We start from the raw sequence: 113317 nt of genomic DNA, 5'->3' as shown, positions 1-113317 counted from the left end.
CCGAACCCGAGAGCCGTCTGTTAGCGTGTGGCCACCGACCGGCCACAGACCGTGACAGGCGGCGCGTCGATGGAGATGCCACATGGAAGACTGGACACAGACCCTCACCGCCGGACCGCTGCTGCTCATCGCGGGCGGCGCGATCGCCCTGATCCTCATCCTGATCATCGGCTTCAAGCTGCACGCCTTCCTCACCCTCGTGATCGTGTCGCTGCTGACGGCGATCGTCGCCGGCATCCCGCTCGAGCAGGTGATCACCGTCTCGCTCGGGGGCTTCGGCAGCACACTGGCCAGCGTGGCGCTGCTGGTGGGACTCGGCGCCATGCTGGGCAGGCTCATCGAGCATTCCGGCGGGGCGCATGCGCTCGCAGACAGATTCGTGCAGGTGTTCGGCGAGAAGCGCGCGCCGCTCGCGCTCGGCGTGGCCTCGCTGATCCTGGGCTTCCCGATGTTCTTCGACGCTGGACTCATCATGATGCTGCCGATCATCTTCGCGATCGCACGACGCGTGTCAGGCACGAACGTGCTGCTCTTCGGCTTCCCCGCCGCGGCGGCGTTCTCGGTGATGCACGTCTTCGTGCCGCCGCACCCGGGCCCGGTCACCGCGTCGGCCGCCTACGAGGCCAACATCGGCCTGGTGCTGCTGGTGGGTCTGCTCGTCGCCCTCCCGGTCTGGTACCTCTCGGGCTACCTCTGGGGCAGGTTCGTGGGCAGTCACTGGATCCTGCCCGTTCCGTCGCTGTTCGGCGGCGAGGACCCGGATCAGCCCGCCGACCCGCCCAAGGTCTCGACGATCATCATGCTGCTGCTCCTGCCTATGGCCCTGATCTTCCTGAACACCGGTCTGAGCACTCTCGGCAGCGCGGGAGTGATCGACGCCACCGAGCTCTGGGCGCAGGTGCTCATCTTCATCGGCCAGTCGCCGGTCGCGCTGACCATCACCGTGCTGGTGGCGCTGCTCGTGCTCGGCTGGCGGCGCGGTGAAGAAGGCAGCGCGCTCGAGAAGATCATCGACTCCTCGCTCGGCCCGATCTGCTCCGTCGTGCTGATCACCGGCGCCGGCGGCATGTTCGGCGGGGTGCTGCGCTCGTCCGGCATCGGCGACGCGCTGTCCGACACTCTGAGCGGCATGGGGCTGCCGGTGATCGTGGCGGCCTACGTCATCGCCGCGGTGCTGCGCATCGCGCAGGGCTCGGCGACGGTCGCGCTCGTCACGGCTGCCGGACTCGTCGCCCCCGCGGTGCTGGGGGGAGGCTTCAATCCGCTCGAGGTCGTCGCGATCACTCTCGCGACCGCAGCAGGTTCCGTGATCGCGAGCCACGTCAACGACTCGGGTTTCTGGCTGGTGGGTCGCCTGATGGGAATGGACGTGAAGACCACTCTCAAGACATGGACCGTTCAGCAGACCATCCAGTCGCTGCTCGCGTTCGCGATCGTGCTGGTGGTGTACCTGGTGGCATCGCTCGCCTAAGCGGCGCCCGGTGCGAGGAGCGGTCAGTCCTTGCGGTAGCCCGAGCGTCCCAGCGAGAACATCGCGGCGAACGACGACACGACGCCGCAGACGGCGATCGCGCCGATGACCCAGAGCAGGACGTGCGAGAGGAAGGCGGCATCGAGCATGCCCACAGCCTATCGGCCTTTCGGGTAGGATGGAGGAGTTCCTCGGCGAGGGAGCGCGTTCGTGCGCGCATCCGTTATCGACGCGGTGACGTGAGCACGGTGGTCGGCTGGATGATCCAGCCGCGCAGCGTCTCGCATCCTCGTGTCCGCTTCCGAGGTTTCCGAGACCATGACCATCGCGCGGCCCCGTCCCGCGTGCCTGAAGGAGAACAACATGTCTGACGAGAACAAGGTCGTCGCCGAGATCCGCAGCAGCTTCGGCAAGGGCTTCGCCCGCCGTCTGCGCGCAGCCGGCAAGATCCCCGCGGTGATCTACGGCCACGGCACCGACCCGGTGCACGTCGCGCTGCCCGGGCACCAGGTGTCGCTCATCATCCGCCGCGCGAACGCTCTGCTCGACCTCGACATCGACGGCACCTCGCAGCTCGCCCTGGTCAAGGACGTGCAGAAGGACCCGGTGCACCAGATCATCGAGCACATCGACCTGCTGGTCGTGAAGAAGGGCGAGAAGGTCTCGATCGACCTCCCGGTCGTCGTGACCGGTGAGTCGTTCGCAGGCACCATCGCCAACCTCGACGCGACCACCCTCGCGGTCGAGGCGGAGGCCACCCACATCCCCGAGAACGTCGAGGTCTCGGTCGAGGGCCTCGAGGAGGGCGCGCACATCACCGCCGCCGACGTGAAGCTGCCCAAGGGCGTCACGCTCGTCGCCGACCCCGAGACCCTCGTGGTCGCCATCTCCGTCCCGGCCGCCCCGGTTGAGGACGAGGAGTCCGCTGAGGCTCCCGCCGAGGCCCCCGCCGAGGAGGCCGCCGCGGAGTGATCCGCTGACGATCCGGACGGAGGGGGCGCGAGCTGATCGCGTCCCCTCCGTCATATCCGCTCGAGAGGACACGCATGACCACGACCTGGCTGATCGTCGGCCTCGGCAACCCCGGCCCGCGCTACGCGGCGACCCGTCACAACATCGGGCAGATGGTCGTCGACGAGCTGGCCGACCGACGCGGCGAGCGCTTCCGCGAGCACAAGGCCGGCGCGCGGGTGGTCGAGACCCGTCTGCGCCCGGGCGGAGACCGCATGGTGCTGGCGAAGCCCAACTCGTACATGAACACCTCGGGCACTCCGGTCGCGGCCCTCGCGCGGTTCTACTCGGTCGAGCCCGGGAACGTGATCGTCGTGCACGACGAGCTCGACATCCCGTTCGACAGCATCCGCATGAAGATCGGCGGAGGGCACGGCGGGCACAACGGCGTGCGCGACATCGCGCGCACGCTCACCACCCCCGACTTCCTCCGCGTGCGAGCGGGCATCGGCCGCCCGCCCGGACGCCAGGATCCCGCCGACTGGGTGCTCGCGCCGTTCGGTTCGGTCGAGCTGAAGACACTGCCCATCTTCATCTCCGACGCGGCGGATGCCGTGGAGCAGCTGGTCGACGACGGGTTGCTGGCCGCGCAGCAGCGCCACCACTCGCGCTGAGCCTCAGACCATCGGGCCGAAGGCGATCCCGTTGCCGATGCCGAACATGAGCGTCACGGCGAGGAAGAAGAGCACCGGCCCAATCGCGGCGATCACGATCGCCGCGATGCCCATGCCACGCCCGCGCCGGCGCGCGACCGCGATGATCCCGCCGACGACGGCGAAGAGCCCGAGCGCGGTGCCCAGCCAGAACATGATCTCAGCCCACAGCGTCTCGGCGCGAGCGGGGGAGAGGGCGGCGACCACGAAGTCGCCCGCCACGCTCACCAGGTCGTTCACCGACACGAGCATCCCGATCCGCAGGGCGAGCGCTCCGGCGACGATCGGCGCGACGACAGCCGCGATCAGCGAGGCGACGAGCGCCAGTGCACCCGTCGCCCGTGAGGGGGCCGTCGCCGCAGGCGCGGAGTAGCCGCCGATCGGCGCCTGATACCCGCCTACGGGAACACGGTAGGCACCAGGCGGCGGCGCCTGCGGCAACGGAGCAGCCGGCGGAACCGGCGGCGGGACGAACGGCTCTGACATCTCGCTCCTCAGACGCGGCGCAGCAGACCGACGCGCTCGTACACGTCGGCGAGGGTCGCATCCGCGACCTCGTCGGCCTTCGCCGCGTTCACGGCGAGCAGCCTGTCGAGCTCGGCGGGGTCATCGAGCAGCGCGTTCGCACGCTCGCGCACGGGCCCGAACTCGCTGACGACCACCTCGGCAAGGTCCTTCTTGAAGTCGCCGTATCCGCGCCCCGCGTACTCGTCCTCGATCGAGCCGACCTGCCGGCCGGTGAGGGCGGCGTAGATCGTGAGCAGGTTCGACACACCGGGCTTGCCCTCGCGGTCGAAGCGCACCGAGCCCTCGTTGTCGGTCACGGCGCGCATGATCTTCTTCGCGGACGTGGCCGGGTCGTCGAGGAGCCACAGCACGCCGGCGTCGCTCTCGGCCGACTTCGACATCTTCGACGTGGGGTTCTGCAGGTCGTAGATGCGAGCAGTGTCCTTCTGGATGACAGGGGTCGGCACGGTGAACGTCTCCCCGAACCGGCCGTTGAACCGCTCGGCGAGGTCGCGGGTGAGCTCGACGTGCTGCTTCTGGTCGTCGCCGACCGGCACCAGCTCGCTCTGGTAGAGCAGGATGTCGGCGGCCATCAGCACGGGGTAGGTGAACAGGCCGACCGAGGTGGAATCCTGTCCGAAGCGCTGCGACTTGTCCTTGAACTGGGTCATGCGCCCCGCCTCGCCGAATCCGGTGATGGTGCTGAGGATCCAGGCGAGCTCGGCGTGTGCGCGCACGTGCGACTGCACGTACAGGGTCGACTTCGACGGCTCGATTCCGGCGGCGATGTACTGGGCGGCGGTGCGCCGGGTCTTCTCGCGCAGCTCTTCGGGGTTCTGCGGCACCGTGATGGCGTGCAGATCCACCACGGAGAAGAACGCGTCGTACGAGCTCTGCATCTCACGCCACTGCAGGAGCGCTCCGATGTAGTTGCCGGCCTGGAGGGAGTCGGCGGAGGGCTGCATTCCTGAGTAGAGGCGTGGTTTCGTCACGGGTCAATCCTACGGGTGCCGGATGGCCCACTCGTGGCCGAGGGGGTCAGTAGGTGTAGTCGACGATCACGGGGGCGTGATCGCTCCACCGCTCGGCATAGGTCGCCGCGCGGGCGACGGTGTAGCCGGTCGCCCTCGCGGCCAGCGGTGCCGTCGCCAGATGGTAGTCGATGCGCCACCCGCTGTCGTTGTCGAACGCCTTGCCGCGCATCGACCACCACGTGTACGGACCCGGCACCTCGCCGTGATGGGCGCGGCCCACGTCGACCCAGCCGAGACCTGCGCCCCCTCCTTCGGAGGCGTAGGCGCGGGTGTCGCTCAGCTGACCGACCATGCCGCGGCCGATGCCCTCCTGACCGGTGACGACCTCCCCGGCGGCGCCCAGGAAGCGGTCGAAGTAGGCGCGCTCACGCGCCAGGAAGCCCGACTTCTTCACGTTGCCCTTCCAGTTCATGATGTCGAACGGGCGGTGACCGACGTTGAGGTCGCCGGTGATCAGCGCGTGCGCGTCGCCGCTGCCGAGCTGCGCCATGCGCGCGCCCATCGCGTCGAGGAACTTCCACTTCTCCTCCTGCTTGGGGGTGTCGGCCTCGCCGGTGTGCACGTAAGCGCTGACCACGGTCAGCGGCAGAGCGCCGATCTCGAAGTCCGCCTCGATCCAGCGGCCGGCGGAGTCGAAGTCATCGGCGCCCAGTGCGGTGCGGGAGGCGAGAGCAGGGGTGCGGCTGAGAACGGCGACGCCGGCACGACCCTTCGCGGTCGCTTTGTCGTGCACGATCTGCCAGTCGGGGAAGGCTGCGCTCAGGTGCTCGTCGTCGGCGCGCACCTCCTGCAGCGTCAGGATGTCGACGTCCGCCGACTCGAGCCAGGCGTGCATGCCGTTGCGCACGGCCGCGCGGATCCCGTTGACGTTGACAGAGGCGATACGCAGATGGGGCATGTCGACCAGCCTAACGACGGGTCCGGACATCCCGTCGCGGCAGTGCAGGTCGATCGTGGAGGGGTCGGGGGAGGGCATCCCGATCCAGCAGCGGCTCGTCGCGATCGTCTGCACTCAGCGCGATCCACGACGCCGCCAGCAGGATCACGGCGGCTATCAGCCGGCACCACAGCAGAAGACCCACCATCACCGCGAACGTCGCGAGCAGCGGGTTTCCGGGCGTATGTGCGAGCAGCAGTCCTGCGCCGAGCTGAAGCACGGCGACCGCGACACCTCCGATGACCGAGCCGGGGGCGATGCGACGCCAGCGGATCGTCGTTCCGGTCAGGAACCGCACGAGCGCGGCGATCGCCGTCACGTCGATCACGACGATCACGAGCACCGACGACGCCGACACCAGGGTGGTGAGGGTCGCACTCGGCACGTCACGGCCGAGCATCTCGAACAGAGCCCGCAGCGCCCAGACGCCGCCGACGCTGATCGCCGCGCCCAGCAGCAGGCTGATTCCGAAGACCGCGGCCGCGGCCGCATCGCGCAGCTTGAGCAGCACGTAGCTGCGCGAGTCGAAGGGCAGGGCGAAGATGCCCCGCACCGCGCGGCGGGTGAAGGTCACCGCGCCCACCGCGGTCCACAGCACGACCGCAACGGCGATGGCGCCGGTGAGTGTGAACGTTCCGGCCGCGGAGCCTGCGACGTCGCGCACAGCCTCTGGGGTGAGGATGCCGTCAGGACCGATGAGACCGGGGATGTAGCTGTTCACGGCCCGGATCATCGCGTCGACCGCGACATCGCTGCCTCCCACCCAGACGCCTGCTCCCGCGAATGCGACGTACAGCAGCGCGAACAGGGCGAACAGGGCCTGATACGCCATGCCGGCCGAGAGCAGGAAGCCGTTGCGGCGCAGGAAGTGCCGCCATACGCGCACCGGGAACATCCCGGCTGCCCGGCGCCCCCAAACAGCGGCGCGCCCGGCTGAACGAGTCAGTCGGGCGCGCACGGTGCTGGCTGCGCTCAGCGGGCGCCGCCGCGCAGGACGGCCTTCTTGACCTCGGCGATCGCCTTGGTGACCTCGATGCCGCGGGGGCACGCTTCGGTGCAGTTGAAGGTGGTGCGGCAGCGCCACACGCCCTCCTTGTCGTTCAGGATGTCGAGTCGCACATCTCCCGCGTCGTCGCGCGAGTCGAAGATGAAGCGGTGCGCGTTCACGATCGCCGCCGGACCGAAGTACTGTCCGTCGGTCCAGAAGATCGGGCACGACGAGGTGCACGCGGCGCACAGGATGCACTTGGTGGTGTCGTCGAAGATCGCGCGGTCGGTGATCGACTGCACGCGCTCCTTGCCCTTGTCAGGGGTCGAGTTCGCGATGAGGAACGGCTGCACCTCGCGATAGGAGGCGAAGAACGGCTCCATGTCGACGATGAGGTCCTTCTCGAGCGGCAGGCCCTTGATCGCCTCGACGTAGATCGGCTTCGAGATGTCGAGGTCCTTGATCAGCGTCTTGCAGGCCAGGCGGTTGCGGCCGTTGATGCGCATGGCATCCGACCCGCAGATGCCGTGCGCGCACGAGCGGCGGAACGACAGCGAGCCGTCGACCTCCCACTTGATCTTGTGCAGCGCGTCGAGCACGCGGTCGGTCGCGTACAGCTCGACGTCGTAGTCGACCCAGCGGGGCTCCTCGTCGACCTCGGGGTCGAAGCGGCGGATGTTGAAGGTGACCAGGAAGGACTGCACTCCCGAGTCGTTCGCGGCGTCGGCGGGTGCCTCTACGACATCGGTCATGATCAGTACTTCCTCTCCATGGGCTGGTAGTTCGTGACGACCACGGGCTTCCAGTCCAGCTTGATGTGATCGGCGGCGTCGGACGAGTGCGCATCGCCGACGAGGTAGGCCATCGTGTGCTTCATGTAGTTCTCGTCATCGCGCTTCGGGAAGTCGTCGCGCATGTGGCCGCCACGGCTCTCCTTGCGGTTGCGGGCGGCGTAGACGACGACCTCGGCGATGTCGAGCAGGAAGCCCAGCTCGACGGCCTCGAGCAGGTCGGTGTTGAACCGCTTGCCCTTGTCGTCGACGTGGATGTTCCTGTAGCGCTCGCGCAGTTCTTCGATGACGCCCAGCACGTGGGTCAGCGACTCCTCGGTGCGGAACACCTGGGCGCCCTTGTCCATCTCGTCCTGCAGCTTCTTGCGCAGCACCGCGATGCGCTCGGTGCCCTGGTTGTTGCGCAGGCCCTCGACCATGTCCTTGACGAAACCGGCAGGGTTCTCGGGCAGCGGCACGAACTCGGCGGTCTTGACGTACTCGACGGCGTTGCGGCCGGCGCGCTTGCCGAACACGTTGATGTCGAGCAGCGAGTTGGTGCCGAGGCGGTTCGAGCCGTGCACCGACACGCATGCGCACTCGCCGGCGGCGTACAGACCGGGCACGACGGTCGAGTTGTCGGAGAGCACCTCGGCGTCGTTGTTGGTCGGGATGCCGCCCATCGCGTAGTGCGCGGTGGGCATCACGGGTACGGGCTCGACGACCGGGTCGACGCCCAGGTAGGTGCGGGCGAACTCCGTGATGTCGGGCAGCTTGGTCTCGAGCACCTCGGCGCCCAGGTGGGTGCAGTCGAGCAGCACGTAATCCTTGTGGGGGCCGGCGCCGCGTCCGTCGAGCACCTCCTGCACCATGCTCCTGGCGACGATGTCACGAGGGGCGAGGTCCTTGATCGTGGGGGCGTAGCGCTCCATGAAGCGCTCACCCGACGCGTTGCGGAGGATCGCGCCCTCGCCTCGGGCGCCCTCGGTGAGCAGGATGCCGAGGCCGGCGAGGCCCGTCGGGTGGAACTGGAAGAACTCCAGGTCCTCCAGCGGCAGGCCCTTGCGCCAGATGATGCCGACGCCGTCACCGGTGAGGGTGTGCGCGTTCGACGTGGTCTTGAAGATCTTGCCGAAGCCGCCGGTCGCGAAGATCACGGCCTTGGACTGGAAGACGTGCAGGTCGCCCGTGGCGAGGTCGTATGCGACCACGCCGGCCACCTGCGTGGCGCCGGCGGCGTCCTTCACGGTGATCAGGTCGAGCACATAGAACTCGTTGAAGAAGTTGATGCCGAGCTTGACGCAGTTCTGGAACAGCGTCTGCAGGATCATGTGACCGGTGCGGTCGGCGGCGTAGCAGGCGCGGCGCACAGGGGTCTTGCCGTGCTCGGCGGTGTGACCGCCGAAGCGGCGCTGGTCGATCTTGCCGTCCGGGGTGCGGTTGAACGGCAGGCCCATGTTCTCGAGGTCGATGACAGCGTCGATGGCCTCCTTGGCGAGGATCTCCGCAGCGTCCTGGTCGACGAGGTAGTCGCCGCCCTTGACCGTGTCGTAGGTGTGCCACTCCCAGTTGTCGTCCTCGACGTTCGCGAGGGCAGCCGCCATGCCGCCCTGCGCGGCGCCGGTGTGCGAGCGCGTGGGGTACAGCTTGGTGATCACGGCGGTCCTGGCGCCGGGGCCGGCCTCGATGGCCGCGCGCATGCCCGCGCCGCCGGCGCCGACGATGACGATGTCGAACTGGTGGTAGTGCACCCCGTCGCGCACGACGGAGTCAGAGGTCTGCGTAGTCAATGATCTGCCTTCTTCGCTTACTTGCCCAGTGCCTGGCAGGTCTCCCACATCGAGCCGTCCTCGAGGACGCCCGCGCAGGGGTCGAACGTGAACACCACGAGGGTGCCCAGGATGATGAGGAGCGCCGCCGCCAGGCCCAGCGCCCAGACGAGCGCCTTGCGGGCCTTCTCGTTGGTGACGTAGTCGTTGACGATGGTGCGCATGCCGTTCGCGCCGTGGATCAGCGCGAGCCAGAGCATCAGCACGTCCCACCACTGCCAGAAGGGCGTGGCGAACTTGCCGGCGATGAACGCGAAGTCGAGCTGGTGGATGCCCTCGTCGACCATCAGGTTGACGAACAGGTGGCCGAAGATCAGCACGACGAGCAGCACGCCGGAGCCGCGCATGAACAGCCAGCCCCACTTCTCGAGGTTGACTCCGCGCTGGCGACGGGCTGCGGGAGCAGCGGTCTGCGTGGTCATCAGTGACCCCCTCCGAATCCGGCGAACGCGAGCGACAGGTGGCGGGGAACGAAGCCGAGCATCACCACGGCCCAGAGACCCAGCACGATCCAGAACAGCTGGCGCTGGTACTTCGCACCCTTCGACCACAGGTCGACGACGATGATCCGCAGGCCGTTGAAGGCGTGGAACGCGATGCCGGCGACCAGCACCACCTCGCCGAACGCCATGATCGGGTTCTTGTACGTGCCGATCACCGCGTCGTACGCCTCGGGCGAGACGCGGATGAGCGAGGTGTCGAGGACGTGCACGAGGAGGAAGAAGAAGATCGCGACGCCGGTGATGCGGTGCAGCACCCACGACCACATGCCTTCGCGGCCTCGATACAGTGTGCCGCGCGGAGACCTCGACGTGGTCTCCGAAATCGACGGTGTCAAGCGTGTGCTCGTGGACACGTCGTCCTCCCTGATCGATGAGACGTCGTGCATGCATCCGGGCACGCCCGACCTCATTCATCCTATTCCTGTCAGCTGGCTGAGTGCGACGAAGGGGACCCTTAGCCGCTCCCGGTAGGTTTGGGGCATGGCGCGAATCGACGACTTCTACGCGGTGATCCCGGCCGGCGGGATCGGCAGCAGGCTGTGGCCGCTCTCCCGGGCCGATGCCCCGAAGTTCCTGCACGACCTCACCGGCTCGGGGCACTCGCTGCTTCGCGACACATGGGACCGCCTCGTGCCGCTCGCGGGGGAGGACCGCATCGCCGTCGTCACGGGCCGCGCGCATCGTGCGGCCGTCGAGGCGCAGTTGCCAGGCATCCCGGATGCGAATGTCTTCCTCGAGTCCGAGCCGCGGGAGTCGGCGGCGGCCATCGGCCTCGCCGCCGCGATCCTGCATCGGCGCGACCCCGACGTGATCATCGGCTCCTTCAGCGCCGACCATGTGATCCGGGGCACGCGGGTGTTCGAGTTCGCTGTGCGCGACGCGGTCGAGGTCGCGCGGGAAGGCTACATCTGCACCATCGGCATCACCCCGACCGAGCCCGCGATCGGCTTCGGCTACATCGAGAAGGGCGCCGAGCTCGTCGTCGACGGCGCCAGGGAGGCCGCTCTCGTCGAGCGCTTCGTGGAGAAGCCCGATCTCGAGACCGCCAAGGCGTACGTGGCCGACCGCGCGCACCTGTGGAACGCGGGCATGTTCATCGCGAAGGCGAGCGTGCTGCTCGACGAACTGCGCGAGAACGAGCCCGAACTGCACGCCGGCCTCATGGAGCTCGCCGAGGCGTGGGACGACCGCGACCGCCGAGGGCCTGCCGTCGATCGCCTCTGGCCCAGGCTGAAGAAGATCGCGATCGACTACGCGGTCGCGGAGCCGGCGGCAGAGCGCGGCAGGCTCGCGGTCGTGCCCGGGCACTTCGACTGGGACGACGTCGGCGACTTCGCCTCGCTCACCAAGCTCATCACCAACGGGCGCAAGAACGACCTCGCCGTGCTCGGTCCGCGTGCGCGGGTGCTCTCGGATGCGGCGAGCGGCATCCTGGTGTCGCAGACCTCGCGCGTGATCAGCCTGGTCGGAGTGCAGGACATCGTCGTCGTCGACACCGACGACGCGCTGCTGGTGACCACTGTCGAGCACGCTCAGCGAGTCAAGGGCGTCGTCGAGTCGCTCAAGCTGACCGGTCGCGGCGACGTGCTCTGAACGCGCCCTGTCGGGCATGGCCAAGACCGCTCGGCGGTCATCATTGCGGATTTGTAACCTTTCGCCAGCACAACCGGGGCGGGCGTGCACGAATCCCGTAACACTGGGTAACCTCGATCGATCCGCGATGTCCGCGGAGATCACCCGGGAGGCATGAGTGTCCATCTCCATCACCAAGAAGCTGCTCGGCGTCACGGTCGCCGCCGGCGTCGTCCTGAGTCTCGCCGCCTGTGGCCAGGCTCCTGCTGAGAAGCCGGCGGGCGACGGCGACAAGCCCGCCGCGTCCGACTTCCTGCCCTGCATCGTCTCGGACATGGGCGGCTTCGACGACAAGTCCTTCAACCAGCTCTCGTTCGAGGGCTCGGAGAAGGCGGCGGAGGAGCTCGGTGTCGAGCTCAAGGCTGTGCAGTCGAACGCAGAGACCGAGTACGGCCCCAACGTCACGAACCTCGTCGACGAGGGATGCAACGCGATCGTCGCCGTCGGCTTCGCGCTGTCGGCCGCGACCGTCGAGGCCGCGACCGCGAACCCCGACGTCGACTTCATCCTCGTCGACGACGCGGCTGACAACGACTTCAACGGCGAGAAGGACGCGGAGAACGTCAAGCCGCTGCTGTACAACACGGCTGAGGCCGCGTTCCTCGCGGGCTACCTCTCGGCCGGCTACTCGAAGACCGGCAAGGTCGGCACCTTCGGCGGCATGGAGTTCCCGACCGTGACGATCTTCATGGACGGCTTCAAGCAGGGCGTCGACCACTACAACGAGGTCAAGGGCACGGACGTCCAGGTCGTCGGCTGGGACGGCAAGACCGGCTCGTTCACCGGCGGCTTCGAGGCCAACCCCGACGCCAAGCAGGTCGCGGTCAACATCCTCAACCAGGGCGTCGACGTCATCCTCCCCGTCGGCGGACCGATCTACCAGTCGGCACAGCAGGCGATCAAGGAGTCCGGCAAGGACATCGCGCTGATCGGCGCTGACGCCGACCTGTTCGTCACCGACCCGTCGACCGCAGACGTGGTGCTCACCTCGGTGCTCAAGGCCATGGACCTCTCGACCTACGAGGCAGTGCTCTCGAGCGGCGAGGACGAGTTCGACGCAGAGGCGTACGTCGGCACGCTCGAGAACAAGGGCGTCGGCATCGCCGAGCTGCACAACTTCGCCGACAAGGTGGACGCGGCGCTGCAGGACGAGGTCACGCAGCTCCAGCAGGACATCATCGACGGCAAGGTCGAGGTCACCTCGTACCTGAGCAAGTAACGCTCCCGAATCGGGGAGGTCGGCGGATGCCGGCCTCCCCGTTTCTGCCTGAATAGGATCAACACATGAAGCTTGAACTGCGCGGCATCACGAAGAGGTTCGGCGCGCTGACAGCCAACGACCACATCGATCTCACCGTCGAGGCGGGTGAGATCCACTGCCTCCTGGGTGAGAACGGCGCCGGCAAGTCGACGCTGATGAACGTGCTCTACGGCCTGTACCAGGCCGACGAGGGCGACATCCTGCTGGACGACGTCGTCCAGCACTTCGCCGGCCCCGGCGATGCGATGGCGGCAGGCATCGGCATGGTGCACCAGCACTTCATGCTCATCCCCGTCTTCACCGTCGCCGAGAACGTCATGCTCGGCCACGAGCAGACCACTTTCGGTGGCAGGCTCGACCTGAACGCCGCTCGCGCGAGGGTGCGCGAGATCTCAGATCGATTCGGCTTCGACGTCGACCCCGACGCGGTCGTCGAGGAGCTGCCGGTCGGCGTGCAGCAGCGCGTCGAGATCATCAAGGCGCTCTCGCGCGAGGCGCGCGTGCTCGTGTTCGACGAGCCGACCGCCGTGCTCACCCCGCAGGAGACCGACGAGCTCATGGCGACCATGCGCCAGCTCAAGGATCAGGGCACCTCCATCGTCTTCATCACCCACAAGCTCCGTGAGGTGCGCGAGGTCGCCGACCGCATCACCGTCATCCGTCTCGGCAAGGTGGTCGGCGAGGCGTCGCCGACCGCGTCGAACGAGGAGCTCGCATCGCTCATGGTCGGCCGCGCGGTCGAGCTGACCGTGCACAAGGGCGAGCCGGCGGTGCGCGGCAACGGACTGACGGTCACCGATCTGACCGTCACCGACCCGGCCGGGACCGTCGTCGTGGACGGAGCCTCGTTCGAGGTGCACGGCGGCGAGGTGCTCGCGATCGCCGGTGTGCAGGGCAACGGGCAGACCGAGCTGACCGAGGCGATCATCGGCCTGCAGGACAACGTGCGCGGCAGCATCCGACTCGACGGCCAGGAGCTGGTCGGGCGGACGGTGCGCCAGATCCTGGATGCCGGCGTCGGCTTCGTGCCGGAGGACCGCAGCGTCGACGGGCTGGTCAAGGAGTTCTCGATCGCCGAGAACCTCATGCTCGACCGCTCCCACGGCGCTCCGTTCGTGAAGGCGGGAACCGTGCAGCGCTCGGATCTGAACGACTTCGCGCAGGACAGGATCTCCGAGTTCGACATCCGCACCCAGGGCCCGCATCAGGCCGCCGGACGACTCTCCGGCGGAAACCAGCAGAAGGTCGTGCTCGCGCGCGAGCTGAGCCGAGACCTCGCGCTCTTCGTCGCGGCGCAGCCCACTCGAGGCGTCGACGTCGGATCCATCGAGTTCATCCACAAGCGAGTCATCGAGACGCGCGACGCAGGCGTCCCCGTGATCGTCATCTCCACGGAGCTCGACGAGGTCGCAGCCCTCGCCGACCGCATCCTCGTCATGTACCGAGGGCGCATCATGGGTATCGTGCCGGGCGACACGTCGCGCGAGAAGCTCGGTCTGATGATGGCGGGCATGTCCGAGACGGCCGCTGCGACATCGGCGAGCCCGATCACCTCCACGAACGGAGAGAGCGCATGCGATGCACTGAGCGACCGGAGGGAGACGAAGTGAGCGCGACCCAGACGCCGGCCCCCCAGCCGTCGGCACCCCTCGCCGAGCCCGAGACCAAGATCGCACCGTCGCGCTGGCAGACGACGCTGCAGGCGATCGTCACGGGCAACGGCATCATCTCGCTGCTGGCCGTGCTGCTCGCGGTGCTCGTCGGCTCGATCATGATCGCCGCCACCAACGAGGAGGTGCAGACGGCCTCCGGCTACTTCTTCGCCCAGCCCGCCGACACCTTCGCGGCGATCTGGGAGGCCGTGACCGGCGCGTATGCCGCGCTGTTCCGCGGTGCGATCTACAACTTCAACGCCGACACGTTCGAGAAGGGCATCCGCCCCCTCACCGAGACGCTGAAGTTCGCGACCCCGCTGATCGCGGCCGGCCTCGGAGTGGGCCTCGCGTTCCGCGCGGGACTGTTCAACATCGGCGGTCAGGGTCAGATGCTGATGGCCGCGGCCGCCGCGGGCTACGTCGCCACCGCGATGGACCTGCCGATGGGCCTGCACCTCGTCGCCGCGATCGTCGCCGGACTCGTCGCCGCGGCGATCTGGGCGGGGATCGCGGGCCTGCTCAAGGCCCGCACCGGTGCGCACGAGGTGATCACGACGATCATGCTCAACCACATCGCCTTCTACCTGCTGGCATGGATGCTCGCAACGCAGGGTCTGCTGCAGGCGCCTGGCTCGAGCAACCCGAAGACGGCGCCGATGGCAGAGACGGCCGTGCTGCCGCAGCTGCTCGGCCCGACATACAAGCTGCACGCCGGCTTCCTGCTCGCGCTGGTCGCCGTCGCGTTCACCTGGTGGCTGCTGGAGCGCTCGTCGCTCGGGTTCCGCTTCCGCGCGGTGGGTGAGAACCCCTCGGCGGCGAAGGTCGCCGGCATCGACGTCGGACGCATGTACTTCGTCGTGATGCTCATCGCCGGGGCGCTGGTCGGCATCGCCGGCGTCAGCCAGGTGCTCGGCACCGAGGTGCGCGGCTTCAGCGGCGGCATCGACGCGGGCATCGGCTTCGACGCCATCACGGTCGCTCTGCTCGGGCGCTCCTCGCCGATCGGGATCCTGTTCGCCGGTCTGCTGTTCGGCGCGTTCAAGACCGGCGGCTTCACCATGCAGTCCTCGCAGGGCATCCCGGTCGAGATCATCCTCGTCGTGCAGTCGCTGATCGTGCTCTTCATCGCCGCGCCGCCACTGGTGCGCGCGATCTTCGGCCTGCCTCAGCCCGGCCGTCCCAGCCGCAAGGCCAAGCGGGTCGCGAAGGCCCGCCGCAGCGAGACCGAGGGAAAGAGCGAGACCGAGGGAAAGAAGGTGTCGGCATGAGCCTCACCACGCACGTGAACGATGCGCCGCAGAGCGACATCGACCAGCCGCGCGTCGTCGCCGTCGTCTCGTGGAAGGCGCCGGTCATCTTCGGCCTCTTCACCGTGCTCTTCGCGCTGCTTCCGCTGCTCGTGCCGCGCCCAGGCATGACCACCTTCCGGCTCGCCGAGCAGAACGCGGCGATCGCCGTTCCGGACGTGCTGCTGCCTGCGACGGCCACCGCGTGGGTCGCCGTGCTGCTGCTGGCGCTGTGCACCGGCTACGCGGCGATGACGGTGCTCGCGCACCGTCGCCTGCCGCTCTGGCTGATCGTCGTGTACGTCGCCGTGCTGCTCATCGGCTTCCTCGCGTGGGCCGGCGCCGGCGCGACGCTGCCGATGATCGGTCTGCTCGCGGGTGCGCTCGCGCTCGCCACCCCGCTGATCTTCGGCGCCCTCGGCGGCGTCATCGGCGAGCGGGCGGGCGTGGTGAACATCGCGATCGAGGCGCAGATGCTCGCGGGGGCCTTCACCGCAGCGATCGCCGGATCGCTCGCGGGCACACCGTGGGCGGGTCTCGTCGCCGCCATGCTCGCGGGCGTGCTCGTCGCGCTCGTGCTCGGCGTCTTCACCATCACCTACTACGTCGACCAGGTGATCGTCGGCGTGGTGCTGAACGTGCTGGTGATCGGCATCACGACCTTCCTGTTCCGTCAGGTGCTGGCCCCCAACACCGAGACCATGAACAGCCCGGACACCTTCTCGGTGGTGCCGATCCCCGTGCTCAGCGAGATCCCGCTGATCGGCCCGATCCTGTTCCAGCAGTCGTTCATCGTGTACCTCATGTACGCGGTCGTCGCGCTGGTCTGGTTCGGCCTGTACCGCACCCGCTGGGGCCTGCGGCTGCGCGCAGTCGGCGAGCACCCGCAGGCGGCGGACACGGTGGGCATCAAGGTCGCGGCGACCCGCTATCGCGCGGTGCTCCTCGGCGGCGCCGTCGCGGGCCTGGGCGGTGCGTTCTACACGCTCGTCTCCGTCCCGCGGTTCAACCAGGAGATGACGGCCGGTGCGGGCTTCATCGCCCTCGCCGCGGTGATCTTCGGAAAGTGGGACCCGATCCGCGCGACCCTCGCCGCGCTGCTGTTCGGCTTCGCCACCAACCTGCAGGGCGTGCTCAGCGTCATCGGCTCTCCGGTGCCCAGCCAGTTCATGCTCATGCTGCCGTACGTCGTGACGATCTTCGCCGTCGCCGGTCTGGTCGGACGCTCCCGGCCGCCTGCGGCCGACGGCGAGCCGTACATCAAGTCATAGGAGAACACGTGACCGACATCGATTGGGACGAGCTCAGACAGGTCGCCACCGAGGCGATGCAGAAGGCCTACGCGCCCTATTCGCGGTACCGGGTCGGCGCCGCCGCCCTCGTCGACGACGGGCGCATCGTCGCGGGATGCAACGTCGAGAACGCCTCGTACGGCGTCGGTCTCTGCGCCGAGTGCGCCCTCGTCGGCGACCTGCACATGTCGGGCGGCGGCCGTCTGGTCGCGTTCGTGTGCGTCAACAACGACGGGCAGACGATCATGCCGTGCGGTCGCTGCCGTCAGCTGCTGTTCGAGCACTCCAGCACCGAGATGCTGCTGGAGACCGTCTCGGGCATCCGCACCATCGACGAGGTGCTGCCCGACGCATTCGGGCCTCGCGATCTGGAGGAGGCCCGATGAGCGGCCAGGCACAGGGAGGCGTCGAGGCCTTCGACGCGATCGACGTCATTCGGGCCAAGCGAGACGGCGGTACGGTGCCCGAGAAGGCGCTGCGCTGGATGGTCGACGCGTACACGCGCGGCTACGTCTCGGACGCGCAGATGGCCTCGTTCGCGATGGCAGTGTTCCAGCAGGGCATGCAGCGCGACGAGATCCGCGTGCTGACCGACGCGATGATCGCGTCGGGGGAGCGGATGAGCTTCGCCGCCCTGGGCAAGAAGACGGTCGACAAGCACTCCACGGGCGGTGTGGGAGACAAGATCACACTGCCGCTGGCGCCGCTGGTGGCCGTGTTCGGCGTCGCCGTGCCGCAGCTCAGCGGCCGCGGCCTCGGTCACACCGGCGGCACGCTCGACAAGCTCGAGTCGATCCCCGGATGGCGGGCAGCGCTCAGCAACGACGAGATGTTCGCGCAGATGCAGAGCGACGTCGGCGCCGTGATCTGCGCCGCGGGTTCCGGCCTCGCCCCCGCCGACAAGAAGCTGTACGCGCTGCGCGATGTGACGGGCACCGTCGAGGCGATCCCGCTGATCGCCTCGAGCATCATGTCGAAGAAGATCGCCGAGGGAACCGATGCCCTCGTGCTGGACGTCAAGTTCGGCAACGGCGCCTTCATGCAGGACATCGACCGCGCCCGCGAGCTGGCGCGCACGATGGTCGAGCTCGGCACAGACTCCGGTGTGGCGACCACGGCGCTGCTGACCGACATGAACGTGCCGCTCGGGCTCGCGATCGGCAACGCGAACGAGGTTCGCGAGTCCGTCGAGATCCTCGCCGGCGGCGGTCCCTCCGATGTGCGCGAGCTGACCCTCGCCCTTGCGCGCGAGATGCTCGCCCTGGCAGGGCAGCCCGACGCCGACGTCGAGGCGGCCCTCGACGACGGCCGGGCGATGGACAGCTGGAAGGCGATGATCCGCGCGCAGGACGGCGATCCGGACGCCCCGCTGCCGACGGCACGGGAGACGCATGTCGTCACGGCCGACCGCGACGGCGTGGTGACCCGCATGGATGCGCTGCCGTTCGGCATCGCCGCCTGGCGTCTGGGGGCAGGACGCGCACGCGCGGAGGACCCGGTGATCTTCGCCGCCGGCATCGACCTCGCCGTCAAGCCGGGCGAGAAGGTCGTCGCGGGGCAGCCGCTGTTCACCCTGTCGGCCGACGACGAGGGCCGCTTCGCCCGCGCACTCGAGGCGCTGGACGGCGCCTACGAGATCGACGCCGACGCCTCACCCCGCCTCTCCGACGCTGTTTCGGCTCAGGCGGCGGGCTCAGGGGTCGCGTCGCGCAAGCCGATCGTGCACGAGCGCATCACCGCCTGAACCCGGAGGACCACATGAAGACCGACGAACTGCGCGCTCTGCCGAAGATCTCGCTGCACGACCACCTCGACGGCGGCGTGCGTCCTGCGACCATCCTCGAGCTGGCCGACGCCTCGGGCATCGCCGCCCCGGCGAAGGACCCCAAGGCGCTCGGCCGCTGGTTCGCGCAGCAGAGCGACGCGGGCTCCCTCGTGGAGTACCTGAAGACCTTCGAGCTGGTCACCTCCGTCATGCAGTCCGAGCGGGCGCTCACGCGGATCGCGCGCGAGTTCGTCGCCGATCTCGCCGCCGACGGCGTGATCTACGGCGAGATGCGCTGGGCGCCGGAGCAGCATCTCGCCGGCGGCCTCAGCCTCGACGACGCGGTGCGCGCCGTGCAGCGAGGCATCGAGGAGGGCGAGGACGAGGCGGATGCCGCCGGTCGCAGCATCCGGGTCGGTCAGATCCTCTCGGCGATGCGTCAGAACGACGGGGTTCGGGAGATCGCCGAGCTGGCCGTCCGTCACCGCGAGGCAGGCGTGGTCGGCTTCGACATCGCCGGTCCCGAGGACGGCTTCCCCGCCTCTCAGCACCGGGCCGCCTTCGACTATCTCGCCGGCGAGTTCCTGCCTGTGACCGTGCACGCCGGCGAGGCGGCAGGCCTCGCCTCGATCCGCTCGGCGCTCATCGACGGACGCGCACTGCGTCTCGGTCACGGCGTGCGCATCGCCGAGGACCTGCAGGTGATCGAGCGCGAGGGCGACGAGGTGCAGGTGCAGTTCGGCGACCTGGCACGCTGGGTGCGCGACCGCGAGATCCCCCTCGAGCTGTCGCCGTCGTCGAACCTGCAGACCGGCGCGGTCGCGCAATGGGGCGACGAGCTCGCCGACCACCCGTTCGACCTGCTCTACCAGCTCGGCTTCTCGGTGACCGTGAACGTCGACAACCGCACCATGAGCGGCACCTCGCTGACCCGCGAGCTCTCCCTGCTGGTCGACGCCTTCGGCTATGACCTCGACGACCTCGAGGCGTTCCAGTTCAACGCCGCCTCGGCGGCGTTCCTGCCGGTCGAGGAGCGCGAGGAGCTCGTCGAGATGATCGCCGAGGGCTTCGAGCGCTGAGCTGCCGATGAGCTCGGTCTTCATCGCCGGCCCCGCGTCGTGGAACACGCTGGTCGTGCTCGATCGGCTTCCCGAGCCGGTGCCGCATATGCAGTTCGCCGAGGATTCCTGGGAGACCCTCGGCGGCACCAGTGCGGGCAAGGCGCTGAGCCTCACGGCGCTGGGGCGCGACGTGCTGCTGTACTCGGCGGGCGCGACGGATGACGCGGGCATGCGTGTGCGGACGATGCTGGCGGATGCCGGGGTGCCCACCCTGTGGGTCGATGGTCCTGTCACTGAGCGGCACCTGAATCTGATGACACGGGCGGGCGGGCGCGTGTCGCTGTACCTGGCATCGCCGCCGCCGACCGACGGCGCTTCCGATGCCGCGGTCGAGGCCAGGATGAGGGCATCCGACGTCCTCGTCCTCGACCTCGCCGCCGAGCCGCTGCGCCTGCTGCCGCTCGCACGGGGAACCGGACGCCCGATCTGGGTCGATGTGCACGACTACGACGGCGAGGCGGAGTTCCACCGTCCGTTCCTCGCCGCCGCCGACGCGGTGTTCTGCAACGCGGATCGGCTCGACGACCCGGTGGCCTTCCTGCGCTCGCGCGTGGCGGCCGGGGCGTCGCTCGCGGTGTGCACGCTCGGCGCCGACGGCGCCGTGGCGGTGGACGCCTCAGGAGCCGTGCACCGGGTCGAGGCCGTGCCCGTCGACGTCGTGGACACGAACGGCGCGGGCGACGCGTTCCTGGCCGGCGTGCTCGACGCGCACCTCTCGGGCGCGGCGCTGCCGGTGGCGCTCGAAGCCGGAGCCCGCTCGGCATCCGCCGCGCTGGGCTCCAGGCACCTGCATCCGCTGCTCGACGACTGAGGTCAGCGCAGCCTCACCGCGAGCGCACCGACGAGCTCCGTGATCCGGGCTCGTGCGTCATCGCCGGAGATCGATGGCGTCCCGTCGCCGGCCTGGGGGCCGTACGCCCCGAAGGACGCATGCGATGCGCCGTCGATCTCGACCAGATCCGCGTCCGCGGGAAGCAGATGCCTGGCGTCGGCGATCTTCTCGGGCGTCGAGAGTCCGTCCTCGCTTCCCGACAGACTTAGGACGGGCATACCCGAACCGGACAGATCGTTCGCGCAGTAGGAGGCGAACAGAGCCAGCGCACGGGCATCCGGTGCCAGCTGGCACGCGCGCACCCCGCCCAGCGAGTGCCCTCCGACGATCCACGACTCGATCTCGGGGGCCGCCGAGGTGAAGGCGTCCAGTCCGCGGGGGTCGAAGAACGCCAGATTCAGCCAGGGCCGCGTGATCACCACCGTGACGCCGTGTTCGGCGGCGAGATCCTGCAGGGTGGCGATGTACCCCTCCGGCTGCACCTTCGCGCCGGGGATGAAGACCAGGCCCACCTCGGAGCGGCCGTCGGCGGGGGTCAGGACGATCCCCTCCGGCGCCTGCTCGATCGTGAGCGCGGGGTTCTCCTGCGCCTCGGCCAGGGGACCTCGCTCAGCGGTCATCACGCCGACCTGGGTCCAGATGAGGGTCGCGGCGACGACCAGCACCACGAGCGCGACGAGTGCCCACAGGCTCCTGCGGATGATGCGCTTTGCGCGCGTGACGGGCATGGTCCGAGACTATCGGCGCGGGACGTCGGGATGCGTTCGCAGATACTCCTCGAACGCCTCCCGCGTGCTGAAGCGCGGGGTGTACCCGAACTCCTCGATGAGCCGCGTGCTGTCGAGAACGGGGCGGTGGCGCAGGAAGCGCACCTTCTCGGGGCCGTGCTCGGTGAGCCTCAGCATCCGACCCGCCCGCAGCGCGGCGGCGAGAGCCCACGCGGGCACGGTCAGCGTCGGCTTGCCCAGCCGCTGCGCGATCTCCGGTACCGTCATCCGGCCGACGCCGGCGACGTTGAAGATCCCGGACGGACCGTCGGTCGCCGCGCGCACCATCGCCGCGGCGACGTCGTCTACCCAGACGAACACGAAAGGGGAGGCTGATCCCGCGATGCGCAGCAGTCGCCGGCCATCCCACAGGGCCGTGATCTGATTGCGCACCGTCGGGCCGAGGATGGTCCCGATGCGGAACACGACCTGCTCCAGCTCGGGATGCTCTGCGCGAGCCTCAGCGAGCATCTCCTCGACCAGCCTCTTGTGCCGGGAGTAGGGGAACTCGTCGTTGCCACGGACGGGGTCGCTCTCGTCCAGCCACTCGGGGCTGTCGGCGTGATAGCCGTATGCCGCGCCGGAGCTGGAGACCACGAGCCGCCGAACTCCGGTGGCCAGACACGCGTCGAGCACATGACGGGTGCCCTCGACGTCGACGCGGTACTCGAGATCGACGTCGCGCCCCGGGTTCACGATCGCCGCGAGATGTACCACGGTGTCGATGCGGTGCTCGATCAGCACCGGCGCGAGGGAATCGGCATCCGTCACGTCGAATCGCGCGGAGAGCACACCGGCGATCGAGGAGTCGCGAAGATCCCCGCTGACGACCAGCTCGATGTCGGGATGCGCCACGAGCAGAGCCGTGACGTGCGAGCCGAGGAACCCGGATCCGCCGGTCACCAGCACGCGGCTCACGATGCGGCACCCTCAGCGGCATCCGGCGACGGGTGCCGAGACGCCGCGTCGTGCGCCGATCCGGTGCGCCGCCGCGAATGCCGTGCCCACAGGGTGGCCACGACCAGGCCGGCGATGATGTCCCAGACACCCCACCAGCCGGCCACGACGGCCATGCCGCCGAGCCCGCCGAAGAACGCGAAGATCAGGCCGAGCCCCAGCCCGGCATTGCGGATCCCGACCTCGAAGGTCATCGCCTTGCGCTCCCTGGTTCCGAGGCCACCGAGGTATGCCGTCCCGTAGCCGATGCCGAGGGCGACAGCGTCGTGCACCGCGACGACGACGAGCACGGTGCCGATCACGCTGAGGAACACGGCCCAGTTCCCGGCCAGCGCCCCGACGATGAATCCGACCAGCGCGAGAAGACTGAACCACCGCACGAACGGCTGGACCCGCTCGGCGAAGACGGGAAGCCAGGCGCGCATCAGCAGGCCGGCGGCGAAGGGCAGACCGACGATGAGAACGATCTCGAGCAGCATCTGCCAGGGGTTCAGAGCGACGGTGCGCAGCAGGTCGCGGCCGGTGGGATGCAGTGAACCCCAGAACGCGATGCTGAGCGGCATGGCGAAGATGTAGAGCAGGTTGCCCACGGCGGTCATCGACACCGACAGGGCGACGTTGCCACCGGCACGGTGGGTGAGCACCTGAGAGATGTTGCCGGGCGGGCAGCAGGCCACGACGATCATGCCGAGCGCCATCGACGCGGTCACCGGCAGCACGAGCGTGAGGCCGAACGTGACCGCGGGCAGGACGAGCAGCTGGGCGAGGATCGCGATGACGAACGGTTTCGGATGCCGCAGCACGACGCGGAAGTCGGCGGGCTTCGTGTCGAGGGCGATGCCGAACATGATCAGTCCGAGCACCACGTTGAGGATGAGCAGCGTGCCAGGGGTGAAGTTCAGCACGAGGTCGTCGAAGTCCATCAGCCCTCCAGAGTGCGAAGCTCAGCGCGCAGCGCCGTGCGATAGGCGTCCTTGTTGACGTAGTACGACATCCGATCAAGGCCCAGATAGCGATAGCCCCCGGTGGTGTCGGGCCAGGGCCGGCCCGTCACGCGGGCGCGGAACGCCGATGCCGTCTGCTCGTCGGCCGCGAGGTACGCGGCCAGCAGCCGGGCCTGTTCGAACCTGCCCTGCCAGCCGATCCCGGATGCCTCGATCATGCCCATCACGTACAGCCCGTTGAAGGACGGAGGGAAGACGTTGAGGAACAGGTTGGGTGATGCCTTCCGCCAGTGCAGATGCTCGCGGTCGACGAACGGGTAGTCGAGCGTGTAGCCGGTGGCGAGCAGGACGAGGTCGTAATCGCCGGAGGAACCGTCGCGGAAATGGACGGTGCGCCCGTCGAAGCGGTCGACGTCGGCGCGGATGCGCAGATCGCCCTGACCGAGATGGTTGAGGATCAGAGTGTTCACGATCGGATGGGACTCGTAGATGCGGTAGTCCGGCTTCGGGAAGCCGAACCGCACCGGGTCGCCGGTGAATGCTCTGAGCACCCTGGTGTCGACGAACTGCTTGATGCGCGCCGGAAGGGGTCGCCCCTGGTTGAGCGTGTCGCTGGGACGGCCGAGAAGATAGCGCGGCACGAAGTAGTACCCGCGCCGCACGCTCATGTCGACGGAGGCGGCATGGTGCACCGCGTCGACGGCGATGTCGCACCCCGAGTTGCCCGCGCCGATGATGAGCACTCGCCTACCGGTGAGCTGCTGCGCGCGCTTGTACGCGCTGGTGTGCATGATCTCGCCGGAGAAGCTGCCGGCGAAGGCGGGGACGTTGGGCTCGGCGAGCGTGCCGTTGGCGAGGATCACCCCGTCGTAGCGGCGGGCGTCCTGGCCCTCGGCGTGCAGCATCCAGCCGCCATCGTGGTGCGGGTGGAGCCCGGTGACCCTTGTGTCGAAGCGGAACAGCTCGCGCAGCGCGAACTCGTCGGCGTAGGCGTCGAAGTACCGCTTCAGCACGCGGTGGCCGGGATAGTCGACCTCCGAGCGCATCGGGAACTCGCTGAACTCGGTCGTCGTGCGCGACGAGATGAGATGCGCGGACTCGTACATCGTGCTGCGCGGATTGTCGATGTCCCATAGTCCGCCGACGCCTGACGACGCCTCGTACCCATCGATCCGGATGCCCCTCTGCTGAAGGGCGCGCGCGGCTGCGAGTCCCGAGGGACCTGCGCCGATGACGGCGTATCTCTTCATCACACTCCCGCACGGCTCTGTGCACGATCTGGTCGGTCCCCCCTGGCCATCTCGATCGTAGCGGCTCGGGAGCGCTCCCGCGGGACCCCGGCTCAGGAGAGAAGAGACGCAGTCGCACGCCAGAGCATCACGAGCGTGCCGGCCCAGGCGCACAGCAGCATCACCCGTCGCGCCAGCGCAGTCGGCACGCGCCGCGCCGCGACGGCGCCGAGCAGGATGCCCCCTGCGGTGCACACGCCGAGAACTGCCAGCTCGACAGGCGGGGCCTCCGGCAGGCCGCGCAGCGCGACGGATACCAGGCCGTAGCCGAGGAAGACAACCTGCGCGCTCGCCGCAAAGCGCCGTTGCGGCCAGTCATCGCCCAGGGCGAATGACGCCAGCGCCGGACCGGACAGACCGCTCGACGCGTGCATGAACCCGGCCAGCGCGCCGGCGCCGATCGCACCGGGGCGACCGCGCAGGCGGCGTGCCACGGCGCCGAGACGCTGCGCGCTGAGCGCGACCACGCCCATGGCGCCGATGAGGAACAGCAGCGCCGTCTCAGGGAGCACCGCCGACGTGAGCGCACCGAGCGGAGCGGCGGCGAGGCCGGCCCCGAGCAGCCACAGCGTGCGGGGCCAGTCCACATCCCGCCATGCGCCTGGTACCGCGAAGACCGAGGCGATCACCGCGAGGAACACGGCGATCGTCACGCCCTCCACCGGGCCGTACGCGAGCACGATCGGACCGATCAGCACGAGCACGAAGGCGAGCCCGGTCACGCGCTGGATCACGGCTGCGACGATCGTCGCCGCCGCTGTGAGCGCCAGCACTCAGCGTCGCTCTGCCAGCAGATCCCGCACAGCGATCTCGAGCGCGCTGACCGCCGCGGCAGCGTCGTCCTTGCTGTCGCCGCGTGCGTCGATGTACACCTTGAGCTTGGGCTCGGTGCCGCTGGGGCGCACGATGACACGCGAGCCGTCGGCGAGACGATAGCGCAGCACGTCGCCCGCCGGTACGCCGGAGGCGCCCGCGGCGAGATCCTCGGATGCGACGACGACGCGTTCTCCGAACGACGCCGGCGGCTGCGCGCGCAGCGACGCCATCGTGCCGGCGATCAGGGCCAGGTCCTCGACCCGCACCGACACCTGGCCGCTCGCGAAGTGGCCGATCTCCGCGCCCAGCTCCTCGAGCAGCCCTGCGATGCTGCTCTCGCGCACACGCGCCTCCGCGGCGAGGCCGAGCAGGGCGATCGCCGCTGAGATGCCGTCCTTGTCGCGCACGGTGCCCGGATTGACCAGGTACCCGAGCGCCTCCTCGAAGCCGAACACCATACCGGGCGCGCGCGAGATCCACTTGAAGCCGGTGAGCGTCTCGTGGAAGTCGAGCCCGTAGCGCTCGGCGACCGCCCCGAGGCCGGGGGAGGAGACCAGCGAGCACGCGAGGGATGCCCCTGCGGCTCCCTGCGCGGCGCGCGCCGCGCGCCAGCCGAGCAGCAGCCCGACCTCGTTGCCGGTCAGGCGACGCCAGCCGCCTTCGGCTCCCGCATCCGGGATCGCGACCGCGAGCCGGTCGGCATCGGGATCGTTCGCGATGACGAACTCCGCATCCGCCTCCTTCGCCCTCGCCAGCGCGAGATCCATCGCCCCCGGCTCCTCCGGGTTCGGGAACGACACCGTGCGGAACGTCGGGTCGGGGTCGCGCTGTGCGTCGACGATCCGCGGCGCGGGGTAGCCCGCGGCCTTCAGCACCCGCGAGAACGTCTCCCAGCCCACGCCGTGCATCGCGGTGTACACCCAGCGCATCTCCTGCACGCCGAAAGGCGCGGGCGCCACCGCGGCGGTCTCCGCGATGTACGCCTCGACGACGTCCTCTCCGGCCAGCTCATACGCATCCGATCGGGGCAGCAGGCCCACGTCGCCCGCGTCGGCGACGCTCTGGATGTGCGCGGCGATCTCGGCATCCGCCGGAGCGACGATCTGCGATCCGCCGTCCTCGCCGCCGAGGTACACCTTGTACCCGTTGTCGTTCGGAGGGTTGTGGCTCGCAGTCACCATGATCCCGGCGTCCGCCTGCAGATGCCGCACGGCGAACGCGAGCACGGGCGTCGGCAGCAGGCGCGGCAGCAGGACGGCACGCAGCCCCGCACCTGCGAGGATCTCGGCCGAGTCGAGGGCGAAGCGACGGGAGTTGCGTCGGCCGTCATATCCGATCACGACCGTCGGGCGGTCACCACGACGCTGCAGCAGATAGCCGGCGAAGCCGGCGGCGGCCTGTGCGACGAGCACCCGGTTCATCCGGTTGCTGCCTGCACCGAGTTCGCCGCGGAGCCCCGCGGTGCCGAATGCGAGCCGCGTGCTGAAGCGATCCTCGAGATCGGCGACGGCGGCGCGGTCGCCGCTCGCGGCGCGGGTGATGATGCCGGCGAGCTCGTCGCGGGTCTCGGCGTCCGGATCCTGTCGCAGCCAGGCGCGCGCCTGGGAGAGCCGCTCGCTCACAGCGCCTCGATCACGCGGGCAAGCAGCGCCGAGATGATCGGCTCGGCTTCGCGGCCGGCCTCGATGACCTCCTCATGGCTGAGCGGAGTCTTCTGGATGCCGGCGGCCAGGTTGGTGATGAGCGAGAAGCCGAGGATCTCCATCCCGGCCTGGCGGGCCGCGATCGCCTCGAGCGCGGTCGACATGCCCACGATGTGGCCGCCGATGGCCTTCGCCATCTGCACCTCGGCCGGGGTCTCGTAGTGGGGCCCGCGGAACTGGGTGTACACGCCCTCGTCGAGCGTGGGGTCGATGCTGCGGGCGATGTCGCGCAGGCGGGCCGAATACAGGTCGGTGAGATCGATGAACGTCGCGCCCTCGAGCGGGGAGTCGGCGGTGAGGTTGATGTGATCGCTGATCAGGACGGGCTGTCCTGGCTTCCACGTCTCGCGGATGCCGCCGGCGCCGTTGGTGAGGACCATGGTCTTCGCCCCCGTCGCAGCCGCTGTGCGCACCGAGTGCACGACGCGGCGGACGCCGTGGTCTTCGTAGTAGTGGGTGCGGGCGCCGATGACGAGCACGTTCCTGCCACCGGGGGTGCGGATGCTGCGCAGCGTGCCGACGTGGCCTTCGAGAGCGGGCTTGGAGAAGCCGGTCACCTCGGTGGCCGGGATGGTCGCGACGGTCTCGCCGATCAGCTCGGCGGCCTTCCCCCAGCCGGAGCCGAGGGTCAGGGCGATGTCGTGGTGGTCGACCCCGGTCAGACGGGCGATGTCGGCGGCCGCGTCGGCAGCGACGGCGAACGGGTCGGCCGTCGGGTCATCCAGGGGGTTCAGGGTGGTGTCACGCATGACTCCACTCTAGGAAGGTGGCGGGGCGGGTGCCAGGATTGCGGAAGAATGGAGTTCATGTCTCAGACTTCCTTCGCGAACAGGCAGAGCGTCGCCGTCCTCGGCGGCGGCCCCGGCGGGTACGAGGCGGCGCTCGCCGCCGCCCAGCTGGGAGCGGATGTGACGCTCGTCGAGCGCGTCGGAGTGGGTGGCTCGGCCGTGCTCACCGACGTCGTCCCCTCGAAGAGCCTCATCGCCACCGCGGATGCAGCGGTCGCCATCGCCGGTGCGACCGACCTCGGCGTGCAGTTCTACGCGCGCGGAGCGAACGACAAGCCGCTCAAGCCCGAGATCGCGATCAATCTCGCCGCCGTCAACAAGCGGCTCCTCGCACTCGCGGGGCAGCAGTCCGAGGACATGCGGACCACCCTGCTCGAGGCGGGCGTGCGCATCCTGTCCGGGCACGGCCGGCTCGAGGGGCCCAACGCGATCGTCGTGGCCACCGGTCCCGGCGGCACGGACTTCGATCGAGTCGAGGCCGACACCGTCGTGGTGTCGGTCGGCGCCTCGCCGCGCGAGCTGCCGACGGCGAAGCCGGACGGCGAGCGGATCCTGACCTGGACGCAGCTGTACGACATGAAGGCTCTGCCCGAGCACCTCATCGTCGTCGGCTCCGGCGTGACGGGAGCAGAGTTCGCCTCGGCGTACATGAACCTCGGCGCCGAGGTCACGCTCGTCTCGAGCCGCGACCAGGTGCTGCCTGGTGAGGACGAGGACGCCGCCAAGGTGCTCGAGAAGGTCTTCACCCGCGGCGGCATGCAGGTGCTCTCCAAGGCGCGCGCCGAGAGCGTGCAGCGCACCGAGGACGGTGTGCTGGTCACCCTCGCCGACGGACGCACGGTCGAGGGCAGCCACTGCCTGATGGCCGTCGGCTCGATCCCGAACACGGCAGGCATCGGCCTGGAGGAGGCGGGAATCGAGCTCACCGAGTCGGGTCACGTGCGCGTGAACCGCGTGGCGCGCACCTCGGTGCCCAACGTGTACGCGGTGGGGGACTGCACGAACTTCTTCCCGCTCGCGTCCGTGGCGTCGATGCAGGGCCGCACGGCCGTCTTCCATGCCCTCGGCGACATCGTGATCCCGCTCGAGCAGCGCAAGATCACCGCGAACATCTTCACGGCCCCCGAGATCGCCACGGTCGGCTACTCCGAGCAGGACATCGCGAACGGAGAGGCCGACGGCATCGCGTACAAGCTGCCGCTGGCGGCGAACCCGCGCGCGAAGATGCTCGGCATCAAGGACGGCTTCGTGAAGATCATCGCCCGTCGCGGCTCGGGCACCGTGATCGGCGGCGTCATCGTCGCGCCGAAGGCCTCCGAGCTGATCTACCCGCTCGCGATCGCCGTCGAGAGGCGGCTCACCGTCGACCAGGTCGCGCGCGTCTTCGCCGCCTACCCGTCGCTCACCACGAGCATCACCGACGCCAGCCGGGCGATGCACGCGGTCAGCATCGTCTGACCCTCCTCGACAGGAACGAAGAAGGCGCGCCCCGATCGGGGCGCGCCTTCTTCGTTCGGGTCCGGTCAGCTGATGGTGAGCAGCTGGTGCCCTGCCGACACGGTCGCACCGGGCGTGGCGTCGATGTTCCCGACCACGCCGTCCTTGTGCGCCTGCAGCGGCTGCTCCATCTTCATCGCCTCGAGCACGACCACGAGGTCGCCCTTGACGACCTGCTGGCCCTCTTCGACGGCGAGCTTGACGACGGTCGCCTGCATGGGCGACTTGACGGCGTCGCCCGATGCTCCGGCGTTGGCCGTGGCGGTGTGGCTGCGGCGCGACGGCGGCACGGCCGCCGGCCGGCCGGCCGTGCCGGCGACGGGTGCGACCACGCGGTCGGGCAGGCTCACCTCGAGACGCTTGCCGGCCACCTCGACGACGACGGTGTGGCGGCCGGGCGCGGCCGCAGGGTCTTCGAGCTCGCCGTCCCAGGCGGGGATGTCGTTGACGAACTCGGTCTCGATCCAGCGGGTGTACACGCCGAAGCGGCCGTCGGCGGCGACGAACGCCGGGTCGTTGACCACCTTGCGATGGAACGGGAGCACCGTCGGCATCCCCGCGACCTCGAACTCGTCGAGGGCGCGGCGCGAGCGCTCGAGCGCCTCGGCGCGATCCTTGCCCGTCACGATGATCTTCGCGAGCAGCGAGTCGAATGCGCCGGAGACGGCGTCGCCTGCGGTCACGCCGGAGTCGAGGCGGATGCCCGGGCCGCCGAACGTCTTGAAGACGTTGATCGGACCGGGCTGGGGGAGGAATCCGCGGCCGGGGTCCTCGCCGTTGATGCGGAACTCGATCGAGTGCCCCTGCGGTGCAGGGTCGTCGTAGTCGATGGTGCCGCCTGCGGCGATGCGGAACTGCTCGCGCACCAGGTCGATGCCGGTGACCTCTTCTGAGACCGGGTGCTCGACCTGCAGGCGCGTGTTCACCTCGAGGAACGACACGGTGCCGTCGGCGCCGATGAGGAACTCGCAGGTACCGGCGCCGACGTAGCCGACCTCTTTGAGGATGGCCTTCGAAGCCGAGTACAGCAGCTCGTTCTGCTCGTCGGTGAGGAACGGCGCCGGCGCCTCCTCGACGAGCTTCTGGTGGCGACGCTGCAGCGAGCAGTCGCGGGTCGAGATGACGACGACGTTTCCCTGAGCGTCGGCGAGGCACTGGGTCTCGACGTGTCGGGGCTTGTCGAGGTACTTCTCGACGAAGCACTCGCCGCGACCGAAGGCCGCGACGGCCTCGCGGGTGGCCGACTCGAAGAGCTCCGCGACCTCGTCGAGCTCGCGGGCGACCTTCAGGCCGCGACCGCCGCCGCCGTATGCCGCCTTGATGGCGATCGGCAGGCCGTGCTCCTTCGCGAAGGCGATGACCTCATCGGCTCCGTCGACAGGACCGGGCGTGCCCGGAGCCAGCGGTGCGCCGACCTTCTCGGCGACGTGACGCGCGGTGACCTTGTCGCCGAGCGCCTCGATGGCCTCGGGCGATGGCCCGATCCACGTCATTCCCGCGCCGATGACGGCACGGGCGAAGTCGGCGTTCTCGGCGAGGAAGCCGTAGCCGGGGTGCACGGCGTCCGCCCCGGCGCGCCGGGCGACCGAGAGGATCTTGTCGATCTGCAGGTAGGTGGCTGCGCTGGTCGACCCGTCGAGGCTGTAGGCCTCGTCGGCGAGACGCGAGTGCATCGCATCGCGATCCTGGTCGGCGTACACGGCGACAGAGGAGATCCCGGAGTCCCGGGCGGCGCGGATGATGCGTACGGCGATCTCGCCGCGGTTCGCGATGAGCACCTTGGCGATATCAGGCATGGGCTTCAGCCTAGCGAGGTCGACGCGGATCTTTTTGACGACTCTCCACAAGAAATGGGCGAATCCGTTAGGACTGCGACCACAAATCGGTCCAGACGACGCCGAGTTCCCCCGCCAGCCGGCGCAGGGTCGACAGCGACATCCCGACCACCGTCGACGGATCGCCCTCCACGCGCGTGATGAACGGGCCGCCGAGGCTGTCGACGGTGAAGGCACCGGCCACGTGCAGCGGTTCGCCGCTGCCGATGTAGGCATCGAGCTCGGCATCCGTGACGTCGTCGGCGAAGGTGACAGCCGCCTCGGCGACCGCGGTCGCCTCGACCGGATCGGCGCCGGGTGCGACGCGGAAGACGGAATGCCCGGAATGCAGGATGCCGGTGGCGCCGCGCATCCGCTGCCAGCGCTCGCGTGCGGCCTCGGGCGTGTAGGGCTTGCCGTGCACCTTCCCGTCGATCTCGAACATCGAGTCGCCGCCGATGACGATGCCGTCGAAATCGGGATGCGCGTCGAGGATGCGGTGTGCGACCTCGGCGGCCTTCGCGCGGGCGAGCAGCAGCACCAGCGCGTCCGGCGCGAGCGGCGCACCTCGCTCGGCTGTCGCGGCGTCGGCCACCGCGTCCTCATCGACCGCGGGGGAGAGGATGAGCGGCTCGATGCCGGCCTGTCGAAGCAGCATCAGGCGGGCGGGGGAGGTGGATGCCAGGCACACGCGCATGCAACCACGCTAGCCCGTGAGGGTGGAGGTGCGTGTGGGATCCTGGAGGGATGACCTCCACTGCGCGCACACTAGACCTCGACATCACCGGCATCGCGCACGGCGGCACCTTCATCGCCCGTCACGAGGGTCGCGTGGTGTTCGTGCCTGACGCCGTTCCCGGCGAGCGCGTGCGCGCCGAGGTCACCGCGGGTGACGACGGCAAGCGCTTCTGGCGGGCCGAGACGCTCGAGGTGCTCGAGGCGTCTCCGCACCGCCGCGATCACGTGTGGGCCGAGGCCGACATCGCCCGGACGCCGGCCGACCGCGTGGGCGGAGCCGACCTCGGGCACATCGAGCTCGACCACCAGCGCGTCCTCAAGCGCCAGGTGCTGCAGGAGGCGCTCGACAAGTTCGCCGGATCCGGACTCGCCGCGCCCGAGGTCGCGCCGGTCGACCAGGGCGACGGCACCGGCTGGCGCACCCGCGTCTCGCTGCACGTCGACGCCGACGGCCGGGTCGGGCCGTACGCGGCACGCAGCCACCGTGTGATCGATGTCGCCACGCTTCCTCTCGCGCGCCCTGCCGTCGAGGCCGCCGCGTTCGGGCTTCGTGCGCAGAAGCCGGGGCGTGTCGATCTGGTCGAGTCCGGCGATGGCCGTGTTCGCGCGCTTCCGCGCCCCGACGGAGCCCGTCGCGGGCGTTCCGAGGTGGTGTTCGAGCAGGTCGGCGCTCGCCGGTTCCAGCTCGACGCCGCGGGGTTCTGGCAGGTGCATCCGCGTGCCGCCGAGACCTTGCACGACGCCGTGGGCGAGGCGCTCGCGGGCCGGGTCGATCCGGATGCCACGCACTTCGACCTCTACGGCGGTGTCGGCCTGTTCGCGTCGACGCTCGCAGAACGCGGCGCGACCGACATCGTGACCGTCGAGTCCGACCGACGTGCGACCGAGCACGCCGCCGCGAACCTCGCCGATGTCGACGCGCATGCGGTCACCGCCCGCGTCGACCGGTTCCTGGAGGGCGTCCCCGACGGCACGCGCGCCGGCGCCGTCGTGCTCGATCCGCCGCGCGCGGGAGCGGGACACGGCGTCGTCCGCTCGATCCACGCGCTCGATCCCGAAGCCGTCGTCTATGTGGCCTGCGACCCCGTGGCGCTCGCCCGCGACCTCGGCACGTTCCGCGAGCTTGGTTGGGACGTCGAATCGCTCAGAGCATTCGATCTCTTCCCGCACTCGCACCATTTCGAGGCGATCGCGCTGCTCAGCCGTTGAGCCGTCGACCGGTATATCGGACGACACGGTCGCACTCGGTAGGCTGGCGGGATGAGCACCGTCGCCCTCATCGACGACCACGAGTCTGTACGTCTCGGCCTGGAGGCCGCGTGCCTGCGCGACGGTGAGCAGCGCGTCGTCTTCTCGGGCGGGACCGTCAAGGAGTACCTCACCTGGCGGGCGAGCTCGGCCGAGCCGCCGGTCGACGTGGTCGTGCTCGATCTCACTCTCGGAGACGGCACGACCGTGACCGAGAACGTCGCGACGCTCGTCGCCGACGGCGCGAGCGTCGTGATCCACAGCGTCGCCGATCGACCTGCCTCGGTGCGCGAGGCGCTCGCCGCAGGCGCCGCCGGAGTCGTCAGCAAGTCCTCCGCCCTCGACGACGTGCTCGACGCCATCCGCACCGTCGCCCGCGGCGAGGCGCTGAACAACGTCGAATGGGCCAGTGCGGTCGACGGCGACAGGGAGTTCGCTGACGCGCAGCTCTCGACCCGCGAGCGCGAGGTGCTGCGGCTGTACGCGGCCGGACTGCCGTTGAAGGCCGTCGCCGAGAGACTCGGGGTCGCGTACTCGACGGCCAAGGAGAACATCACGCGGATCAGGGTCAAGTACGTCGAGGTCGGGCGCCCCGCGCCCACCAAGGTCGATCTGCTGCGCCGCGCGATGGAGGACGGGATCGTCGCCGCGGACGGTGTTCCGAGTGGCGGCTGACGAGCGCAGCCTCAAAGAGGCCTGGAGCAGCATCCCCTCGCAGGGCGAGGTGGGCATCGGGCTCGAGCGCTTCACCGGACAGCGCATGGAGCGCATCCTCTCCACCGTCGCCGCAATCGGCTCAGCGGCGCTGGGAGCCCAGGCGCTGCTCGGAGCGGTGACCAGGCTCACCCGCCCCGACATCGCGCATGTCGGGATCATGGTGCTGGTCTTCGCCCCGCTGCTGTGGATGATCGTGGCGTGCGTGATCGGCAAGGGGATCAAGCCGGCGGCCGGCACGTTCACGATCGCCTACGCGATCGCCCTGGCGCTGTGGCCGGTGGTCGTCGACCGCAGCGTCCGAGAGCCGTCGAGCCAGCCGTGGATCTTCTTCCTGGTGAACATCGGCGTCGTCGCCGCGATGCTCGCCTTCAGCACCCGGGTGCAGCTCGCCTGGGCGCTCGCACTGCCGATCCTGTACGGCTGGGTGCGACTCGTGCAGGGCGACTTCGAGCAGAGCTGGTGGATCAGCACCGGCTTCGACGTGTCGTTCACGATCATCCTCGGCGCGGTGATCATCTCGCTGGCGTGGATGTTCCGCCAGGTCGCCGCCGGCGTCGACGAAGCGCGCTCTCAGGCCGTGGAGGGCTACGCGTCGGCGGCAGCCGCATCGGCCGCGGAGGAGGAGCGCGTCGCGATGTCGGCGCTCATGCACGACAGCGTGCTCGCCGCGCTGATCGCGGCGGAGCGGGCAGGCAGCGAGCGGGAGCGCACGCTCGCGGTGGCGATGGCGCGCGAGGCGCTCACCCGCCTGGCCAACACCGAGGCGTCCATCGCGCAGGAGGGCAGCGATGCTCCGGTGGCGAAGACGCAGATCGTCGCCGAGCTGAGACGCACCCTTTCGGAGCAGGGCGTCGACGCGGTCGTGGAGGAGCGCGGAGAGGCGACGGCAGAGGTGCCAGGCAAGGTGGCCCGCGCCATCGTGCTGGCCGCGAGGCAGGCGATCGGCAACGCGCTCGCGCACGCGGGCGGGCGGGGGCTGCACATCATCGCCGACTCGGCTGCGTCCGACCGGCTGAGCGTGACGGTGCTCGACGCCGGACCCGGATTCGATCCGGATGCCATCGGCGAGGACCGCCTGGGCATACGCGCGTCGATCATCGCCAGGATGGCCGCTGTCGCCGGGAAGTCGCGGATCGACTCCGATGCGGAGGGCACGACCGTCGTCCTCTCGTGGGAGCCGTCATGAGACGCTCGGTGCGAAGCATCACCACGTCGCTCGCCCTCGGGTTCGCGCTGTACTTCGCCGCGCGCGCGATCGGGTGGACGGTGCAGCCCGAGGCGCCCCTGCTCATCGTCGCGGCCATCGCGCTGTATCTCGCCGCGACTCTGACAGCGGTGGTGGGAGCGCCGCAGCAGGTGCGGATGCCCATGGGCCCCGCGGTGCTCGCCCTGGTCAGCAGCGCGCTCGTGCCGACCCTGGTGAGCCTGGCTCTTGAGCCGTCCCTGCGCGGCGCTCCGTTCGCGACCTGGTACATCGGAGCCACCGGCCTGCTCGCCGTCGTGTGCATCGTGCGCAGGCGGCCGCTCTTCGGCTGGGCGATGCTGATCATCCTGATCGTCGCCACCTCGGCGTTCATGGGCATCGGAGAGGCGTTCACGCTCGGCCTGGTCGGCTCGATCACCTGGGTGCTGGTCGCGCAGCTGCTTGTGCTGTTCTGGGATCGTGCCGTGCGCGACACCGAACGGCTCGCCGACATCCAGCGCGCCGTGTCCGCATGGCACGCGACGCAGCTCGTACGCCAGCGCGAACGCCGGGTGCGCGCCCAGCGTGCGCTCGCCGTGGCCGGGCCCGTGCTCAGCCGCACCGTGGCTGCGCGTGGCGAGCTGTCGGAGGAAGAGCGGCTGCAGGCGCGCCTGGCCGAGGGGACGCTGCGCGATGAGCTGCGCGGCGGCAGCCTGATGAGCGAGGCGGTGCGCGAGGCGATCACCGAGGCTCGTCGTGCGGGAGCGACCGTGACAGTCTTCGACGAGGGCGGTCTGGACGGCATCGACGAGGCGCGCATCGAGGAGATCCGCGCCGAGCTCGCAGGCGTGCTGGCGCGCGCGCACTCCAATCGTCTGATCATCCGCGCCGGTCGCGACGAGACGAACGCCGTCACGGTCGTGGGCCGGACGGCGGGAGGAGCGGCCGATGACGACGCGGTCGAGCTCTGGCACGAGATCCGCCGCGTCGCGGACTGATCGCGCGGCGTTCACGGGACATGAGAAAGGCGAGGGGCGGCATGTGGCCTGCCCCTCGCCATGTGCGGAACAGCTACCCGAAAACTGTCCGCTGGTGGGCGGTACTGCGTCTGCCTACCCTGGGAGCAGAGCAGCCGCCTAACGCGAAGCGTCTTTATCAGTGTCGCGCCCCGCAACCCCTCTGTCTGTAGGTATTTCGGGGACAAGCTTCTCCGGTCGCCGAAGCACCGGCATCCGCTCGGCCAGGATTCGCCGCGTCCGATCAGCCGGAGTAGCGACCCCAGGGGATGTCGCGACGCAGCGGACGACGTATGCCGCGTCTCGTGAGCTGCCAGGCCGAGACGCGCGGCACCTCGGCGACGGCCTCGGCGGACTCGTGCGAGTACGCCTCGGCCACGACGGCCATGAGCGCGGCGAGCTCTTCTTCGGTGGGGTTGCCGCGCACGATCTCCATGCGCGGCGTCTCGTCGGCCTCGCTCACAGCGGGATGTTCCCGTGCTTCTTGGGGGGCAGCTCGGCACGCTTGCCGCGAAGGGCGCGCAGCGCCTTCGCGATGGCGACGCGGGTGCCGGACGGCTCGATGATGCCGTCGATCTCGCCGCGCTCGGCGGCGAGGAACGGGCTCGTGACTCCGTAGGTGTACTCGGCGGCGAGGCGGCTGCGCACGGCGGCGACGTCTTCGCCGGCCTCCTCAGCCTTCTTGATCTCCCCGCGGTAGAGGATGTTGACGGCGCCCTGGCCGCCCATCACGGCGATCTCGGCGGTCGGCCACGCGAGGTTGACGTCGGCGCCGAGCTGCTTGGAGCCCATCACGATGTAGGCGCCGCCGTATGCCTTGCGCAGGATCACCGTCACCATCGGCACGGTCGCCTCGGCGTAGGCGTAGATCAGCTTGGCGCCGCGGCGGATGACACCCGTCCACTCCTGGTCGGTTCCCGGCAGGTAGCCGGGAACGTCGACCAGGGTGACGATGGGGATCGAGAAGGAGTCGCAGAAGCGCACGAATCGGCTGGCCTTCTCGCCGGCCTCGATATTGAGGGTGCCGGCCATCTGCGAGGGCTGATTGGCGATGATGCCGACCGAGCGCCCCTCCACGCGACCGAAGCCGATCACGATGTTCGGCGCGAACAGCGGCTGCACCTCGAGGAACTCGCCCCCGTCGACGACGTGCTGGATGACCGTGTGGATGTCGTAGGGCTGGTTGGGGGAGTCGGGGATGATCTTGTTCAGCACCTGATCGGCATCCGTCGTCTCCCACTCGAAGAGCGAGTCGTAGGCGGGGATCTCGGCCATGTTGTTGTCGGGCAGGTAGCTGAGCAGGGTGCGCGCGTAGTCGAGCGCGTCGTCCTCATCCTCGGCGAGGTAGTGCGCGACGCCGGAGCGGGTGTTGTGCGTGAGTGCGCCGCCGAGCTCCTCCATGCCGACGTCCTCGCCGGTGACGGTCTTGATGACGTCGGGTCCGGTGACGAACATCTGGCTGGTCTTGTCGACCATGATCACGAAGTCCGTCAGTGCGGGGCCGTAGACCGCACCGCCGGCCGCGGGGCCCATGATGATCGAGATCTGAGGGATGACGCCGGACGAGCGGGTGTTGTGGCGGAAGATCTCACCGTACTTGCTGAGGGCGAGCACGCCCTCCTGGATCCGGGCTCCACCCGAGTCGAGGATGCCGATGATGGGCATCCCGTTCTGCAGCGCGAACTGCATGATCTTGATGATCTTGTCGCCCGCGACCTCGCCGAGCGAGCCGCCGAAGGTGGTGAAGTCCTGCGAGTACACCGCGATCGTACGACCGTGGATGGTCGCGACTCCCGTGACGACGGAGTCGCCATAGGGGCGGTTGCGGTCCATGCCGAAGGCCGTGGTGCGGTGGCGCACGTACTCGTCGAACTCGACGAAGCTGCCGGTGTCGACCAGCAGCTCGATGCGCTCGCGGGCGGTCATCTTGCCCTTGGCGTGCTGCTTCTGCTTGGCGATCTTCTCGGGCTCGACCACCGCATCGTTGAAGCGGTTGCGGAGGTCCGCGATCCTGGCGGCCGTGGTCGAGAGGTCTGGCTTGTCGGTCACGGATTCCACACTAGCGTCGGGGTCGGCTCTGCTGTTGGATGCCTGCCACAACGGAATCGTGGTTCCTTTGGGATCTGCAGTGGGCGTCCCGCGACGCGAACGTGGCGACAAAGAGGGACGCGGCCACGGACGCGACACCGAGGCTGACTTCCGCCGCGAGCTGCGCGGGCGGGAGGGAGAGGGCTGCTCCAGCAGGGTGAGGTGGACTTCCACCGGCGTCACACCACGAACCGCCACAGGTACTCGAGCCCGTCGCGCTGACGGAACCACGCGATCGACACGACCGCTTCATCAGGATCTGAGGCGCATAGACACAGCTCGACCGTCTCGCCCGGCAGCACCTGCCCCCACAGATCGATCACCTGCCGACGGTCGACGTCGTCACGGAAGACCCGCACGAAATCGACCGGCTCGCGGCCGGCGTTGAGCATGACGGGGTGAGCACGGTCTCGCCGGATGATCACCCACGGCACGCAGTAGGCGACTGGGGGAGCAGGCTGGGCGGGGTCGAGGGGATGCGGCATGCCGCCACCGTAGGAACGGGCTCAGACCTTCTGGCGCGATCGGCGAGGGAGGCTCCCGATCTGTGCATAACTCCGGTTCACTCCTCGTCTGTGGAGGACGGAGGAGTCGAGGATGAGCCGGTCGAGGCGGACTCGACTTCCCTGGGTGTGCGACGCAGTCTCGATCCGATGAAGCGCGCGCCCTTCAGCATCCGCGCCTCCAGCCTCTCGCTGCCCGGCGTCGGCTCGAGGTTCTCGGGCAGAGCCGCGGGTGCCGCGCCGAACGCCCTCCGCGACGTGGTCAGCACGCGTCGCCCCAGGAGGTGGTTTCCGGCTCCGCCGACGACGGCGCCGACCCCGAACGGCAGCGCCTTGCCGAGGAACGAGGCGCCTCCGCGCCCTGCGAACTGCCGGATGAACTCGGACTTGAGCCGATCGACGATCGGTCCCATCGCCGCCCTCGGCAGCGACTTGGTGACCATCTCTCCCCAGTACGACGAGCGGGTGCCGCCCTTGCCCGCCGCCTGTCGCGCGAGCTGGGAGACCAGATCGACGCCCTCCTTGCCGAGCATGAGGGTCATCACCAGCGCGCGAGCCCGCTCAGGATTCTCGATGGCGATTCCGTGCACCTCGGCCACAGACTGGGCGAACAGCGCGGTCGACTCCATGAAGCCGATGGTCTCGACGCCCGACAGCGCCAGCGTGACACCGGTGCCGATGCCGGGCACGACCGCTGTCGCTCCCACCGCGGCCCCGCCCGCCGTGACCGCCGCGAGGTAGCGCGCCTCGAGGATCTGCACGATCCGCTCCGGTGTCGCATCGGGATGCCGACGACGGATGCTGCGGATGTGCGCCACGACCAGCGGCCGCTGCACGGCCATCACCCGATCGAGACTGCGCACGCTGAAGGGATGCTCCGTCGATCCGACGGGCGGGACGGGCTTGTCCCACGGGGAGTCGTCCGAGAGGGAGTGGATCTTGTGGACCTTCTCACGCATGCGCCGATCCTATGCACGAGTTCCGCGAGAATGCCGAAAGCCCCGCTCCCCTTGACAGGGCGGGGCTTTCGGGCGGAGCCGCGCGGCTCAGACGAAGAGGTTCGCGCGCTCCAGGTCCTCTGCGAAGTCGACCTCGACCGCATACAGGTCGGAGACGTCCATCGGCTCGAGCAGCAGGCCGTCCTCGGCGATCGCCAGCTCGAGGCCGCGCTCGAAGTAGTCCTGGTCGTCGACCCGCTGCAGCTGGCGCATGAACGCCTTCTTGTCGCGCGACGAGATGTAGTTGATCCCGACGGCTTCGCCGAGACCGCCCTTCACCGTCTTCGACAGCTCGTTGATGTAGCCCTCGGCGGTGACGGTGTACTTGACCTCTTCGTCACTCACCTTGGAGGTGTTGACCGTGACGAACGACTGGTCGCGGTCGATGAACTCGATGGCGCGGCCGAGGATGCGCGGGTCGAAGACGACGTCGCCGTTCATCCAGAGCACGCCGCCCTTGCCGGTGGCGCCGAGAGCGCGCAGCAGGCTCTTGGACGTGTTGGTCACGTCGTAGCGCTCGTTGTGCACGTAATTGGCGGCGGGGAAGGCCTCGATGATGGTCTCGGCGCGATAGCCCACGACGGTGGTGATGCGGGCGGCCTTGCCGAAGGCCGCACGGATGTTGTCGTGCTGCTGGCCCATGATCGTGCGGCCGTCGCTGAGCTCGGTGAGGGGCTTCGGCAGGGCGCGGCCCAGACGCGAGCCCATGCCGGCTGCGAGGATGACGGTCTGAAGAGTCACGGAATCTCCTAAGAAAGAACTGTGTTCACTGTCGGTTCACCGACGGGACACCTCTTCGTGCCTCCGCAATGGTACCGATCGCGGCTGGGAGACCCCCGGCGGAGGTGCACCCGTTGCCCTTTCGTGACCGATTCCACACGTTTCTCCCAGCGTGCCACAAGGGGCTTGCATTCGCCCGTTCCGGGTGCCCGAGGTGCTGTCAGCGGCGGTTGGTACCGTAGAGGAGTGACTGCTCCGCGAGATCAAGAGGACGCCCGAATCGACGACACGCAGAACTCGATCGCGGATGCCTCTGAGGCGCCTGCCGAGCGGAAGGAGCCCACTCGCACGCCGCGGAAGTCGGGGGCCGCGGCGACGGCGACGCGGACCGCGGCAGTGAAGAAGGCGGCGGCGTCGACCGCGGCCGCGAAGACCGCTGCGGCGAAGCAGGCGGCCCAGGCGGATGCCGGGCGAACGGCCGCGGTGAAGAAGGCCGCCAGCACGTCGGCCGCCGCGAAGACGGCGAACCGCGCCACTGCGGCGCGCAGCACTGCTGCGAAGACGGCGGCCGCGAAGCGCACGGAGACGGCGAAGAAGGCGGAGGCGGCAGCCGCTGCGGCTGCGGCTGCGAAGAAGGCGGCGGCGGAGGCGAGGAAGTCTCCGGAGTCCGGTGCGACGGCGGCGGAGGCGGCGGAGGCTGCGAAGCCGGTGAAGAAGCGCGCGTCCACGGCGAGGACCGCTGCGGCGAAGGGCACGGCCAAGACGGCGGCTGCGAAGACCACGGCTGCCACGTCGACCGCTGCGAAGTCGACCGCGGCCGCGGAGTCCACAGCCTCCACGTCCACGGCATCGAAGGCCAAGAGCACGTCCGCCAAGACCACCGCGTCGAAGACGACGGCCGCGAAGACGACGGCGTCGAAGACGACCGCCGCGAAGACGACGGCCGCGAAGACGACGGCGGCCAAGACGACGGCGGCCAAGACGACGGCCGCGAAGACGACGGCCAGGGCGAAGACCGTTGCGTCGAAGACGACGGGCTCCAAGACGGACTCGAAGGCCGCAGCCTCGAAGAGCGACGCGTCGAAGACCGACGCCGCTGCCCGCAGTGAGGGAGCACAGCCGACGCCGAACGAGACGACACAGGCATCCGCGTCGACCGAGGCTGCGCATGACACCGCCGCCGACGTCACTGCGCTGACGCCGGCGATCACCACAGATGCGATCGTTGCGCTCGACTCCGAGCCGGCGCGCCGATCGGTCGCCGCCTCGAACAGTGCCGAACTCGCCGAGGCTCGGCCTCCGCGCAGCAGTACCGCCGCATCGGCGGCGATCGTCGACGACGCGGCCACCGAGGCGAAGGCCGGCGTCGAGGAAGCCGCGACGACCCCACCGGACGCAACCGCCGACGCAGCCGAGCTCCCGCAGACCGCCGACGAGATCGCCGCAGCGCCCGCCCTCGATCTTCCCGACCCGGCGGCGACGAGCGATCAGCAGGCCACGGACGAGAGCGCGCCGGCCGGACGCGACGCGATCCGCATCCGCGGGCTGGTGAAGCGCTTCGGAGACACGAACGCCGTCGACGACGTCGACCTCACCGTTCCAGCCGGCTCGTTCTACGGTCTCGTCGGGCCGAACGGCGCGGGCAAGACCACGACACTGTCGATCATCGCCGGCCTGCTGCGCCCTGACGCCGGCACCGTGCACATCAGCGGCATCGATCAGCGAGAGAACCCGCTCGCCGCCAAGCGAGTGATGGGGGTGCTGCCCGACAGACTGCGCACCTTCGACCGGCTGACCGGGCGCCAGCTGCTGCTCTACTACGGTCAGTTGCGGGGGCTCGACCGCGCGGTCATCGAGAAGCGCACCGCAGACCTCGCTCGCGCTTTCGACCTCAGCGAGGCGCTCAGCCGGGTGGTGTCCGACTACTCGGCCGGCATGACGAAGAAGGTCATGCTGGCGGGCGCGCTGATCCACTCGCCGAGAGTCCTCGTGCTCGATGAGCCCTTCGAGGCCGTTGATCCGGTCTCGTCCGGCGTCATCCTCGACATCCTCCGGTCGTACGTGTCGCACGGCGGCACCGTCATCCTGTCCAGCCACGGCATGGATCTCGTCGAGCGGGTCTGCTCGCGCGTCGCCGTGATCGTGGGCGGCGAGGTGCTCGCCGAGGGAACCATCGACGAGGTCCGGGCAGGTCAGACCCTCACCGAGCGGTTCATCGAGCTCTCCGGCACCGGCGGCGAAGTGGAGGGCCTCGAGTGGCTGCACACGTTCTCCGACTGAGGGTTGCCCTGCTGGTCGGCGCGCTGCGCGGAGAGCACGCGATCCGCGCCGGGGTCGCGCTGCTGGCATCCGCCGCCGCGACCGTGGCCGTCTGCGTCGCGGTGCTCGGCCTGGGCGAGGCGCCGCTGCCGACCGCCGAGACGGTGATCGTGCTCGGCGCCGCCGCGCTGATGCTGGCGTTCTTCATCGGCCCGATGCTGACAGGCACGCCGGATCAGCTCGATCCCCGTCGCTTCTGGCCGTTCGGCATCGACGAACGCCGGCTCGGGTGGATCCTCGCGGTGGCATCGCTGATCAGCGTGCCCAGCCTCGCGCTGATCGCCGTGATGTCGTGCGTGGTGGTCGTCGTCGCTCGGGCCGGAGTGCCCTGGCCGACCGCCGTGCTCTTCGGCGTGATCGGTGTCCTCTCCATCGCACTCGCCGCCCGCATAGGAATGGCGATCAGCGCGATCCTGCTGCCCGAGCGCCGTTCGCGTGAGCTCACCGTGCTCTTCGCGCTGCCGGTCATCGTGATCGCCTTCCCCGTTGCCGCCTACTTCGCCTCGCTGCGCTGGGACGGCCAGGTCCCACCGGCCGTGCAGACCGCGACGAGCATCGTCGGGTTCTCTCCGCTCGCAGCACCGCAGGCGTTCCTCTTCCACGTCGCGGCGGGCGAGACGAGGGCGGCCTGGGCAAGCGGGGTGGTCGCGGTCGCCACGATCGGCGGGATGCTGCTGCTCTGGAACATCCTCGTCAGACGGCTGCTCACCGCGTCCGAGCGCCCCTACGCGACGCGTGAGCGCTCGGGTCTCGGCTGGTTCGGCTCGCTGCCCGCGAACGCGTTCGGCGCGATCGCGGCGCGCAGCCTCGTGTACTGGCTGCGCGACCGGCGCTACATCGTCAACATGCTCGTCGTGCCCATCGCCGGCGTGCTGACCGTTCTGCCGCTGCTCGTCGCCGGAGTCCCGCTGTGGATCGCGGCCCTCGTGCCCGTCCCCCTCATGGCGCTGTTCTTCGGCTGGCTGCCGCACAACGACGTGGCGTACGACTCCACCGCGCTGTGGATGCACATCGCCAGCGGCGTCCGCGGACTGCCCGACCGATTCGGCAGGCTCGTTCCCGTGCTGATCGTCGCGCTGCCCGTGCTCGCGATCGGCATCTCGGTGACCCTCGCGGTCATCGCGGACTGGCATCTGATGCTGCCGCTGATCGGCGTCACGACCGCTCTGCTGCTCTCCGGGCTCGGCATGTCGAGCATCGCATCGGTCCTCGCCCCGTACGCCGTATCGCGACCCGGTGACAGCCCGTTCCAGCAGCCTCAGCGCTCGTCGGCGCACGGCTCTTACGGCGCCGCGCTCACCTTCGTCGGCGCACTGGTCGCGAGTGCGCCGACCATCTGGCTCTTCTCGATGACGCTCATAGAGGGAGACCAGCATGCGCCGACGACGTTCTGGCTGGGCGTGATCACCGGGGTCCTCGTGCTGGTCGGCGGCGCCGCCATCGGCGCAGCCATGTTCGAGCGCAGCGGCGAGCGACTGATGGAGTTCGTCGAGACCACCTGATCGGGTGCGCTCGACGAGGAACCGGTCCGCACAGGCGGGGCGGCGGCTAGAATCTCGGCATGAGTACTCCGCTGGACAGCCCCGATCAGGGTGGCGTGGCAACACTTGATCGCGAGCTCGAAGAACTCCTCCGCGAGGAGCATCTCGAGCCCGGCGACCACGAGCGCTTCTCTCATTACGTGAAGAAGGACAAGATCCTCGAGTCGGCGATCACCGGCAAGCCGGTGCGCGCCCTCTGCGGCAAGAAGTGGACCCCGGGTCGCGACCCGGAGAAGTTCCCGATCTGCCCGACCTGCAAGGAGATCTACGAGAGCATGGTCGCCTGAGGCGACGAAGGGCGCTCAGGAACGGCCGCTAGAGCGCGTCGACGAAGAGCGTGGGGATCGCAGGATCCGACTTGCTGAGTGCCAGTGCGCGCACCGGCAGCTCCTCGCGCACGCGCAGGTGGTGCTCGCGAGCGGATGCCGTGCCTGCGGCGCCCTCGAACGAGGCGTCGATCTCCCCTCCGTCGACGAGCACGACCTGCAGTGCGCGGGCATCCGGATGCTCGGCGGGAGTGTCTACCTGCTCGAAGCCGTCGGCCACAGACACCGTCTCGGCTACTGCGACGCCGCTTTCAAGGGTGCGGAAGGCCGCCTTGCGCCCGCCCTTCGACCCCTTGTCGGTGGAGGCCTTCGCCACGGCGACCCAGCCGCCGGCCGCATCCTGCCTGGCGACGAGCTTGTAGACCATGCTCGCGGTCGGGTAGCCCGATCCCGTGACCACCGAGGTGCCGACCCCGTAGAAGTCGACGGGGGAGGCCGCCAGCGCGGCGATCGCGTACTCGTCGAGGTCACTGGTCACGGTGATCTTCGTCTCGGTGGCGCCCAGCTCGTCCAGCTGCTGACGCACCGCGGCTGCCACCAGCGGCAGGTCGCCCGAGTCGAGACGCACGCCGCCCAGGCCGGTGCCCGCCACGCGGATCGCGGTCTCGACACCCTTCTCGATGTCGTAGGTGTCGACGAGAAGCGTCGTCCCCGTGCCCAGGCTCTCGATCTGCGAGCGGAACGCGTCCTCCTCGCTGTCATGCAGCAGGGTCCACGAGTGCGCGGCGGTGCCCATCGTGGGAATGCCCCACTGCCGACCTGCCTCGAGGTTGCTCGTCGACCCGAACCCCGCGATGTATGCGGCGCGTGCGGCGGACACCGCCGACTGCTCGGCGGCACGACGCGACCCCATCTCGGCGAGAGGGCGCTCACCCGCTGCGATGCTCATCCTGGAGGCGGCGGTTGCCACGGCGGAGTCGTGGTTCATCACGCTCAGCGCGAGGGTCTCGAGCACGACGGCGTCGGCGAAGGTGCCCTCGACGGTGAGGATGGGGGAGCCAGGGAAGTACAGCTCGCCCTCGCGGTAGCCGCGGATCGTTCCCGTGAAGCGGTAGTTCTCGAGATACGCCACGGCCGCGGCATCCACCACCTCGTGGTCGCGCAGATACCGCAGCTCGTCTTCGCCGAAGCGGAAGTCGCGCAGCAGCGTCAGCAGGCGCCCGGTGCCGGCGACGACGCCGAACCGTCGACCGCCGGAGAGGCGTCGTGAGAACAGCTCGAACACGCTCGGCCTGGCGGCGGTGCCGTCGCGCAGCGACGCGGCGAGCATCGTCAGTTCGTAGCGGTCGGTGAGGAACGCGGAGCTCATCCGGCCAGTGTATCCAGGCGCCGTATCCGGGATACTGATCAGCGGAGCCGAACCCCGCACCGACCCGATCATGGAGGATTCCCGCATGCCCCAGGGCGATGAGCTGACCCGACTCGTGAACGGCGTGCTGTGGCCCGGCTTCCTCGGATCCGAGGTGCCGTCGTGGCTCGGCTCCGCTCTCGACGACGGGCTGGCAGGGGTCGTCTACTTCGCGCAGAACCTCGACGGCGACACGGCGGCGCTGAGCGCGGAGATCCACCGGCGCGCGCCGCTCGCGATGATCGGCATCGACGAGGAGGGCGGCAGCGTCACCCGGCTCGAGACCGGCACGGGATCGACGGTTCCCGGCGCTGCGCAGCTGGGCGTCGTGGACGATGTGGATGCCACCGAGGCGACCGGGTACGAGATCGGCCGCCGTGTCGACCGCATCGGCGCCGACGTGGTGATCGGCCCCGTGGCGGATGTGAACACCGACCCGCGCAACCCGGTGATCGGCGTGCGCGCCTTCGGTGACAGCACCGACCTCGTCTCGCGTCACACGGCCGCGGCGGTGCGCGGCATCCAGCGCGCGGGTGTCGCGGCCTGCGCCAAGCATTATCCCGGCCACGGCGACACGCACACGGACTCGCACCACGACCTCCCCGCGCTCACCCTCACACAGGACGAGATCGAGGAGCAGCACCTGCCGCCGTTCACCGCGGCCATCCGTGCCGGCGTACTCTCGATCATGACCGCGCACATCTGCGCGCCGCACTGGGGCGACCTGCCGGCCACGCTGAATCCCGACGTGCTGAGCCGTCTGCGCGCCGACGGCTTCGACGGCGTGATCGTCACCGACGCTCTCGACATGGCAGCGGTCCGAGAGCTGTTCGGCATCGGCGGAGGCGCTGTGCGCGCCCTCGCCGCAGGAGCCGACCTGCTGTGCATCGGCAACCCCACGAACCCGGGTGCGGCGATGCTGCCGGATCAGGACGAGCGCGACTACCTGGTCGCACGCGACGCGATCGTGGCTGCCATCCGCAGCGGTGAGCTCGCCCTGGAGCGGGTGGAGGACGCAGCCCGCCGCGTCGCTCGCATGGCGGGTGCCGTGCGCCGGCGCTCTGCGGGCACGGATGCGCCCTTCGACGCGGAGGCCATCGCCGACAGGGCGGTACGGGTGCAGGGAGACCTCCCGGCGTTCGCCGACGAGCCGACCACCGTGATCGATCTGCGACGCGCGTCGAGCCTCGCCGTCGACAGCGCGGCGTCGCATGTCGCGCTCGCTCTGGCCGCCGGCGGCGAGATCATCCGTCTCGACGCGGCATCCGGCGTCGGGGTGGACGCGGCCGCACGGCGCGCCGCCGACGGGCAGAGCATCGTGCTCGTCGACCGCGTCGACCCTGGTTCCCCGCAGCGGGCGGCGCTCGATGACATCCGCGCCACCGCCCCCGCCATCGTCGCGGTGAACGTCGGGCTTCCCGCCGATGCCGCCGGAGCGGTCGTCTCGTCACCGGCCGCGAGCCTGCTCGCCGCCCGGGCCGCTCGGCGCGCACTGCTGCGAAACTGAGCACCCTCGACCATCCCGCCGTCACGCCGAAGGAAGAACCGACATGTCAGACCGCGAAGAGCTGCGCTCCACCCTTGAGACCCTGTCGACGGAGCGAGTCGACCCGGCGTTCGCCGACCTCGATCTGCTGAGCACCCTCGACCAGGTCGCGCTCATGACCGAGCAGGGGATCGTCGCCGCGCAGGCCGTCGCGGCGGAGCGCGAGAGCATCGCGCGTGCGATCGACGGGATCGTCGCCCGGCTGCACCGCGGCGGCCGGCTCGTGTACATCGGAGCCGGTACAGCGGGTCGGATGGGCGTGCTGGATGCCAGTGAGATCCCGCCCACCTTCGGCACCGACCCCTCGCTCGTGGTCGGCGTGCTCGCCGGGGGCGAGCACGCGCTGCGCAACGCCGTCGAGAACGCGGAGGACGACCCGGAGGCGGGCGCGGTCGCTGCGAGCGAGCTCGGACCGGATGACGCGATCATCGGCATCTCGGCATCCGGTCGCACTCCCTACGTCGCCGGCGCGCTGCGCACCGCACGCGATCGGGGCGCCTTCACCGTGAGCCTCGCGTGCAATCGCGACTCCGAGATCTCGCACGGCGTCGATGTCGCGATCGAGGTCGTCGTCGGGCCCGAGGTCGTCGCAGGATCCACCCGGCTCAAGGCAGGCACCGCACAGAAGCTCGTGCTCAACGCGATCTCGACCGTCGCGATGGTGCAGTCGGGCAAGGTGTACGGCAACCTCATTGGTCGACGTGCAGTCGACCAATGAGAAGCTGCGGGCGCGCGCCGAGCGCACCGTCATGCACGCGACCGGCTGCACGCCCGATCAGGCGACCGAGGCGCTCGCCGCCGCAGAGGGGTCGGTCAAGCTCGCGATCGTCCTCGTCGAGACAGGGGTAGACGTCGCCACCGCCCGCGCCGCGCTCGAGAGCTCAGGGGGTAATCTGCGCCGGGCGCTCGCCGTGACCCGAGGCGACCGCACTGCCGAGTAGGCTTGGGCATCATGAACGACGCGCCCATCGGCATCTTCGACTCCGGTGTGGGCGGACTCACCGTGGCGCGCGCGATCCGGGCGCAGCTGCCGCAGGAGTCGCTGGTGTACGTCGGCGACACCGCGCACTCGCCGTACGGGCCGAAGCCGATCGCCGACGTCAGACGGTACAGCATCGAGGTGCTCGACACGCTCGTCGACCAGGGCGTCAAGATGCTCGTGATCGCCTGCAACACGGCATCCGCCGCCGTGCTGCGCGACGCACGCGAACGGTACGACGTCCCCGTCGTCGAGGTGATCGGGCCGGCTGTGCGCCGCGCGGTCTCGACGACGCGCAACGGGCGCGTGGGTGTGATCGGCACGGTCGGCACCATCGGATCACGCGCCTATCAGGACATGCTCGAGGTGAACGAGCGCCTGCGGGTGTTCACCGCGGCGTGCCCGCGTTTCGTGGAGTTCGTCGAGGCCGGCATAACGGGCACGCCGGAGGTGCTGGCCGTGGCCGAGGAATACCTCGCGCCGCTGCGCGAGGCCGAGGTCGACACCCTCGTTCTCGGGTGCACCCACTACCCCTTCCTGCGCGGCGCGATCAGCTACGTGATGGGGCAGGGCGTCTCGCTCGTCTCGAGCGACGACGAGACCGCGGCCGACGTCTACCGTCAGCTCGTCAAGCACGACCAGCTCGCCTCGCATGGCGCGGTCGGCAGCTACGTGTACGAGGCGACCGGCGCCTCCGCAGAGGACTTCACCGCACTCGCCAACCGCCTGATGGGTCACGAGGTGCGAGACGTGCAGCTCGTGCAGACGGGCGTGATCGACCTGCCGTACCTGCAGCCCTGAATCCGGCTGCGCCCCAGCCCAACCGCATCCGAGAGGACCCCATGTCAGACATCGTCCGCGCCGACGGCCGCAGCACCGACCAGCTCCGCGAGATCACGATCGAACGCGGCTGGTCCGCGCACGCCGAGGGCTCGGCGCTGATCAGCTTCGGCGGCACCAAGGTGCTGTGCACCGCGTCGTTCACCAACGGAGTGCCGCGCTGGCTGATGGGCAAGGGCAAGGGGTGGGTCACCGCCGAGTACGCGATGCTTCCGCGCGCCACCAACTCGCGCAACGACCGTGAGAGCGTCAAGGGGAAGATCGGCGGCCGCACCCACGAGATCTCGCGCCTCATCGGCCGCGCGCTGCGCGCGGTGGTCGACACCAAGGCGCTCGGCGAGAACACCATCGTCATCGACTGCGACGTGCTGCAGGCCGACGGCGGCACCCGCACCGCCGCCATCACCGGCGCATACGTCGCCCTCGCGGACGCCATCGAGTGGGGGCGTGAGAAGAAGTTCATCGGCAAGAACTCGAAGCCTCTGCTCGACACCGTCGCCGCCGTGTCGGTGGGCATCATCGACGGCGAGCCGATGCTCGACCTCGCGTACGTCGAGGACGTGCGCGCAGAGACCGACATGAACGTCGTCGTGACCGGGCGCGGGCTGTTCGTCGAGGTGCAGGGCACCGCCGAGGGCGCGCCCTTCGACAAGCGGGAGCTGGATGCCCTGCTCGAACTCGGTGTCGCCGGCTGCGCGTCGCTGAAGGAGCACCAGCTCGCGGCACTGGCGGCCGAGTGATGCGCGTCGTCCTCGCCACGCACAACCCGCATAAGGTCGCGGAGTTCCAGCAGATCGTCGCGGCCACTCGGCCAGACCTCGAGGTCATCGGATACGACGGGCCCGAGCCGGTCGAGGACGGCGTGACCTTCGCGCAGAACGCGCTGATCAAGGCGCGCGCCGCGTTCGCGCACACGGGCATGCCGGCGCTCGCCGACGACTCGGGCATCTGCGTCGACGTGCTCGGCGGATCTCCGGGTGTGTTCTCGGCGTACTGGGCTGGGCAGAAGAAGGACGCCACGGCCAACCTCGAGCTGCTGCTCGACCAGCTCCGCGACGTCGCCGACCCGCATCGCACAGCGCAGTTCCACTCGACCATCGCGCTGGTCGCCGCCGACGGCACCGAGCGCACCGTCGAGGGCATCTGGCCGGGGCGTCTGGCGCATCGGGCATCCGGCGCCGGCGGGTTCGGATACGACCCCATCTTCATCCCCGACGGGCAGGACCCGACGTCGGAGCGCTCGGTGGGCGAGTTCACCGACGCCGAGAAGCAGTCCATGTCGCATCGCGCTCGGGCCTTCCAGGCGCTGATTCCGCTGCTCGCGGCTCTGTAGCGCCGGGCCTCGCGCAATTGAGAAGCGTTACCGTTCCCGAGTAGGCGAAAAGGGCCCTCGGCCGTGATGACCCGGCCTAGCCTGGAGTCATGCACGACCACGCACCCGCCCCAGGAGGGATCCGCGACGCCGGCCACCGGCGCCTGCTGGCGATCTCGCTGACCCTCACGGCCACCGTCATGGTGGTGCAGGTGATCGGCGCGATCCTCTCGGGATCACTGGCGCTGCTCGCCGATGCCGCGCACATGTTCACCGACTCGTCTGCTCTCGTCATCGCCCTGATCGCCACTGCGGTGGCAGCGCGCCCCGCAGACGACCGGCGCACCTTCGGCTACCAGCGCGCAGAGGTGTTCGGGGCCCTGATCAACGCGATCATCCTCATCGTGCTGATGGTCGTGGTCGCGGTGCAGGGCATCCAGCGGCTCATCGATCCGGGCGAGATCGAGGTGGCGGGTCCTCTCATGCTCACGGTCGCGGTCATCGGCATGATCGCCAACGCGATCGCGATGTGGGTGCTCAGCCGCGCGCAGAAGACCAGCATCAACGTGCGAGGCGCCTACCTCGAGGTGATGGGCGATCTGATCGGTTCCGCGATGGTCATCGTCGCGGCGGTCGTCATCGTCACCACGGGGTGGATGCCTGCCGATGCGATCGCCTCGCTGCTGATCGCCGTGCTCATCCTGCCGCGCGCGGTATCGCTGCTGCGCGAGGTCTTCTCGGTGCTCGCGGAATCCGCCCCGAAGGGCATGTCCGCCGCGCAGATCAGAGAGCACCTGAAGGAGTACGACGGGGTCGTCGACGTGCACGACGTGCACGTCTGGCAGCTGACCCGTGGCGCTCCCGTTTTCACCGCGCACGTCGCCGTCGACCCGGCGGTGCTGGCGGCCGGCGGCTCGTCGCAGCTGCTTCAGGAGCTGCAGGGATGCCTTGCGCACCACTTCGACGTCGAGCACTCGACCTTCCAGCTCGAGCCCGCCGACCACGACGACTGCGAGGCGGCGCACGCCTGAGCCGAACTCGGCCCGCGTCGTCAGCTCTCGACGCGCACCTCGTCGGGGGACTTGTCGGGGCGCAGCCCGCGCCAGCGGGAATGCCGCAGGATGCCGCCGGGCGACCAGTTCGCGAACTCGACCTCGCCGACAAGCTCGGGACGCACCCACAGGGCATCCGACGCATCGGGGGAAGGGACCTCGAGTGCCGGCTTCAGCACTCTGAGCGGCTCGAGCTGCGCAGCCAGCTCGCGCAGCATCCGATCGGTGAACCCGGTGCCCACCCGACCGACGTAGCGCAGCTCTCCGTCGCCGGACGGGACGGCGAGCAGCAGCGATCCGATGCCGCTGCGGCGGCTGCCCTGGCCGGGCCTGATCCCGACGATCACGACCTCCTGAGCGTGCGTCTGCTTGAGCTTCAGCCACGATCCCGAACGGCGACCGGGGCGGTACCTGGAGTCGGGGTCCTTCGCGACCACGCCCTCGAGGCCGAACTCGCGGCTCGCGTCGAGCGCGGCCTCCAGGTCGTCGAACACCGGCGGCACCTGCACCGGGGCGCCGAGGCCGACTGCCAGCTGCTCGAGAAGCTCGCGCCGCTGACGCAGAGGCATGTCGGTGAGGTCGTGGCCGTCGAGGCGCAGCAGGTCGAAGAGCATGTAGACGATCGGGGTGCGCACCACCTCGCGTTCGATCTCGCGGCCCCTGGTCAGATGCATGCGGTTCTGCAGTCGTGCGAAGCTGGGCCGTCCGTCGTCGTCGAAGGCCACGATCTCGCCGTCGACCACCGCCTCGGACGCAGGCAGGTGCGGGGCGCCGTCTGCGGTCAGCTCGGGGTATCGGGCGGTGATGTCGGTGCCGCTTCTCGCACGAAGGGTGAAGCGACCATCGGCGCCGTCGATCGCCTCCCAGGTGCCGATCGCACGGATGCCGTCCCATTTGATCTCGGCCCATGGCTCACCGAATGCACGCGCGAGTCCCGGGGTGCCCGACTCGGAGAGCATCGGCGCGATGAACGACGCAGGCGAGGCGTCGAGGACCTGACGTCGTTCAGGTCGTGCATCCGCGGAAGGCGCGCGATGGGGCTTGGGGATCATGCGGTGCAGCAGCCACTGCGACTTCTCGCCCTCTCCGCTCGTGCGGATGAGCGCGAGGCGGGCCGACCCGAGTCGCCCTCCTGACTGGCCGGTGAATGTACCGATCACCTCGTCGTCCCGCCATTTCTCGAGCGCCACGGTTCCCGTGTCCCACACGGTCATGGAGCCCGCGCCGTACTCGCCTCTCGGGATCTCGCCCTCGAAGGTCAGGTACTCCATGGGGTGCGGCTCGGTCATCACGGCGAGGTGGTTGCGCTCCGCCGTCTCGGGCACGCCCTTCGGCACGGCCCAGCTGATCAGCACGCCGTCGCGCTCGATGCGCAGGTCGTAGTGCAGCCTGCTCGCATGGTGCTCTTGGATCACGAAGCGCGGTGCGCCGCCTGAGCCTGCATATGCCGTCCGCGGCATGGGCTCGGGAGTCTTGGCGGCATCGCGCTTCGCGAGGTACGAGGTGAGCGCCGTGCTGGCCGGCGCGAGCGACGCGAGGGGGTCGAGCCCGGCCTCCATCCTCTCGAGAACATCGTGGAACTCGAGGTGCCGGAGGTCGGGATCGTCCAGCTCCTCCCACGTGCGCGGTGCGGCGACCCAGGGTCGCGAGCGGCCGCGCAGGGAGTACGGCGCGATGGTCGTCTTCGATGCGCTGTTCTGGCTCCAGTCGATGAACACCCTGCCGCCGCGCTCGGACTTCGCCATGACGTGCGTGGCGAGATCGGGGTGGTCGGCCTCGATCAGCCGCGCCAGCTCCTTCGCGACGGCGGAGACCTCGTCGCTCGACTGCAGGCCGGTGCCGTCGTCGGTCGTCGGCAGCCGGGCGTAGAGATGGATGCCCTTGCTGCCGCTGGTGACGGGCATCGGCTCCAGCCCCATGCCGCTGAGGATGCCCCGCGCGATCCGCGCGACCTCTGCGCACTGGGCGAGGCCGACACCGGGGCCGGGGTCGAGGTCGAGCACCATGCGATCCGGCCGACCGCGTCCTCCGGAGTGCGTGAACCGCCACTGCGGCACGTGCAGTTCGAGCGCGGCGATCTGCGCGAACCACACCAGCGACGCGACGTCGTCGGCGAGCGGGTATTCCTTCGGGCCGTCGGAGTGCTCGATGGGCATCCGCCTGATCCAGTCAGGGGCGCCTCTTTCCAGCTGCTTGGTGAAGAAGCTCTCGGCCGGGGCCTGCGCGGTTCCGACCCCGTCGACCCATCTCTTGCGGGTCACGGGCCGCCCGCGCATGTGGGGCAGCATGAGCGGAGCGATCTGCGAGTAGTACGCGATGACCTCGCCCTTGGTCGTCCCGGTCTCGGGATACACGACCTTGTCGAGGTTGGTGATGCGCAGGCGGCGGCCGTCGATCTGCACGACCTGCTCGCCGGATGCCATGTGGCCAGGTTATCCGGCATCCGCAAGCCCCTCGCCGCAGGCGGTGCGCCTGGTGTTCACTAGGGGCATGAGAAGCATCTGGAAGGGCGCCCTGACGTTCGGACTCGTGAACGTCCCGGTGAAGGTGTACTCGGCCGTCGAGGACCACGACGTGCCGCTGCACCAGGTGCACGACGAGGACGGCGGTCGGATCCGCTATCAGCGCACCTGCGAGGTGTGCGGCAAGGTCATCGCGTACTCCGACATCGACCGCGCCTATGTCGACGACGGACAGACCGTCGTGCTCACGAAGGACGACCTCGCCTCGCTCCCGGCCGAGAAGAGCCGTGAGATCGATGTGGTGGAGTTCGTGCCGACAGAGCAGATCGACCTGCTCACCCTCGACAAGCCGTACTACCTCGAGCCCGATTCGAAATCGCCGAAGGCGTACGTGCTGCTGCGGAAGACGCTCGAGCAGACCGATCGCACGGCGGTGGTGCGGTTCACGCTGCGGCAGAAGACGCGGCTCGCTGCACTGCGTGTGCGCGGCGACGTGCTCGTGCTGCAGACCCTTCTGTGGTCGGACGAGGTGCGCGAGGCGGCGTTCCCCGCGCTGGACGAGGACGTGAGGATCAGCAAGAAGGAGCTCGAGATGTCGGCCGCGCTGGTCGAGAGCTATTCGAGCGACTTCGACCCCGAGGAGTTCGTCGACGAGTACCAGAAGGAGCTGCGCACTCTGATCGACGCGAAGATCGAGGCAGGCGAGGGCTTCGACGTGGCCGAGACCTTCGGAGACGAGGGCAAGGCGGAGAAGGGCGGCGAGGTCATCGATCTGATGGAGGCCCTGCGCGCGAGCGTCGAGCGCACCAAGGCTGCACGCAAGGGCGGCGGCAAGGCGTCGGAGACGGACGCCGACGACGGGGACGAGAAGGACTCCGCGCCCAAGCGGAAGAAGACGACCGCGAAGAAGAAGGCAGGCTGATCCAGGCGAGTCGACTCGCGCGGCCCGACCCCGGGCGGCCTGACCCTTGCGTCTGAACCGCTTGCGGCTCAGAGCGCGGCCGGGCCGTCAGTGCTTGCCGTCTCCGTCGAGGTCGGGTGCGCGGTCGAAGACCTCGGGGTCGAGCTGCAGGGCCTTCGCCTCGGCGTGGTCGGTCACGACGTCGTCGCCTCGCGCGGCGGCCTTCTTCGCCTTGTACCGCTCGGCGAGGTAGTGCCAGAGGGTCACGATCGCGGTGCCCCCGACGGCGATGAGCAGGATCAGGTCGATGTAGTCGACGACCAGGTCTCGGATCCAGGGGATGTAGGCGATGAGGTAGCCGACCATGGTCAGCCCGAAGCCCCACAGCAGCGCGCCGATGAGGTTGTAGAGCGAGTATCGCTTCCACGGCATGTGACCCACGCCGGCCGCGACGGGAGCGAAGGTGCGCACGATCGGCACGAAGCGGGCGAGGATGATCGTCAGCCCGCCGAAGCGCTCGAAGAACGCATTGGTGCGCTCGACGTTCTTCACGCTGAACAGACCCGACTCCTTGCGCTCGAACACGGCGGGACCGCCCTTGTGCCCGATCAGGTAGCCGACCTCGCCGCCGACGAATGCCGCGAGGGCGATGAGCAGCGAGACCACCCAGATGTTCACGCCGAAGATGTCATTCGTGTGGGTGAGCAGACCCGAGATGATCAGCAGGGTGTCGCCCGGCAGCAGGAAGCCGACCAGCAGGCCGGTCTCGGCGAAGACGATGAAGCAGACCACCGCCAGGGCCCAGGAGCCGGCGCCCTCGATGATGTTCGCCGGGTCGAGCCATGGGATCAGCGCCGTCGGTGCCTGGAGCATGGTGTGAAGCAAGAGAGTTCCCGTCGTTCGATTGCGGCGGTGTGCATGGGGGATGCTGTGCGGAAGATGGGACTTGAACCCACACGCCCTGGGGCACAGGAACCTAAATCCTGCGTGTCTACCAATTCCACCACTTCCGCGCGCTCTTGAGTCTAGCGATCGGGTCGGTCGGGTTTTCCGTAGATCTGCCCAGCGCCTTGTGCGAGGACCGGCTGTGGATAACTTCCGTGCCCGTCTTCGGATCTCTGTCAGGATGCCCGCGTGAGCCATCCCGCCGTCGCCGTCGCAGAGAGCGTGCGCCGGCGCCTGCGCCTCGAGAACACCGATCCGGGGGCCCGGCCCGACGAGGCGCGGCGCATCGCTCAGCTCGAGGTGCGGCGGCACAACGATCTCGCTCTGCAGCGCGGTGAGGCGATGATCGATGACGAGGCCGCTCTCGTGCGCGACGTGCTGGCGTCGGTCTCGGGCTTCGGCGCCCTGCAGCCGCTCCTCGACGATCCGGACGTCGAGGAGATCTGGCTGAACGGACCGGACAGCGTCTTCGTGGCGAAGGGTGGGGCATCGCATCGCGTCGATCTGCAACTGACGGATGCCCTCATCCGCGACCTGGTCGAGCGGATGCTGCAGACCACCGGGCGGAGGGTGGACGTCAGCCAGCCGTTCGTCGATGCCTCGCTTCCCGACGGATCCCGTCTGCATGTGGCGATCGCCGACGTCGTTCGCGGGTCATGGGCGGTGAACATCCGCAAGTTCCTGAAGCGGCATCGCTCGCTCGACGCCCTGGTCGCGCAGGGATCGGTGCCGAGGCATGTCGCCGATCTGCTGCTCGACGCGCTGGACGAGGGGCGCAGCATCATCGTCTCGGGTGCGACGCACGCGGGAAAGACCACACTGCTCGGCGCCCTGCTCGCGGAGTGCGCGGCCGAGCAGCGGATCATCACCGTCGAGGAGACCTTCGAGCTCGCCGTCGACGGGCCGGATGTCGTGGCCCTGCAGGGACGACAGGCGAGTCTCGAGGGCACGGGCGAGATCACGCTGCGGCGGCTCGTGAAGGAGGCGCTGCGCATGCGGCCGGACCGCCTCGTCGTCGGCGAGGTGCGCGACGCGGAGGCGCTCGACCTGGTGCTCGCGCTGAACACCGGCGTGCCGGGGGCGGGAACCGTGCATTCCAATTCGGCGGCCGAGGCCCTCGAGAAGCTCGCCCTGCTTCCCCTGCTCGCCGGGCGCAACATCGACCGCGCGTTCATCGCCCCCGCGCTGGCGTCATCGATCTCGTTCGTCGTGCACTGCCGGCGTGAGCCGGACGGATCGCGGCGCGTCGCCGAGGTGATCGCCCCGACCGGAGAGGTCGTCGACGGCCGCATCCTCAGCACCGCGGTCTACCGAGCGGGGGAGGAGGCATGACGCTGCTCATCGGAGCGATGCTCGGCACCGGCATTCTGCTCTGCGCATCGCCATGGCTCTGGCCCCCGCGAGAGACGCCGCGTCGTGTGGTGCGCAGCACCCGGCTGCGCCGGCTCCTCGACGAGGCGGGGCACGCCCGCACGCCGGTGCGCGCGGTCGTCGCGTGCATGGTCGGGATCGCCGTGACGGTGGCCGCACTCGCGTGGCTGCTCACCGGCATCCCGGTTCTGGCGCTGCTCGCGGCGCTGGCCGGTGCCGCCGCCCCGGTGATGTTCCTGCGCGGTCGCCGCCTGCGGCTGCGCAAGGCGCGCCGGCAGATGTGGCCGGACGTCTGCGATCTGCTCGTGGCGGCGATCAGGGTGGGGCTGTCGCTTCCGGATGCCACGGCGAGCCTCGCCGGTTCCGCGCCGCCCGCCGTGCGCCCGGCATTCGCCGTGTTCGCCCGTGACCTCCAGCAGACCGGACGCTTCGAATCGAGCCTCGACCGGCTCAAGGCGACCCTCGCAGACCCGATCGCCGATCGCATCGTCGAGACTCTGCGCATGGCACGTCAGGTGGGCGGCACGGAGCTCACCGGCGTGCTGCGTGCGCTGTCGTCCTCCGTGCGTGCCGATGCCGCGCTGCGCGGCGAGGTGGAGGCGCGCCAGTCGTGGATCCGCGGCGCGGCGGTTCTCGGGGCCGGTGCGCCGTGGGTGATCCTCGGCCTGCTGGCGATGCGCCCGGAGGGGCGCGACGCGTACGGCAGCCCCGAGGGGGTGGTCGTCATCCTGGCCGGTGCGGTCGTCTCGGTGATCGCGTTCCGCATCATGCTGCGGATCGGCAGACTGCCGGAGCCTGAGCGGTGGTTCGGATGAGCGCGCTGACGGACGTCGCGATCGCGGTGCTGCTGGGCGGGACGCTCGCGCTCGGACTGCTGGGCGTGCTCTCCGCACTGCCCAGGTGGGGTGCTCCATCGCTCGAACGACGCATCGCTCCCTACGTGCGCGACGTCGTCGCGGACGAGGCGCTGCCCGCAGGCGTCCTTCCCGTCGTCGGAGTCATGCCGGTGCACGGCAGGCGTCTGTGGGAACGGCTGCGCGAGCTGCTCGACCGGATGCTCGGCGGCGGCGACGCCCTGCGGCTGCGCCTTGCCCAGGCCGGCCTCGCCCAGACCCCCGCGGCCTTCCGCGGCCGGCAGCTCGCATGGGGAGTCGGCGGCCTGCTCGCGGGCGCGATCGTCGTGGTGATCATCGCCGTGTCCGGCCGGATGACTCCGCCCGCGGCCCTGCTGCCGGCCATCCTCGCGGCCGGCGCCGCCATCGCGTACGACATGCAGCTCACGGCCCGGGCGCGTTCGCGCCGTGCACGCCTCGCCGACGAGCTGCCCACCTCGCTCGAGTTCCTCGCGCTCTGCCTCTCTGCGGGGGAGTCTCTGCTGGATGCTCTGCGGCGCGTGTCGGCGATCGGCACGGGCGAGCTCACCCAGGAGCTGCGGCAGGCCGTGCTCGCCGTGCACACCGGGTCGCCGCTCGCCGATGCCCTCGGCGAGACCGCCACGCGGCTGCGGCTGCCCGGCCTGTCCCGGGCCATCGACCAGATCATCGCGGCGCTGGAGCACGGCGCGCCGCTCGCCGCGGTGCTGCACTCCCAGGCCGCAGACGCTCGCGATGAGGCGAAGCGGGTGCTCATCGAACAGGCGGGCCAGAAGGAGATCCTCATGCTCCTGCCTCTCGTGTTCCTGATCCTGCCGCTCTCGGTGCTCTTCGCCGTGTACCCGGGGCTGTTCATCCTGCGACTCGGCCTCGGCTGACACGACCGCTATCCGGAGGGAAAAGAGATGAAGACGCTCAAGAGATGGATGACCACAGGCCGCGACCTCGTCGCCGACGAGCGGGGCGATGTTCCCGGATGGGTGCTGGTCACATTGATGACCGCTGCGCTGGTCGTCGTGATCTGGGCCGTCGCCGGGCCCGCTCTCGTCGACCTGTTCGAGCAGGCGATCTCACGCGTATCCGGCATCTGATCGGTGCTCGCCATGCGCGGTCGGTCGCTGCTCGACGACGAGCGAGGCTCGAGCCCTGTCGAGTTCGTGCTCGTCGGGGCGCTCCTGACAGCGCTCACGCTGGCCGTGCTGCAGATCGCCCTCGCGATGTACGTGCGCAACGTCGTGCACGACGCCGCGGTCGAAGGAGCCCACTACGCCGCCCTCGCCGACACGACGCTCGACGAGGGCGCAGCGCGCACCGAGGCCGTGATCACCCGGGCAGTGGGCGCGGACTACGCCGGCGACGTCGGGATCGGGCAGGACTCGAGTCTGGGGCACTCGAGCGTGGTCGTGCGGGTGCGCACCACGCTTCCCGTGCTCGGGCTGCTCGGTGTGCCCTACGGATTGGAGGTGGAGGCACGTGCGCCCGTCGAGTCGTTCGGAGAGGAGTAGGTCGCTCCTCGACGACGAGACCGGTTCCGCCGCTCTCGAGTTCATCGTCGCGGGCGTCCTGCTGCTGGTGCCGCTGGTGTACCTGGTGCTGCTGCTGGGCGCGGTGCAGGAGCAGACCCTCGGAGCAGAGGCCGCCGCCCGTCACACCGCCAGGGTGATCGGGCAGGCACCGGATGCCCGCACCGCCGCCGAACGAGGAGACGCCGTGCTCGCCGGCGTGATCCGCGAATACAACATGGATGCGGACGCCGTGGACGTCGCCATCACCTGCCGTCCGAGGGCGGATGAGTGCCCGACGGCGGGCGCGACCGTGATCGTCACGGTGCGCACGGAGGTCGCCCTGCCGCTGATGCCGCCGATCTTCGGGCTGGACGAGTTGGCGGCCATCCCCGTCGAGGCGCAGGCCGCGCAGAAGATCTCCAGGCTGTGGGGTGACCGATGAGCGTGGGCGAACGGATCCGAGAGGCGCTCGGCGACGATGAGGGCAGCGTGCTGCCGCTGATCCTCGGCTATCTCCTGCTCGCGGTCGTCGTGATCTTCGTCTGCGTGTGCGCCACCGACCTGTACATCGCGCAGAAGCGCCTCGACTCGCTCGCCGACGCGGCGGCGCTCGCCGGATCAGACGGCTTCACGCTGCGGGCCGAGGGTGACGGCGTCCGTGCCGAGCTCACCGACGACGGCGTGCGCGATCAGGCCTCGGCCGTGGTGGAAGCCGTCGACGCGCAGGCCACACTGGTGTCGGCCACCACGCCCGACGGTGTCTCCGCCAGCGTCACGGTCGCCGCGGACTGGCATCCGCCGCTCTTCTCGCCGTTCGTGCCCGCCGGGGTGCCGCTCGAGGCGACGGCGACGAGCCGCACGGCGCTGCGCTGAGCGGCCGCGTCGCTCAGGTGTCGTGGCGCGGCAGGAAACGCGGCGTCCATACGGCGAAGCCGGCGGCGCCCAGCAGCGCCACCGCGCCCATCACCCCCGTGGCGAGGGGCAGCGAGGCGAGCGCGACGATCGACGCCACGAGCACCGGAGCCGCCGCGCCCCCGGCATCCGTCAGCGTCCGCCACGCGCCGAGGAAGGTCGCCGGATCCGTCTCAGGGGCGAGATCGGCGCCGTAGGTGAGCAGGATGCCACTGGAGAGGCCGTTGCCGAGCCCCAGCACGGCGGCCATGAGCGCGAACCACATCGACGCGTGATCGAGATCGTGTGTGAGCGAGAGCGCGATCAGGCCCGCGGCCATGAGCAGCATCGCCGGCAGCGCGGCCCAGATGCGGCCGAAGCGGTCCATCACCTGTCCGCTCGCGTAGAAAAGGGCGAAGTCGATCGCGCCGGAGACCCCGACGACGATCGCGATCGTGCTGGCGTCGAGCCCGAGCGAGACACCCCACAGCGGAACGATCACCTGGCGGGCCGAGCGCACCGCCGACAGGGCGGCCGCAGCGATCCCCAGGCGCATGAGCACGCCCCGGTAGTACCGGATCGTCTCGAGCACCCCGTAGCGATCGCGGGTGGGGATGGATCCTGTGACCACCTCGCCCGAGTCCTCGGCGACCGCGGCACCGGTGGGCTTCAGCAGCACCGGGCTGCTCTTCTCGGGGTCGGGGCCGAAAAGCACCAGCGGCACGATAGCCGCGCAGCACACGATCAGGGCCCAGATCGTCGACTGCTCCGATCCGGTGAGCTGGATGAGCGCCGCCGCGACGAACGGTCCGACGAACACGCCGAAGCGGAAGCTGCCGCCGAGCAGAGAAAGGGCCCTCGCGCGGAACCGCGGCGGGACCCTCGTGGTCATGAACGCATGCCTGGCGAGCCCGAACGCAGCGGCGCAGAAGCCGAGCACGAACACCGAGAGCGCGAACAGGGCGAGGTGCTCCGCGAGCAGCATCCCGACGCCGGCGACGATCGACAGCCCGCCGGCGACGACCATCGTGAAGCGCTCGCCGATCCTGGCCACCAGCGCACCTGCCGGGAGATTGCCGCACAGCTGCCCGATCACGATCGCCGAGGCCACCAGTGCGGCGACCGAGACATCGGCACCGAGACGGGTCGCGACGACGGGGATGAGCGGGATGACGGCACCCTCGCCGAGCGAGAAGAGAACCGTCGGCGCGTAGACCATGGGTCCGAACCGCCTCAGGACCTTCGCCGCACTGTCGCTCACAACGCTCACGCTAGCCCGCCGGCGCCATGACGGCGGACGGACATACCGGGGCCACGGAACCAGGGCATGCCGGGGCCACGGAACCAGGGCATGCGGGGGTCAGGGAACCGGGGCCACGGCGCGATAAGGTGGACTGCCATGTTCGAACTCGATCTCTCCGCCGACATACAGGCCCTGCGACACACCTTCGGCGACATCCGCGAGGTCGTCGACGTCGATTCCCTGCGCGAGGACATCGCGCGACTCAGCGAGGAAGCGGGCGCCCCCGACCTCTGGGACGACCCCGAGAAGGCGCAGAAGGTCACCAGCGCTCTCAGCCACAAGCAGGCCGACCTCAAGCGCGTCACCGAGGTCGAGCGCCGACTCGATGACCTCGACGTGCTCGTCGAGCTCGCCAACGAGATGCAGGACGACGACTCCGCAGCCGAAGCGCGCGCCGAGCTCGAGTCGCTCACGCAGACCATCAACCAGCTCGAGGTGCAGACGCTGCTCGACGGCGAGTACGACGAGCGCAACGCGATCATCACGATCCGCTCCGGGGCTGGAGGAGACGACGCCACCGACTTCGCCGAGATGCTCATGCGCATGTACCTGCGCTGGGCCGAGCAGCACGGCTACCCCGTGAAGGTGCTCGACACCTCGTACGCGGAGGGTGCGGGCATCAAGTCGACCACGTTCGAGGTCACCGCGCCTTACGCCTTCGGGACGCTCTCGGTCGAGGCAGGCACGCACCGCCTGGCTCGCATCAGCCCGTTCGGCTCGGCCGACAAGCGACAGACCTCGTTCGCCGCCGTCGAGGTCATCCCGCTGATGGAGGAGGCGACCGAGGTCGAGATCCCCGAGAACGACATCCGCGTCGACGTGTTCCGTTCGTCGGGCCCCGGTGGCCAGTCGGTGAACACGACCGACTCGGCCGTGCGCATCACCCACCTGCCCACGGGCATCGTCGTGTCGATGCAGAACGAGAAGTCGCAGATCCAGAACCGCGCCGCCGCCATGCGCGTCCTGCAGACCCGCCTCCTGCTGCTGCAGAAGGAGGAGGAGGCTGCGAAGAAGAAAGAACTCGCAGGCAACATCACGGCCAGCTGGGGCGACCAGATGCGCTCGTACTTCCTCTACGGCCAGCAGCTCGTCAAGGACCTGCGCACCGGCCATGAGTCGGGGAACCCGGCGAGTGTCTTCGACGGCGACCTCGACGACTTCATCTCGGCGGGCATCCGCTGGCGCAAGCGCAAGGAAGAGGACTGATCCTCACCTCGACATGAGAACGGGCCCGGGAGCGATGCTCCCGGGCCCGTTCTGCATCTCACGCGGAGGTCATCCGGCGCAGACGCCCGCTGCGTCGGCGAACGTCGAGGCGAACTCGAGGGCATCCGCCGGATCCGTGAAGTCGCTGGTGCCGTCGGCGACCGTCTGCAGCGCCTCGTCGCTCATCTCGGAGGCGTAGAACTCCTCGCCGAGGCACAGGAGCAGGTCGTCGGTGTAGCCGCCGGCCTCGGAGGTGCCTGCGATCTCGGCGAGACCCGTCGCGAGCTCCTCGGGGGTCGGGCGCTCCCCGCTCGCATCGCCGGGCGCGCTCGGCTCGACGGACTCCTCGGCCCACGGCTCTTCGGACGAGTACCCGTCGTACGACGAGTCCCACGGGTCGTTGGCGTAGCTGACGAAGAAGCTCACGCTCAGCACGATGGTCGCGACGATGCCCATCACGACCGACAGGATGAGCCCGACGATGCCAGGCCACTTCGCCGTGTTCTTGATGAACAGCGCGATGATCGACACGACGAACGCGGCGAACAGCAGGAACGAGCCGATGCCGAACGTGACGAAGTTCGGGATGCACGCGATGATGCCGCCCACGACGGCGAGACCGAGCCCGATGTAGCCCAGCACGGGCGTCTTGCGCGGACCCGGTGCGGGTGCCGCGTATGCGCCGTACCCGGCGTCGCCGCCGTACTGCGCCGAGGCCGCGTACGGGTTCTGCTGGTCGTATCCCGCTGCGCCCGGGTAGCCCTGCTGGCCCTGACCGCTCAGACCGTAGGGCGCCTGGCCGTACGGTGCCTGCCCGTATGGAGCCTGCCCGTATGGAGCCTGACCGTATGGCACCTGGCCGCCAGGAACCTGCTCGTTCGACGTCTGACCGTAGGCGCTCTGCGGATACCCCTCCGGTGTCACGGGCGGGTAGGCGAGGGTGGGCTGCGCGTCCTCGGCGTCCTGCGCACCCGGGGCAACGGGCGGTTCGTAGGAGGCGGGCGCGACGTGGGCATCCGCTGCCGCATCGGCGTTCGCGTCGGAGCCCGCGAGCACCGTGCCGCCCTCCTCCGGGGCGTCAGGCGTCTCGGGAGCGTAGTGCTCGGTCCACTGCTCGCCGTCCCACCAGCGCTGGCGTCCGGATCCGTCGTCGTACCATCCTGCGGGAACGCTCATGGCGCCCTCCTCCTGTCTGCGTCGCCGGCTGCACGCCTGCGACAACCCCTCGTGGCGCATCCGCGCCTCTACGTGTATATCAGTCGCTCTCGACGGGAAAGCCACGGGGGAGTGTCGCTCGGCATCGCGGACGGAGCCGCGCATAGGCTCGAGGGGCCATGATCCGGTTCGAGAACGTCACCAAACGCTACCGCGGCACCACCCGCCCCGCACTGTCCGAAGTCGACTTCAACGTCGAGGCAGGCGAGTTCGTCTTCCTCGTGGGGGCCTCCGGCTCGGGCAAGTCGACCTGTCTGCGGCTCATCCTCCGCGAGGATGTCCCCACCACCGGCCGGGTCGCCGTGCTCGGCCGCGATCTGCGCTCGCTCGCCAATCGCAAGGTCCCGTACTTCCGCCGCCACATCGGCTCGGTCTTCCAGGACTTCCGTCTGCTCCCGTCGAAGACCGTCGCGCAGAATGTGGCGTTCTCGCTGCAGGTGATCGGATCGTCGCGCGGGTTCATCCAGCAGGCCGTCCCGGAGGCGCTCGCGCTCGTCGGTCTCGACGGCAAGGCCAAGCGGATGCCTCACGAGCTCTCCGGAGGCGAGCAGCAGCGCGTCGCGATCGCACGCGCCATCGTCAACCGTCCCAAGGTGCTGCTCGCCGACGAGCCCACGGGAAACCTCGACCCTGCGACCTCGGTCGGCATCATGCAGCTGCTCACCCGCATCAACGCCGGTGGCACGACGGTCGTGATGGCTACGCACGAGGCGGCCTTCGTCGATCAGATGCAGCGGCGCGTGATCGAGCTCAAGGGCGGCGAGATGGTGCGCGACGAGGCAGGCGGCGGGTACGGCGACACCTCGAGCATCCCCCGACTCACGCCGGAGGCCGTGCCTGGCGCCGCCGCGGCCGCCGCGCTCACCGCCGTCCAGGAGGTGCAGCGCGAGAGCATCACGGGCGTGATCGAGACGCCGCCGGCCGAGCAGCCGCCCGCTGTGGCGCCACCCTCGGATCCGGATGCCCAGCGGCCGCCCGCTCAGCCCGTCCAGGGCGCACCCGCTGCGCCGACGCCGCCCGAGGAGCCGGCGACGACGGTCGGTCCCCGGACCAACCCGATCGTGATCCCGGAGGTGGAGGTCGCCGAGCTCGGCATGGCCGACCGTCTCGGCCTCTCGGGTGACGACGACGAGGAAGTGGGTCCGACCTCATGAACTTCGGACTCATCGTCGGCGAGGCCCTCATCGGCCTTCGTCGCAACATCTCCATGGTCATCTCGGTGGTGCTGGTCACCTTCGTCTCGCTGACGTTCGTGGGCGCGGCCATCCTCATGCAGACGCAGATCCAGACGATGCGCGGCTACTGGGGCGAGAAGGCCGAGGTGACCATCTACATGTGCTCGCCGCTGTCGACATCGGAGAACTGCACCGCGGACGAGGCGACGGAGGACCAGATCACGAAGGTCGAGGACGACCTGGCCGGCCCTGCGCTCAGCCCCCTGATCAGCGAGGTCGCCTTCGACGACAAGGAGACCACCTACCAGAACTGGGTGGAGCGGTTCGGCGAGGAGCAGGCGAACGCGTTCGGCGTCGAGAACATGGGCGTGGCGTTCCGCGTGACCATGAAGGACCCGCAGCAGTCCCGGGTGCTCACCGAGGCGTTCTCAGGGCTGCCGGGTGTCGACGAGGTGCAGGATCAGCGCCGCCTGCTCGATCCGCTGTTCTCCGCCCTCACCGTCGCGACCTACATCGCCGTCGGCGTCGCAGCGCTCATGCTCATCGCCGCCGTGCTGCTCATCGCCACGACGATCCGGCTGTCGGCGTATGCGCGACGGAAGGAGATCGGCATCATGCGCCTGGTGGGCGCGTCGAACCGGTCGATCCAGACGCCGTTCGTGCTGGAGGGCGTCTTCGCGGCGTTCCTCGGCTCGGTGTTCGCCAGCGCCGCCGTCCTCGCCGGCGTCAAGTTCGGCGTCGAAGGCTACCTGGCCGAACGGGTGCCCTTCATGCGTCCTCTGGTCGACATGCAGGATGCCGCGTTCGTCGTGCCTGTGCTGATCGGCATCGGCATCGTGCTGGCGGCCCTGTCGGCCGGGTTCGCGATCCGGCGCTGGCTGCGCACCTGAGCCTGTAGGCTGAGGGGCTGTCTGTCGTCAGGAGAAGAACATGCCCAGGGAACGCGGGGAGAAGGTCGTCGCGACCAACCGTCGCGCGCGTCACGACTACAACCTCGAGAAGTCGTACGAGGCAGGCCTCGTGCTCACCGGCACCGAGGTCAAGTCGCTGCGCCAGGGTCGAGCGAACCTGAGCGACGGCTACGCCTACGTCAAGGGCGGCGAGGCGTACCTCGACGCCGTGCACATCCCGGAGTACTCCCAGGGCCACTGGACCAACCACTCGGCCAAGCGCATCCGCAAGCTGCTGCTGCACAAGGAGGAGATCCGCAAGCTCGAGCATGCCGTCTCGGCCGGCGGCTACACGCTCATCCCGCTGAAGCTGTACTTCTCGGACGGACGCGCCAAGGTCGAGATCGCCCTCGCGAAGGGCAAGAAGGAGTACGACAAGCGCCAGACCCTGCGCGAGCGCCAGGACACCCGCGAGGCCGAGCGCGCCATGCGGCTGCGCAATCGCGTGGGGGAGTAGCCCTTACGGGGCGACCGGGAAGCCGAACGTCCGGCCGAGGAAGCGCAGTTCCGCCTCGAGCGACGCGATGATCGACGAGGCCGCGCGGAACCCGTGCCCCTCACCCTCGAACAGCAGGTACTCGTGGGGCACCCCTCGGGCCTCCAGCGCATCCCTGATGGCCTCCGACTGCGACGGCGGCACGACCCTGTCCTCCGACCCCTGCTGAAGCAGCACCGGCACATCGATCCGGTCGGCGTGCGACAGCGGGGACCTCTCGATGTACACGCGCTCGGCCTCGGGCAGCGGCCCGACCAGGCCCTCGAGGTAGTGCGCCTCGAAGTCGTGCGTCTCAGCCGCCAGCATCCGAAGATCGGCGACTCCGTACCGCGAGATGCCGGCGCTGAAGGCACCGCCGCGGACGAGAGCGCAGAGCACCGTCCATCCGCCGGCTGAGCCGCCGCGGATGGCGATGCGGGCAGGGTCGGCGAGCCCGGCGTCGGCCATGCCGCGGGCCGCGGCGATGACGTCGTCGACGTCGACGATGCCCCACTGGCCGTCGAGTCGCTCGCGATACGCGCGTCCGTAGCCCGTCGAGCCGCCGTAGTTCACATCGAGCACGCCGACGCCGCGGCTGGTCCAGTAGGCGTAGGCGGTGGATGCCGCACCCGACACGTGTGCGGTGGGTCCGCCGTGCACCATGACGATGTACGGCGGCAGCTCGCCATCCGGAGCAGTCGCATCGGGGTTCGTGGGCGGGTAGTCGAAGGCGTGCACGGGCCCGTGCGGGCCGTCGAAGGTCACGGGCCTGGCGCGTGGCACCCAGCGGGCGTCTGCCTCAGCGCCGCCCGTCACGGTCGTGATGGTTCCGTCATCGAGATCGACGCACCACAGCCCCGCGCCGACCGTGCGCCCGGCGCCCGAGATGAGCACCTTCGAGCCCCGGGCGTCGTCGACGCTCGCCTCGGCCGTGATCGGCAGGGTGAGCAGCTCGACGCTCTCGCCGTCGGGCGAGATCTGCACGATCTGGTCAGCGCCGTTCGTGCGCACGGCGACGACCCGGCCGTCGTCGAGGGGCTGATACCAGCGGGTGCCGAGCACCCAGAGCGGGCCACCGGTGTCGGCATCGGCAGCGGCGAAACCGGTCGAGGTCTCGCCGAGACGCAGCCGCCGCAGGTTCCAGCGACCCGAGGGATCGTCGAGGTGGAGCAGCTCGTCGTCGCTCACCCACTCAGGCTGAAGGGCGGCGTGCGTGCGCGTGGACTCGATCTCGTCGCCGCCCACAGGGGCGACGTGCAGAAGGGCCTGCTCCCAGGGCATCCGGACGGTGCTCCACTGCACCCAGGCGAGACGCTCGCCGTCGGGGGAGAGCGCGGGATGCGCGACGAACCCGCTCGTCGAGACGAGCGTCCGCACCGCGGACTCGTCGTCAGCGGCCGAGCCGTCGAGGGGGATCTCGACGATCGCCCGCAGATGCTGTTCGGGTCGCAGGTCCTCGCGCACGGCGAGCAGGCGACCGCGCTGCAGCCTGAGCCCGCCGAACGCCGGTCCCGCCTCAGTCAGCGGCTCGGGGACGCCCCCGCGCGGCATCCGGTGCACCCGCTGATCAGCGCCGTTGACGAAATACAGCGTGCCGTCGTCGCCGGCGGTCCATGCGCCTCCGCCGTACTCGTGGACTCGCGAGCGCGCATTCCACGGCAGGGGAAGCACCTCCGCGCCGCTCGAGCTGCGCACCGTCACCCTGCCGCCCTCGGCGGGAACCGACTCACCCCACCAGATCTCATCGCCGACGAAGCGCGCCCCGTCGATGCGGGGAGATGCCTGCGCGATCATCTGCGCGGTGAACGGGGAGGGCCACGAGCCGTGCGGTGCGGTCATGCTCCGAGCCTAGCCAGAGCGACGGTCGACACACGGCGTCACACAGTGTGCGCCGCGCCGAGCGGCTGTCCTACCGTCTGAGGACACCCTCGCCCCCGAGCAACGAAGGAGAACGCCGTGAGCACCACCCCCTTCTCCTTCGAGCTGTACCCGCCTCGCACGGCGGAGAGCGCCCGCGCGCTGCACGACACCATCGACCGTCTCGCCGAGGTCGGACCCGAATTCATCTCGGTGACCTACGGCGCCGGCGGATCCACGGGAGGACGCTCGCTCGAGGTGCTGCGCTACATCCGCGCCCACACCGACACCGAACCGCTCGCCCACCTCACGTGTGTGGGCAACACCTATGCCGGGGCTGCGCGACTGATCCGGGAGTTCCTCGATGCCGGCGTGCTCAGCTTCCTGGCACTGCGCGGCGACCCGCCGGCGGGGCAGGACGAGGACGATGTGTTCCTCGGCGACCTCGAGAGCTCGGCGCAGCTCGTGCAGCTGATCGATCGCGTGCAGGCCGAGCGCGCTCCGTACGAGGAGTCGCCGGTGCGCGGCAACCCCGGTGCCGTGCGCGTCGCTCCGCGCCGCAAGGTGAACATCGCCGTCGCCGCCTTCCCGAACGGACACCCCCGCTCGGCCTACAGCAGCCAGCACGTCGACGCCCTGCTCGCGAAGCAGGCGGCCGGCGCCACCGTCGCCATCACCCAGCTTTTCTTCCACGCCGACCACTACCTCGCATTCGTCGAGCGCGCTCGGCGGGCCGGTGTGACGATCCCCATCCTGCCCGGCATCATGCCTATCACCTCGCCCGCGAGGCTCACCCGCGTGCTCGAGCTGACCGGCGAGGACCTTCCCGGCGAGCTCGCCATCGATCTGGAGATCGAACCGACCACCGAGGGACGCCGCCAGATCGGCATCCGATGGGCATCCGATCTCATCCGCGCGGTCGTCGACGGCGGTGCACCCGGAGTGCACCTGTATGCGTTCAACCAGCACGAGACCGTGCTCGATGTCCTCCAATCCGCCGGGATCATCCCCGAGCGCCAGCTCTCCGCAGCATCGAAAGGAACCTCATGACCGCTTTCCCCGCAGGGACGATCCTCGGCTACCCGCGCATCGGCCGCCGTCGCGAGCTGAAGAAGGCGGTCGAGTCCTTCTGGGCCGGCCGCTCCGACCAGGCCGAGCTGGAGCGCACCGCCGCCGAGCTGCGGGCGACGACGCGCGCACGTCTGGCAGGACTGGGCCTGGGACGCGATGACTCGTCGATCCCCGAGTCGTTCTCGTTCTACGACCAGGTGCTCGACGCCGCCGTCACCGTCGGCGCGATCCCCGCCCGCTTCGACGACCTGCGCGACGAAGACGGGACGATCGGGCTCGGCGCCTACTTCACCGTCGCCCGCGGCGAGGGTGAGCGAGCGCCGCTCGAGATGACCAAGTGGTTCGACTCGAACTACCACTACCTCGTTCCCGAGATCGGCCCCGAGACGACGTTCTCGCTCGCCAGCGAGCATCTCGTCGCACAGGTCGCCGAAGCGGCGTCGGCCGGATACATCACCCGTCCGGTGATCGTGGGCCCCGTCACCCTGCTCGCTCTCGCGAAGGCGTCGGACGACGCACCCGAGGGCTTTGACCCGCTCAGCCGACTCGACGACGTGCTGCCTGTGTACGCCGCGCTGCTCGCGAAGCTGAGGGCCGCGGGCGCCCAGTGGGTGCAGCTCGACGAGCCCGCGCTGGTCAGCGAGTCGCTTCCCGCCGACACCGCCGCGCTCGCCGCTGCCTCCGCCCGCGCCCTGGCGGTGCTGGGCGGTGCGAGCGAGCGTCCGCAGATCTTCGTCGCAGCCCCGTACGCCGCGCTCGGCTCGACGCTCGAGGTGCTCGCCGCAGCTCCCATCGAGGCGATCGGCATCGACCTCGCCCGCGGCGACGTGCCCGCCGCACTCCCGGCGCTCGGGGGCAAGACGCTCGTCGGCGGCGTGATCGACGGCCACAACATCTGGCGGGGCGACCTCGACGCCGCCTTCACGAAGCTCGAGGCGCTCCGCGCGCTCGGCGCGGGTGCCGTCTCGGCATCCACCTCCACCTCGTTGCTGCACGTGCCGCACGACGTCGACGACGAGACCGCACTCGACCCCCGCCTGGTCTCGTGGCTCGCCTTCGCCGATCAGAAGGTCGGCCAGGTGGTCACCCTCGCGCAGGGACTGGCCGAGGGCCGCGATGCCATCGCCGAGGCCCTCGATGCGGCATCCGCCGCCCTCGCCGACCGCCGCGAGGCCCCTGGTGTGCGCGATGGAGCCGTGCGCGAGCACGCGTTCGCCGAGGCGGAGTTCTCGCGCGTTCCGTACGAGGAGCGTGAGAGCGCGCAGCAGGCGCTGAAACTGCCCGCCCTGCCGCTGACCACCATCGGCTCCTTCCCGCAGACCGGAGACATCCGTCGAGCCCGTGCCCGGTTCCTGCGCGGCGAACTTCCTGAGGACGACTACGACGACTTCCTGCGTCGCGAGATCGACCAGGTCGTCGCCCTTCAGGAGGACCTCGGCCTCGACGTGCTCGTGCACGGGGAGCCCGAGCGCAACGACATGGTGCAGTACTTCGCCGAGCACCTCGACGGCTTCGCCGTGACCCAGCACGGATGGGTGCAGTCCTACGGCTCGCGCGCCACGCGCCCGTCGATCCTCTGGGGAGACGTGTCGCGCCCGGCGCAGATCACGGTGTCGTGGGCGGCGTACGCCCAGTCGCTGAGCGTCAAGCCGGTCAAGGGCATGCTCACCGGCCCGGTCACGATCCTCGCCTGGTCGTTCGTGCGCGACGACCAGCCGCTCGGCGAGACGGCCAACCAGGTCGCGCTCGCGCTGCGCGACGAGATCACCGACCTCGAGGCCGCGGGTATCGCGATCATCCAGGTCGATGAGCCTGCGCTGCGCGAGCTGCTTCCGCTGAAGGCGGCCGACCAGGCCGATTACCTCGACTGGTCTGTGCGCTCCTTCCGTCTCGCCACCGGCGGCGCCGCCGCCGGCACTCAGATCCACACGCATCTCTGCTATTCGGAGTTCGGTGTGGTGATCGATGCGATCCGCGCCCTGGATGCCGATGTGACCTCGATCGAGGCGGCTCGCAGCCGCATGGAGGTCGTCGCAGACATCGCCCGCTTCGGGTTCGACCACGGTGTCGGCCCCGGCGTCTACGACATCCACTCGCCGCGCGTGCCCAGCGTGGAGGAGATCGAGTCGCTGCTGCGCCGCGCCGTCGACGAGTTGCCCCTGAGTCAGCTGTGGGTGAACCCGGACTGCGGACTGAAGACCCGTGCCTACGAGGAGACGGTGCAGTCGCTGCGCAACATCGTCGAGGCCACGCGTCGTGTCCGCGAGGACGTCGTCGTCCCGGCCTGATCCGATCTGATCCGGGATGCCGGAGGGCTCCCCGTCCGCTCAGCGGTCGGGGAGCACTTCGGTCATCCCGGTGATGCTCAGCGGGTGTGATGCACGTCGGCGAGGGCGTACACGGGCGTCGGGATGCCCGCGTGCCGCGCCTTGAGCTGCAGAGCGAGGTACAGCGAGTAGTGCCGCGACTGGTGCAGATTGCCGCCGTGGAACCAGAGGTTCGGCTGCCTGGTCGGCTTCCACATGTTGCGCTGCTCGCCCTCCCACGGGCCGGGGTCCTTGGTGGTGTCCGAGCCCAGCCCCCAGCACTTGCCGACCGCGTCGGCCACCTCGGGACTGATCAGATCGGCCACCCAGCCGTTCATCGAGCCATAGCCGGTCGCGTAGACGACGAGGTCCGCCGGCAGCACCGTGCCGTCCTTCAGCACCACCGCGTCCTCGGTGAGATGGTCGACATCGCCCTTGGCGAGCTTCACCTCGCCGTCGGCCACGAGCTCGGCCGCGCCGACGTCGATGTAGTAGCCGGAGCCGCGGCGCAGGTACTTGAGGAACAGGCCTGACCCGTCGTCGCCCCAGTCGAGATCGAAGCCGGCGGCGGTGAGCCGGTCGTAGAAGTCGCTGTCGCGCTCCTTCATGCGCTCGTACAGCGGGATCTGGAACTCGTGCATGATCCGGTACGGCAGCGAGGCGAAGATGAGGTCGGCCTTCTCAGTGGTCACCCCCGCGGCGAGGGCGCGCTCCGAGTACAGGTCGCCGAGGCCGATGTCCATCAAGGTGTCGCTCTTGACGATGTGCGTCGACGAGCGCTGCACCATCGTGACGTCGGCCCCGTGCTCCCACAGAGCGCCGCAGATGTCGAAGGCGGAGTTGTTGCTGCCGATCACCACCACCCGCCTGCCCGCGCAGGCGTCGGGTCCCGGATGCTGGGAGGAGTGCTGCTGCTCACCGCGGAAGACATCCTGTCCGGGGAACGTCGGCACGTTCGCCTTGCCCGACATGCCGGTGGCGAAGACGAGCTGCGTGGGGTGCAGCGTCATCTCCTGCCCTTCTCGGATCAGATCGACGCGCCACGTGCCCGACCCCTCGTCGAATGCGGCGCTGGTGACCGTGGTGCTCGACCAGTACGGCACCTCCATCACCTTGACGTACGACTCGAGCCAGTCGCCCACCTTGTCCTTCGGAGCGAAGACGGGCCAGTTCTCGGGGAACTTGATGTAGGGCAGGTGGTCGTACCAGACCGGGTCGTGCAGGCAGAGCGACTTGTACCGGCTGCGCCACTGATCGCCTGGGCGCGGGTGCCTGTCGACCACCAGGGAGGGCACGCCCAGCTGACGCAGGCGCGCGCCGAGCGCGATCCCGCCCTGGCCGCCGCCGATCACGAGCGTGTAGGGCTGGGTGTCGACGCCGAGCGACGCCTCCTCTGCGTGGCGCTTCTCGAGCCAGGTCACGCGCTCGCGGTCGGCACCGTGCTCCGCACCTTTGGGCCGTCGCTCGCGCAGAGGCTCCTCGTGTCCCTTCAGCTCGTACATCGTGGTGAGCAGCGTCCAGGCCTTCGGGCCGGCTTCGTCGACGACGCGGACGAGTCCGCGTCCGCGTCCGACGGCCGTCTCGAACTCGAACCAGGCGGTGGTGACACCATCAGCAGTGTCGGCCGGCTCGGTCAGCCGGAAGGCGTGCGGGCCGGTGCCGTCGAGGGTCGCGCTGAGCAGGTCGGCGACTCCCGACGGGTTCTCGACGGTCGTGATGTTCCATGAGAAGGCGATGAGATCGCGCCAGAAGCTCGTGGCGGCGAACAGGCCGGACGCCCGCGCGACGTCGCGCGCCGTGAGCGCGTCCTCGAACGCGGCCAACCAGGCTGTGGCTGGGTCGGGGGCCGGAGCAGGGGCGACGGAGGGATCGGTGGTGGCGGCGGGCGTCGTCGCCGGCCGCTCTTCGGTCTGGATCATGCCCCCAGCACACGCCTCCGCGCGCAGTCGGGGAAGCGTTGCACGATGTTGCAACGGAGGGTCGCCTAGCCTCTGCGCATGGCAACGACGCCGGATCTCGCCGACCTCGCCCGCAGCCTCGTGCGCGTGCACGACGCCGTGCTGTCGGGGGCGCGGCCTCCGGAGCATCCGCGGCCGGTCGTGGCGCGCTCGTGGGCCCGGACGATGAACCTCGGCGTCGACCCCGAGGGGCGCTCACGTCGCGACCCGCTGGCCTGGTCTCAGGTCGAGGAGCGCCGTCGCCGCTCGCCGCTGTCGACCGTGCTCGACGAACTGAGGATGCCGCTTCTCGCGGCTGCGGATGCGGCCTCGTATCTGGTCGTCGTCACGGATGCGGACGGCGTCGTGCTGTGGCGCAGCGGAGCGCCGGGGGTGAAGATGCAGGCCGACCGGCTCGGGTTCGTCGAGGGGGCGGTGTGGACGGAGGATGCCGTCGGCACGAACGCCATCGGGACGGCTCTCGCCGAGGCATCGCCCGTGCAGCTGTTCTCGGCCGAGCACTTCGAGAACGCGCAGGTGCCGTGGTACTGCACCGCGTCGCCCGTACACGATCCGATGGACGGCACTCTGCTCGGCATAGTCGACGTGAGCGGCCCGGCGCTCACGCTGCACCCGGCCATCCGTGCGCTGGTCGGGGCCTCGGTGCAGCTCGCGCAGGCGAGACTGCAGCGCAGGCACGGCGACCGGCTGGAGCGGCTGCGCCGCACTGTGCATCCGCTTCTCGCCGGCGTCGGCGGACCGCTGCTGGTCGTCGACGACGCCGGCTGGGTCGCCACGCAGCAGGGACTGGCACCGCGCGATCGCATCGAGGCGCCGCAGGCCGATCGGGCGGTGGCCGTGCCCGGTCTCGGGATCTGCATGCCGGAGCGCCTGGCGGACGGGTGGCTCATCCGGCCGAGCGAGCAGCGCGCCGCTCTCGAGGCTGTGATCGACGTGAGCGGCGCGCAGGCTCTGCTCGAGGTGCGCGGCCCGGCGTCGGCGTGGCGCAGCGCTCTCTCGCCGCGACACGCCGAGCTGCTGGTGGCCCTCGCCGAGCGCGGTCGCGCCGGCATGAATGCGGCGGAGCTCAGCATCCGCCTGTTCGGCGACGCCGCGCATCAGGTGACCGTGCGGGCGGAGTTCTCGCGCCTGCGGCGCGCGATCGGCGCGCTGGTCGCGGGAAATCCGTACCGGATCGCCGAGGGAGTCGCGCTCTCCGTCCGGCGCTCGCGCGGGTAGCGTCGGGGGTGCGCTGCGGGCTCAGACCGCGCGAAGCACCGCGACGACCTTGCCGAGCACGACGGCCTCGTCGCCGAGGATGGGCTCGAAGGCGGAGTTGCGCGGCAGCAGCCAGGTGTGTCCGTCGCGACGACGGAACGTCTTGACCGTGGCCTCGCCGTCGATCATCGCGGCGACGATCTCGCCGTTCTCGGCGTCGTTCTGCGTGCGCACGACCACCCAGTCGCCGTCGCAGATGGCCGCATCGATCATCGACTCCCCGTTCACCTTGAGCATGAACAGGTCGCCCTTGCCCACCAGCTGCCGGGGCAGGGGGAAGATCTCCTCCACCTGCTGATCGGCGGTGATCGGGATGCCGGCGGCGATCTGGCCGACGAGGGGCACCAGTGCCGCATCCCCCACGGCGGGGGAGCTGTCGGCGGGGTTCTCGGCGCTCGTGCCGGGCAGGTCGATGAGCACCTCCATGGCGCGGGTCTTGCCCGGGTCGCGGCGCAGGTAGCCGCTGAGCTCGAGCTGGCCGAGCTGGTGGGTGACGCTGGAGAGCGACTTCAGCCCCACCGCGTCGCCGATCTCGCGCATGCTCGGCGGGTAGCCGTGGCGGGCGATAGAGGTCTGGATGACCTCGAGGATCGCCATCTGCTTGGGGCTGAGGCTCTTGCGTCGTCGCGTGCGAGGAGCCTCGGCTGCGGTCTCGGGGGTGTCGCTCATCGGTGCTCCTTCATGCCCTCATGCGTTGCGGATCCGCGTCATCGCGAGGATCCGATTCGAATGTCGGTGGCCCGTGGTGGGCTGACTTCATCGAAACCGTATCCGAGTTCTCTCGGAAATCGGAAGATCTGTTCGAGCGTGTCGGCGAAGACGAGAGCGTGTATTCGAAGAATCCTTGACAGATGTTCGATATCGAAGATAGATTCGGAACGTAGCTTCGCATCCGGCGTCCCCGGCCGGATGCCGGATGCGAAAGCTGCACCACTTCCGCCCGAAGGGCGGGGAGAGTGAAGAGGAGCATCACATGAGCACCATCAGCATCCAGGCCCCGCTGACCATCCCGGTCGCGGCCGCTGCCGGCGGGCGTTCTGTCACGACGCGACTGCGGATCACGGCGCGTGGTCGTCGTGTCCTCGCCGCTCTCGCCGCAGCCCCCGTCGTCGCGGGCATCGCCGTCTCGCTCCTCGCGGGCGGTACGGCGATCGCATCCGGCGAGAGCGCCGAGCCGGTCGCGTTCGAGACCGTGACGGTGCTGCCGGGCGACACCCTGTGGTCGATCGCCGCCGAGGCCGCTCCCGGAGTCGACCCGCGCGAGGTCATCGACGACATCAGGCGGCTCAACAACCTCAGCTCCGGCATGATCCAGGTCGGCGCGTCCATCGCGATCCCGACCGCGTACTCCGAGTGATGTCGGTTCGTCATCCGCGGCGGCGGCATCGGTGCGCGTCCTACGATGGAGCATGTGACATCCCTTGATGAGCTGCCCCTCCGCGACGATCTGCGCGGGCTCACACCCTACGGCGCGCCGCAGGCGCCGCTGCCGGTCGCTCTGAACGTCAACGAGAACACCCATCCCGTTCCCGATGAGGTCGCCAGCGACATCCTCGACGACATCGCCCTGGCCCTTCGCGACGTCAACCGCTATCCGGATCGCGAGTTCACGGCCCTTCGAGAAGGTTTCGCCGAGTATCTCGGCCACGATCTCCGCGCCGAGCAGATCTGGGCGGGAAACGGCTCGAACGAGGTGCTGCAGCACATCATGCAGGCATTCGCCGGTCCTGGTCGCAGTGCGTTCGGATTCGCGCCGACGTACTCGATGTACCCGCTCATCACGCAGGGCACCGGCGCGCGCTGGATAGCCGGGGCGCGCAACGACGACTACACGATCGATCCGGACGATGCCGCGCGCCAGGTGCTGGCCGCCGACCCGGACGTCGTGCTGCTCTGCTCGCCCAACAACCCGACCGGCACGCCGCTGGCGCTCGACGTGATCGACGCCGTCTACGAGGCGGCGCGCGGCGTCGTCATCGTCGACGAGGCGTACCAGGAGTTCGCCCCCCACGACGCCCCCTCCGCGCTGAGCCTGCTCGACGGCCGCCCTCGCCTCGCGGTCTCGCGCACCATGAGCAAGGCCTTCGCCTTCGCGGGTGCCCGTGTCGGCTATCTCGCCGCCGACCCCGCGTTCATCGACGCGCTGCGCCTCGTGCGCCTGCCGTACCACCTCAGTGCGCTCACGCAGGCCGCCGCGGTGGCCGCGCTGCGCAACTCGTCGACCATGCTGCGCATGGTCGATGAGATCGTCGAGCAGCGCGAGCGCATCTCGGCCACGCTCGAGGCGCTCGGATACACGCCGCACGAATCCTGGTCGAACTTCGTGCTCTTCGGGGGAGTGGATGACCCGAGGGACGTGTGGCAGAAGCTGTACGACCGGGGTGTGCTCGTCCGCGACGTCGGCATCGCCCATCACCTCCGGGTGACGGCCGGCACAGAGGCCGAGACCACCGCATTCCTGGAAGCCCTCGCGTCGATTGGATCGCCGTCATGACAGACCGCACCGCACGCCGAACCCGCAGCACCTCCGAGTCGACCGTCGAGGTCGAGGTGAATCTCGACGGCACGGGTCGCAGCGAGATCGACACGTCCGTGCCGTTCTTCGACCACATGCTGACGGCGTTCGCCAAGCACTCGCTCACCGACCTCACCGTTCGCGCCACGGGCGACACGCACATCGACGCGCACCACACCGTCGAGGACATCTCGATCGTGCTCGGGCGGGCCATCCGCGATGCGCTCGGCGACAAGGCCGGGATCTCGCGGTACGGCGACGCGCTCGTGCCGCTCGACGAGGCCCTCGCGCAGGCGGTCGTCGACATCTCGGGTCGTCCGTTCCTCGTGCACGAGGGCGAGCCCGATGGCTTCGAGTTCCACCTCATCGGGGGCACTTCACCGGATCGCTCGTGCGTCACGTGTTCGAGGCCATCACATTCAACGCCGGGCTGACCGTGCACGTGCGGGTGGTCGGCGGGCGCGACCCGCACCACATCGCCGAGGCCGAGTTCAAGGCGTTCGCGCGCGCGTTCCGGCAGGCCAAGGCCATCGATCCGCTCGTCGACGGCATCCCGTCGACCAAGGGGGCGCTGTGACCGCGCGGCGCGTCGTCGTCTTCGACTACGAATCCGGCAATGTCCACTCGGCCGTCAAGGCGCTGGCGGCGGCCGGCGCAGAGGTCGAGCTCACCCGCGATCGCGGGCGCGCGCTCGAGGCAGACGGGCTGCTGGTGCCCGGCGTCGGCGCTTTCGCGGCCGTGCGAGACGCTCTCGTCGCGCATGGCGGCGACGAGATCGTCGACCGCCGTCTCGCCGGCGGGCGACCCGTGCTGGGCATCTGCGTGGGCATGCAGGTGATGTTCGAACGCGGCGTCGAACGAGGACAGTCCGCCGATGGACTGGGGGAGTGGCCAGGCACGGTGACCGAGCTCGACGCCCCCGTGCTGCCCCACATGGGCTGGAACACCGTCGAGGCAGGTGAGGGCAGCGTGCTGTTCCGCGGCATCGAGCAGGAGCGCTTCTACTTCGTGCACTCGTTCGCGGCCAAGACCTGGGATCTCGACGTGATCCCGCCGTTCCCGCAGCCGGCCGTGACCTGGGCCACCCACGGCGAGCGGTTCCTCGCCGCGGTGGAGAACGGCCCGTTGTCGGCCACCCAGTTCCACCCGGAGAAGTCGGGTGATGCGGGCATCCGACTGCTGCGCAACTGGGTCGAATCGCTCTGAGCCGCGCGCCGCGTCATCGACCTGCCCGACACAGGGTTTGATGACGGCGCTCAGCGGGACTACTCTCGACTCTCGTGCCCGATCGGGCCCCATCATCCCCCTCCGAAGGACGACATGAACGACTTCGCACAGTCCCCCTCGCTGATCCTCCTGCCCGCGGTCGATGTGGCCGGCGGCAAGGCGGTGCGCCTGACGCAGGGCGAGGCCGGCACCGAGACGAGCTACGGCGACCCTGTCGACGCGGCAGGCGAGTTCGTCGATGCCGGCGCCGAGTGGATCCACCTGGTCGATCTCGACGCAGCCTTCGGGCGCGGCACCAACACCTCGATCCTGCGCAAGGTCATCAAGCAGTACCGCGGGGTGAACATCGAGCTCTCCGGCGGCATCCGCGACGACGCCAGCCTGGACGCCGCCCTGGAGGCGGGGGCGACGCGCATCAACCTCGGCACCGCCGCGCTCGAGAACCCCGAGTGGTCGGCCGATGTGATCAGCCGATACGGCGAGGCGATCGCCGTCGGACTCGACGTGCGGGGCACCACCCTCGCCGCCCGCGGCTGGACCAAGGAGGGCGGCGACATCTGGGACGTGCTGGAGCGCCTCGAGGAGGCCGGCTGCAGCCGCTACGTCGTCACCGACGTCACCAAGGACGGCACCCTGCGCGGGCCCAACCTCGACCTGCTGCGCGAGATCACCTCGCGCACTCCGAAGCCCGTGATCGCCTCCGGCGGTGTCGCGTCGCTCGACGACATCGCGGCGCTGCGCGAGCTCGTGCCGCTGGGGGTCGAGGGCGCCATCGTCGGCAAGGCCCTCTACGCCGGGCAGTTCACGCTGGCAGAGGCGCTGGATGTCGCAGGCGACTGACGACTCCTGCGAGCACGGGCACGGCAATTCCGGCGACTCCGCCGGTGTGCCCTGGGAGGGTCGCAGCTTCGAGTCGAACCCGCACGCCGCCGACGACGGCTCGGCCGATCCGGCGCTGCTGGCTGCCTTGCTGCGCTTCCGTGCGGGTGAGGGCTCGCAGCAGGAGGTCGTCGACGCGTTCCGTCCCGCCCGCGTGCTGGTGCCGCTCGTCGCCGAGAAGGGCGATGAAGGCGTCGGGCCCACCGGCCTGAAGGTCGACAAGACCCAGGAGCTGTCGATCGTCACAGTCGCTGCGCCCGACGGGCGTCGTGTGCAGCCCGTGTTCTCATCCGTCGACACCATGCGGCGGTGGGACGCGACGGCACGGCCGATACCCGTCGAGGCGATCCGCGTCGCCCTGTCGGCATCGAGCGAGCAGACCGATCTGATCGCGCTCGATCCGGCATCCGAGACCGAGTTCGTCATCCGCCGCCCCGCCGTCTGGGCGATCGCACAGTCTCAGCACTGGGAGCCGAGCTGCCTCTCGCCCGAGGTCTTCACCGCTCTGCGCGAGAGCATCGCGCACGAGCTAGCCGTGATCGACGTGTCGGTCGCCCCGGGCGATCCGGATGCCAGGATGCACGGCCCCGAGCTGATCGTGACGCTCGAGCTCGTCGACGGCCTCGAGCGCGAGACGCTGGATGCCGTGCTGGCGCGGCTGGCGCAGCGCTGGGCGGCCGACGACCGCATGGCCGTGCTGGTCGACTCGCTGACCGTGAAGCTGACGCGCTCGGTCGGCTGACCCGCGTACATGCGCTGCGCGCATCCCGACGGCAGACGCACGAGACCGGCTATGGTCGGGGCATGCGCAGACTGCCAGCCGTCCTCGGCATCGTGCTCGCGGGATCGATCGCCACGGCGTGTGCCCCGTCGTTCGTCGATGCGTGTCCTGCGATCGGATACATCGCGGCGCTGCAGGTCGACGCGTCGGCGATCCCGGAAGCTGCATGGGTTCAGCTGTGCGACGGCGCGATCTGCTCTCCGGGCTTCGGCGAGGAGGAGAGCGTCGACACGCAGATCGGGGTCAGCTCCCAGGACGGCGTCTGGGGATTCGCCTTCCTGGCACGCGAACCTGTGGAGCACGCGAGCATCCGCGTCTTCGGCGCCGACGGAGCCCTCATCCAGGAGACCGAGCACAACGTCGAGTGGACCCACTCCACCGCCAGGTGCGGCGGCCCGTCGACCGCCGACACCGTGATGCTGCAGCGCCTGGTCAGTTGACCGGGCCGGTCCACTTCTCGCCGGGGCCCTTGCCGATCGGGTCGGGGATCGCCGATGCCTCGCGGAAGGCCAGCTGAAGCGAGCGAAGCCCGTCGCGCAGCGAGCGGGCGTGCATGTCGCTGATCTCGGGTGCGCCGGCGGTGATCAGGCCGGCCAGGGCGTTGATGAGCTTGCGGGCCTCGTCGAGGTCGGTCTGCTCCTCCGGGTGGTCGGCGAGGCCGACCTTCACGGCCGCGGCGCTCATCAGGTGCACCGCGGTCGTGGTGATCACCTCGACCGCTGGGACGTCCGCGATGTCACGGGTCGCGGCTGTCGCGGCCTGCTCCTGCTGCTCCCAGCTCTGGTGGCGGTCATCGTGGTGCTCAGCAGGAATCGTCACTTCGGGATGCTTTCTGGTAGACTTCTGCGGGCTTCGGAGTGTCATGCTCCGATACGAAAGAGGATTCTGATCCCACCCGCGCTTGCCGTTCAAGGCTACCGGGTTCAGCACCCCGCCGGTCTCCGGTGGAAAGGGTGTCACAAGCCGGTGTGTCTGACTGCGCCGGCGGGTGGGGAGAACTCCGATTTCGCCCGAGATGCGACCCGCATCCCGGTGGCCCGGAAATCACGTCTTAGGAGCTCCGCATCAGCGATCCCCGTACCAATGAGCGCATCCGCGTCCCCGAGGTCCGCCTCGTCGGTCCCGCGGGTGAGCAGATCGGTGTTGTCCGCATCGAGGCAGCACTGCGTCTTGCCCAGGAGGCGGACCTCGATCTCGTCGAGGTGGCCCCCAATTCCAAGCCGCCCGTGGTCAAGATCATGGACTACGGCAAGTTCAAGTACGAGGCCGCGCAGAAGGCCAAGGAAGCACGCCGCAACCAGGCGAACACCATCCTCAAGGAGGTCCGCTTCCGCCTGAAGATCGAGGCGCACGACTACACGACCAAGCTCAAGCGCGCCGAGGGCTTCCTCAAGGCGGGCGACAAGGTCAAGGCGATGATCCTGTTCCGTGGTCGCGAGCAGTCGCGTCCCGAGCAGGGCGTGCGTCTGCTGCGCAAGTTCGCCGAGGACGTCGCGGAGTTCGGCACCGTCGAGTCGAACCCCACGATCGACGGACGCAACATGGTCATGGTCGTCGCTCCGCTGAAGAACAAGTCAGAGGCGAAGGCCGAGCAGAACGCCGTCCGCACGGCGAACAAGCAGGCCGCGCGTGAGGCGAAGAACGGCTCCGCCCCCGCCCCGACCGACGAGACCGCGGCGTAAGCCGCCCCCCAGCTCCCGCTCGCGAGCGGGTACCCACCGTCGCCCGCCAGGGCGCCACACGAAGGAAGAGAAGATGCCGAAGCAGAAGACCCACTCGGGTGCGAAGAAGCGCTTCAAGATCACCGGCAGCGGAAAGCTGAAGAAGCAGCAGGCCGGCATGCGCCACAACCTCGAGCTCAAGTCGAGCCGCCGTACCCGTCGTCTGAACCAGGACCAGGTCCTCTCGAAGGCCGACGCCAAGGTCGCGAAGAAGCTTCTCGGTCGCTGAGCGCCCGGAACGTACGAATAGGAATACACGAAAATGGCAAGAGTCAAGCGCGCAGTCAACGCGCAGAAGAAGCGTCGCGTCATCCTCGAGCGCGCGTCCGGTTACCGCGGCCAGCGTTCGCGCCTGTACCGCAAGGCGAAGGAGCAGGTCACCCACTCGCTCGTCTACGCGTACCGTGACCGTCGCAAGCGCAAGGGCGACTTCCGTCGTCTGTGGATCCAGCGCATCAACGCCGCTGCCCGCCAGAACGGGATCACGTACAACCGCTTCATCCAGGGCCTCGGCCTCGCGGGTGTGCAGGTCGACCGTCGCATGCTCGCCGACCTGGCCGTGACCGACGCGGGTGCGTTCACCGCCCTCGTCGAGGTCGCGAAGAACGCTCTGCCCTCGGACGTCAACGCGCCGAAGGCCGCTGCCTGATCCTCGTGGTCGATGCGGGCGCCTCCCCTCGGGGAGGCGCCCGCTTCCGCATTTCCCGCCCCGATAGACTGGGGCCGTGCTCGAGAACCCCCGATCGCCCCGCGTCCGTGCCGTCGCCAAGCTGACCAAGCGCAGCGCGAGGGTCGAGACCGGACTCTTCCTGCTCGAGGGCCCGCAGTCGGTGCGCGAGGCCCTGCACTACCTGCCCGAGGCCATCGTCGAGCTGTTCGCCACTCCCACCGCCTGGGAGAAGCACGCCGACGTCCGCGCGCTGGCCGCCGACCACGACCTCGAGGTCGAATACGTCACCGAAGCAGTGCTCGCCGCGATGGCCGACACGGTCACGCCGCAGGGACTCGTCGCCGTGACCAGGCAGACCCCCACCTCGGTGCGCGACATCTTCGCCGCCTCACCGAAGCTCATCGCGATCTGCGAGGAGGTGCGCGACCCCGGCAACCTCGGCACCATCATCCGTGCGGCGGACGCGGCGGGAGCGGACGCCGTGGTGCTCACCGGCCGCACCGTCGATCCGTACAACCCGAAGGTGGTGCGCTCGACGACCGGCTCGCTCTTCCACCTGCCGGTCTCGGTCGGGGGAGACCTGGACGACGTGATCCGCCGCGCGCACTCCGCCGGGATGAACGTGGTCGCCGCCGATGTCAAGGGAGACGACCTGCTCGCGGCCCGTGCCGAGGGAGCTCTCGCCCAGCCGACCGCCTGGCTGTTCGGCAACGAGGCGCGCGGGCTCGAGGACGACGCGCTCTCGCAGGCCGACCGTGCCCTTCGCCTGCCGATCTTCGGGCGCGCGGAGTCGCTCAACCTCGCCACCGCAGCGAGCGTGTGCCTGTACGAGTCGGCCTTCGCCCAGCGCGCGGCCGACTGATCGGAGACGGATGCGCATCCTGATCGTCGAGGACGACGACCGCGTCGCCGAGGCGCTCGAGGCGTTCCTCAGCCGATCGGGCTATGTCACGGTCCGAGCCGAGGACGGTGCGCAGGCGCTCGGGCTTCTCGGCTCGGATACCGAGGTGGTGCTGCTCGACCTCGGGCTCCCCGACGTCGACGGCGTGGATCTGTGCCGTCGCATCCGGGCGCAGAGCGGCGTGCCGGTGATCATCGCCACGGCGCGCACCGACGTGCATGAGCGCATCCGCGGCCTGCGCGCCGGCGCGGACGACTACATCGTGAAGCCGTACGACGTGCGTGAGCTCCTGGCCAGGATCGAGGCCGTCACCCGACGCCTTCATCCGCTGGACTCCCACGCGGCCCCTGCCGACCGGTCGCTCATCGCGATCCACGATGTGCGCATCGACCTCGTCGCGCGCCGGGTGCTGGTCAGCGAGCAGCCGATCGAGCTGACGCGCAAGGAGTTCGACATCATCGCGGTGCTCGCCAGGTACCCAGGTGTCCCCGTGCCGCGAGAGCGCATCATCCGGGAGGTGTGGAACACCGACTGGCAGAGCTTCGCCCGCTCACTCGAGGTGCACGTCGCCTCCATCCGCCGCAAGATCGGCCGCTCGTCGCTCATCGAGACGGTTCGCGGAGTCGGCTACCGGCTGGAGGGATGACGGGTGCGCCGGCGTCTGCTCATCGTCTTCCTCCTGCCTCTCGTGCTCGTCGTGACGGTGCTCGGCGGCGCGTTCGCATGGAGCGCCGCACGCGGTGTGCAGCAGGAGTTCTACGCCGAGCAGCTGGGAGATCTGAGCTACTTCGTGACCAGCGCTCGTCAGGCCCTGCTCTCGGGCAGCAGCGAGGTCTTCGACGGTGAGGCCGAGCGCTACCGCACGCTGTACGGCACGAGCATCGTCATCGTCGACCGGGCCGGGCGTCCCTGGGCGCCACGCGACGAGAGGCCGGTTCTCGAGGCCGACGAGGTGGCGGCGAGGATCGCGCTCGCACTGTCGGGCAGGCGGGGCGAGCTGCCGCAGGACGTCATGCCATGGCAGTTCGGCGACCTGTCGCTCGTCGAGCCCGTGTACGACGGCGGAGATGTGATCGGCGCGGTGGTGATGTCGGCGAGCGTCGATGTGCCTCGTGCCGAGATCGCCCGGCTGTGGCTGCTCACCGCAGCGGTCGTCGTCGCGGTGATCGCCGCCGGCCTCTTCATCGTGTCGCGCCTGGCCGGGTGGGTGCTGCGGCCGCTGCGCCGTCTGGATCGAGCGATGGAGGCGATCGAGCGCGGAGACATGGACGCGCGCATCGCCGATGAGACCGGTCCGGAGGAGCTTCACCGGATGATCCTCATGTTCAACCGAATGGCGGACGAGATCGAGCGCGTGGTCGCACGCCAGCAGGAGTTCGCCCTGAACGCCTCGCACGAGCTGCGCAATCCGCTGAACGCCCTGCTTCTGCGCGTCGAGGTGCTCGCGGCCGATCTGGGCGACACCGGCGCGGCTGACGTGGAGAAGATCCGCGAGGAGGGGCAGCGGATGACGAGGATCCTCGACACCCTGCTCGGCTTCGCGCGTCGAGGGGTGCAGCAGTCGGCCTTCGTCGACGTCGACCTGTCGGCCCTCGTACGGCGACGGGCGGACGCGTGGCAGGACGTGGCCTCGCGGCGAGGAGTCGTCTTCCGCGTGACCGGAGGCACGGGGGTGCACAGTCGCACCGATGAGGCCATCGTCGAGAGCGCGCTCGACGCCGTGATCGACAATGCCGTGAAGTTCTCGCCGCGCGGCGGGCGGATCGACGTGTCGGTCGGCATCACGGATGAGGGGTGCCGGATCGCCGTGCGCGACCACGGCCCCGGCCTCGAACCCGATGAGCTGGAGCAGGCCACCGATCGCTTCTGGCGCAGCGCTCGCGATCAGAACAGCCCGGGCTCGGGGCTCGGCCTGGCCATCGCCACCGACCTGCTGCGTTCGGTGGGAGGTCGCGTGGGCGTCGACAGGGCGCAGGGCGGTGGGCTGCAGGTGTCCTTCGCCCTGCCGGGGGCGGGGGAGCGACCATGACGCTCCTCCGGCGCGCACTGGCGGCGTGCGTGCTCGCGAGCCTCGTCCTCATGACAGGATGCACGCCGTCGCAGCCGTCATGGGCGCAGCGACCCATCCGGCTGGCAGGCGGCAGCGTGACCGGTGTCTACTACGACTACGGGCAGCGCCTGGTCGAGGCGCTCTCGACCGACCTCGATGCCGATGCCCGCTTCCTTGAGACGAACGGCTCGGTCGACAATCTCCGTCGCATCGGCGCGGGCGAGGCCGAGCTCGGCTTCGCGCAGAGCGACGTCGTCGCCGACGCCGTGTCGGGAACAGGGGAGTTCGGCGACCCGCTGCCGATCCGCGCCGTCGCGCGACTCTACGACGAGTACGTGCACGTGGTCGTTCGCGCAGACTCCGCCGTCCAGGACATCTCAGACCTCGCGGGGCGCCCCGTCTCGCTCGGCGCGCGCGGCTCGGGGGTGAGCGTCGTCGCCAATCGCGTGCTCGCGGCATCCGGCATCGCCACGTCGGAGGTCGATGACCGCCAGCTGGGGCTGGACGCCTCCATCGCCGCGCTCGAGGACTCTCGGATCGACGCGTTCTTCTGGGTGGGCGGCCTGCCCACGCCGGGTATCGAGCGCCTCGCGGCGGAGAGGCAGATCCGTCTGCTCTCGATCGACGCTGACGCCGTCGAGCGTGCAGGCCTCGCCCATCCTGGTGTGTACCGGCCGGCCGAGTTCCCGGTGGGGGCGTACGGAAGCGATGAGCCGACGAGCGCGATGACAGTGCCGAACTACCTCGTCGGCTCAGCGCAGATGCCCGATCCGCTCGTCAGCGATGTGCTCGGCGTGCTCTTCGCCTCGCGCGTGGAGATCGCCGAGGACGTCCCGGCCGCCGCCCTCCTCGACCGCCGGCTCGCGATCTTCACCGACCCGATCCCGCTGCATCCGGGCGCGATCGAGTATTACCGCGACGCGCACCGCTGAACGACGCACGCTCAAGAAACACTCAAGAGGCTGGCCCCGTCGCCCCCGGCTGAATATCCTGAGACCGTCAGTGGATTCGATGGGGATCCCGTCGTGTTGCGCCCGAACGGCGCGTCGCACCTCCATCGGAGCCCTCGTCCCGAAGGAGACAGCATGAGCGCAGCCGAACCGCTGGTCGTGGTCGAGAACGTCCAGAAGCACTATGGCGAGTTCCACGCACTCAAAGACGTCGACCTCAGGGTCGACAAGGGTGAGGTGGTCGTCGTCATCGGTCCGTCCGGCTCGGGCAAGTCGACTCTCTGCCGCACGATCAACCGACTCGAGACGATCACGAGCGGCGAGATCCGGATCGATGGCAAGACCCTGCCCGCAGAGGGCAAGGGGCTCGCGAAGCTGCGTGCCGAGGTCGGCATGGTCTTCCAGTCGTTCAACCTCTTCGCGCACCTGACGATCCTCGAGAACGTGACGCTCGGACCGATCAAGGTGCTCGGCAGGCCCAAGGCGGAGGCCGAGAAGGAGGCCATGGCGCTTCTCGAGCGCGTCGGGGTCGCGCAGCAGGCGTCGAAGCTGCCCGCGCAGCTCTCCGGCGGACAGCAGCAGCGCGTCGCGATCGCCCGCGCCCTGGCGATGCATCCCAAGGTCATGCTCTTCGACGAGCCGACCAGCGCGCTCGACCCCGAGATGATCAACGAGGTCCTCGATGTGATGGTCGAGCTCGCCAAGGAGGGGATGACGATGATCGTCGTGACCCACGAGATGGGCTTCGCCCGCAAGGCGGCCAACCGCGTCGTGTTCATGGCCGACGGCCAGATCGTCGAGGAGGCCGCCCCGGAGGAGTTCTTCACGAACCCGAAGAGCACGCGCGCCAAGGACTTCCTCTCGAAGCTCCTCACCCACTGAATTCCCGCACCGATACGCACCACACAGCACAGAAGGAGACGCACATGCGACGCACACGAGCTCTCGCAGGCATCGGAATCGCGACGGCGGCCCTGCTCGCCCTCACCGGCTGCAACAGCGGCAGCCCGAGCAACCCGGGCGGTGGCGGCGACGCCGGCGACGGTGGCGACAAGCCGCTGTTCGAGGTGGCGAAGGACGTCACGCTCGACGGCAGCCCCACCTTCGAGCACATCCAGGAGGCCGGCAAGGTCACCATCGGCGTCAAGGAGGACCAGCCCAACCTCGGTTACCTCGACGCGACGACCGGTGAGCGCACCGGCTTCGACATCGACATCGCCCGCTGGATCGCAGCATCGCTCGGCTACGACGAGGACAAGATCGAGTTCAAGCCGATCGCCTCGGCGAACCGCGAGCAGGCGATCGTGAACGGCGACATCGACTACTACGTCGGCACGTACTCGATCAACGACAAGCGCAAGGAGCAGATCGACTTCGCCGGTCCGTACTTCATCACCGGCCAGGGCCTTCTGATCCGCAAGGACGACCCGGAAGCAGACAAGCTCGAGGACTTCAACGGCAAGACCGTGTGCTCGGCGACCGGCTCCACGCCGATCCAGAACATCAAGGCCAACTTCCCCGACATCAAGACCCAGGAGTACGACCTGTACTCCGCCTGCGTGCAGGACCTGATCGACAACAAGGTCGACGCGGTCACCACCGACCAGGCCATCCTGATCGGCTACGCGGCGCAGTACCCGGACGAGGTCAAGGTCACCGGAGGCCTCTTCACCGAGGAGCGCTACGGCGTGGGTCTGACCAAGGGCGACGACGTCCTGCGCGCGCACATCAACGACCTGTTCACCGAGAACAACGACATCTGGCAGGGGATCTTCGACAAGAACCTCGGTCAGTCGGGCATCGAGGTCGAGCAGCCCGAGGTCGACGCGTACTGATCACCTCTCGGGGCGGCTCTGAACGGGCCGCCCCGAGCACATCCTGAGAAGGGAAGACGGCGTGGACGTCATCTTCGGAAACCTCGACCTGTGGGGCGAGGCGATCGGCAACACCCTGCTGGTGTTCCTCATCGGCGGACTGATCGCCCTCGTGCTCGGCATCATCGTGGGCGCCATGCGCGTCTCGCCGGTGCCGATCGCCAGGGGCGTGGGCACCGCGTACGTGAACATCGTCCGCAACACCCCGCTCACGCTCGTCTTCTTCTTCTTCGTCTTCGGCTACCCGCAGCTCGGGTTGCCCGACCTGTCGAACACCGTGCTCGGCATCCTCGCGATCGGCATCTACACGGCCACGTACGTGGCCGAGGTGCTCCGAGCCGGCATCAACACCGTGCCGGTCGGTCAGGCCGAGGCGGCCAGGGCCATCGGTCTGCCATTCGGTCAGGTGATGACGCTCGTCGTGCTGCCCCAGGCCTTCCGCTCGGTCGTCCCGCCCATGATGAGCGTGTTCATCGCGCTCCTCAAGAACACGACGGTCGCCGCCGGCTTCTCGATCGCCGAGCTCGCCGCACTCCGCGCCACCATCAACGACGCCCCCGGCCGACCCGGCAACCCGATGGAAGTGCTGCTCTGGGTCGCCATCGTGTTCGTCGTCCTCGTGCTCGCGATGAGCGCGGTTCAGCGCCACCTCGAGAACAAGTGGAGGATCGCACGATGACCTCAGTGCTCTACGACGTCCCCGGCCCCCGGGCGATCGCCCGCAACCGGATCCTCGCCGTCGTCACCATCCTCGTCGTCCTCGGCGCGATCGGCTTCGTCGTCTACCGGATGTACGCGACCGGTCAGTTCGAGCCGCAGAAGTGGTACATCTTCACATTCACGAACGTGTGGATGGGCATCTTCGGTGCGCTGGGCAAGACCCTCGGCGCCTTCGCCCTCGCCGCGGTGCTCAGCCTGATCCTCGGCTTCGTGCTCGCCATCGGCCGCCTCTCCGACCACGCCTGGGTGCGCATCCCGGTCGGCGTGATCATCGAGCTGTTCCGCGCCGTGCCCGTGCTCGTGTTCATGATGCTGCTGTACTACGGCCTCCCGGTCATCGGCATCGACATGGACCCGTACTGGGCGGTGGTCATCGGCCTCATGGTCTACAACGGCTCGGTGCTGGCCGAGGCACTTCGCGCCGGAATCGAATCGCTGCCCAAGGGGCAGAAGGAGGCCGGCTACGCGATCGGTCTGCGCAAGAGTGGCGTGATGCGCCTCATCCTTCTGCCGCAGGCCGTGCGCGCGATGCTTCCGGTGATCGTCGCGCAGCTGGTGGTCACCCTCAAGGACACCGCCCTCGGCTTCATCATCACCTACCCCGAGCTGCTCTACTACGCGAAGCTGCTCAGCTCGCAGCAGGGCCGCCCGATCCTGCAGTCCGCGTTCGTCATCGGCGGCATCTACATCGTGATGTGCCTGATCCTGGCTGGCATCGCGAAGTGGGTCGAGGTGCGCACGCGTCGCTCCCCGAAGCTGAAGGGCTACACACCGGATGCCGGTGGCGACCCCCGCATCCACGGTGAGTCCACCGTGACCGAGGTCATCGCCATGCAGCGCGGCGCCGGCAAGTTCGACCCCGGTTCCGGGGTCCCGCCCACCAACATCTGAGTCGAACATCGAACAGGAAGGCGCCCCCGCCGGGGGCGCCTTCCTGTCGTCTCAGCCCGCTATGACGGCGTCGTACGCCGCGTCGAAGCGGCGGCGCAGGTCGTCGTAGTACACCCGCTGTCCGGCATCCGGTTCGGTCAGAGCGGTCTGCGGGATGGTGGCGAGCGGATGCCCTGGCTGCAGCACCGAGAGGGCGATGGCTGCGGCGCCGCGCATCGTGACCCGCTTCACCTTCACCACCTGCACGGGGAACCCGAGCGCCTGGGCGACCACCTGCATGAGCGAGGGGAACGCGCCTGTGACGCCGCCGGACGCGACCACTCGCTCGATGTCGGGACTCACCTCGCGCAGCTGCTCGAACACGCGCTGGTACGACACGGCGATGCCCTCGACGGCGCCTCGCCAGAGCTCCCTCGGCCCGGACGCGGACGACACCCCGGTGAGCACGGCGCGCGCGCCGCCCGCCCACCCCGTCGCCCGTTCACCGGTGAGGAAGGGCAGCATGAGCGGCGTGCCCTCGGTGGGGGCCGCTCGCAGCAGCTCGTCGATCTCGTCGTACGAGAGCGGAGCGAGCGTCGCCTGCAGCCACAGCGTCACGCGGCCCACGTCGTTGAGCGCCCCACCGACGATCGACTGGGTGCGTGAGATCCGGTACGCCCACAGGCCGGACGGCAGCACGTCAGGGGTGCCGTCGACGATCACCCTGATCGCTCCCGAGGTCGCGGCCGACATGGCGGCGGTGTCGGCAGCTGATGCCCCCACGCCGACGTTCGAGGCGTAGCCGTCGGGGACCGCGGGGAACCACGCTGCACCCTCGAGTGCCGGCCATCGTCGCGCGACCTCCGCCGACACCTCGGTGATGGGCTCGTCGGGATCGACGATGGGCGCGAACCGGGACCGGTCGACGCCGACCGCGGCGAGCAGGTCGTCATCGAGCTCGCACGTGTGCCGGTTCAGGATGCCGGCCCACGCCATCGTGGAGGTCGCGGCGCCCTCGATGCCGGCGAGCTTCGCGTACACGTACTCGCCGAGGGAGAGGAACTTCGCCGTCCTGGCGAAGACATCGGGAAGCTCCTCCTGCAGCCACAGCAGGCGCGGCGGGTGATAGCTGGTGTGCAGACGGGCGCCGATGCGCTGATGCACCTCGGCCTCGTCGAGCCGGGTGCGCAGCTCGGCGAGATGCCTCGCCGAGCGGGAGTCGGCGTACGTGTAGCAGGGGGTGAGGGCGTCGCCGTCGGCGTCGACGCACACCAGCGATGAGGCGAAGGTGTCCATCACCACCGCGCGGATCAGTCCTGGCTCGATCCCGTCGACCACCTCGCCGATGACATCGGCCACCTCGGCCACGATCGCGTCGGCGTCGATCTCGGCGGTGCCGTCCGATGCCTCCACGAACAGGTGGTCGGCCTTCGCGATGCGCTTCTTGATGGGGCGGGCGTACGCGTCGTACAGGCTGCAGCGGGTGGAGCCGGATCCGATGTCGATCGCCAGCACATAAGGTGCCGGTGCCGAAACCAGGGTGATGGCCTGGGTGGTGGGAAGGTCGTTCAGCGTCATCATCTCGTCCCGTCGCACGTGTCGGTCGCCGTCGGGGCGATCCTACCGGCGGGCAGGGCGGCACCCAGGGCGCCGGTAGACTCTTCTCTCGTGTCAGACTCGCCCGAAACACCCCAGATCACACCCGAGGCGGTGGAGTCGGCCGTCGACGCCGCGCTCGCCGCGATCGGCGCCGCAGCCGACACGGCAGAGCTGAAGGCGGCCCGCGCCGCGCACGTCGCCGAAGGATCGCCGCTGGCCGTGCTGAACGCCTCGATGCGTCAGGTCGCGCCCGAGCACAAGGCGGCGTTCGGCAAGCTCGTCGGGCAGGGGAGGGGCCGTGTCACCCAGGCCCTCGCCGCCAAGGAGGCGGAGCTCGCCGAGGCCGAGACCGCGGCCAGGCTCGAGTCGGAGCGGGTCGACATCACCGCGGTCGCGTCGCGCTCGCGGGTCGGCGCCCGCCACCCGCTGCCGCTCATGCAGGAGCAGATCAGCGACATCTTCGTCGGCATGGGCTGGGAGATCGCGGAGGGACCGGAGCTCGAGCACGAGTGGTTCAACTTCGACGCGCTCAACTTCGACGAGGACCACCCCGCCCGCCAGGAGCAGGACACGTTCTACGTCGACCCGACCTCGCGCCACCTCGTGATGCGCACGCACACCAGCCCCGTGCAGGTGCGCTCCATGCTCGACCGCGAGGTGCCGATCTACGTGCTGTGCCCGGGTCGGGTGTACCGCACAGACGAGTTCGACGCGACGCACCTGCCCGTGTTCACGCAGGTCGAGGGACTCGTCGTCGACAAGGGCATCACGATGGCGCACCTCAAGGGCACGCTCGACCACCTGGCGAAGCAGCTGTTCGGCGCCGAGGCGAAGACGCGCCTGCGCACCAACTATTTCCCGTTCACCGAGCCCTCGGCAGAGTTCGACCTGTGGCACCCGACCTTCGAGGGCGGCGCTCGCTGGATCGAGTGGGGCGGCTGCGGCATGGTCAACCCCAACGTGCTTCGCGCGGCGGGGATCGACCCCGAGGTTTACAGCGGGTTCGCATTCGGCATCGGCGTCGAGCGCGCCCTGATGTTCCGCAGCGATGTGAAGGACATGCGCGACATGGCAGAGGGCGATGTGCGCTTCAGCGAGCAGTTCGGGATGGTGGTGTGATGCGCGTTCCGATCTCCTGGCTGCGCGAGTACGTCGATGTGGCACCGGATGCCACCGCTGAGGACGTCCTGGCGTCCTTCGTGTCGGTCGGTTTCGAGGAGGAGGACATCCACCGCTTCGAGATCGCCGGTCCCGTCGTGGTGGGGCAGGTGCTGTCGATCGAGCCCGAGCCGCAGAAGAACGGCAAGACGATCAACTGGTGCCAGGTCGACGTCGGGCCCGAGCACGGCGGCGTGCGCGGGATCGTCTGCGGTGCACACAACTTCGTCGTCGGCGACAAGGTCGTGGTGAGCCTGCCTGGTGCCGTGCTTCCCGGGCCGTTCCCGATCTCGGCCCGCAAGACCTACGGCCACGTCTCCGACGGCATGATCGCCTCGGCGCGCGAGCTGGGTCTCGGCGACGAGCACGACGGCATCATCGTGCTCTCGACTCTCGGGCTGGATCCCGAGATCGGCGCGGATGCCATCGCCCTGCTGCACCTCGACGACTTCGCCGTCGACGTGAACGTGACGCCCGACCGCGGCTACGCGTTCTCGCTGCGCGGACTGGCGCGGGAGTACTCGCACGCCACGGGTGCGGACTTCCGCGACCCCGCGGATCGCGACTTCTCAGAGCTGCAGCCCGGATCCGGATTCGAGATCGACGTCGACGATCAGGCGCCGATCCGCGGTGCGGTCGGCGCCACCGAGTTCGTCGCGCGCGTCGTGCGCGACGTGGATCCGTCCCGCCCCACCCCGCCGTGGATGATCGCTCGGCTGAGCCTCGCCGGGATGCGCTCGCTCGGCGTGCTCATCGACATCACCAACTACGTGATGCTCGAGCTCGGCAACCCGATCCACGGGTACGACCTCGACCGGCTGCAGGGCGGCATCCTCGTGCGCCGCGCGCGCACCGGCGAGCGGATGACCACCCTCGACGGGCAGGAGCGAGTTCTGCACGTCGAGGATCTGCTGATCACCGACGGGTCGGGCCCGATCGGCCTCGCCGGCGTCATGGGCGGCGGCACGACCGAGATGAGCGACGAGACCCGCAACGTGCTCATCGAGGCGGCGACCTTCGATCCGGTCACCATCGCGCGCACCGCCCGCAGGCACAAGCTCCCCAGCGAGGCGTCCAAGCGGTTCGAGCGCGGCGTCGACCCGCTGATCCCGTTCGTCGCCGCGCGCCGCGTCGCCGACCTCATGGTCGAGCTCGCCGGCGGCACGCTGACCGACGAGGGCGGCGCGCTGTTCGCTGAGGTCGAGATCGCGGGCATCGACGTGCCGCATGGCTTCACCCAGGGCGTCATCGGCGTCGACTACAGCGACGACGAGATCGTGAGCGCGCTCGAGATGATCGGCGCCGAGGTGGCGGAATCCGACGGCGGCTGGTTCGTCATCCCGCCGAGCTGGCGTCGCGACCTCACCGACAAGTGGACGCTCGTGGAGGAGGTCGCCCGAATCCACGGGCTCGACCGCATCCCCTCGGTCCTGCCCACTCCGCCATCCGGTCGCGGCTACACAGCCCTGCAGCTGGGGCGGAAGCGGGTGGCGGATGCCCTCGCCGCGGCCGGCTTCGTCGAGACGCCGTCGTTCCCGTTCACATCCCAGGAGCAGAACGACCTCCACGCCTCGGCACGCGGCGCGCACCTGCCCAGCATCCGCCTGGCCAACGCGCTCGACGGCCAGGCGCCCTTCCTGCGCCGATCGCTCGTGCCCGGACTGCTGCAGACCGCCCACCGCAACATCTCGCGCGGCCTCGTCGACCTCGCGCTGTTCGAGGTGGGCTCGGTGTTCGCGCCGGAGGAGGGCGTCGTCTACGGAACCGATGTCGTGCCTCCGCTGGGCGAGCGTCCCTCGGACGAGACGCTCGCCGAGCTGAGATCGTCGATCCCGCCGCAGCCGCGCCTCGTCTCGGCTCTGCTCACCGGCAGCATCACCGCGCGCCAGCCCGGTCGCGCCGCCGAGCACGTCGAGCTGTCCGACGCGCTCGACGCGGTGCGCGTGATCTCGGTCGCGGCCGGTGTCGATATCGACGTCTCCCAGACGCAGCGAGCGGCGCTGCACCCGGGACGCGCGGGAGCGCTGAGCGTTGCGGGCGAAGAGGTCGGCTACGTCGGCGAGCTGCACCCGCAGGTGTCGGCCGATGCCGATCTGCCTGGTCGCGCGTACGTGCTCGAGCTCGATCTCGACCGCGTGCTGACCCTCGCCGGCGGGCGGGTGGTCGCCGAGTCGCTCTCGACGTTCCCGGCGGCGACGCAGGACGTGTCGCTCGTCGTCGGCGCCGGGGTGCCCGCATCCGACGTGCGCGCAGCACTGGTCGACGGCGCCGGCGAGCTGCTCGAGTCGGTTCGCCTCGTCGATGACTACCGCGGCGAGGGGCTGGGCGATGGGCAGAAGAGCCTCACCTTCGCCCTGCGCTTCCGGGCATCCGACCGCACCCTCACCGCAGCAGAGGCGACCGAGGCGAAGCTCGCCGGCGTCGCCGTGGCGGCGGAGCGCTTCGGCGCCGGCATCCGCGACTGATCGCGCATCGAGCCGCCCTGCTGAGCCGACAGGCGCAGCAGGGCGGCTCGCGTCTGCGGCGGCGCGGTTGCGTAGGCTCGGGGCATGACCACCGCCGCACGTCTGAGGAGTGTGCCGAGCCTGACCGGGGTCGCCCCTGCGTTCGATCCGCTGGACACGCCGCACGATCCCGTCGTGCTCTTCCTGTCGTGGCTGGACGAGGCGCTCGAGCGGGGCGTCGCCGAACCGCTCGCGATGACGCTGGCGACGGTCGACGCCGCGGGGATGCCCGACGCCCGCACGCTCATCCTGAAGGACATCGACGAGCGGGGATGGGCCTTCGCGGGGCACCGCGCCTCAACGAAGGGCGCACAGTTGGCCGCCAGGCCCGTTGCAGCGCTCGCCTTCTGGTGGCAGCCGCTGATGCGGGCCGTTCGCGTGCGCGGCCGGGTCGTCGAGGGGAGCGCCGACGAGAGCGCGGCCGACCTCGCAGCCAGGTCGCCGGCAGCGCGAGCGCGCGTCGCACCGGACGACTGGAGACTGTGGCGCGTCGTGCCCGATCGCATCGAGTTCTGGCAGGGCAGAGCCGACCGGGATCACATCAGGCTGATCTACCGCCGCACCGCGGCGGGCTGGAGCCGTGGCGTGGAGCGTGCCGAGACGGGCGCCCCCGACGAGAGGAAGACATGAGCGACTATCAGGTGATCGAGATCGGCGCCCAGCGGGATTGGCGCGCCTTCCATGGCGGCTTCGACGAGACGCGCTCGCGCGATGGCAGGCGGGTGGTCGACCACGAGCTGACGATGCAGTACATCGGCATGACGGCGAACGCGCTCGTGCCAGGCGAGGAGGCCGGGTACTGGCACGTGCACGAGAAGGTCGAGGAGCTGTACGTCTTCCTCGGCGGGCGGGGCCAGATGGGCCTCGACGACGAGGTGGTCGACGTCGCCGAGGGCACCGTCGTCCGCGTCGGCCAGGGCGTCTGGCGCACCTGGCGCGCGCTGCCTGACAGCCCGGAAGAGCTTCGCTGGCTGTGCATCCGCTCAGGCGGGGAGCAGCTGCCGCATATGCCTGATGACTCGCGTCGCGGCCCCGAGAGACCGATGCCCTGGTGACGGGCCACGTCGACGGTCGTGTGCTCTGAGCGGAATCCCTTCCCGCAGATGTGCGCGGGTGGTGTCATGGCGACATGACTCAGGTGCTCGTGCTCGGCGGAACAGGATGGCTCTCAGGGCGGATCGCCCGGCGATGGCGGGATGCCGGTGCGGAGGTGACGTGTCTCGCCAGGGGCGACCGACCGGCGCCGGACGGCACCCTGCTCCTGCGCGGCGACCGCGACGCGCCCGGCGTCTACGACCGGCTGGCGGAGCACCGCTGGGATGAGATCGTCGACATCTCGTCCCGCGCCGAGCACGTCGCCGCCGCCGTCGAGGCGCTCGGCGACCGCACAGAGCACTGGACGTATGTGTCATCGATGTCTGTGTACGCGGACGACCTCGCCGAGGGACTCGACGAGTCGGGCGCACTGCACCCCCCTGCACAGCCGGGGGACGAGTACGAATACGGTTCACAGAAGGTCGCAGCTGAGGAGGCCGTGTCGACGCTGACGCAGAGGGCGTTCATCGTCCGCCCCGGTCTCATCGTCGGCGCGGGAGATCCGAGCGACCGCTTCGGGTACTGGGCGGCCGCGTTCGCGCGGGCGGGCATCGAGCCCGTGCTGGTGCCGGAGCTGTCCGGACGCTCCGCTCAGGTGATCGACGTCGACGACCTCGCCGCATTCCTCGCCGGCGAGCTGCGCCACGGGATCGTGAACGCGATCGGTGACGCGCGTCCGCTCGCCGAACTGCTCAGCCGCATCCGCGCGGAGGCCGGGCACACCGGCGAACTGCTCGAGGCCGGGGATGAGTGGCTCGAGGCGCACGACGTGCAGTACTGGGCGGGGGACAGGTCCCTGCCGCTGTGGCTGCCCGCGGACATGCGCGGATTCATGCGTCGCGACAACTCCGCGTACCGTGCCGCCGGCGGAGCATTCCAGCCCCTCGACGCGACTGTGCGCGCCGTGCTCGACGACGAGCGCGCCCGCGGTCTCGATCGAGAGCGCAGGGCGGGGCTGCGCCGCGAGGACGAGAGAGCGCTCATCGACCAGCTGATGTCGACCTGACATCGGGCGTCATCCTCATCGGCCAGGCCGACCGCCTCGCTAGACTCTCGTGCAGTGACACGGGGTGCCGCATCAGCGGCTGAGATCACACCCGTCGAACCTGATCTAGTTCGTACTAGCGAAGGGATGTCGCCCATGAGCGATCCTCTGCGTCCGTCCACCCGAGTCCCGGCCGTCGCCGCCGGCCTCCTGACCCGCGTGAGGGAGGCGCCGCCGCTCACGCACTGCATCACCAACTCGGTGGTCACCGGATTCACCGCGAACACCCTGCTCGCCGTCGGCGCATCTCCCGCGATGGTCGACATCGTCGGCGAAGCCGGGCTCTTCGCCGGTGTCGCCTCCGGTCTGCTGGTCAACCTCGGCACGCCGACCCCCGAACAGCGCGCGGCGAGCCTCGAGGCCGTCGCCGGGGCGAACGCCGCAGGCACCCCCTGGGTGCTCGACCCTGTCGCCATCGGCGCGCTGCCCGTGCGCACCGCGCTCGCCGCCGAGCTCGCCTCCCTGCGGCCGACGGCGGTGCGCGGCAATGCCAGTGAGATCCTCGCCCTGGCGGGAAGCGGTGCGGGCGGTCGAGGGGTGGATGCCGTCGACGCGCCGGACGCGGCCGACGACGCAGCCCGCTCGCTCGCCGCGCGGTGGGGCAGCGTCGTCGCGGTCTCGGGCCCCGTCGACCTGCTCACCGATGGCACGCGCGTCATCCGCATCGCGAACGGCGACGCACTGCTCACCCGCGTCACCGGCGGAGGCTGCGCTCTCGGCGCGGTCATGGCCGCCTTCCTCGGCGCAGCGCGTGCGACGGCGGCGGATGCGCTGGACGCCGTCGCCTCCGCGTCGCTGGTGTACACGATCGCCGCCGAGCACGCCGCCCGCGTCGCAGACGGCCCTGGCAGCTTCGCCGTCGCCCTGCTCGACGCGCTCGCCGGTCTCGAGCCCGCCGACATCCACGCCGAAGCGCGCGTCGACGAGGGCGCCGGCCGCATCGAGGCGGGTGCGCTGTGAGCCGCGATCTGTCGACCTACCTGGTCACCGATTCGGCCCTGTGCGGGGATCGAGGCGTCGTCGAGACGGTTCGCGACGCGGTGGCCGGCGGTGTCACCGTCGTCCAGCTGCGCGACAAGGGGGCTTCAGACGCCTCGATCGTCGAGCAGCTCGTCGCCCTCAGCGAGGTGATAGCCGGCCGAGCCCTGCTCGTCGTCGACGACCGCGTCGACGCCGTGCTCGAGGCCAGGCTGCGCGGGGCGCGCGTCGATGGCGTGCACGTCGGCCAATCCGACCTCCACGTGGCCGAGGCCAGACGCCTGCTCGGCCCAGACGCGCTGATCGGGCTCACCGCGAACACCGCAGAGCACCTCGAGACCGTCCGCACCCTGCCGGCGGGCACGGTCGACTACGTCGGCGTCGGGGTGATCCGCCCGACGACTACCAAGCCGGATCATCCTCCGGCGCTGGGAGTCGACGGGTTCCGCGCGCTCGCCGCCGAGAGCCCCGTGCCCGCCGTGGCGATCGGCGGCATCGGCATCGACGATGTGGCACCGCTGAGGGAGGCCGGAGCCGCAGGCGTGGCGGTGGTCTCCGCCATCTGCTCGGCCGTCGATGCCAGGCGCGCCGCGCAGGAGATCAGGCGACGGTGGACGGGACGCACCGCACCCCGGGTGCTGAGCATCGCAGGCAGCGATCCCTCCGGAGGTGCCGGGATCCAGGCGGATCTCAAATCGATCGCCGCGCACGGCGGATACGGCATGGCGGCGATCAGCGCTCTGACCGCGCAGAACACCATGGGAGTGCGCGCCGTGCACGTGCCACCGGCGGAGTTCCTGCGGGCCCAGCTGGACGCGCTGTCGGACGACATCCGGATCGACGCCGTGAAGATCGGGATGCTCGCGGACGCCGAGGTCGTCCGGACCGTCTCCGCATGGCTCGCCGTGCACCGCCCGGCGACGGTCGTGCTCGACCCGGTGATGGTCGCCACCAGCGGCGACCGCCTGCTCGATGCGCGGGCCGAGTCCGCGCTGCGCGAGCTCGCGGGTCTCGCCGACGTCATCACCCCGAACCTCGGTGAGCTCGCTGTGCTGGCGGGGCGAGCGCTCGACGGCTGGGACGACGCCCTGCACGCCGCGCAGCGGGTGTCTGCCGAGACCGGCGCTCTCGTGCTCGTCAAAGGAGGGCATCTGGGCGGCCCGTCGGCGCCGGACGCCCTCGTGGGCGCAGACGGCGTCATCGCCGCCTTCGACGGCGTCCGCATCGAGACCGGCAGCACGCATGGCACCGGCTGCTCGCTGTCGTCGGCGCTGGCCACGCTGCGCGCCGCCGGGAAGGACTGGCCGGATGCCGTGCGCGATGCGCGTGCGTGGCTGCGGGAATCGCTGAGGGCCGCCGATTCGCTTGACGTGGGGCGAGGGAACGGACCGGTGAACCACTTCGCGGGGCTGTGGCAGCGCGGCGGGCTGAGCACCCGACCGCGCCCTGAGGAGGTGCGCGAGGAGTGGTGGAGCGGCATCGCGGGCATCCGGCACGCGATCGACGAGCTGCCGTTCATCCGCGCACTGGCGGACGGCTCCCTCGACAGTGAGCGGTTCCTGTGCTACCTCGCGCAGGATGCGCTGTACCTGCGCGAGTACGCGCGGGTGCTGGCGGAGGCGGCACGTCTCGCGCCCACGCCGGAGGAGCAGGCCTTCTGGGCGCAATCCGCGCAGGGCTGCATCGTCGGCGAGCTCGAGCTGCACGCCTCCTGGCTGACGCCCGAGACGGGCATCGCGGCCGAGACCTTCGACGTCGAGCCCAGTGCCGTCACCACCGCATACCTCGATCACCTGCGCGCCGCGGCCTTCTCCGGCGAGTACGCGGTGCTCATCGCCGCGGTGCTGCCCTGCTTCTGGCTGTACGCCGACCTGGGCGCGCGCCTGCATGCGGGTGACTTCGGCGCGCGCGCCCTCGATCCGCAGCATCCCTATGCATCGTGGCTCGTGACGTACGCCGACCCGGGCTTCGCCGAGGCGAACGAGCGTGCGATCGGCTTCGTCACGGCGGCAGCGGCCGCCGCCGATGAGCGGGTGAGACGGCGGATGCAGCGGGCATTCGTCGCAGCATCCGAGCACGAGCGGGCGTTCTTCGACCTGCGCTGACCCGAGGCGCCGGGGGCGGGAGACATCGCGGATTTGCGATCGTCCCGCCCTCGGCGCTACTGTCGCGGAATGGCCTCGGTCGCACACCACTCCGCTCAGACTCTCCTGAGCGCTGCTCCTGCGCGCCGACGCCGCGGCGGCCGCCGACTCTAGGCGACCCCGCACTCGCTCGCGCACTGACGGGCACGGTGCCGGCGTCGCCGCCCCGGCCCCGTCCACCACTCTCGCCCCGTGTCATTCTCCGGGGCCGATCGAGCACCGACCGTTAAGGTAGAAGCATGACGTACTCCGTCGCCGTCTCCGGCGCATCAGGCTATGCGGGAGGCGAGATCCTGCGGCTTCTCGCCGCCCATACCGACATCGAGATCCGCACCGTCACCGCGCATTCCAATGCCGGACAGCCGCTCGTCGAGCACCAGCCGCACCTGCGCTCGCTCGCACATCTGACGCTGCAGGACACGACCCCTGAGATCCTCTCCGGTCATGACATCGTCTTCCTCGCCCTGCCGCACGGCCAGTCGGGGCAGTACACCGATGCCCTTGGCGATGCCCCGCTCGTGATCGACGCGGGCGCCGACCACCGGCTGACATCGCAGGACGCGTGGGATGCGTTCTACGGGGGAGCGTTCCACGAGCCCTGGACCTACGGGGTGCCCGAGCTGCTCACCGCCGGGGGCAAGCAGCGCGATGCTCTTCGCGGCGCCACCCGGATCGCCGCCCCCGGCTGCAACGCCTCCACCGTGAGCCTGAGCCTCGCACCGGGTGTCGCCGCCGGCGTGATCGACCCCTCCGACATCGTCAGCGTCCTCGCCGTCGGCCCCTCGGGCGCAGGGAAGAGCCTGAAGACGAACCTGCTGGGCAGCGAGATCCTCGGCACCGCCAATCCGTATGCCGTCGGCGGCACGCACCGGCACATCCCCGAGATCCGTCAGGCGCTCGCCGCGACCTCATCGACGGCAGCGGATGGCATCCGCATCTCATTCACCCCGGTGATCGTCCCGATGGCCCGTGGCATCCTCGCCACCTCCACGGCGCCGATCGTCGCGGGAGCCACCGACGCCGAGATCCGCGACGCATGGCAGAGCGTGTACGGAGACGAGGTCTTCGTGCAGCTGCTGCCGGAAGGGCACTTCCCTCGCACGGCCGACGTGCTCGGAGCGAACACCGCTCTGATGGGGCTCGCCATCGACCGGGCGGCGAACCGCGTGACCGTGGTCACAGCCGTCGACAACCTCGTCAAAGGCACCGCGGGCGCCGCAGTGCAGTCCATGAACATCGCGCTCGGCCTGCCCGAAGGCCGTGCCCTCACCGTGAACGGAGTCGCGCCGTGAGCGTCACCGCACCCCAGGGATTCGACGCGGCTGGAGTCGCCGCCGGTCTGAAGAGCACCGGCAAGCCGGATGTCGCCGTCGTCGTCAACCGCGGCCCCCGCAAGGTCGGCGCCGCCGTCTTCACCACCAATCGCGCCAAGGCGAACCCGATCATCTGGTCGCAGCAGGTGATCGCAGACCGGGTGGTCGAGGCGGTCGTGCTGAACTCGGGGGGCGCCAACTGCTTCACCGGCGCCTTCGGCTTCCAGACCACCCACCTCACGGCGGAGAAGGCCGGTGAGCTGCTGGATGTCAGCGCTGGAGACGTGCTGGTGTGCTCGACCGGCCTGATCGGCACCGGTGACGAGGCCTTCCGCGCCAAGGTGCTCGACGGCGTCGAGCGCGGCATCGCATCGCTCAGCCCGGACGGCGGTGACGATGCGGCCGCTGCGATCATGACCACAGACACCGTGCCCAAGACCGCCGTCATCAGCCGCGACGGCTGGACGATCGGAGGCATGGCGAAGGGCGCGGGCATGCTCGCGCCAGGGCTCGCCACGATGCTCGTCGTGATCACCACCGACGCCGATCTCGAGGCATCCGAGGCCGATGCGGCGCTGCGCAAGGCGACCGGCGTCAGCTTCGATCGCCTCGACTCCGACGGATGCATGTCGACCAACGACCAGGTCACCCTGCTCGCGAACGCGGCGAGTGGCGTCCGTCCCGACCTCGACGACTTCGCCGACGCCCTCACCGAGCTGTGCCGCGACCTCGCGGTGCAGCTGCAGGCCGACGCCGAAGGCGCCAGCCACAGCATCGCGATCGAGGTGAAGAACGCCGTCTCCGAGGCCGAGGCGGTCGAGGTCGGTCGCTCGGTCGCACGCAACAACCTGTTCAAGGCCGCGATCTTCGGCAACGACCCGAACTGGGGCCGCGTGCTCGCCGCGATCGGCACGACCTCGGCCCAGTTCGACCCGTACGACGTCGACGTGTCGATGAACGGCGTGCGGGTGTGCACCGCGGGCGGACCAGACCGACCCCGCGAGGAGGTCGACCTGACGCCTCGCGACACGCACATCGAGATCGACCTGAAGGTCGGCGACGCCACGGCCGCGATCCTCACCAACGACCTGACCCACGACTACGTGCACGAGAACAGCGCCTACGCCTCATGACAGATCTCCAGGACACCGCCCCCGAGGAGGCCGCCGTCAAGGCCGCCACCCTCATCGAATCCCTGCCCTGGTTGAAGAAGTTCCGCGATCAGATCGTCGTCGTCAAGTACGGCGGCAACGCGATGGTCTCGGACGAGCTGCAGGAGGCATTCGCACAGGACATCGCGTACCTGCGGTATGTGGGCGTGCAGCCCGTGGTCGTGCACGGCGGCGGCCCGCAGATCTCGAACATGCTCGACAGGCTCGCCATCCCGAGTGAGTTCAAGGGCGGCTACCGGGTCACCAACACCGAGGCGATCTCCGTCGTGCGCATGGTGCTCACCGGGCAGGTGAACCCCCAGCTCGTCGCCAAGATCAACTCGCACGGCCCGATCGCCACCGGGCTCAGCGGTGAGGACGCCGGCCTGTTCGGCGGTCGCCGCCGCGGGGTGATGATCGACGGCGAAGAGGTCGATCTCGGTCGCGTCGGCGATGTCGTGCAGGTCGATCCGACCCCCGTGCTCGATCACCTCGCCGCGGGGCGGATCCCCGTCGTCTCGTCGATCGCGCCCGACCTCGATCACCCGGGCCAGTCGCTCAACGTGAACGCCGACGCCGCAGCATCCGCCCTCGCGGTCGCGCTGAACGCCCGAAAGCTGGTGATCCTGACTGACGTGCCCGGCCTCTACGCCGACTGGCCCAATCGCGACTCACTGGTCTCGCACCTCACGTCGCGCGACCTCACGGCCATGCTCCCGCAGCTCGAGTCGGGCATGATCCCGAAGATGCGCGCCTGCCTCGATGCCGTCGAGGGAGGCGTCGACGCCGCGGCGATCATCGACGGGCGCGTGCCGCACTCGGTGCTGGTCGAGCTGTTCACGAGCAAGGGGATCGGCACGGAGGTGGTCAAGGATGCCTAGTTGGAGCGATGACGCAGCACGCGATCTGATGAGTCTGGGCGGGCGCCTCGCGCTGCTCACCCGTGGCGAGGGCTCGTGGGTGTGGGATGCCGATGAGAACCGCTACCTCGACTTCCTCGGGGGCATCGCGGTGAACTGTCTCGGCCATGCCCACCCGGTCTTCGTCGAGGCGGTGTCGCGGCAGGCCGCGACTCTCTCACACGTCTCGAACTACTTCGCCTCTCCCGCGCAGCTCGAGATAGCGGCTCGACTCAAGCGCCTGGCCGGCACCGGCGAGCAGGGACGGGTCTACCTTGCGAACTCCGGCGCCGAGGCGAACGAGACCGCCATCAAGCTGTCGCGTCTGCACGGCGCGCGCTTCGCCGAGGCGGAGGGACGTGCGCGCACCACGATCCTCGTCGTCGAGGGGGCCTTCCACGGGCGCACCATGGGCACGCTCTCGCTCACGCCCAAGCCCGCGTACCGCGAACCCTTCCAGCCTTCCATCCCCGGTGTCGTCACCGTCGAGCGCTCGATCGAGAGCCTCGAAGCGGCGTTCGCTGCCGGCGCAGTGGCGGCGATGATCGTCGAGCCCATCCAGGGCGAGGCGGGTGTGGTCGAGCTGCCGGCGGGGTTCCTCGCCCGTGCGCGGGAGCTCGCCACCGAACACGGGGCTCTGCTGATCCTCGACGAGGTGCAGACCGGATCGGGGCGCACGGGGGAGTGGTTCGCCTTCCAGCGCGAGGGCGTGATCCCGGATGCCGTGACGGTGGCCAAGAGCATCGGGGCGGGCTTCCCGCTCGGCGCGCTCATCACCTTCGGTGCCGCGAGCGAGCTGTTCTACCCCGGCACCCACAACTCGACCTTCGGCGGCAACCCGCTCGCGAGCGCCGTGGCGAACGCGGTGCTCGGGCACATCGAGAGCGAGAGCCTGCTCGACAACGTCACCGCGCGCGGAGCGCAGCTGCGCGATGCCGTGCTGTCGCTTCCCCTGGTCGTCGGCACCTCCGGCGCGGGGCTGCTCATCGGCATACGGCTGACCGCGCCGGTCGCCGCCGAGGTCCGCGCGGCCGCGCACGAGCGCGGCCTGATCGTCAACGCGCCGACGTCCGATGTCATCCGCATCGCCCCCGCATACACGATCGGCGACGAGGAGGTCGACGAGTTCGTCACGCGCTTCGGCGCGGCGCTCGCTGCCGTCGCCGAGAACCTTCCCGACACATCCAAGGAGCCGAAGTGACCCGCCACCTGCTGCGCGACGACGACCTCACCCCTGCCGAGCAGAACGAGATCCTCGAGCTGGCGCTCGAGTTGAAGAAGGATCGCTGGGCGAACCGAGCCCTCGCGGGCCCGCAGACCGTCGCCGTGATCTTCGACAAGTCGTCGACCCGTACCCGCGTCTCGTTCGCGGTGGGCATCGCCGACCTCGGCGGATCGCCGTTGATCATCTCCACCGCGAACAGCCAGCTCGGCGGCAAGGAGACGCCGTCCGACACCGCGCGCGTGCTCGAGCGCCAGGTGGCGGCCATCGTCTGGCGCACCTACGCCCAGTCCGGTCTCGAGGAGATGGCGCGCGGAACCAGGGTGCCCGTCGTCAACGCCCTCTCCGACGACTTCCACCCCTGCCAGCTGCTGGCAGATCTGCTCACGATCCGCGAGCACAAGGGCGAGCTGAACGGGCTCACCCTGACGTTCTTCGGTGACGGACGCAGCAACATGGCGCACTCATACGCTCTCGCAGGGGTCACCGCGGGCATGCACGTGCGCATCGCCTCGCCGGACGCGTACGCGCCGCGCGCCGACGTCGTCGCGGCCGCCGAGGCGCGAGCGGCGCAGACCGGCGGGTCTCTCACCCTGGTCGCCGACCCGCGCGAGGCCGCGGAGGGCGCGGACGTGATCGTGACCGACACCTGGGTCTCGATGGGCAAGGAGGAGGAGAAGATCGAGCGGCTGCGCGATCTCGGCGGCTACAAGGTCACCACCGCGATCATGTCGCTGGCCGCGCCCGATGCCATCTTCATCCACTGCCTTCCCGCCGATCGCGGCTACGAGGTGGACTCCGAGGTGATCGACGGCCCGCAGAGCGTCGTGTGGGACGAGGCCGAGAACCGCCTGCACGCGCAGAAGGCCCTGCTGGTCTGGCTGCTCGGCAAGCAGGAGGCGGCATCGTGAGCGCGACGGGGCACGGCACGAACGAGGGTGCGCTCTGGGGTGCCCGCTTCGCCGGCGGACCCTCGCCGGAGCTCGCCGAGCTGAGCCGATCGACGCACTTCGACTGGATCCTGGCGCCCTACGACATCGCGGGATCGCACGCGCACGCGACCGCGCTGGAGGCGGCCGGATACCTGGAGGCGGACGAGGCCCGCATCATGCACGAGGGGCTCGACGCCCTGGCCGCACGCTATGCCGCCGGCACTCTGCTGCCCGATCCGGGCGATGAGGACGTGCACGGCGCTCTCGAGAAGGCGCTCATCGCCGAGGTGGGGGCCGAGGTCGGCGGTCGCCTGCGTGCGGGCCGCAGCCGCAACGATCAGATCGCCACGCTCGTGCGCATGTACCTGATCGACCACGCCCGCGTGATCGCGAAGGACCTGCTGCGCGTGATCGACGCCCTGGTCGCGCAGGCCGAGGCGAACCCCGCCGCGATCCTGCCGGGGCGCACTCACCTTCAGCACGCACAGCCTGTGCTGCTCGCCCACCACCTCCAGGCGCACGCCTGGCCGCTGGTGCGCGAGCTGGAGCGGCTCGTCGACTGGCGGCGCCGTGCAGGCGTATCGCCGTACGGCGGGGGAGCGCTGGCGGGATCGACGCTGGGGCTCGACCCGGCGCTCGTCGCCCGCGAGCTGGGTCTCGACCGCCCGGCCGAGAACTCGCTCGACGGCACCTCCGCCAGGGACGTCGTCGCGGAGTTCGCCTTCATCGCTGCGATGACGGGGATCGACCTGTCGCGTCTGAGCGAGGAGATCATCCTCTGGAACACCCGCGAGTTCGCCTTCGTCACGCTCGACGACGCGTACTCGACGGGGTCGAGCATCATGCCGCAGAAGAAGAACCCCGACATCGCCGAGCTCGCGCGCGGCAAGTCTGGCCGTCTGATCGGCAACCTCTCGGGACTGCTCGCGACGCTCAAGGGGCTGCCTCTGGCGTACAACCGCGATCTGCAGGAGGACAAGGAGCCCGTCTTCGACTCGGTGCAGACCCTCGAGGTGGTGCTGCCCGCCTTCGCCGGCATGGTCGCGACGCTGCGCTTCGACACCGAACGGATGGCCGAGCTCGCTCCGCAGGGCTTCTCGCTCGCGACCGATGTCGCCGAGTGGCTTGTCAAGCGCCGCGTGCCGTTCCGCGATGCGCACGAGATCTCGGGCGCACTGGTGCGCGCCTGCGAGGATCGCGGGATCGGTCTCGAAGACGCCGATGACGAGCTGCTGCTGTCGGTGTCCGATCACCTGACCTCAGAGGTGCGGGAGGTGCTGTCGATCGAAGGATCGGTGGCGTCTCGCTCCGGTGCGGGAGGAACGGCGCCTGAGCGCGTGGCGGAGCAGCGTGCCGAGCTCGTGGCTCGCGCACAGGCTGCGGCCCACGCACTCGGCCTCTGAGCTGCATCAGCCGCGGTTGAGGACATGCGCAGCGCTCGAGCAGGTTATATTCTGAATATATAACCTAATTTAGAATATCTGAGCGATATTCATGATACGGTCATGTCATGGTCGTCGCAGTGATCGCCGACATCGTCGGCTCTCGACAGCTCCGTGATCGGGCCGGGGCTCAGCGCGAGTTCGATGAGACCATCGCGCGCGTCGAGCGCGAGCATTCTCTCGCCATCCAGCCGCTGCGGCCGACGGTCGGAGACGAGCAGCAGGGCGTCTACGGCAGCCTCCACGACGCCATGGCCGGGGTGCTGCTGCTGCAGCTCGCCCTGCCGCAGGGCGTCGAGTTCCGGTACGGGATCGGCATAGGCGAGATCCGTGCGATCGAGTCAGCGCACCGCGAGCTGTCCGACGGCCCCGGCTGGTGGGCCGCTCGCGAAGCCATCGAGACCGTCCACGCCCGACAGGAGCGTGCTGTGCCGAGCGCGCGCAGCTGGATTGTCGCCGCCAGGGGGCAGGATGAGGTCATGGATGCGCAGGTGTCGACGGGCAACGCCTATCTGCTGGCGCGCGACGCGATCGTGGTGCGGATGACCGAACGCGAGCGACGCCTCGCATACGGCCGCATCGGCGGACTCTCGCAGAGCGCACTCGCCGAGCAGGAGGGGATCACTCAGCCGGCGGTGTCGAAGGCACTGCGCAGCTCCGGCGCCTCCGCCCTGCTCGACGGACTCGCCCTGCTGACGGGGGAGCGCGCATGATCCTCGCAGGTCTCTGCCTCACCGCGGTCGGCGCAGCCGACCTGGTCCGGCGCTTCGCCGCACGCAGGGCTGTGCGCATAGCCCTCCTCGTCGTTCTCGCCGCCGCGCTCGTGGCGATCGGCATACTCAGCGACGCGGTGGTGCCGGCGGTCATCGCGATCGTCGTCGGTGCCGTCTGGGTGCGATCGATGCCGCTGGATGCCATCGGCCCCGCCTCGTTCTGGCCGGCGGTCGTGCTCGCGGTGCTGGCGGGAGCGACCACAGCGCTCATGCCGGATCGGGCGGCTCCCGGTGTCATCGGCTCTGTCTGGCACCTGCGCTCGCCCGAGGGCGAGGTGACCTTCGACGCCGCGGTTCTCTGCGTCGGCGTGCTGCTCGTCGCCGCGGAATCCGGCAACCTCATCGTGCGGGCCGCCCTGGACCGAGAGGGCACCTGGCGCCCGGTGGAAGCCGCCGGGCGCTTCCGCGGCGGGCAGCTGCGCCAGCCCCAGCAGGCCGCGACCGGTTTCCAGGGCGGTCGGCTGATCGGACCGCTCGAACGGCTGCTCGTCATCGCACTCACTCTCGCCGGGGCGTATTCGCTGCTGGCGGCCATGCTCGCCGCGAAGGGGATCGTCCGCTTCCCCGAGATCTCCAAGGACGGCGAGACCGGAGCACGGGCCGAATACTTCCTCGTGGGCAGCCTGGTCAGCTGGGTCGTCGCCCTGGGGGCCGCGTTCCTGCTGTGGTGGGGTGTGCACAGCTGAGCGGATCGCCGCTGATAGCCTGGAACGCGTGTCTGATTCCGCTCTGACGACCGCCCCCGTGGCGCTCGACCCCACGTTCGAGAACGTGTGGGACGAGCTGCTCTGGCGCGGCCTCGTCCACGTGTCCACCGATCAGGAGGCGCTGCGCGCCCTTCTCGCCGGGGACCCGATCACGTATTACTGCGGATTCGACCCGACCGCGCCGAGCCTGCATCTGGGCAACCTGGTGCAGCTGCTGACGCTGCGGCGGATCCAGCTCGCCGGGCACAAGCCGCTCGGCCTCGTGGGCGGCTCGACCGGCCTGATCGGCGATCCGCGCCCTACAGCCGAGCGCACCCTGAACACGCGGGAGACCGTCGAGGAATGGGTGCGGCGCCTGCGCGCGCAGGTCGAGCGGTTCCTCAGCTTCGAGGGCGAGAACGCCGCTCGCATGGTGAACAACCTCGACTGGACGGCACCGATGAGTGCCATCGACTTCCTGCGGGAGATCGGCAAGCACTACCGCGTCGGAACCATGCTGAAGAAGGACGCCGTCGCCGCCCGCCTCAACTCCGACGCCGGTATCAGCTACACCGAGTTCAGCTACCAGATCCTCCAGGGCATGGACTTCCTCGAGCTGTACCGCTCGTACGACTGCGTGCTGCAGACCGGCGGCAGCGACCAGTGGGGCAACCTCACCAGCGGCACGGATCTCATCCACCGCGTCGAGGGGGTCTCGGCGCACGCCATCGGAACCCCTTTGATCACCAACAGCGACGGCACCAAGTTCGGCAAGAGCGAGGGCAACGCGGTCTGGCTCGACCCCGAGATGTGCAGCCCCTACCGGATGTACCAGTTCTGGCTCAGCACCGCCGATGCCGACGTGATCGAGCGGCTCAAGGTCTTCACGTTCCTGACCCGCGCTGAGATCGAGGAGTACGCGGCGCTCGTCGAGAGCGAGCCGTTCCGTCGCGCCGCGCAGAAGCGACTCGCGCTCGAGGTGTGCGCCACGGTGCACGGCGCCGAGGCCACTGCCGCGGTGATCGCGGCGTCCGACGCGCTGTTCGGCCAGGGCGACCTGAACGAGCTCGACGCGGCCACGCTGCGCAGCGCACTGGACGAGCTGCCCAATGCCACCATGCCCGCGGGAGCGTCGGTGGTCGAGGCGCTCGTGGCGACCGGCCTGGTCACCAGTGCCTCCGAGGCCCGACGCGCCATCGCACAGGGCGGGGTCTCGCTCGACGGCGAGAAGGTGGCTGACGACGAGAGCACCGTGCGGGGCACTCTGCCTGGCGGCGTCTCGGTCCTGCGTCGGGGCAAGAAGACCCTCGCGGGCGTCTTCATCGGCTGAGCATGCCGTTCACACCGAGCCACGCGGTGATCGCGCTGCCGTTCGCGCGATCACCGCTGGTTCCGGCGGCGATCGCGATCGGCGCGATGACACCCGACCTGCCGCTTTTCCTGCGCGGCGCGGGTATCTCGTACGGATTCACGCACGACTGGCCGAACGTCGTCTGGACGGCACTCGTGGCGCTCGCGCTGCTGCTCGTGTGGCGGGCGGTGCTGCGTCCGGCAGCGGTCGAGCTGGCGCCGGATGCCATCGCCGACCGGCTCCCCGACGACTGGCGTCGCACGGGTGCCGATGCCCTGATGGAAGTGGTGGCGCCGCGCGAGCGCTATGGGCGCCTCCTGCTGATGATCTCGCTCGTGCTCGGCGTGCTGTCGCACATCGGCTGGGACATGTTCACCCACGAGGGACGCTGGGGCGTCGCGGCGATTCCTGCGCTGCAGGAGATGTGGGGTCCGCTGGCCGGTTACAAATGGCTGCAGCACGGATCGAGCGTCGTGGGCCTGCTGCTCATCGGGATCTTCGCGCTGCGCTGGCTGGCCGCTCGAGCGTCGATCGCCCGACCGCGGCTGCTGCCCGCGTGGGTCCGCTGGACGTGGCTGGTGAGTCTGCCGCTCGTGCTCGTCACAGCGTGGCTCGTCGGACTGGCCGTGCTCGGCCCGCTGGACGCCGCGTTCACCGCCCAGCATCTGGCGTATCGGGTCCTGCCCCCGGCATGCGGACTGTGGGGCGCGGCCACGATCGCGCTGTCGGTGGGGATCGTCGTCGCGGCAGCGCGACGGCGGAAGCTTACGGCGAAGACCTGACGGTCACCCGGAGGCGAGCCCCAGTGCGGTCGCCGTCGAGCCGGATCACCACCATTCGGCGGGATCGCCGCCCCAAGGGCGGGGCGGACGGAAGTGCTCAGGCGAACCCGGCCACCGCACTGCTGGTGCCACGGTCGTCACGCGCAGCCCGGCGACTGAGAAGTCCTGGGTCCGGGCGCGCGGCGGGTCGCAGTCGGCGGCGGCGGTGCGCCGCGGCATCCCGAGAAGCTCGGCGGCGACGCGTCGCAGCGACGTGCGCACCAGTCGGCCGCCGCCGGCTTCGGCGCGGTAACGGAGGGCCGAGGCGATCCCCGCGGCGAGCAGATAGCCGGCGGAATGGTCCAGCGCCTGCGCCGGGAGGGCGCCCGGCGTGGTCCCGTCGGGGGACTCGAGCCATGCGATCCCCGACTCCGCCTGCACGAGACTGTCGAATCCGCGTGGCGAGGCGGAGCCTGGCCAGGCGCTCAGCTGGCCGATGACGAGGTGCGGATGCCTGGTAGCCAGCTCGATGGGGGAGAGGCCGAGGCGCGCGAGCGCGGAGGGCCTGTATCCGAGCACGATCGCGTCGGCATCCGCGAGCAGTCGCTCGAACGAGCCTCGCTCGGCCGCGATGTCGAGCAGTGCCGACCGCTTGCCGTGCCCCGTGTCGAGGTGCTGCCAACCAGGTTCGGGCAGGTGAGGCGGGTCGATGCGCAGCACGTCCGCCCCCGCCAACGCGAGGGTGCGAGTGGCGACGGGCCCGGCGATCACCCGGGTGAGATCGAGCACACGCAGTCCGGACAGGGGAGCTGCGGTGGAGTCCGACGGGAGGGCGCGGACGGGGGAATCAGCGAGGCGACGCGTCTCGACGAGCGGATGCCGCCGAAGGGCCTGGTCATGGGGAGGGTTCTCCCGGCGAACCGGGACGCACAGCCCGCCGGCCCCGACGACGGCCTCGGTCGCCGCCGCCGCAGTCATCGCCGCGAGCCGTTCGCCGATCTCGTCGGGCGATGCATCGTTCGCGAGCCGGAGCCCGATCCGCAGCGCCGACGCATGATGCGGATAGTTGCCGTGCGTCCGCACCCAGCCATCGCCCGTGCGCCAGAACCTCGACAGCGGCGACCACACCTCGGGCGCCTCGCCGTCGATGAGCAGGTGCCGATCGCTTCGGTAGGCCGCGGCGATCTGATCCGGGTCGGGCCACGACGCCCCGGTGGGGGAGAGTGCGGACCCCGCGGCGCTCACGCTCCGCCACGCGAGATCCCCTGTCGCCAGTCGCGATGGCAGGGGCACGAGGTGCCGGGACGCCGTCTGTCGCATGAGCCGACACTACGCCTGCGGAGCCGCGGAAACCCGCGGTGCCTGCGGTGCGACACGCCCGGGGTGTGGTGGGGATTTGCCGGGGTGTGTGGTTCGGCGTAAGTTATTACCTGTTCGCCCCAAGCGGTTGAGCGGAAGGCCTGAAGGGCCTGGCTCCCCTCCAAGTAGCGAATCATCCACCTTCAGCATTGTGAGCTTCGGTTCTGGTGCGGGTCTTTGGCCCGGGGAGTGTGGTCATCCCTGTCGGGGTTGTCGATTTGACAAGTTCGTCGGATGGGTTAGGCTGGAGAAGTTGCCTCGGAGACGGGGCGCGGATCTGGTCCTGGTTCTCTCGGCGTGTCGGTTTGACAGTCGGGCTGGGAAGATATAAGATTGTAAAGTTGCCCTGCGCTTCTTGCCCTGATGGGGTGGGTGTGTGGGTGCGTCCGATCCTTGAGAACTCAACAGCGTGCACTTGTCAAATGCCAAAT

General features: G+C 69.7%; 111 protein-coding genes, 1 tRNA gene, 1 pseudogene and 1 riboswitch. Of the genes and pseudogenes, 77 read left to right on the top strand and 36 right to left on the bottom strand.

The window, feature by feature from the left end; translation table 11 throughout:
• Window positions 1-82: 82 nt before the first annotated feature.
• Complete coding sequence (locus FVO59_RS00555; protein ID WP_182253652.1) at window positions 83-1471, top strand: GntP family permease; 1389 nt, start codon at window positions 83-85, stop codon at window positions 1469-1471.
• Between the two features lie 23 nt (window positions 1472-1494).
• On the opposite strand, the gene FVO59_RS16305 is transcribed toward FVO59_RS00555, so the two are convergent.
• The gene (locus tag FVO59_RS16305) at window positions 1495-1620 is read right to left on the bottom strand and encodes a hypothetical protein (RefSeq protein WP_259363333.1); all 126 of its coding nucleotides are present in this window, start codon (window positions 1618-1620) and stop codon (window positions 1495-1497) included.
• 214 nt (window positions 1621-1834) lie between these two features.
• On the opposite strand from FVO59_RS16305, the gene FVO59_RS00550 reads away from it, so the two are divergent.
• On the top strand, window positions 1835-2443 hold the full coding sequence (locus FVO59_RS00550; protein WP_182253651.1) for a 50S ribosomal protein L25/general stress protein Ctc: 609 nt from the start codon (window positions 1835-1837) through the stop codon (window positions 2441-2443).
• Between the two features lie 74 nt (window positions 2444-2517).
• Window positions 2518-3096: an aminoacyl-tRNA hydrolase gene (pth, locus tag FVO59_RS00545; protein WP_182253650.1), complete on the top strand. Its 579-nt coding sequence runs from the start codon at window positions 2518-2520 to the stop codon at window positions 3094-3096.
• 3 nt (window positions 3097-3099) lie between these two features.
• Here pth and FVO59_RS00540 read toward each other — a convergent pair whose 3' ends face one another.
• The 8 genes from FVO59_RS00540 to sdhC all read right to left on the bottom strand — a co-directional run bounded on the left by FVO59_RS00540 (window position 3100) and on the right by sdhC (window position 10026).
• Window positions 3100-3621, bottom strand: coding sequence for a hypothetical protein (locus FVO59_RS00540; protein ID WP_182253649.1), 522 nt, complete (start codon window positions 3619-3621; stop codon window positions 3100-3102).
• Window positions 3622-3629: 8 nt separating this feature from the next.
• Window positions 3630-4634, bottom strand: a complete 1005-nt coding sequence (gene trpS, locus FVO59_RS00535) for a tryptophan--tRNA ligase (RefSeq protein ID WP_182253648.1) — start codon at window positions 4632-4634, stop codon at window positions 3630-3632.
• Between the two features lie 46 nt (window positions 4635-4680).
• A complete protein-coding gene (locus FVO59_RS00530; RefSeq protein ID WP_182253647.1) occupies window positions 4681-5574 on the bottom strand; it encodes an exodeoxyribonuclease III in 894 nt (297 codons plus the stop codon).
• A gap of 10 nt (window positions 5575-5584) precedes the next feature.
• The gene (locus FVO59_RS00525) at window positions 5585-6508 is read right to left on the bottom strand and encodes a YihY/virulence factor BrkB family protein (RefSeq protein WP_182253646.1); all 924 of its coding nucleotides are present in this window, start codon (window positions 6506-6508) and stop codon (window positions 5585-5587) included.
• 77 nt (window positions 6509-6585) lie between these two features.
• Window positions 6586-7353 carry a succinate dehydrogenase iron-sulfur subunit gene (locus FVO59_RS00520; protein WP_182253645.1) on the bottom strand — a complete coding sequence of 256 codons (768 nt, stop codon included), beginning with the start codon at window positions 7351-7353 and terminating at the stop codon, window positions 6586-6588.
• Between the two features lie 2 nt (window positions 7354-7355).
• Window positions 7356-9161, bottom strand: coding sequence for a succinate dehydrogenase flavoprotein subunit (gene sdhA, locus FVO59_RS00515; protein ID WP_182253644.1), 1806 nt, complete (start codon window positions 9159-9161; stop codon window positions 7356-7358).
• Between the two features lie 17 nt (window positions 9162-9178).
• Entirely contained in the window at window positions 9179-9622 is a 444-nt protein-coding gene (locus FVO59_RS00510) for a succinate dehydrogenase hydrophobic membrane anchor subunit (protein WP_182253643.1), read from the bottom strand.
• Window positions 9622-10026 carry a succinate dehydrogenase, cytochrome b556 subunit gene (gene sdhC, locus FVO59_RS00505; RefSeq protein ID WP_524538374.1) on the bottom strand — a complete coding sequence of 135 codons (405 nt, stop codon included), beginning with the start codon at window positions 10024-10026 and terminating at the stop codon, window positions 9622-9624. The genes FVO59_RS00510 and sdhC overlap by 1 nt, the downstream gene beginning before the upstream one ends.
• A 157-nt stretch (window positions 10027-10183) precedes the next feature.
• Between sdhC and FVO59_RS00500 the strand changes: the two genes are divergently transcribed.
• The 9 genes from FVO59_RS00500 (at window position 10184) to FVO59_RS00460 (ending at window position 20526) form a co-directional block, all read left to right on the top strand.
• On the top strand, window positions 10184-11296 hold the full coding sequence (locus tag FVO59_RS00500; RefSeq protein WP_182253642.1) for a mannose-1-phosphate guanylyltransferase: 1113 nt from the start codon (window positions 10184-10186) through the stop codon (window positions 11294-11296).
• A 157-nt stretch (window positions 11297-11453) separates the two neighbouring features.
• A complete protein-coding gene (locus FVO59_RS00495) occupies window positions 11454-12554 on the top strand; it encodes a BMP family lipoprotein (protein ID WP_182253641.1) in 1101 nt (366 codons plus the stop codon).
• Between the two features lie 65 nt (window positions 12555-12619).
• The gene (locus FVO59_RS00490; protein WP_182253640.1) at window positions 12620-14206 is read left to right on the top strand and encodes an ABC transporter ATP-binding protein; all 1587 of its coding nucleotides are present in this window, start codon (window positions 12620-12622) and stop codon (window positions 14204-14206) included.
• Complete coding sequence (locus FVO59_RS00485) at window positions 14170-15519, top strand: ABC transporter permease (protein WP_182253639.1); 1350 nt, start codon at window positions 14170-14172, stop codon at window positions 15517-15519. The genes FVO59_RS00490 and FVO59_RS00485 overlap by 37 nt, the downstream gene beginning before the upstream one ends.
• Window positions 15516-16808: an ABC transporter permease gene (locus FVO59_RS00480; RefSeq protein ID WP_182253638.1), complete on the top strand. Its 1293-nt coding sequence runs from the start codon at window positions 15516-15518 to the stop codon at window positions 16806-16808. Before FVO59_RS00485 ends, FVO59_RS00480 begins: the two co-directional genes overlap by 4 nt.
• Window positions 16809-16816: 8 nt before the next feature.
• Window positions 16817-17215, top strand: a complete 399-nt coding sequence (locus FVO59_RS00475; RefSeq protein ID WP_182253637.1) for a cytidine deaminase — start codon at window positions 16817-16819, stop codon at window positions 17213-17215.
• A complete protein-coding gene (locus FVO59_RS00470) occupies window positions 17212-18573 on the top strand; it encodes a thymidine phosphorylase (protein WP_259363328.1) in 1362 nt (453 codons plus the stop codon). The genes FVO59_RS00475 and FVO59_RS00470 overlap by 4 nt, the downstream gene beginning before the upstream one ends.
• Window positions 18574-18587: 14 nt before the next feature.
• A complete protein-coding gene (locus FVO59_RS00465; RefSeq protein ID WP_182253636.1) occupies window positions 18588-19673 on the top strand; it encodes an adenosine deaminase in 1086 nt (361 codons plus the stop codon).
• Window positions 19674-19680: 7 nt separating this feature from the next.
• Window positions 19681-20526, top strand: a complete 846-nt coding sequence (locus FVO59_RS00460; RefSeq protein WP_182253635.1) for a carbohydrate kinase family protein — start codon at window positions 19681-19683, stop codon at window positions 20524-20526.
• Between the two features lie 2 nt (window positions 20527-20528).
• Here the strand turns inward: FVO59_RS00460 and FVO59_RS00455 are convergent, their stop codons facing one another.
• The 7 genes from FVO59_RS00455 to FVO59_RS00425 all read right to left on the bottom strand — a co-directional run bounded on the left by FVO59_RS00455 (window position 20529) and on the right by FVO59_RS00425 (window position 27772).
• A complete protein-coding gene (locus tag FVO59_RS00455; protein WP_182253634.1) occupies window positions 20529-21275 on the bottom strand; it encodes an alpha/beta hydrolase in 747 nt (248 codons plus the stop codon).
• 9 nt (window positions 21276-21284) lie between these two features.
• A complete protein-coding gene (locus tag FVO59_RS00450; RefSeq protein ID WP_182253633.1) occupies window positions 21285-22232 on the bottom strand; it encodes an SDR family oxidoreductase in 948 nt (315 codons plus the stop codon).
• Window positions 22229-23194, bottom strand: a complete 966-nt coding sequence (locus tag FVO59_RS00445) for a bile acid:sodium symporter family protein (protein WP_182253632.1) — start codon at window positions 23192-23194, stop codon at window positions 22229-22231. The genes FVO59_RS00450 and FVO59_RS00445 overlap by 4 nt, the downstream gene beginning before the upstream one ends.
• Entirely contained in the window at window positions 23194-24465 is a 1272-nt protein-coding gene (locus tag FVO59_RS00440; protein ID WP_182253631.1) for a flavin-containing monooxygenase, read from the bottom strand. Before FVO59_RS00440 ends, FVO59_RS00445 begins: the two co-directional genes overlap by 1 nt.
• A 92-nt stretch (window positions 24466-24557) precedes the next feature.
• Window positions 24558-25277, bottom strand: a complete 720-nt coding sequence (locus FVO59_RS00435) for a TSUP family transporter (RefSeq protein WP_182253630.1) — start codon at window positions 25275-25277, stop codon at window positions 24558-24560.
• Window positions 25278-26942 carry a phospho-sugar mutase gene (locus FVO59_RS00430; RefSeq protein WP_182253629.1) on the bottom strand — a complete coding sequence of 555 codons (1665 nt, stop codon included), beginning with the start codon at window positions 26940-26942 and terminating at the stop codon, window positions 25278-25280.
• Window positions 26939-27772: a purine-nucleoside phosphorylase gene (locus FVO59_RS00425; RefSeq protein ID WP_182253628.1), complete on the bottom strand. Its 834-nt coding sequence runs from the start codon at window positions 27770-27772 to the stop codon at window positions 26939-26941. Before FVO59_RS00425 ends, FVO59_RS00430 begins: the two co-directional genes overlap by 4 nt.
• A 48-nt stretch (window positions 27773-27820) precedes the next feature.
• Between FVO59_RS00425 and FVO59_RS00420 the strand changes: the two genes are divergently transcribed.
• Window positions 27821-29269: an NAD(P)H-quinone dehydrogenase gene (locus FVO59_RS00420; protein ID WP_182253627.1), complete on the top strand. Its 1449-nt coding sequence runs from the start codon at window positions 27821-27823 to the stop codon at window positions 29267-29269.
• A 65-nt stretch (window positions 29270-29334) separates the two neighbouring features.
• Here the strand turns inward: FVO59_RS00420 and FVO59_RS00415 are convergent, their stop codons facing one another.
• Window positions 29335-31104 (bottom strand): acetyl/propionyl/methylcrotonyl-CoA carboxylase subunit alpha, encoded by a 1770-nt coding sequence (locus FVO59_RS00415; RefSeq protein WP_182253626.1) that lies wholly within the window; start codon window positions 31102-31104, stop codon window positions 29335-29337.
• Between the two features lie 67 nt (window positions 31105-31171).
• Entirely contained in the window at window positions 31172-31819 is a 648-nt protein-coding gene (locus FVO59_RS00410; protein WP_182253625.1) for a Maf family protein, read from the bottom strand.
• Between the two features lie 50 nt (window positions 31820-31869).
• Here FVO59_RS00410 and FVO59_RS00405 point away from each other — a divergent pair, with 50 nt between their 5' ends.
• From FVO59_RS00405 to FVO59_RS00390, 4 genes are read left to right on the top strand one after another with little or no spacing between them, the layout of a single operon-like run.
• A complete protein-coding gene (locus FVO59_RS00405) occupies window positions 31870-33069 on the top strand; it encodes a class I SAM-dependent RNA methyltransferase (RefSeq protein ID WP_182253624.1) in 1200 nt (399 codons plus the stop codon).
• Between the two features lie 51 nt (window positions 33070-33120).
• On the top strand, window positions 33121-33783 hold the full coding sequence (locus FVO59_RS00400) for a response regulator transcription factor (protein ID WP_182253623.1): 663 nt from the start codon (window positions 33121-33123) through the stop codon (window positions 33781-33783).
• A complete protein-coding gene (locus FVO59_RS00395; RefSeq protein ID WP_182253622.1) occupies window positions 33773-35011 on the top strand; it encodes a sensor histidine kinase in 1239 nt (412 codons plus the stop codon). Before FVO59_RS00400 ends, FVO59_RS00395 begins: the two co-directional genes overlap by 11 nt.
• Window positions 35008-36006 (top strand): hypothetical protein, encoded by a 999-nt coding sequence (locus FVO59_RS00390; protein WP_182253621.1) that lies wholly within the window; start codon window positions 35008-35010, stop codon window positions 36004-36006. The genes FVO59_RS00395 and FVO59_RS00390 overlap by 4 nt, the downstream gene beginning before the upstream one ends.
• Before the next feature lie 262 nt (window positions 36007-36268).
• Here FVO59_RS00390 and FVO59_RS00385 read toward each other — a convergent pair whose 3' ends face one another.
• From FVO59_RS00385 to FVO59_RS00360, 6 genes are all read right to left on the bottom strand, one after another.
• A complete protein-coding gene (locus FVO59_RS00385; RefSeq protein ID WP_346265680.1) occupies window positions 36269-36487 on the bottom strand; it encodes an acyl-CoA carboxylase subunit epsilon in 219 nt (72 codons plus the stop codon).
• Window positions 36484-38073, bottom strand: coding sequence for an acyl-CoA carboxylase subunit beta (locus tag FVO59_RS00380; protein WP_430736317.1), 1590 nt, complete (start codon window positions 38071-38073; stop codon window positions 36484-36486). Before FVO59_RS00380 ends, FVO59_RS00385 begins: the two co-directional genes overlap by 4 nt.
• 218 nt (window positions 38074-38291) lie before the next feature.
• Window positions 38292-38597, bottom strand: coding sequence for a hypothetical protein (locus tag FVO59_RS00375; protein WP_182253619.1), 306 nt, complete (start codon window positions 38595-38597; stop codon window positions 38292-38294).
• 77 nt (window positions 38598-38674) lie between these two features.
• The gene (locus FVO59_RS00370) at window positions 38675-39574 is read right to left on the bottom strand and encodes a hypothetical protein (protein ID WP_182253618.1); all 900 of its coding nucleotides are present in this window, start codon (window positions 39572-39574) and stop codon (window positions 38675-38677) included.
• Between the two features lie 87 nt (window positions 39575-39661).
• Window positions 39662-40354 (bottom strand): phosphocholine cytidylyltransferase family protein, encoded by a 693-nt coding sequence (locus tag FVO59_RS00365; RefSeq protein ID WP_182253617.1) that lies wholly within the window; start codon window positions 40352-40354, stop codon window positions 39662-39664.
• A 242-nt stretch (window positions 40355-40596) separates the two neighbouring features.
• On the bottom strand, window positions 40597-41061 hold the full coding sequence (locus FVO59_RS00360) for a hypothetical protein (protein WP_182253616.1): 465 nt from the start codon (window positions 41059-41061) through the stop codon (window positions 40597-40599).
• Here FVO59_RS00360 and FVO59_RS16300 point away from each other — a divergent pair.
• The 3 genes from FVO59_RS16300 to FVO59_RS00345 are packed head-to-tail and all read left to right on the top strand — an operon-like array spanning window position 41042 to window position 44480.
• Entirely contained in the window at window positions 41042-42613 is a 1572-nt protein-coding gene (locus tag FVO59_RS16300; protein WP_259363326.1) for an ABC transporter ATP-binding protein, read from the top strand. The genes FVO59_RS00360 and FVO59_RS16300 overlap by 20 nt on opposite strands.
• The gene (locus FVO59_RS00350) at window positions 42589-44154 is read left to right on the top strand and encodes a hypothetical protein (protein ID WP_182253615.1); all 1566 of its coding nucleotides are present in this window, start codon (window positions 42589-42591) and stop codon (window positions 44152-44154) included. Before FVO59_RS16300 ends, FVO59_RS00350 begins: the two co-directional genes overlap by 25 nt.
• Before the next feature lie 59 nt (window positions 44155-44213).
• Window positions 44214-44480 (top strand): DUF3039 domain-containing protein, encoded by a 267-nt coding sequence (locus tag FVO59_RS00345; RefSeq protein ID WP_182253614.1) that lies wholly within the window; start codon window positions 44214-44216, stop codon window positions 44478-44480.
• A gap of 28 nt (window positions 44481-44508) precedes the next feature.
• Here FVO59_RS00345 and FVO59_RS00340 read toward each other — a convergent pair whose 3' ends face one another.
• Window positions 44509-45828, bottom strand: a complete 1320-nt coding sequence (locus tag FVO59_RS00340) for a nicotinate phosphoribosyltransferase (RefSeq protein ID WP_182253613.1) — start codon at window positions 45826-45828, stop codon at window positions 44509-44511.
• 85 nt (window positions 45829-45913) lie between these two features.
• Between FVO59_RS00340 and FVO59_RS00335 the strand changes: the two genes are divergently transcribed.
• The 7 genes from FVO59_RS00335 to FVO59_RS00310 all read left to right on the top strand — a co-directional run bounded on the left by FVO59_RS00335 (window position 45914) and on the right by FVO59_RS00310 (window position 51575).
• Window positions 45914-47374 (top strand): glycoside hydrolase family 3 protein, encoded by a 1461-nt coding sequence (locus FVO59_RS00335; RefSeq protein WP_182253612.1) that lies wholly within the window; start codon window positions 45914-45916, stop codon window positions 47372-47374.
• Window positions 47375-47417: 43 nt separating this feature from the next.
• A complete protein-coding gene (locus FVO59_RS00330; protein WP_259363325.1) occupies window positions 47418-48131 on the top strand; it encodes an N-acetylmuramic acid 6-phosphate etherase in 714 nt (237 codons plus the stop codon).
• Window positions 48115-48354: an N-acetylmuramic acid 6-phosphate etherase family protein gene (locus FVO59_RS16295; RefSeq protein ID WP_259363324.1), complete on the top strand. Its 240-nt coding sequence runs from the start codon at window positions 48115-48117 to the stop codon at window positions 48352-48354. The genes FVO59_RS00330 and FVO59_RS16295 overlap by 17 nt, the downstream gene beginning before the upstream one ends.
• Before the next feature lie 11 nt (window positions 48355-48365).
• The gene (murI, locus tag FVO59_RS00325; RefSeq protein ID WP_182253611.1) at window positions 48366-49193 is read left to right on the top strand and encodes a glutamate racemase; all 828 of its coding nucleotides are present in this window, start codon (window positions 48366-48368) and stop codon (window positions 49191-49193) included.
• A 41-nt stretch (window positions 49194-49234) separates the two neighbouring features.
• On the top strand, window positions 49235-49972 hold the full coding sequence (gene rph, locus FVO59_RS00320) for a ribonuclease PH (protein WP_182253610.1): 738 nt from the start codon (window positions 49235-49237) through the stop codon (window positions 49970-49972).
• Complete coding sequence (rdgB, locus tag FVO59_RS00315; protein WP_182256377.1) at window positions 49972-50565, top strand: RdgB/HAM1 family non-canonical purine NTP pyrophosphatase; 594 nt, start codon at window positions 49972-49974, stop codon at window positions 50563-50565. Before rph ends, rdgB begins: the two co-directional genes overlap by 1 nt.
• 89 nt (window positions 50566-50654) lie before the next feature.
• Window positions 50655-51575, top strand: a complete 921-nt coding sequence (locus tag FVO59_RS00310; RefSeq protein WP_182253609.1) for a cation diffusion facilitator family transporter — start codon at window positions 50655-50657, stop codon at window positions 51573-51575.
• Between the two features lie 20 nt (window positions 51576-51595).
• On the opposite strand, the gene FVO59_RS00305 is transcribed toward FVO59_RS00310, so the two are convergent.
• Window positions 51596-54019, bottom strand: coding sequence for an ATP-dependent DNA ligase (locus tag FVO59_RS00305; RefSeq protein WP_182253608.1), 2424 nt, complete (start codon window positions 54017-54019; stop codon window positions 51596-51598).
• A 67-nt stretch (window positions 54020-54086) separates the two neighbouring features.
• Here FVO59_RS00305 and ku point away from each other — a divergent pair, with 67 nt between their 5' ends.
• Window positions 54087-54980 carry a non-homologous end joining protein Ku gene (ku, locus tag FVO59_RS00300; protein ID WP_182253607.1) on the top strand — a complete coding sequence of 298 codons (894 nt, stop codon included), beginning with the start codon at window positions 54087-54089 and terminating at the stop codon, window positions 54978-54980.
• An 87-nt stretch (window positions 54981-55067) separates the two neighbouring features.
• Here ku and FVO59_RS00295 read toward each other — a convergent pair whose 3' ends face one another.
• Window positions 55068-55832: a DedA family protein gene (locus FVO59_RS00295; protein ID WP_182253606.1), complete on the bottom strand. Its 765-nt coding sequence runs from the start codon at window positions 55830-55832 to the stop codon at window positions 55068-55070.
• Between the two features lie 58 nt (window positions 55833-55890).
• A tRNA-Leu gene (locus FVO59_RS00290) sits at window positions 55891-55972 on the bottom strand.
• Between the two features lie 121 nt (window positions 55973-56093).
• Here FVO59_RS00290 and FVO59_RS00285 point away from each other — a divergent pair.
• The 7 genes from FVO59_RS00285 to FVO59_RS00255 are packed head-to-tail and all read left to right on the top strand — an operon-like array spanning window position 56094 to window position 60525.
• Entirely contained in the window at window positions 56094-57236 is a 1143-nt protein-coding gene (locus FVO59_RS00285; protein ID WP_182253605.1) for a TadA family conjugal transfer-associated ATPase, read from the top strand.
• Window positions 57233-58090 carry a type II secretion system F family protein gene (locus tag FVO59_RS00280; RefSeq protein WP_182253604.1) on the top strand — a complete coding sequence of 286 codons (858 nt, stop codon included), beginning with the start codon at window positions 57233-57235 and terminating at the stop codon, window positions 58088-58090. The genes FVO59_RS00285 and FVO59_RS00280 overlap by 4 nt, the downstream gene beginning before the upstream one ends.
• The gene (locus FVO59_RS00275) at window positions 58087-59025 is read left to right on the top strand and encodes a type II secretion system F family protein (RefSeq protein ID WP_182253603.1); all 939 of its coding nucleotides are present in this window, start codon (window positions 58087-58089) and stop codon (window positions 59023-59025) included. Before FVO59_RS00280 ends, FVO59_RS00275 begins: the two co-directional genes overlap by 4 nt.
• A gap of 27 nt (window positions 59026-59052) precedes the next feature.
• Window positions 59053-59238 (top strand): hypothetical protein, encoded by a 186-nt coding sequence (locus tag FVO59_RS00270; RefSeq protein ID WP_182253602.1) that lies wholly within the window; start codon window positions 59053-59055, stop codon window positions 59236-59238.
• A 12-nt stretch (window positions 59239-59250) separates the two neighbouring features.
• A complete protein-coding gene (locus tag FVO59_RS00265; RefSeq protein WP_182253601.1) occupies window positions 59251-59652 on the top strand; it encodes a TadE/TadG family type IV pilus assembly protein in 402 nt (133 codons plus the stop codon).
• Window positions 59621-60094, top strand: coding sequence for a TadE family protein (locus FVO59_RS00260; protein ID WP_182253600.1), 474 nt, complete (start codon window positions 59621-59623; stop codon window positions 60092-60094). Before FVO59_RS00265 ends, FVO59_RS00260 begins: the two co-directional genes overlap by 32 nt.
• Window positions 60091-60525 carry a pilus assembly protein TadG-related protein gene (locus FVO59_RS00255; protein WP_182253599.1) on the top strand — a complete coding sequence of 145 codons (435 nt, stop codon included), beginning with the start codon at window positions 60091-60093 and terminating at the stop codon, window positions 60523-60525. Before FVO59_RS00260 ends, FVO59_RS00255 begins: the two co-directional genes overlap by 4 nt.
• Before the next feature lie 13 nt (window positions 60526-60538).
• Here FVO59_RS00255 and FVO59_RS00250 read toward each other — a convergent pair whose 3' ends face one another.
• The gene (locus tag FVO59_RS00250) at window positions 60539-61762 is read right to left on the bottom strand and encodes an MFS transporter (RefSeq protein ID WP_182256375.1); all 1224 of its coding nucleotides are present in this window, start codon (window positions 61760-61762) and stop codon (window positions 60539-60541) included.
• Between the two features lie 180 nt (window positions 61763-61942).
• Between FVO59_RS00250 and prfB the strand changes: the two genes are divergently transcribed.
• Window positions 61943-63052, top strand: a complete 1110-nt coding sequence (prfB, locus tag FVO59_RS00245) for a peptide chain release factor 2 (protein WP_182253598.1) — start codon at window positions 61943-61945, stop codon at window positions 63050-63052.
• 69 nt (window positions 63053-63121) lie between these two features.
• On the opposite strand, the gene FVO59_RS16290 is transcribed toward prfB, so the two are convergent.
• On the bottom strand, window positions 63122-64228 hold the full coding sequence (locus tag FVO59_RS16290) for a DUF2510 domain-containing protein (RefSeq protein ID WP_259363321.1): 1107 nt from the start codon (window positions 64226-64228) through the stop codon (window positions 63122-63124).
• Window positions 64229-64386: 158 nt separating this feature from the next.
• On the opposite strand from FVO59_RS16290, the gene ftsE reads away from it, so the two are divergent.
• The 3 genes from ftsE to smpB are packed head-to-tail and all read left to right on the top strand — an operon-like array spanning window position 64387 to window position 66849.
• Window positions 64387-65421, top strand: a complete 1035-nt coding sequence (gene ftsE, locus FVO59_RS00235) for a cell division ATP-binding protein FtsE (protein WP_182253597.1) — start codon at window positions 64387-64389, stop codon at window positions 65419-65421.
• Entirely contained in the window at window positions 65418-66332 is a 915-nt protein-coding gene (gene ftsX / locus FVO59_RS00230; protein WP_182253596.1) for a permease-like cell division protein FtsX, read from the top strand. The genes ftsE and ftsX overlap by 4 nt, the downstream gene beginning before the upstream one ends.
• Before the next feature lie 40 nt (window positions 66333-66372).
• Window positions 66373-66849 carry an SsrA-binding protein SmpB gene (smpB, locus tag FVO59_RS00225; protein WP_182253595.1) on the top strand — a complete coding sequence of 159 codons (477 nt, stop codon included), beginning with the start codon at window positions 66373-66375 and terminating at the stop codon, window positions 66847-66849.
• A gap of 3 nt (window positions 66850-66852) precedes the next feature.
• Here smpB and FVO59_RS00220 read toward each other — a convergent pair whose 3' ends face one another.
• Window positions 66853-68706, bottom strand: coding sequence for a prolyl oligopeptidase family serine peptidase (locus tag FVO59_RS00220; RefSeq protein ID WP_182253594.1), 1854 nt, complete (start codon window positions 68704-68706; stop codon window positions 66853-66855).
• Window positions 68707-68823: 117 nt separating this feature from the next.
• On the opposite strand from FVO59_RS00220, the gene FVO59_RS00215 reads away from it, so the two are divergent.
• Together FVO59_RS00215 and metE are read left to right on the top strand one after the other, a co-directional pair.
• On the top strand, window positions 68824-69774 hold the full coding sequence (locus FVO59_RS00215; RefSeq protein WP_182253593.1) for a methylenetetrahydrofolate reductase: 951 nt from the start codon (window positions 68824-68826) through the stop codon (window positions 69772-69774).
• Complete coding sequence (metE, locus tag FVO59_RS00210; RefSeq protein WP_182253592.1) at window positions 69771-72083, top strand: 5-methyltetrahydropteroyltriglutamate--homocysteine S-methyltransferase; 2313 nt, start codon at window positions 69771-69773, stop codon at window positions 72081-72083. Before FVO59_RS00215 ends, metE begins: the two co-directional genes overlap by 4 nt.
• A 77-nt stretch (window positions 72084-72160) precedes the next feature.
• Here metE and FVO59_RS00205 read toward each other — a convergent pair whose 3' ends face one another.
• Entirely contained in the window at window positions 72161-74020 is a 1860-nt protein-coding gene (locus FVO59_RS00205; RefSeq protein WP_182253591.1) for a flavin-containing monooxygenase, read from the bottom strand.
• A 78-nt stretch (window positions 74021-74098) separates the two neighbouring features.
• Here FVO59_RS00205 and FVO59_RS00200 point away from each other — a divergent pair, with 78 nt between their 5' ends.
• Entirely contained in the window at window positions 74099-75277 is a 1179-nt protein-coding gene (locus tag FVO59_RS00200; RefSeq protein WP_182253590.1) for a sigma-54-dependent transcriptional regulator family protein, read from the top strand.
• A gap of 21 nt (window positions 75278-75298) precedes the next feature.
• On the opposite strand, the gene lexA is transcribed toward FVO59_RS00200, so the two are convergent.
• Window positions 75299-75985, bottom strand: a complete 687-nt coding sequence (gene lexA / locus FVO59_RS00195; protein WP_182253589.1) for a transcriptional repressor LexA — start codon at window positions 75983-75985, stop codon at window positions 75299-75301.
• Between the two features lie 304 nt (window positions 75986-76289).
• Here lexA and FVO59_RS00190 point away from each other — a divergent pair, with 304 nt between their 5' ends.
• From FVO59_RS00190 to FVO59_RS00160, 7 genes and pseudogenes are all read left to right on the top strand, one after another.
• Window positions 76290-76673, top strand: a complete 384-nt coding sequence (locus FVO59_RS00190; RefSeq protein ID WP_182253588.1) for a LysM peptidoglycan-binding domain-containing protein — start codon at window positions 76290-76292, stop codon at window positions 76671-76673.
• A 45-nt stretch (window positions 76674-76718) separates the two neighbouring features.
• Window positions 76719-77810 carry a histidinol-phosphate transaminase gene (locus FVO59_RS00185; RefSeq protein ID WP_182253587.1) on the top strand — a complete coding sequence of 364 codons (1092 nt, stop codon included), beginning with the start codon at window positions 76719-76721 and terminating at the stop codon, window positions 77808-77810.
• Window positions 77807-78408 (top strand): annotated as a pseudogene (gene hisB / locus FVO59_RS00180) (imidazoleglycerol-phosphate dehydratase HisB). Before FVO59_RS00185 ends, hisB begins: the two are co-directional and overlap by 4 nt.
• Window positions 78405-79037, top strand: a complete 633-nt coding sequence (gene hisH / locus FVO59_RS00175) for an imidazole glycerol phosphate synthase subunit HisH (protein WP_182253586.1) — start codon at window positions 78405-78407, stop codon at window positions 79035-79037. The pseudogene hisB and the gene hisH overlap by 4 nt, the downstream one beginning before the upstream one ends.
• A gap of 114 nt (window positions 79038-79151) precedes the next feature.
• Window positions 79152-79898 (top strand): bifunctional 1-(5-phosphoribosyl)-5-((5-phosphoribosylamino)methylideneamino)imidazole-4-carboxamide isomerase/phosphoribosylanthranilate isomerase PriA, encoded by a 747-nt coding sequence (priA, locus tag FVO59_RS00170; RefSeq protein ID WP_182253585.1) that lies wholly within the window; start codon window positions 79152-79154, stop codon window positions 79896-79898.
• Window positions 79882-80679: an SseB family protein gene (locus tag FVO59_RS00165; RefSeq protein WP_182253584.1), complete on the top strand. Its 798-nt coding sequence runs from the start codon at window positions 79882-79884 to the stop codon at window positions 80677-80679. Before priA ends, FVO59_RS00165 begins: the two co-directional genes overlap by 17 nt.
• 62 nt (window positions 80680-80741) lie before the next feature.
• Entirely contained in the window at window positions 80742-81158 is a 417-nt protein-coding gene (locus FVO59_RS00160) for a hypothetical protein (RefSeq protein ID WP_182253583.1), read from the top strand.
• On the opposite strand, the gene FVO59_RS00155 is transcribed toward FVO59_RS00160, so the two are convergent.
• On the bottom strand, window positions 81151-81537 hold the full coding sequence (locus tag FVO59_RS00155; RefSeq protein ID WP_430736316.1) for a DUF1844 domain-containing protein: 387 nt from the start codon (window positions 81535-81537) through the stop codon (window positions 81151-81153). The genes FVO59_RS00160 and FVO59_RS00155 overlap by 8 nt on opposite strands.
• 245 nt (window positions 81538-81782) lie before the next feature.
• Between FVO59_RS00155 and infC the strand changes: the two genes are divergently transcribed.
• The 11 genes from infC to FVO59_RS00100 all read left to right on the top strand — a co-directional run bounded on the left by infC (window position 81783) and on the right by FVO59_RS00100 (window position 90495).
• Window positions 81783-82400: a translation initiation factor IF-3 gene (infC, locus tag FVO59_RS00150; protein WP_182256372.1), complete on the top strand. Its 618-nt coding sequence runs from the start codon at window positions 81783-81785 to the stop codon at window positions 82398-82400.
• Window positions 82401-82473: 73 nt separating this feature from the next.
• Window positions 82474-82668, top strand: a complete 195-nt coding sequence (rpmI, locus tag FVO59_RS00145; protein WP_182253581.1) for a 50S ribosomal protein L35 — start codon at window positions 82474-82476, stop codon at window positions 82666-82668.
• A gap of 33 nt (window positions 82669-82701) precedes the next feature.
• Complete coding sequence (gene rplT, locus FVO59_RS00140) at window positions 82702-83088, top strand: 50S ribosomal protein L20 (protein ID WP_099196063.1); 387 nt, start codon at window positions 82702-82704, stop codon at window positions 83086-83088.
• A gap of 76 nt (window positions 83089-83164) precedes the next feature.
• The gene (locus FVO59_RS00135; RefSeq protein WP_182253580.1) at window positions 83165-83971 is read left to right on the top strand and encodes a TrmH family RNA methyltransferase; all 807 of its coding nucleotides are present in this window, start codon (window positions 83165-83167) and stop codon (window positions 83969-83971) included.
• Window positions 83972-83981: 10 nt separating this feature from the next.
• Complete coding sequence (locus tag FVO59_RS00130; protein ID WP_182253579.1) at window positions 83982-84656, top strand: response regulator transcription factor; 675 nt, start codon at window positions 83982-83984, stop codon at window positions 84654-84656.
• Between the two features lie 3 nt (window positions 84657-84659).
• Window positions 84660-86039, top strand: a complete 1380-nt coding sequence (locus tag FVO59_RS00125) for a sensor histidine kinase (RefSeq protein ID WP_182253578.1) — start codon at window positions 84660-84662, stop codon at window positions 86037-86039.
• The gene (locus tag FVO59_RS00120; RefSeq protein ID WP_182253577.1) at window positions 86036-86992 is read left to right on the top strand and encodes a TAXI family TRAP transporter solute-binding subunit; all 957 of its coding nucleotides are present in this window, start codon (window positions 86036-86038) and stop codon (window positions 86990-86992) included. Before FVO59_RS00125 ends, FVO59_RS00120 begins: the two co-directional genes overlap by 4 nt.
• A 153-nt stretch (window positions 86993-87145) precedes the next feature.
• Window positions 87146-87892 carry an amino acid ABC transporter ATP-binding protein gene (locus tag FVO59_RS00115; protein ID WP_430736315.1) on the top strand — a complete coding sequence of 249 codons (747 nt, stop codon included), beginning with the start codon at window positions 87146-87148 and terminating at the stop codon, window positions 87890-87892.
• A gap of 44 nt (window positions 87893-87936) precedes the next feature.
• On the top strand, window positions 87937-88845 hold the full coding sequence (locus FVO59_RS00110) for a glutamate ABC transporter substrate-binding protein (protein ID WP_182253576.1): 909 nt from the start codon (window positions 87937-87939) through the stop codon (window positions 88843-88845).
• Between the two features lie 61 nt (window positions 88846-88906).
• A complete protein-coding gene (locus FVO59_RS00105; RefSeq protein ID WP_182253575.1) occupies window positions 88907-89563 on the top strand; it encodes an amino acid ABC transporter permease in 657 nt (218 codons plus the stop codon).
• On the top strand, window positions 89560-90495 hold the full coding sequence (locus tag FVO59_RS00100; RefSeq protein WP_182253574.1) for an amino acid ABC transporter permease: 936 nt from the start codon (window positions 89560-89562) through the stop codon (window positions 90493-90495). The genes FVO59_RS00105 and FVO59_RS00100 overlap by 4 nt, the downstream gene beginning before the upstream one ends.
• A 51-nt stretch (window positions 90496-90546) precedes the next feature.
• On the opposite strand, the gene FVO59_RS00095 is transcribed toward FVO59_RS00100, so the two are convergent.
• Window positions 90547-92055 (bottom strand): gluconokinase, encoded by a 1509-nt coding sequence (locus FVO59_RS00095; RefSeq protein ID WP_182253573.1) that lies wholly within the window; start codon window positions 92053-92055, stop codon window positions 90547-90549.
• Window positions 92056-92142: 87 nt separating this feature from the next.
• Between FVO59_RS00095 and pheS the strand changes: the two genes are divergently transcribed.
• The 17 genes from pheS (at window position 92143) to FVO59_RS00010 (ending at window position 111548) form a co-directional block, all read left to right on the top strand.
• Window positions 92143-93192, top strand: a complete 1050-nt coding sequence (pheS, locus tag FVO59_RS00090; RefSeq protein ID WP_182253572.1) for a phenylalanine--tRNA ligase subunit alpha — start codon at window positions 92143-92145, stop codon at window positions 93190-93192.
• Entirely contained in the window at window positions 93192-95696 is a 2505-nt protein-coding gene (gene pheT, locus FVO59_RS00085; protein WP_182253571.1) for a phenylalanine--tRNA ligase subunit beta, read from the top strand. Before pheS ends, pheT begins: the two co-directional genes overlap by 1 nt.
• Before the next feature lie 84 nt (window positions 95697-95780).
• Window positions 95781-96365 carry a pyridoxine/pyridoxamine 5'-phosphate oxidase gene (locus FVO59_RS00080; protein WP_182253570.1) on the top strand — a complete coding sequence of 195 codons (585 nt, stop codon included), beginning with the start codon at window positions 95781-95783 and terminating at the stop codon, window positions 96363-96365.
• Window positions 96362-96790, top strand: coding sequence for a cupin domain-containing protein (locus FVO59_RS00075; protein ID WP_182253569.1), 429 nt, complete (start codon window positions 96362-96364; stop codon window positions 96788-96790). The genes FVO59_RS00080 and FVO59_RS00075 overlap by 4 nt, the downstream gene beginning before the upstream one ends.
• 74 nt (window positions 96791-96864) lie before the next feature.
• Window positions 96865-97836 carry a Rossmann-fold NAD(P)-binding domain-containing protein gene (locus FVO59_RS00070; protein ID WP_182253568.1) on the top strand — a complete coding sequence of 324 codons (972 nt, stop codon included), beginning with the start codon at window positions 96865-96867 and terminating at the stop codon, window positions 97834-97836.
• 50 nt (window positions 97837-97886) lie between these two features.
• Window positions 97887-97980: riboswitch (TPP riboswitch) on the top strand.
• Window positions 97972-98835 (top strand): hydroxyethylthiazole kinase, encoded by an 864-nt coding sequence (thiM, locus tag FVO59_RS00065; RefSeq protein ID WP_182253567.1) that lies wholly within the window; start codon window positions 97972-97974, stop codon window positions 98833-98835. (Overlaps the previous riboswitch by 9 nt.)
• Window positions 98832-100958: a bifunctional hydroxymethylpyrimidine kinase/phosphomethylpyrimidine kinase gene (locus tag FVO59_RS00060; RefSeq protein ID WP_182253566.1), complete on the top strand. Its 2127-nt coding sequence runs from the start codon at window positions 98832-98834 to the stop codon at window positions 100956-100958. The genes thiM and FVO59_RS00060 overlap by 4 nt, the downstream gene beginning before the upstream one ends.
• A 278-nt stretch (window positions 100959-101236) precedes the next feature.
• On the top strand, window positions 101237-102289 hold the full coding sequence (gene argC, locus FVO59_RS00055; RefSeq protein WP_182253565.1) for an N-acetyl-gamma-glutamyl-phosphate reductase: 1053 nt from the start codon (window positions 101237-101239) through the stop codon (window positions 102287-102289).
• The gene (argJ, locus tag FVO59_RS00050; protein ID WP_182253564.1) at window positions 102286-103443 is read left to right on the top strand and encodes a bifunctional glutamate N-acetyltransferase/amino-acid acetyltransferase ArgJ; all 1158 of its coding nucleotides are present in this window, start codon (window positions 102286-102288) and stop codon (window positions 103441-103443) included. Before argC ends, argJ begins: the two co-directional genes overlap by 4 nt.
• Window positions 103440-104342: an acetylglutamate kinase gene (gene argB / locus FVO59_RS00045; RefSeq protein ID WP_182253563.1), complete on the top strand. Its 903-nt coding sequence runs from the start codon at window positions 103440-103442 to the stop codon at window positions 104340-104342. The genes argJ and argB overlap by 4 nt, the downstream gene beginning before the upstream one ends.
• Window positions 104335-105561 (top strand): acetylornithine transaminase, encoded by a 1227-nt coding sequence (locus FVO59_RS00040; RefSeq protein WP_182253562.1) that lies wholly within the window; start codon window positions 104335-104337, stop codon window positions 105559-105561. The genes argB and FVO59_RS00040 overlap by 8 nt, the downstream gene beginning before the upstream one ends.
• Window positions 105558-106493 carry an ornithine carbamoyltransferase gene (gene argF / locus FVO59_RS00035; protein WP_182253561.1) on the top strand — a complete coding sequence of 312 codons (936 nt, stop codon included), beginning with the start codon at window positions 105558-105560 and terminating at the stop codon, window positions 106491-106493. Before FVO59_RS00040 ends, argF begins: the two co-directional genes overlap by 4 nt.
• Window positions 106490-107917 (top strand): argininosuccinate lyase, encoded by a 1428-nt coding sequence (gene argH / locus FVO59_RS00030; protein WP_346265679.1) that lies wholly within the window; start codon window positions 106490-106492, stop codon window positions 107915-107917. Before argF ends, argH begins: the two co-directional genes overlap by 4 nt.
• A gap of 107 nt (window positions 107918-108024) precedes the next feature.
• Complete coding sequence (locus FVO59_RS00025; protein WP_182253560.1) at window positions 108025-108669, top strand: SatD family protein; 645 nt, start codon at window positions 108025-108027, stop codon at window positions 108667-108669.
• Window positions 108666-109415 carry a hypothetical protein gene (locus FVO59_RS00020; protein ID WP_182253559.1) on the top strand — a complete coding sequence of 250 codons (750 nt, stop codon included), beginning with the start codon at window positions 108666-108668 and terminating at the stop codon, window positions 109413-109415. The genes FVO59_RS00025 and FVO59_RS00020 overlap by 4 nt, the downstream gene beginning before the upstream one ends.
• A 28-nt stretch (window positions 109416-109443) precedes the next feature.
• Window positions 109444-110745, top strand: coding sequence for a tyrosine--tRNA ligase (tyrS, locus tag FVO59_RS00015; protein ID WP_182253558.1), 1302 nt, complete (start codon window positions 109444-109446; stop codon window positions 110743-110745).
• A gap of 2 nt (window positions 110746-110747) precedes the next feature.
• Window positions 110748-111548: a DUF4184 family protein gene (locus FVO59_RS00010; RefSeq protein ID WP_182253557.1), complete on the top strand. Its 801-nt coding sequence runs from the start codon at window positions 110748-110750 to the stop codon at window positions 111546-111548.
• 45 nt (window positions 111549-111593) lie between these two features.
• Here FVO59_RS00010 and FVO59_RS00005 read toward each other — a convergent pair whose 3' ends face one another.
• On the bottom strand, window positions 111594-112847 hold the full coding sequence (locus FVO59_RS00005) for a CoA transferase (protein ID WP_182253556.1): 1254 nt from the start codon (window positions 112845-112847) through the stop codon (window positions 111594-111596).
• Between the last annotated feature and the right edge of the window lie 470 nt (window positions 112848-113317).

This window comes from Microbacterium esteraromaticum (assembly GCF_014084045.1).
GTDB lineage: Bacteria > Actinomycetota > Actinomycetes > Actinomycetales > Microbacteriaceae > Microbacterium > Microbacterium esteraromaticum_D.
Note: the sequence above shows the minus strand (reverse complement) of the source record. Positions and strands in the feature narration are given on the sequence as shown.

Excerpts from the sequence above, each read along its gene's own strand:
- FVO59_RS00465 (WP_182253636.1), top strand. The coding sequence starts at position 18,588 with ATGAAGACCGACGAACTGCGCGCTCTGCCGAAGATCTCGCTGCACGAC.
- FVO59_RS16305 (WP_259363333.1), bottom strand. The coding sequence starts at position 1,620 with ATGCTCGATGCCGCCTTCCTCTCGCACGTCCTGCTCTGGGTCATCGGC.
- FVO59_RS00265 (WP_182253601.1), top strand. The coding sequence starts at position 59,251 with ATGCGCGGTCGGTCGCTGCTCGACGACGAGCGAGGCTCGAGCCCTGTC.
- priA (WP_182253585.1), top strand. The coding sequence starts at position 79,152 with ATGAACGACTTCGCACAGTCCCCCTCGCTGATCCTCCTGCCCGCGGTC.
- ftsX (WP_182253596.1), top strand. The coding sequence starts at position 65,418 with ATGAACTTCGGACTCATCGTCGGCGAGGCCCTCATCGGCCTTCGTCGC.
- FVO59_RS00375 (WP_182253619.1), bottom strand. The coding sequence starts at position 38,597 with ATGCCGCATCCCCTCGACCCCGCCCAGCCTGCTCCCCCAGTCGCCTAC.
- metE (WP_182253592.1), top strand. The coding sequence starts at position 69,771 with ATGACCGCTTTCCCCGCAGGGACGATCCTCGGCTACCCGCGCATCGGC.
- argB (WP_182253563.1), top strand. The coding sequence starts at position 103,440 with ATGACAGATCTCCAGGACACCGCCCCCGAGGAGGCCGCCGTCAAGGCC.
- FVO59_RS00370 (WP_182253618.1), bottom strand. The coding sequence starts at position 39,574 with ATGCGTGAGAAGGTCCACAAGATCCACTCCCTCTCGGACGACTCCCCG.
- pth (WP_182253650.1), top strand. The coding sequence starts at position 2,518 with ATGACCACGACCTGGCTGATCGTCGGCCTCGGCAACCCCGGCCCGCGC.
- FVO59_RS00115 (WP_430736315.1), top strand. The coding sequence starts at position 87,146 with ATGAGCGCAGCCGAACCGCTGGTCGTGGTCGAGAACGTCCAGAAGCAC.
- FVO59_RS00345 (WP_182253614.1), top strand. The coding sequence starts at position 44,214 with ATGAGTACTCCGCTGGACAGCCCCGATCAGGGTGGCGTGGCAACACTT.
- FVO59_RS00390 (WP_182253621.1), top strand. The coding sequence starts at position 35,008 with ATGAGACGCTCGGTGCGAAGCATCACCACGTCGCTCGCCCTCGGGTTC.
- FVO59_RS00270 (WP_182253602.1), top strand. The coding sequence starts at position 59,053 with ATGAAGACGCTCAAGAGATGGATGACCACAGGCCGCGACCTCGTCGCC.
- FVO59_RS16290 (WP_259363321.1), bottom strand. The coding sequence starts at position 64,228 with ATGAGCGTTCCCGCAGGATGGTACGACGACGGATCCGGACGCCAGCGC.
- FVO59_RS00335 (WP_182253612.1), top strand. The coding sequence starts at position 45,914 with ATGCCCCAGGGCGATGAGCTGACCCGACTCGTGAACGGCGTGCTGTGG.
- FVO59_RS00555 (WP_182253652.1), top strand. The coding sequence starts at position 83 with ATGGAAGACTGGACACAGACCCTCACCGCCGGACCGCTGCTGCTCATC.
- FVO59_RS00540 (WP_182253649.1), bottom strand. The coding sequence starts at position 3,621 with ATGTCAGAGCCGTTCGTCCCGCCGCCGGTTCCGCCGGCTGCTCCGTTG.
- FVO59_RS00490 (WP_182253640.1), top strand. The coding sequence starts at position 12,620 with ATGAAGCTTGAACTGCGCGGCATCACGAAGAGGTTCGGCGCGCTGACA.
- FVO59_RS00400 (WP_182253623.1), top strand. The coding sequence starts at position 33,121 with ATGAGCACCGTCGCCCTCATCGACGACCACGAGTCTGTACGTCTCGGC.
- ftsE (WP_182253597.1), top strand. The coding sequence starts at position 64,387 with ATGATCCGGTTCGAGAACGTCACCAAACGCTACCGCGGCACCACCCGC.
- FVO59_RS00440 (WP_182253631.1), bottom strand. The coding sequence starts at position 24,465 with ATGAAGAGATACGCCGTCATCGGCGCAGGTCCCTCGGGACTCGCAGCC.
- lexA (WP_182253589.1), bottom strand. The coding sequence starts at position 75,985 with ATGAGCGACACCCCCGAGACCGCAGCCGAGGCTCCTCGCACGCGACGA.
- FVO59_RS00010 (WP_182253557.1), top strand. The coding sequence starts at position 110,748 with ATGCCGTTCACACCGAGCCACGCGGTGATCGCGCTGCCGTTCGCGCGA.
- argC (WP_182253565.1), top strand. The coding sequence starts at position 101,237 with ATGACGTACTCCGTCGCCGTCTCCGGCGCATCAGGCTATGCGGGAGGC.
- FVO59_RS00070 (WP_182253568.1), top strand. The coding sequence starts at position 96,865 with ATGACTCAGGTGCTCGTGCTCGGCGGAACAGGATGGCTCTCAGGGCGG.
- ku (WP_182253607.1), top strand. The coding sequence starts at position 54,087 with ATGAGAAGCATCTGGAAGGGCGCCCTGACGTTCGGACTCGTGAACGTC.
- FVO59_RS00005 (WP_182253556.1), bottom strand. The coding sequence starts at position 112,847 with ATGCGACAGACGGCGTCCCGGCACCTCGTGCCCCTGCCATCGCGACTG.
- FVO59_RS00025 (WP_182253560.1), top strand. The coding sequence starts at position 108,025 with ATGGTCGTCGCAGTGATCGCCGACATCGTCGGCTCTCGACAGCTCCGT.
- FVO59_RS00305 (WP_182253608.1), bottom strand. The coding sequence starts at position 54,019 with ATGGCATCCGGCGAGCAGGTCGTGCAGATCGACGGCCGCCGCCTGCGC.
- FVO59_RS00415 (WP_182253626.1), bottom strand. The coding sequence starts at position 31,104 with ATGCCTGATATCGCCAAGGTGCTCATCGCGAACCGCGGCGAGATCGCC.
- FVO59_RS00080 (WP_182253570.1), top strand. The coding sequence starts at position 95,781 with ATGACCACCGCCGCACGTCTGAGGAGTGTGCCGAGCCTGACCGGGGTC.
- FVO59_RS00520 (WP_182253645.1), bottom strand. The coding sequence starts at position 7,353 with ATGACCGATGTCGTAGAGGCACCCGCCGACGCCGCGAACGACTCGGGA.
- FVO59_RS00220 (WP_182253594.1), bottom strand. The coding sequence starts at position 68,706 with ATGACCGCACCGCACGGCTCGTGGCCCTCCCCGTTCACCGCGCAGATG.
- FVO59_RS00280 (WP_182253604.1), top strand. The coding sequence starts at position 57,233 with ATGACGCTGCTCATCGGAGCGATGCTCGGCACCGGCATTCTGCTCTGC.
- FVO59_RS00020 (WP_182253559.1), top strand. The coding sequence starts at position 108,666 with ATGATCCTCGCAGGTCTCTGCCTCACCGCGGTCGGCGCAGCCGACCTG.
- FVO59_RS00525 (WP_182253646.1), bottom strand. The coding sequence starts at position 6,508 with ATGTTCCCGGTGCGCGTATGGCGGCACTTCCTGCGCCGCAACGGCTTC.
- FVO59_RS00120 (WP_182253577.1), top strand. The coding sequence starts at position 86,036 with ATGACGCTCCTCCGGCGCGCACTGGCGGCGTGCGTGCTCGCGAGCCTC.
- FVO59_RS00275 (WP_182253603.1), top strand. The coding sequence starts at position 58,087 with ATGAGCGCGCTGACGGACGTCGCGATCGCGGTGCTGCTGGGCGGGACG.
- FVO59_RS00460 (WP_182253635.1), top strand. The coding sequence starts at position 19,681 with ATGAGCTCGGTCTTCATCGCCGGCCCCGCGTCGTGGAACACGCTGGTC.
- FVO59_RS00480 (WP_182253638.1), top strand. The coding sequence starts at position 15,516 with ATGAGCCTCACCACGCACGTGAACGATGCGCCGCAGAGCGACATCGAC.
- smpB (WP_182253595.1), top strand. The coding sequence starts at position 66,373 with ATGCCCAGGGAACGCGGGGAGAAGGTCGTCGCGACCAACCGTCGCGCG.
- FVO59_RS00330 (WP_259363325.1), top strand. The coding sequence starts at position 47,418 with ATGTCAGACCGCGAAGAGCTGCGCTCCACCCTTGAGACCCTGTCGACG.
- FVO59_RS00485 (WP_182253639.1), top strand. The coding sequence starts at position 14,170 with ATGCGATGCACTGAGCGACCGGAGGGAGACGAAGTGAGCGCGACCCAG.
- pheT (WP_182253571.1), top strand. The coding sequence starts at position 93,192 with ATGCGCGTTCCGATCTCCTGGCTGCGCGAGTACGTCGATGTGGCACCG.
- FVO59_RS00200 (WP_182253590.1), top strand. The coding sequence starts at position 74,099 with ATGGCAACGACGCCGGATCTCGCCGACCTCGCCCGCAGCCTCGTGCGC.
- rplT (WP_099196063.1), top strand. The coding sequence starts at position 82,702 with ATGGCAAGAGTCAAGCGCGCAGTCAACGCGCAGAAGAAGCGTCGCGTC.
- FVO59_RS00130 (WP_182253579.1), top strand. The coding sequence starts at position 83,982 with ATGCGCATCCTGATCGTCGAGGACGACGACCGCGTCGCCGAGGCGCTC.
- FVO59_RS00470 (WP_259363328.1), top strand. The coding sequence starts at position 17,212 with ATGAGCGGCCAGGCACAGGGAGGCGTCGAGGCCTTCGACGCGATCGAC.
- FVO59_RS00550 (WP_182253651.1), top strand. The coding sequence starts at position 1,835 with ATGTCTGACGAGAACAAGGTCGTCGCCGAGATCCGCAGCAGCTTCGGC.
- FVO59_RS00160 (WP_182253583.1), top strand. The coding sequence starts at position 80,742 with ATGCGCAGACTGCCAGCCGTCCTCGGCATCGTGCTCGCGGGATCGATC.
- prfB (WP_182253598.1), top strand. The coding sequence starts at position 61,943 with ATGTTCGAACTCGATCTCTCCGCCGACATACAGGCCCTGCGACACACC.
- FVO59_RS00255 (WP_182253599.1), top strand. The coding sequence starts at position 60,091 with ATGAGCGTGGGCGAACGGATCCGAGAGGCGCTCGGCGACGATGAGGGC.
- FVO59_RS00410 (WP_182253625.1), bottom strand. The coding sequence starts at position 31,819 with ATGCGCGTGTGCCTGGCATCCACCTCCCCCGCCCGCCTGATGCTGCTT.
- FVO59_RS00165 (WP_182253584.1), top strand. The coding sequence starts at position 79,882 with ATGTCGCAGGCGACTGACGACTCCTGCGAGCACGGGCACGGCAATTCC.
- FVO59_RS00110 (WP_182253576.1), top strand. The coding sequence starts at position 87,937 with ATGCGACGCACACGAGCTCTCGCAGGCATCGGAATCGCGACGGCGGCC.
- FVO59_RS00405 (WP_182253624.1), top strand. The coding sequence starts at position 31,870 with ATGACCTCCACTGCGCGCACACTAGACCTCGACATCACCGGCATCGCG.
- thiM (WP_182253567.1), top strand. The coding sequence starts at position 97,972 with ATGAGCGATCCTCTGCGTCCGTCCACCCGAGTCCCGGCCGTCGCCGCC.
- FVO59_RS00425 (WP_182253628.1), bottom strand. The coding sequence starts at position 27,772 with ATGCGTGACACCACCCTGAACCCCCTGGATGACCCGACGGCCGACCCG.
- FVO59_RS00340 (WP_182253613.1), bottom strand. The coding sequence starts at position 45,828 with ATGAGCTCCGCGTTCCTCACCGACCGCTACGAACTGACGATGCTCGCC.
- FVO59_RS00100 (WP_182253574.1), top strand. The coding sequence starts at position 89,560 with ATGACCTCAGTGCTCTACGACGTCCCCGGCCCCCGGGCGATCGCCCGC.
- FVO59_RS00185 (WP_182253587.1), top strand. The coding sequence starts at position 76,719 with ATGGAGCATGTGACATCCCTTGATGAGCTGCCCCTCCGCGACGATCTG.
- FVO59_RS00530 (WP_182253647.1), bottom strand. The coding sequence starts at position 5,574 with ATGCCCCATCTGCGTATCGCCTCTGTCAACGTCAACGGGATCCGCGCG.
- FVO59_RS00095 (WP_182253573.1), bottom strand. The coding sequence starts at position 92,055 with ATGATGACGCTGAACGACCTTCCCACCACCCAGGCCATCACCCTGGTT.
- FVO59_RS00075 (WP_182253569.1), top strand. The coding sequence starts at position 96,362 with ATGAGCGACTATCAGGTGATCGAGATCGGCGCCCAGCGGGATTGGCGC.
- rph (WP_182253610.1), top strand. The coding sequence starts at position 49,235 with ATGTCAGACATCGTCCGCGCCGACGGCCGCAGCACCGACCAGCTCCGC.
- FVO59_RS00445 (WP_182253632.1), bottom strand. The coding sequence starts at position 23,194 with ATGGACTTCGACGACCTCGTGCTGAACTTCACCCCTGGCACGCTGCTC.
- FVO59_RS00190 (WP_182253588.1), top strand. The coding sequence starts at position 76,290 with ATGAGCACCATCAGCATCCAGGCCCCGCTGACCATCCCGGTCGCGGCC.
- FVO59_RS00295 (WP_182253606.1), bottom strand. The coding sequence starts at position 55,832 with ATGCTCCAGGCACCGACGGCGCTGATCCCATGGCTCGACCCGGCGAAC.
- FVO59_RS00205 (WP_182253591.1), bottom strand. The coding sequence starts at position 74,020 with ATGATCCAGACCGAAGAGCGGCCGGCGACGACGCCCGCCGCCACCACC.
- FVO59_RS00420 (WP_182253627.1), top strand. The coding sequence starts at position 27,821 with ATGGAGTTCATGTCTCAGACTTCCTTCGCGAACAGGCAGAGCGTCGCC.
- FVO59_RS00250 (WP_182256375.1), bottom strand. The coding sequence starts at position 61,762 with ATGGTCTACGCGCCGACGGTTCTCTTCTCGCTCGGCGAGGGTGCCGTC.
- FVO59_RS00310 (WP_182253609.1), top strand. The coding sequence starts at position 50,655 with ATGCACGACCACGCACCCGCCCCAGGAGGGATCCGCGACGCCGGCCAC.
- FVO59_RS00040 (WP_182253562.1), top strand. The coding sequence starts at position 104,335 with ATGCCTAGTTGGAGCGATGACGCAGCACGCGATCTGATGAGTCTGGGC.
- FVO59_RS00510 (WP_182253643.1), bottom strand. The coding sequence starts at position 9,622 with ATGACCACGCAGACCGCTGCTCCCGCAGCCCGTCGCCAGCGCGGAGTC.
- FVO59_RS00455 (WP_182253634.1), bottom strand. The coding sequence starts at position 21,275 with ATGCCCGTCACGCGCGCAAAGCGCATCATCCGCAGGAGCCTGTGGGCA.
- rdgB (WP_182256377.1), top strand. The coding sequence starts at position 49,972 with ATGCGCGTCGTCCTCGCCACGCACAACCCGCATAAGGTCGCGGAGTTC.
- FVO59_RS00500 (WP_182253642.1), top strand. The coding sequence starts at position 10,184 with ATGGCGCGAATCGACGACTTCTACGCGGTGATCCCGGCCGGCGGGATC.
- rpmI (WP_182253581.1), top strand. The coding sequence starts at position 82,474 with ATGCCGAAGCAGAAGACCCACTCGGGTGCGAAGAAGCGCTTCAAGATC.
- murI (WP_182253611.1), top strand. The coding sequence starts at position 48,366 with ATGAACGACGCGCCCATCGGCATCTTCGACTCCGGTGTGGGCGGACTC.